Source organism: Streptomyces sp. NPDC058295 (genome assembly GCF_042880655.1).
Taxonomy (GTDB): Bacteria; Actinomycetota; Actinomycetes; order Streptomycetales; family Streptomycetaceae; genus Streptomyces; species Streptomyces coriariae.
The window spans coordinates 254,973-370,315 of the sequence record NZ_JBHVYO010000001.1; the positions used below are offsets into that span (position 1 = coordinate 254,973).

General features: G+C 71.7%; 96 protein-coding genes and 1 pseudogene (1 of these 97 only partly in view). 42 read left to right on the top strand and 55 right to left on the bottom strand.

Annotation, left to right across the window (positions count from 1 at the left end; translation table 11 throughout):
* Positions 1-299 precede the first annotated feature (299 nt).
* A complete protein-coding gene (locus tag ACFVYS_RS01145) occupies positions 300-827 on the top strand; it encodes a universal stress protein (RefSeq protein WP_020131791.1) in 528 nt (175 codons plus the stop codon).
* 148 nt (positions 828-975) lie between these two features.
* Positions 976-1,542, top strand: coding sequence for a GPR1/FUN34/YaaH family transporter (locus ACFVYS_RS01150; RefSeq protein WP_389497622.1), 567 nt, complete (start codon positions 976-978; stop codon positions 1,540-1,542).
* A gap of 100 nt (positions 1,543-1,642) precedes the next feature.
* Here the strand turns inward: ACFVYS_RS01150 and glmS are convergent, their stop codons facing one another.
* Together glmS and ACFVYS_RS01160 are read right to left on the bottom strand one after the other, a co-directional pair.
* Entirely contained in the window at positions 1,643-3,460 is a 1,818-nt protein-coding gene (gene glmS / locus ACFVYS_RS01155) for a glutamine--fructose-6-phosphate transaminase (isomerizing) (RefSeq protein WP_389497624.1), read from the bottom strand.
* 24 nt (positions 3,461-3,484) lie between these two features.
* A complete protein-coding gene (locus ACFVYS_RS01160; RefSeq protein ID WP_020131788.1) occupies positions 3,485-3,742 on the bottom strand; it encodes a hypothetical protein in 258 nt (85 codons plus the stop codon).
* 186 nt (positions 3,743-3,928) lie between these two features.
* Between ACFVYS_RS01160 and ACFVYS_RS01165 the strand changes: the two genes are divergently transcribed.
* Positions 3,929-5,500 carry a purple acid phosphatase family protein gene (locus ACFVYS_RS01165; RefSeq protein ID WP_389497626.1) on the top strand — a complete coding sequence of 524 codons (1,572 nt, stop codon included), beginning with the start codon at positions 3,929-3,931 and terminating at the stop codon, positions 5,498-5,500.
* 113 nt (positions 5,501-5,613) lie between these two features.
* On the opposite strand, the gene ACFVYS_RS01170 is transcribed toward ACFVYS_RS01165, so the two are convergent.
* The 11 genes from ACFVYS_RS01170 to ACFVYS_RS01220 all read right to left on the bottom strand — a co-directional run bounded on the left by ACFVYS_RS01170 (position 5,614) and on the right by ACFVYS_RS01220 (position 19,977).
* Positions 5,614-6,483 carry a DUF4429 domain-containing protein gene (locus tag ACFVYS_RS01170; RefSeq protein ID WP_389497628.1) on the bottom strand — a complete coding sequence of 290 codons (870 nt, stop codon included), beginning with the start codon at positions 6,481-6,483 and terminating at the stop codon, positions 5,614-5,616.
* Between the two features lie 70 nt (positions 6,484-6,553).
* Complete coding sequence (locus ACFVYS_RS01175; protein WP_389497630.1) at positions 6,554-8,323, bottom strand: IucA/IucC family protein; 1,770 nt, start codon at positions 8,321-8,323, stop codon at positions 6,554-6,556.
* Entirely contained in the window at positions 8,320-8,874 is a 555-nt protein-coding gene (locus ACFVYS_RS01180) for a GNAT family N-acetyltransferase (protein ID WP_389497632.1), read from the bottom strand. The genes ACFVYS_RS01175 and ACFVYS_RS01180 overlap by 4 nt, the downstream gene beginning before the upstream one ends.
* Positions 8,871-10,145, bottom strand: a complete 1,275-nt coding sequence (locus tag ACFVYS_RS01185) for a lysine N(6)-hydroxylase/L-ornithine N(5)-oxygenase family protein (protein ID WP_389497634.1) — start codon at positions 10,143-10,145, stop codon at positions 8,871-8,873. The genes ACFVYS_RS01180 and ACFVYS_RS01185 overlap by 4 nt, the downstream gene beginning before the upstream one ends.
* The gene (gene desA / locus ACFVYS_RS01190) at positions 10,129-11,571 is read right to left on the bottom strand and encodes a lysine decarboxylase DesA (protein WP_389497636.1); all 1,443 of its coding nucleotides are present in this window, start codon (positions 11,569-11,571) and stop codon (positions 10,129-10,131) included. The genes ACFVYS_RS01185 and desA overlap by 17 nt, the downstream gene beginning before the upstream one ends.
* A gap of 177 nt (positions 11,572-11,748) precedes the next feature.
* On the bottom strand, positions 11,749-12,570 hold the full coding sequence (locus ACFVYS_RS01195; RefSeq protein WP_389497638.1) for a siderophore-interacting protein: 822 nt from the start codon (positions 12,568-12,570) through the stop codon (positions 11,749-11,751).
* 136 nt (positions 12,571-12,706) lie between these two features.
* Positions 12,707-13,756: an ABC transporter substrate-binding protein gene (locus ACFVYS_RS01200; RefSeq protein ID WP_389497640.1), complete on the bottom strand. Its 1,050-nt coding sequence runs from the start codon at positions 13,754-13,756 to the stop codon at positions 12,707-12,709.
* 451 nt (positions 13,757-14,207) lie between these two features.
* Entirely contained in the window at positions 14,208-15,368 is a 1,161-nt protein-coding gene (locus tag ACFVYS_RS01205; protein WP_389497642.1) for an acyl-CoA dehydrogenase family protein, read from the bottom strand.
* Between the two features lie 6 nt (positions 15,369-15,374).
* Positions 15,375-16,310 (bottom strand): hydroxymethylglutaryl-CoA lyase, encoded by a 936-nt coding sequence (locus ACFVYS_RS01210; protein WP_389498018.1) that lies wholly within the window; start codon positions 16,308-16,310, stop codon positions 15,375-15,377.
* 8 nt (positions 16,311-16,318) lie between these two features.
* Entirely contained in the window at positions 16,319-18,346 is a 2,028-nt protein-coding gene (locus ACFVYS_RS01215) for an acetyl/propionyl/methylcrotonyl-CoA carboxylase subunit alpha (protein WP_389498019.1), read from the bottom strand.
* A gap of 14 nt (positions 18,347-18,360) precedes the next feature.
* Positions 18,361-19,977, bottom strand: a complete 1,617-nt coding sequence (locus ACFVYS_RS01220; RefSeq protein WP_389497644.1) for a carboxyl transferase domain-containing protein — start codon at positions 19,975-19,977, stop codon at positions 18,361-18,363.
* Positions 19,978-20,073: 96 nt separating this feature from the next.
* Between ACFVYS_RS01220 and ACFVYS_RS01225 the strand changes: the two genes are divergently transcribed.
* The 3 genes from ACFVYS_RS01225 to ACFVYS_RS01235 all read left to right on the top strand — a co-directional run bounded on the left by ACFVYS_RS01225 (position 20,074) and on the right by ACFVYS_RS01235 (position 22,911).
* Positions 20,074-20,667 carry a TetR/AcrR family transcriptional regulator gene (locus tag ACFVYS_RS01225; RefSeq protein ID WP_142264450.1) on the top strand — a complete coding sequence of 198 codons (594 nt, stop codon included), beginning with the start codon at positions 20,074-20,076 and terminating at the stop codon, positions 20,665-20,667.
* Positions 20,668-20,844: 177 nt separating this feature from the next.
* Entirely contained in the window at positions 20,845-22,002 is a 1,158-nt protein-coding gene (locus tag ACFVYS_RS01230; protein WP_020131774.1) for an acyl-CoA dehydrogenase family protein, read from the top strand.
* 36 nt (positions 22,003-22,038) lie between these two features.
* Positions 22,039-22,911, top strand: coding sequence for an acyl-CoA thioesterase II (locus tag ACFVYS_RS01235; protein ID WP_054240126.1), 873 nt, complete (start codon positions 22,039-22,041; stop codon positions 22,909-22,911).
* A gap of 106 nt (positions 22,912-23,017) precedes the next feature.
* Here the strand turns inward: ACFVYS_RS01235 and ACFVYS_RS01240 are convergent, their stop codons facing one another.
* Both ACFVYS_RS01240 and ACFVYS_RS01245 read right to left on the bottom strand, forming a co-directional pair.
* The gene (locus ACFVYS_RS01240) at positions 23,018-23,809 is read right to left on the bottom strand and encodes a phosphatase (RefSeq protein WP_389497647.1); all 792 of its coding nucleotides are present in this window, start codon (positions 23,807-23,809) and stop codon (positions 23,018-23,020) included.
* Between the two features lie 66 nt (positions 23,810-23,875).
* Complete coding sequence (locus ACFVYS_RS01245) at positions 23,876-25,351, bottom strand: helix-turn-helix domain-containing protein (protein WP_389497649.1); 1,476 nt, start codon at positions 25,349-25,351, stop codon at positions 23,876-23,878.
* Between the two features lie 101 nt (positions 25,352-25,452).
* Between ACFVYS_RS01245 and ACFVYS_RS01250 the strand changes: the two genes are divergently transcribed.
* From ACFVYS_RS01250 to ACFVYS_RS01265, 4 genes are read left to right on the top strand one after another with little or no spacing between them, the layout of a single operon-like run.
* Positions 25,453-26,928, top strand: coding sequence for a sodium:solute symporter (locus ACFVYS_RS01250; RefSeq protein ID WP_389497651.1), 1,476 nt, complete (start codon positions 25,453-25,455; stop codon positions 26,926-26,928).
* Positions 26,929-26,984: 56 nt separating this feature from the next.
* Entirely contained in the window at positions 26,985-27,953 is a 969-nt protein-coding gene (speB, locus tag ACFVYS_RS01255; protein ID WP_389497653.1) for an agmatinase, read from the top strand.
* Positions 27,950-29,635, top strand: a complete 1,686-nt coding sequence (locus tag ACFVYS_RS01260) for a thiamine pyrophosphate-binding protein (RefSeq protein WP_389497655.1) — start codon at positions 27,950-27,952, stop codon at positions 29,633-29,635. The genes speB and ACFVYS_RS01260 overlap by 4 nt, the downstream gene beginning before the upstream one ends.
* Before the next feature lie 25 nt (positions 29,636-29,660).
* Positions 29,661-30,320, top strand: a complete 660-nt coding sequence (locus ACFVYS_RS01265; RefSeq protein WP_389497657.1) for a hypothetical protein — start codon at positions 29,661-29,663, stop codon at positions 30,318-30,320.
* A gap of 38 nt (positions 30,321-30,358) precedes the next feature.
* Here the strand turns inward: ACFVYS_RS01265 and ACFVYS_RS01270 are convergent, their stop codons facing one another.
* From ACFVYS_RS01270 to ACFVYS_RS01280, 3 genes are all read right to left on the bottom strand, one after another.
* Entirely contained in the window at positions 30,359-30,709 is a 351-nt protein-coding gene (locus ACFVYS_RS01270; protein ID WP_389497659.1) for a peptidase inhibitor family I36 protein, read from the bottom strand.
* A gap of 236 nt (positions 30,710-30,945) precedes the next feature.
* Positions 30,946-31,749, bottom strand: a complete 804-nt coding sequence (locus ACFVYS_RS01275) for an endonuclease I family protein (RefSeq protein WP_028807161.1) — start codon at positions 31,747-31,749, stop codon at positions 30,946-30,948.
* 209 nt (positions 31,750-31,958) lie between these two features.
* On the bottom strand, positions 31,959-34,307 hold the full coding sequence (locus tag ACFVYS_RS01280) for a glycosyltransferase family 39 protein (RefSeq protein WP_389497661.1): 2,349 nt from the start codon (positions 34,305-34,307) through the stop codon (positions 31,959-31,961).
* Between the two features lie 175 nt (positions 34,308-34,482).
* On the opposite strand from ACFVYS_RS01280, the gene ACFVYS_RS01285 reads away from it, so the two are divergent.
* From ACFVYS_RS01285 to ACFVYS_RS01305, 5 genes are all read left to right on the top strand, one after another.
* On the top strand, positions 34,483-35,334 hold the full coding sequence (locus ACFVYS_RS01285; RefSeq protein WP_389497663.1) for a serine hydrolase: 852 nt from the start codon (positions 34,483-34,485) through the stop codon (positions 35,332-35,334).
* 57 nt (positions 35,335-35,391) lie between these two features.
* Positions 35,392-36,429: an esterase-like activity of phytase family protein gene (locus ACFVYS_RS01290; protein ID WP_389497665.1), complete on the top strand. Its 1,038-nt coding sequence runs from the start codon at positions 35,392-35,394 to the stop codon at positions 36,427-36,429.
* Positions 36,430-36,581: 152 nt separating this feature from the next.
* Complete coding sequence (locus tag ACFVYS_RS01295) at positions 36,582-40,313, top strand: ABC transporter ATP-binding protein (protein ID WP_389497667.1); 3,732 nt, start codon at positions 36,582-36,584, stop codon at positions 40,311-40,313.
* 121 nt (positions 40,314-40,434) lie between these two features.
* Positions 40,435-40,800, top strand: a complete 366-nt coding sequence (locus ACFVYS_RS01300; RefSeq protein ID WP_389498021.1) for a hypothetical protein — start codon at positions 40,435-40,437, stop codon at positions 40,798-40,800.
* A 109-nt stretch (positions 40,801-40,909) separates the two neighbouring features.
* Complete coding sequence (locus ACFVYS_RS01305; protein WP_389497669.1) at positions 40,910-42,340, top strand: S28 family serine protease; 1,431 nt, start codon at positions 40,910-40,912, stop codon at positions 42,338-42,340.
* A 164-nt stretch (positions 42,341-42,504) separates the two neighbouring features.
* On the opposite strand, the gene ACFVYS_RS01310 is transcribed toward ACFVYS_RS01305, so the two are convergent.
* Positions 42,505-44,289, bottom strand: coding sequence for a glycoside hydrolase family 3 protein (locus ACFVYS_RS01310; protein ID WP_389497670.1), 1,785 nt, complete (start codon positions 44,287-44,289; stop codon positions 42,505-42,507).
* Between the two features lie 446 nt (positions 44,290-44,735).
* A complete protein-coding gene (locus tag ACFVYS_RS01315; RefSeq protein WP_389497672.1) occupies positions 44,736-45,671 on the bottom strand; it encodes a helix-turn-helix domain-containing protein in 936 nt (311 codons plus the stop codon).
* Between the two features lie 50 nt (positions 45,672-45,721).
* Here ACFVYS_RS01315 and ACFVYS_RS01320 point away from each other — a divergent pair, with 50 nt between their 5' ends.
* Positions 45,722-45,964 (top strand): TetR/AcrR family transcriptional regulator C-terminal domain-containing protein, encoded by a 243-nt coding sequence (locus ACFVYS_RS01320; RefSeq protein WP_389497674.1) that lies wholly within the window; start codon positions 45,722-45,724, stop codon positions 45,962-45,964.
* Between the two features lie 140 nt (positions 45,965-46,104).
* On the opposite strand, the gene ACFVYS_RS01325 is transcribed toward ACFVYS_RS01320, so the two are convergent.
* On the bottom strand, positions 46,105-47,013 hold the full coding sequence (locus tag ACFVYS_RS01325; protein ID WP_389497676.1) for a LysR family transcriptional regulator: 909 nt from the start codon (positions 47,011-47,013) through the stop codon (positions 46,105-46,107).
* A gap of 87 nt (positions 47,014-47,100) precedes the next feature.
* On the opposite strand from ACFVYS_RS01325, the gene ACFVYS_RS01330 reads away from it, so the two are divergent.
* From ACFVYS_RS01330 to ACFVYS_RS01345, 4 genes are read left to right on the top strand one after another with little or no spacing between them, the layout of a single operon-like run.
* Entirely contained in the window at positions 47,101-48,090 is a 990-nt protein-coding gene (locus ACFVYS_RS01330; protein WP_389497678.1) for an EamA family transporter, read from the top strand.
* Positions 48,091-48,095: 5 nt separating this feature from the next.
* Entirely contained in the window at positions 48,096-49,367 is a 1,272-nt protein-coding gene (gene aroA / locus ACFVYS_RS01335) for a 3-phosphoshikimate 1-carboxyvinyltransferase (protein ID WP_389497680.1), read from the top strand.
* Complete coding sequence (locus tag ACFVYS_RS01340; RefSeq protein WP_389497682.1) at positions 49,364-49,996, top strand: GNAT family N-acetyltransferase; 633 nt, start codon at positions 49,364-49,366, stop codon at positions 49,994-49,996. Before aroA ends, ACFVYS_RS01340 begins: the two co-directional genes overlap by 4 nt.
* Positions 49,993-50,349, top strand: coding sequence for a hypothetical protein (locus ACFVYS_RS01345; RefSeq protein WP_389497683.1), 357 nt, complete (start codon positions 49,993-49,995; stop codon positions 50,347-50,349). Before ACFVYS_RS01340 ends, ACFVYS_RS01345 begins: the two co-directional genes overlap by 4 nt.
* 16 nt (positions 50,350-50,365) lie before the next feature.
* Here ACFVYS_RS01345 and ACFVYS_RS01350 read toward each other — a convergent pair whose 3' ends face one another.
* On the bottom strand, positions 50,366-51,304 hold the full coding sequence (locus ACFVYS_RS01350; RefSeq protein WP_389497685.1) for a LysR family transcriptional regulator: 939 nt from the start codon (positions 51,302-51,304) through the stop codon (positions 50,366-50,368).
* A 168-nt stretch (positions 51,305-51,472) separates the two neighbouring features.
* Between ACFVYS_RS01350 and ACFVYS_RS01355 the strand changes: the two genes are divergently transcribed.
* Complete coding sequence (locus ACFVYS_RS01355) at positions 51,473-52,087, top strand: RBBP9/YdeN family alpha/beta hydrolase (protein ID WP_389497687.1); 615 nt, start codon at positions 51,473-51,475, stop codon at positions 52,085-52,087.
* Here the strand turns inward: ACFVYS_RS01355 and ACFVYS_RS01360 are convergent.
* From ACFVYS_RS01360 to ACFVYS_RS01375, 4 genes are all read right to left on the bottom strand, one after another.
* Complete coding sequence (locus tag ACFVYS_RS01360) at positions 52,074-53,438, bottom strand: MFS transporter (protein WP_389497689.1); 1,365 nt, start codon at positions 53,436-53,438, stop codon at positions 52,074-52,076. The two genes, ACFVYS_RS01355 and ACFVYS_RS01360, sit on opposite strands and share 14 nt — an antisense overlap.
* Before the next feature lie 454 nt (positions 53,439-53,892).
* Positions 53,893-54,681: a sugar phosphate isomerase/epimerase family protein gene (locus ACFVYS_RS01365; RefSeq protein WP_389497691.1), complete on the bottom strand. Its 789-nt coding sequence runs from the start codon at positions 54,679-54,681 to the stop codon at positions 53,893-53,895.
* A gap of 55 nt (positions 54,682-54,736) precedes the next feature.
* Positions 54,737-55,120 carry a hypothetical protein gene (locus ACFVYS_RS01370; protein ID WP_389497693.1) on the bottom strand — a complete coding sequence of 128 codons (384 nt, stop codon included), beginning with the start codon at positions 55,118-55,120 and terminating at the stop codon, positions 54,737-54,739.
* The gene (locus tag ACFVYS_RS01375; RefSeq protein WP_389497695.1) at positions 55,117-56,163 is read right to left on the bottom strand and encodes a LacI family DNA-binding transcriptional regulator; all 1,047 of its coding nucleotides are present in this window, start codon (positions 56,161-56,163) and stop codon (positions 55,117-55,119) included. Before ACFVYS_RS01375 ends, ACFVYS_RS01370 begins: the two co-directional genes overlap by 4 nt.
* Positions 56,164-56,439: 276 nt before the next feature.
* On the opposite strand from ACFVYS_RS01375, the gene ACFVYS_RS01380 reads away from it, so the two are divergent.
* Genes ACFVYS_RS01380 through ACFVYS_RS01390 form a run of 3 tightly spaced genes read left to right on the top strand, consistent with a single transcriptional unit; the run spans position 56,440 to position 59,587 of the window.
* Positions 56,440-57,597, top strand: coding sequence for a Gfo/Idh/MocA family protein (locus ACFVYS_RS01380; RefSeq protein WP_389497697.1), 1,158 nt, complete (start codon positions 56,440-56,442; stop codon positions 57,595-57,597).
* A complete protein-coding gene (locus ACFVYS_RS01385) occupies positions 57,594-58,748 on the top strand; it encodes a dihydrodipicolinate synthase family protein (protein WP_389497699.1) in 1,155 nt (384 codons plus the stop codon). Before ACFVYS_RS01380 ends, ACFVYS_RS01385 begins: the two co-directional genes overlap by 4 nt.
* Positions 58,749-58,783: 35 nt before the next feature.
* Complete coding sequence (locus ACFVYS_RS01390; RefSeq protein ID WP_389498023.1) at positions 58,784-59,587, top strand: sugar phosphate isomerase/epimerase family protein; 804 nt, start codon at positions 58,784-58,786, stop codon at positions 59,585-59,587.
* Positions 59,588-59,662: 75 nt separating this feature from the next.
* Here the strand turns inward: ACFVYS_RS01390 and ACFVYS_RS01395 are convergent, their stop codons facing one another.
* A complete protein-coding gene (locus tag ACFVYS_RS01395) occupies positions 59,663-59,923 on the bottom strand; it encodes a hypothetical protein (protein ID WP_389497701.1) in 261 nt (86 codons plus the stop codon).
* The gene (locus ACFVYS_RS01400) at positions 59,920-60,081 is read right to left on the bottom strand and encodes a hypothetical protein (RefSeq protein ID WP_389497703.1); all 162 of its coding nucleotides are present in this window, start codon (positions 60,079-60,081) and stop codon (positions 59,920-59,922) included. Before ACFVYS_RS01400 ends, ACFVYS_RS01395 begins: the two co-directional genes overlap by 4 nt.
* Positions 60,082-60,382: 301 nt before the next feature.
* Between ACFVYS_RS01400 and ACFVYS_RS01405 the strand changes: the two genes are divergently transcribed.
* The gene (locus ACFVYS_RS01405; protein WP_389497705.1) at positions 60,383-60,655 is read left to right on the top strand and encodes a GntR family transcriptional regulator; all 273 of its coding nucleotides are present in this window, start codon (positions 60,383-60,385) and stop codon (positions 60,653-60,655) included.
* Positions 60,656-60,746: 91 nt separating this feature from the next.
* Here the strand turns inward: ACFVYS_RS01405 and ACFVYS_RS01410 are convergent, their stop codons facing one another.
* The 6 genes from ACFVYS_RS01410 to ACFVYS_RS01435 form a co-directional block, all read right to left on the bottom strand.
* Positions 60,747-61,958, bottom strand: coding sequence for an esterase/lipase family protein (locus tag ACFVYS_RS01410; RefSeq protein ID WP_389497707.1), 1,212 nt, complete (start codon positions 61,956-61,958; stop codon positions 60,747-60,749).
* A gap of 385 nt (positions 61,959-62,343) precedes the next feature.
* Entirely contained in the window at positions 62,344-62,733 is a 390-nt protein-coding gene (gene rbsD, locus ACFVYS_RS01415) for a D-ribose pyranase (protein ID WP_362525463.1), read from the bottom strand.
* Entirely contained in the window at positions 62,730-63,632 is a 903-nt protein-coding gene (locus tag ACFVYS_RS01420; RefSeq protein ID WP_389497709.1) for a ribokinase, read from the bottom strand. Before ACFVYS_RS01420 ends, rbsD begins: the two co-directional genes overlap by 4 nt.
* 84 nt (positions 63,633-63,716) lie before the next feature.
* On the bottom strand, positions 63,717-65,669 hold the full coding sequence (locus ACFVYS_RS01425; protein WP_389497711.1) for a substrate-binding domain-containing protein: 1,953 nt from the start codon (positions 65,667-65,669) through the stop codon (positions 63,717-63,719).
* Entirely contained in the window at positions 65,659-67,203 is a 1,545-nt protein-coding gene (locus ACFVYS_RS01430; protein ID WP_389497713.1) for a sugar ABC transporter ATP-binding protein, read from the bottom strand. Before ACFVYS_RS01430 ends, ACFVYS_RS01425 begins: the two co-directional genes overlap by 11 nt.
* Positions 67,200-68,270 (bottom strand): LacI family DNA-binding transcriptional regulator, encoded by a 1,071-nt coding sequence (locus tag ACFVYS_RS01435; protein WP_389497715.1) that lies wholly within the window; start codon positions 68,268-68,270, stop codon positions 67,200-67,202. Before ACFVYS_RS01435 ends, ACFVYS_RS01430 begins: the two co-directional genes overlap by 4 nt.
* A 209-nt stretch (positions 68,271-68,479) precedes the next feature.
* On the opposite strand from ACFVYS_RS01435, the gene ACFVYS_RS01440 reads away from it, so the two are divergent.
* A complete protein-coding gene (locus ACFVYS_RS01440; RefSeq protein ID WP_389497717.1) occupies positions 68,480-70,735 on the top strand; it encodes an ATP-dependent RecD-like DNA helicase in 2,256 nt (751 codons plus the stop codon).
* Between the two features lie 241 nt (positions 70,736-70,976).
* Positions 70,977-72,275 carry a citrate synthase gene (locus ACFVYS_RS01445; protein ID WP_020131734.1) on the top strand — a complete coding sequence of 433 codons (1,299 nt, stop codon included), beginning with the start codon at positions 70,977-70,979 and terminating at the stop codon, positions 72,273-72,275.
* A 965-nt stretch (positions 72,276-73,240) separates the two neighbouring features.
* On the opposite strand, the gene ACFVYS_RS01450 is transcribed toward ACFVYS_RS01445, so the two are convergent.
* The 3 genes from ACFVYS_RS01450 to ACFVYS_RS01460 form a co-directional block, all read right to left on the bottom strand.
* A complete protein-coding gene (locus ACFVYS_RS01450) occupies positions 73,241-75,484 on the bottom strand; it encodes a heavy metal translocating P-type ATPase (protein WP_389497719.1) in 2,244 nt (747 codons plus the stop codon).
* A 122-nt stretch (positions 75,485-75,606) separates the two neighbouring features.
* Positions 75,607-75,846: a heavy-metal-associated domain-containing protein gene (locus tag ACFVYS_RS01455; RefSeq protein WP_389497721.1), complete on the bottom strand. Its 240-nt coding sequence runs from the start codon at positions 75,844-75,846 to the stop codon at positions 75,607-75,609.
* Positions 75,847-76,000: 154 nt separating this feature from the next.
* Entirely contained in the window at positions 76,001-76,672 is a 672-nt protein-coding gene (locus ACFVYS_RS01460) for a TetR/AcrR family transcriptional regulator (RefSeq protein WP_389497723.1), read from the bottom strand.
* A 142-nt stretch (positions 76,673-76,814) separates the two neighbouring features.
* On the opposite strand from ACFVYS_RS01460, the gene ACFVYS_RS01465 reads away from it, so the two are divergent.
* Positions 76,815-79,088, top strand: coding sequence for an MMPL family transporter (locus ACFVYS_RS01465; protein WP_389497725.1), 2,274 nt, complete (start codon positions 76,815-76,817; stop codon positions 79,086-79,088).
* 125 nt (positions 79,089-79,213) lie between these two features.
* A complete protein-coding gene (locus ACFVYS_RS01470; RefSeq protein WP_389497727.1) occupies positions 79,214-80,290 on the top strand; it encodes a zinc-dependent alcohol dehydrogenase family protein in 1,077 nt (358 codons plus the stop codon).
* On the opposite strand, the gene ACFVYS_RS01475 is transcribed toward ACFVYS_RS01470, so the two are convergent.
* The 4 genes and pseudogenes from ACFVYS_RS01475 to ACFVYS_RS01490 all read right to left on the bottom strand — a co-directional run bounded on the left by ACFVYS_RS01475 (position 80,238) and on the right by ACFVYS_RS01490 (position 83,521).
* Positions 80,238-80,801: a GNAT family N-acetyltransferase gene (locus ACFVYS_RS01475; RefSeq protein WP_385555993.1), complete on the bottom strand. Its 564-nt coding sequence runs from the start codon at positions 80,799-80,801 to the stop codon at positions 80,238-80,240. The genes ACFVYS_RS01470 and ACFVYS_RS01475 overlap by 53 nt on opposite strands.
* 58 nt (positions 80,802-80,859) lie before the next feature.
* Positions 80,860-81,060, bottom strand: coding sequence for an AlpA family transcriptional regulator (locus ACFVYS_RS01480; RefSeq protein WP_020131726.1), 201 nt, complete (start codon positions 81,058-81,060; stop codon positions 80,860-80,862).
* A gap of 435 nt (positions 81,061-81,495) precedes the next feature.
* Positions 81,496-82,325: pseudogene (locus tag ACFVYS_RS01485) on the bottom strand (helix-turn-helix domain-containing protein).
* Between the two features lie 269 nt (positions 82,326-82,594).
* Entirely contained in the window at positions 82,595-83,521 is a 927-nt protein-coding gene (locus tag ACFVYS_RS01490; protein WP_389497729.1) for a sugar phosphate isomerase/epimerase family protein, read from the bottom strand.
* Positions 83,522-83,697: 176 nt separating this feature from the next.
* On the opposite strand from ACFVYS_RS01490, the gene iolC reads away from it, so the two are divergent.
* Genes iolC through mmsA form a run of 5 tightly spaced genes read left to right on the top strand, consistent with a single transcriptional unit; the run spans position 83,698 to position 89,779 of the window.
* Positions 83,698-84,648: a 5-dehydro-2-deoxygluconokinase gene (iolC, locus tag ACFVYS_RS01495; RefSeq protein ID WP_267019822.1), complete on the top strand. Its 951-nt coding sequence runs from the start codon at positions 83,698-83,700 to the stop codon at positions 84,646-84,648.
* A complete protein-coding gene (locus ACFVYS_RS01500; RefSeq protein ID WP_389497731.1) occupies positions 84,645-85,529 on the top strand; it encodes a deoxyribose-phosphate aldolase in 885 nt (294 codons plus the stop codon). Before iolC ends, ACFVYS_RS01500 begins: the two co-directional genes overlap by 4 nt.
* A 7-nt stretch (positions 85,530-85,536) precedes the next feature.
* On the top strand, positions 85,537-86,373 hold the full coding sequence (iolB, locus tag ACFVYS_RS01505; protein ID WP_327183177.1) for a 5-deoxy-glucuronate isomerase: 837 nt from the start codon (positions 85,537-85,539) through the stop codon (positions 86,371-86,373).
* Entirely contained in the window at positions 86,370-88,262 is a 1,893-nt protein-coding gene (gene iolD / locus ACFVYS_RS01510; RefSeq protein WP_389497734.1) for a 3D-(3,5/4)-trihydroxycyclohexane-1,2-dione acylhydrolase (decyclizing), read from the top strand. The genes iolB and iolD overlap by 4 nt, the downstream gene beginning before the upstream one ends.
* Before the next feature lie 14 nt (positions 88,263-88,276).
* A complete protein-coding gene (gene mmsA / locus ACFVYS_RS01515; RefSeq protein WP_389497736.1) occupies positions 88,277-89,779 on the top strand; it encodes a CoA-acylating methylmalonate-semialdehyde dehydrogenase in 1,503 nt (500 codons plus the stop codon).
* Between the two features lie 67 nt (positions 89,780-89,846).
* Here mmsA and ACFVYS_RS01520 read toward each other — a convergent pair whose 3' ends face one another.
* A complete protein-coding gene (locus ACFVYS_RS01520; RefSeq protein ID WP_389497738.1) occupies positions 89,847-90,692 on the bottom strand; it encodes a hypothetical protein in 846 nt (281 codons plus the stop codon).
* Between the two features lie 333 nt (positions 90,693-91,025).
* Here ACFVYS_RS01520 and ACFVYS_RS01525 point away from each other — a divergent pair, with 333 nt between their 5' ends.
* The 4 genes from ACFVYS_RS01525 to ACFVYS_RS01540 all read left to right on the top strand — a co-directional run bounded on the left by ACFVYS_RS01525 (position 91,026) and on the right by ACFVYS_RS01540 (position 97,708).
* Positions 91,026-92,438 carry an APC family permease gene (locus ACFVYS_RS01525; protein ID WP_389497739.1) on the top strand — a complete coding sequence of 471 codons (1,413 nt, stop codon included), beginning with the start codon at positions 91,026-91,028 and terminating at the stop codon, positions 92,436-92,438.
* A 108-nt stretch (positions 92,439-92,546) separates the two neighbouring features.
* The gene (locus ACFVYS_RS01530; RefSeq protein ID WP_389497741.1) at positions 92,547-95,198 is read left to right on the top strand and encodes a CocE/NonD family hydrolase; all 2,652 of its coding nucleotides are present in this window, start codon (positions 92,547-92,549) and stop codon (positions 95,196-95,198) included.
* The gene (locus tag ACFVYS_RS01535) at positions 95,195-96,049 is read left to right on the top strand and encodes an ABC transporter permease (protein WP_389497742.1); all 855 of its coding nucleotides are present in this window, start codon (positions 95,195-95,197) and stop codon (positions 96,047-96,049) included. The genes ACFVYS_RS01530 and ACFVYS_RS01535 overlap by 4 nt, the downstream gene beginning before the upstream one ends.
* Before the next feature lie 141 nt (positions 96,050-96,190).
* Entirely contained in the window at positions 96,191-97,708 is a 1,518-nt protein-coding gene (locus ACFVYS_RS01540) for a von Willebrand factor type A domain-containing protein (protein ID WP_389497744.1), read from the top strand.
* Between the two features lie 125 nt (positions 97,709-97,833).
* Here the strand turns inward: ACFVYS_RS01540 and ACFVYS_RS01545 are convergent, their stop codons facing one another.
* From ACFVYS_RS01545 to ACFVYS_RS01555, 3 genes are all read right to left on the bottom strand, one after another.
* The gene (locus tag ACFVYS_RS01545) at positions 97,834-98,241 is read right to left on the bottom strand and encodes a rodlin (RefSeq protein ID WP_389497746.1); all 408 of its coding nucleotides are present in this window, start codon (positions 98,239-98,241) and stop codon (positions 97,834-97,836) included.
* 128 nt (positions 98,242-98,369) lie between these two features.
* Positions 98,370-99,422 (bottom strand): LCP family protein, encoded by a 1,053-nt coding sequence (locus tag ACFVYS_RS01550; RefSeq protein WP_389498025.1) that lies wholly within the window; start codon positions 99,420-99,422, stop codon positions 98,370-98,372.
* A gap of 111 nt (positions 99,423-99,533) precedes the next feature.
* Positions 99,534-99,944, bottom strand: a complete 411-nt coding sequence (locus ACFVYS_RS01555; protein ID WP_389497748.1) for a rodlin — start codon at positions 99,942-99,944, stop codon at positions 99,534-99,536.
* A 230-nt stretch (positions 99,945-100,174) separates the two neighbouring features.
* On the opposite strand from ACFVYS_RS01555, the gene ACFVYS_RS01560 reads away from it, so the two are divergent.
* From ACFVYS_RS01560 to ACFVYS_RS01570, 3 genes are all read left to right on the top strand, one after another.
* Positions 100,175-100,588: a rodlin gene (locus tag ACFVYS_RS01560; protein WP_389497750.1), complete on the top strand. Its 414-nt coding sequence runs from the start codon at positions 100,175-100,177 to the stop codon at positions 100,586-100,588.
* A gap of 299 nt (positions 100,589-100,887) precedes the next feature.
* On the top strand, positions 100,888-101,115 hold the full coding sequence (locus tag ACFVYS_RS01565; RefSeq protein WP_385556023.1) for a chaplin: 228 nt from the start codon (positions 100,888-100,890) through the stop codon (positions 101,113-101,115).
* 130 nt (positions 101,116-101,245) lie between these two features.
* Positions 101,246-102,400, top strand: coding sequence for a chaplin (locus ACFVYS_RS01570; RefSeq protein WP_389498027.1), 1,155 nt, complete (start codon positions 101,246-101,248; stop codon positions 102,398-102,400).
* Positions 102,401-102,451: 51 nt separating this feature from the next.
* On the opposite strand, the gene ACFVYS_RS01575 is transcribed toward ACFVYS_RS01570, so the two are convergent.
* Together ACFVYS_RS01575 and ACFVYS_RS01580 are read right to left on the bottom strand one after the other, a co-directional pair.
* Positions 102,452-103,696: an FAD-dependent oxidoreductase gene (locus ACFVYS_RS01575; RefSeq protein ID WP_389497752.1), complete on the bottom strand. Its 1,245-nt coding sequence runs from the start codon at positions 103,694-103,696 to the stop codon at positions 102,452-102,454.
* Positions 103,696-105,057: an ATP-grasp domain-containing protein gene (locus ACFVYS_RS01580; protein WP_389497754.1), complete on the bottom strand. Its 1,362-nt coding sequence runs from the start codon at positions 105,055-105,057 to the stop codon at positions 103,696-103,698. The genes ACFVYS_RS01575 and ACFVYS_RS01580 overlap by 1 nt, the downstream gene beginning before the upstream one ends.
* A gap of 161 nt (positions 105,058-105,218) precedes the next feature.
* Here ACFVYS_RS01580 and ACFVYS_RS01585 point away from each other — a divergent pair, with 161 nt between their 5' ends.
* Positions 105,219-106,700, top strand: coding sequence for a glycosyl hydrolase (locus ACFVYS_RS01585; RefSeq protein WP_389497756.1), 1,482 nt, complete (start codon positions 105,219-105,221; stop codon positions 106,698-106,700).
* A gap of 28 nt (positions 106,701-106,728) precedes the next feature.
* Here the strand turns inward: ACFVYS_RS01585 and ACFVYS_RS01590 are convergent, their stop codons facing one another.
* The 8 genes in view from ACFVYS_RS01590 to ACFVYS_RS01625 are tightly spaced (at most 7 nt apart) and all read right to left on the bottom strand, a layout consistent with a single transcriptional unit that may run on beyond the window.
* Positions 106,729-107,844, bottom strand: coding sequence for a GNAT family N-acetyltransferase (locus tag ACFVYS_RS01590; RefSeq protein WP_389497758.1), 1,116 nt, complete (start codon positions 107,842-107,844; stop codon positions 106,729-106,731).
* On the bottom strand, positions 107,841-108,488 hold the full coding sequence (locus tag ACFVYS_RS01595; RefSeq protein WP_389497760.1) for a lipopolysaccharide biosynthesis protein: 648 nt from the start codon (positions 108,486-108,488) through the stop codon (positions 107,841-107,843). The genes ACFVYS_RS01590 and ACFVYS_RS01595 overlap by 4 nt, the downstream gene beginning before the upstream one ends.
* Positions 108,485-109,648, bottom strand: coding sequence for a glycosyltransferase (locus ACFVYS_RS01600; RefSeq protein WP_389497762.1), 1,164 nt, complete (start codon positions 109,646-109,648; stop codon positions 108,485-108,487). Before ACFVYS_RS01600 ends, ACFVYS_RS01595 begins: the two co-directional genes overlap by 4 nt.
* Entirely contained in the window at positions 109,645-110,385 is a 741-nt protein-coding gene (locus ACFVYS_RS01605; protein ID WP_389497764.1) for a polysaccharide deacetylase family protein, read from the bottom strand. Before ACFVYS_RS01605 ends, ACFVYS_RS01600 begins: the two co-directional genes overlap by 4 nt.
* Entirely contained in the window at positions 110,372-112,120 is a 1,749-nt protein-coding gene (gene murJ, locus ACFVYS_RS01610; protein WP_389497766.1) for a murein biosynthesis integral membrane protein MurJ, read from the bottom strand. The genes ACFVYS_RS01605 and murJ overlap by 14 nt, the downstream gene beginning before the upstream one ends.
* On the bottom strand, positions 112,117-113,427 hold the full coding sequence (locus tag ACFVYS_RS01615; protein WP_389497768.1) for an O-antigen ligase family protein: 1,311 nt from the start codon (positions 113,425-113,427) through the stop codon (positions 112,117-112,119). The genes murJ and ACFVYS_RS01615 overlap by 4 nt, the downstream gene beginning before the upstream one ends.
* Positions 113,428-113,434: 7 nt before the next feature.
* Positions 113,435-114,850, bottom strand: a complete 1,416-nt coding sequence (locus tag ACFVYS_RS01620) for an exopolysaccharide biosynthesis polyprenyl glycosylphosphotransferase (RefSeq protein ID WP_389497770.1) — start codon at positions 114,848-114,850, stop codon at positions 113,435-113,437.
* On the bottom strand, positions 114,847-115,343 hold the end of the coding sequence (locus tag ACFVYS_RS01625; protein WP_389497772.1) for a glycosyltransferase. It continues 679 nt past the right edge of the window; the window shows 497 of its 1,176 coding nt (coding positions 680-1,176); its start codon lies off the right edge, out of view; it ends in the stop codon at positions 114,847-114,849. The genes ACFVYS_RS01620 and ACFVYS_RS01625 overlap by 4 nt, the downstream gene beginning before the upstream one ends.

The window sequence follows — 115,343 nt, forward strand, 5'->3', positions numbered from 1 at the left end:
GGTGGTGGGGCAGCGGTGCACGGGGTTCAACGCCTGTTCGAGCGGTCGGTCACTGTCGGCGGCGGTCCCGCGTAAGTGAATCCTGTGCAAACCGCCTGTACGGGGCAGCAACCATTGCGTTACGGGCGTCCGCTCGTGCATGCTCCCTGGAACCCCCACCGGGGGCGTGCGGGAACTGGGCCTCGGAGGCGTGCCGCCGTACCCTTGGGGGTATGGGGTTGGGAAGATGATTCCCGGACAGCTCCGTCGATCACACCGCCGCGTCCCACCCGTATAAGGATCAATACGCCGAGACAGCCATGGCCGGTCACGAATTCTTCGAACCCGCGGACCGCAAGCGGCCCGTCGCCGACCCTACGGCGGCCGAGCCCCTGGCGGCGGAAGACGCACGCCACTCCTGCGATCCAGCCTTCAAGCACGGCGTGGTCGTCGGCTTCGACGGCTCCACGTCCAGTGAGCGGGCGCTCGCGTACGCCATCGGCATGGCCCACCGCTCCGGCTCCGGCCTGATCATCGTCCATGTCGCCAACCGGCTGCCCACCACGGTGTGGGCCGGCTGCGAGCCACCCGTCTTCGTCGACGTGCCGGACCACCGCACCGAGGTGCTCGGGCTGGAGCTCGCCTGCGCGGAGTACCTCGCCGAGGTGCCCTGGATCCTGGTCGAGCGCGGCGGCGACATCTGCCACGAACTCGAAGAGGTGGGGCGGGAGTACGAGGCCGACGCGATCGTCGTCGGCTCGACCCACGGGATCGTCGGCCGGATCTTCGGCTCGGTCGCGGGCCGGCTCGCCAAGCGGGCCAAGCGGCCCGTCGTTGTCATTCCGTAACTCGCCGTTCTCCCAGGTGAGATGAGATCTGGGTACGCCCGGCCCTCCTTGTCGCGCAGCATAAATCTACTGGCGCGTAGGGGTGTTTGTGTCTTTGTGAAGGGCATATACCGCTCACACAACTGCACATGCATGAAGGGAGCCCGCCGTGGACAACGACGTCTCTGCGGGAAGCAGCACCACCACGATCGCCGGCCGACTCGCCCTGGGTGTCACCCTGTTGGCCTTCGGGCTCGGGTACACCGACCTCATCGACGGCGTGACGGCTGCGGACGCCGTATCCATCGCCCACTACGTCGGCGGCGTCGCACTGTTCGTCGCCGGCCTGCTCGCCCTCCGCGACCGCGACGCGGCCGCCGGTGCCGCCTACACCGTCCTCGGTGCCTTCTGGTTCACCTGGGCGGTCTCCGCCGGTGCCCAGGTCTCCGACAACGCCGCGGGGCTCTTCCTGCTCCTGTTCGCCCTCGTGGCGCTCTCCTTGACCCTCGCCGGTGGCGACCGACTCGGCCAGGGCACCTACGGGTTGTTCTGCGTGGGGCTGGTGCTGATGGCCGTCGCCCGGTTCGCCGACAGTGACGGGCTCACCAAGGTCGGCGGCTGGTTCGCCGTCGCGGCGGGCGCGGTGGCCTGGTACGCGGCGACCGCGGCGCTGGCCCACTGGCCCACTGCGGTTCCGCGACGCGCTGCCCGCCCCGGCGTGACGGCCACGGGCTGATCGGCAGCCGACGCCGGGGAGTTGGGCGTCCCCGGCAGGAGAACGGCCCCCACGCGCAGGTGGCGCGCGTGGGGGCCGTTCTCTGTACGAGCGGGGAGGACTACTCCACCGTCACCGACTTCGCCAGGTTGCGCGGCTTGTCGATGTCGCGGCCGAGCGCCTTCGCCGTGTAGTAGGCGAGGAGCTGGAGCGGGATGCCCATCAGGATCGGGTCGAGCTCGTCCTCGTTCTTGGGGACGACGACCGTCTGGTCGGCCTTCTCCTGCTCGCGGTGGGCGACCGCGATGATCTTTCCGCTGCGGGCCTTGATCTCCTCCAGGGCGGCGCGGTTCTTCTCCAGCAGGTCGTCGTCGGGGACGATCGCGACCGTCGGGAGCGCGGGCTCGATGAGGGCCAGCGGACCGTGCTTGAGCTCGGAGGCCGGGTAGGCCTCGGCGTGGATGTACGAGACCTCCTTGAGCTTCAGCGAGGCCTCACGCGCGACCGGGTAGCCCCGGACGCGGCCGATGAAGAGCATCGAGCGGGCCTCGGCGAGCGTCTCGGCCAGCTTCTCGATCTCCGCCTCCTGCTCCATGATCTCGGCGATCTGCGCGGGCAGCTTGCGCAGGCCCTCGATGATCCGCTTGCCGTCGCGCACGGAGAGGTCGCGGGTGCGGCCCAGGTGCAGGGCGAGCAGCGCGAAGGCGACCGTGGTGTTGGTGAAGCACTTCGTCGAGACGACGCAGACCTCGGGGCCCGCGTGCACGTACACGCCGCCGTCCGCCTCGCGGGCGATCGCCGAGCCGACCACGTTGACCACGCCCAGCACCCGGGCGCCCTTGCGCTTCAGCTCCTGGACGGCCGCCAGCACGTCGTACGTCTCACCGGACTGCGAGACGGCGATGTACAGGGTGTCGGGGTCCACGACCGCGTTGCGGTAGCGGAACTCGGAGGCGGGCTCGGCGTCCGCGGGGATGCGGGCGAGCTCCTCGATCATCTGGGCGCCGATCATGCCCGCGTGGTACGAGGTGCCGCAGCCGAGGATCTTCACCCGGCGGATCTGGCGCGCCTCGCGGGCGTCCAGGTTGAGGCCGCCGAGGTGCACGGTGGAGAAGCGGTCGTCGATGCGGCCGCGCAGCACGCGGTCCACGGCGTCGGCCTGCTCGTGGATCTCCTTGTGCATGTAGGTGTCGTGGCCGCCCATGTCGTAGGAGGCGGCCTCCCACTCGACGGTGGTCGGCTCGGCCGTGGTGCGGGTGCCCTCGGTTGTGTAGGTGCGGAAGTCGTCGGCCTTCAGGGTGGCCATCTCGCCGTCGTCGAGGGTGACGATCTGGCGGGTGTGGGCGACCAGCGCGGCGATGTCCGAGGCGACGAACATCTCCTTCTCGCCGATGCCGAGGACGACCGGGGAGCCGTTGCGGGCGACGACGATCCGGTCGTTGAAGTCGGCGTGCATGACGGCGATGCCGTAGGTGCCCTCGACGACGCGCAGCGCCTCGCGGACCTTGTCCTCGAGCTTGTCGGCCTGGGCGCGGGCGATCAGGTGGACGAGCACCTCGGTGTCCGTCTCGGAGAGGAACTCGACGCCGTCGGCCTCGAGCTTCTTGCGCAGGTCGGAGGCGTTGTCGATGATGCCGTTGTGGACGACGGCGACCTTGAGGTCGGCCGACATGTGCGGGTGGGCGTTCACGTCGGAGGGGGCGCCGTGGGTGGCCCAGCGGGTGTGGGCGATGCCGGTGGTGCCCTTGAAGCGCGCCGGGACCTTGGCCTCCAGGTCACGGACCCGGCCCTTGGCCTTGACCATCTTCAGGCCGGCCGTCTTCGGCGAGGTGACGACGATGCCCGCCGAGTCGTAGCCGCGGTACTCGAGCCGCTGAAGGCCTTCGAGCAGCAGCGGGGCCACGTCACGCCTGCCGATGTATCCGACGATTCCGCACATATATAGGTATCCCCAAGCTTTCGATCACCCGTAGACGATGCGCCGCAGTTGCCTGAGCGTGAGCTCGGGCGGCGCCACCGCACGGTATTTCAGGTCCGCCTCGACCCGTTCGAAGATCTCCGCGTTGACCAGGCCCTGGGCCTGGAGCTCGCGGTGGCGGCGACGGACGTAGTTCTCGGTCGTCTCGTCGAAGTAGGCGAGCACGTCCTGGATCACCCGTAGCGCCTCGCCCCGCTGGAGGGGCGTGGAGCGCGTCAGGTGATCAACGAGTTCGTCGTGCACCCGGTAGATCCTGGGGTACGCGAGCTGGTTTCGCAAGAATCGTGCCCGATTTCGGGCAGGCACCTGTTAAGGAGCCTTGGGGGAACCTTGAATGTGTTATGAGCCGCTGTTCCTCCACCGTCCATTTGGCGGCTTGCGGCCCGTCGCCCGAGGCGACGAGTTTCAGACGTCATGGACACTCCTCGCATGGGCGTACCCGAGCGGCTCGCCGACCGTATGAGCATGGCCGAGCAGCACGAGTACCTGCGCGCCAAGTTCTCCCGGCGCACGATGATCAGAGGCGGCGCCGTCACCCTGGGCACCGTCACGGGTGGCGCGTTCGTGACCGGCGCCACGGCACAGGCCGCCGTGCCGACGCGGACCCCGAAGACCACCCCGGCCGCCGAGCACGTCGACGGCGCCCTCGTCGCCCCCTTCGGGCGCCACCTCGCCTACGGCAAGGACCCGCGCACCGAGATCACGGTCTCCTGGCAGGTCCCGGTCGCGGTGAAGAAGCCCTTCATCCGGATCGGCGCCCACCCCTGGGACCTCTCCCGCAAGATCGAGGCCGAGGTGCGCACCCTCTACACCCCGGCCGGGGTCGGCGCCAGCGGCGACCACACCCAGTACTACCTGCACGCCGAGCTCACCCACCTCAAGCCCGGCAGGACGTACTACTACGGCGTCGGCCACGCGGGCTTCGACCCGGCCGCCGCCCACATCCTCGGCACTCTCGGCACCTTCACCACCGCCCCCGACCACAAGGCGCCGTTCACCTTCACCGCCTTCGGCGACGAGGGCGTCGGCTACCACGGCCTCGCCAACAACAGCCTCCTCCTCGGCCAGAACCCGGCCTTCCACCTGCACGCCGGTGACATCGCCTACGCCGACCCGGCCGGCCAGGGCAAGAGCGCCGACACCGGCTTCGACTCCCGCGTCTGGGACCAGTTCCTCGCCCAGACCGAGTCCGTCGCCAAGTCCGTCCCGTGGATGCCGGCCTACGGCAACCACGACATGGAGGCCTGGTACTCGCCCAACGGCTACGGCGGCGAGGAGGCCCGCTGGAACCTCCCGGACAACGGTCCCGACGCGAAGAACCTCCCGGGCGTCTACACCTTCGTCTACGGCAACACGGCGGTGATCTCGCTCGACGCCAACGACATCTCCTTCGAGATCCCGGCCAACCTCGGCATCTCCGGCGGCACCCAGACCAAGTGGCTGGAGACGCAGCTCAAGAAGTACCGGGCGTCGAAGGACGTCGACTTCGTCGTGATCTTCTTCCACCACTGCGCCTACTGCACCTCCACCGCGCACGCCTCGGAGGGGGGCGTGCGCCAGGAGTGGGTGCCGCTGTTCGAGAAGTACACCGTGGACCTGGTCATCAACGGCCACAACCACCAGTACGAGCGCACCGACGTCATCAAGAAGGGCGCCGTCACCAAGAAGCTCCCGATCGGCGGCACGGCGTACCCCGAGACCGACGGTGTGGTGTACGTCACCGCGGGCGCGGCCGGCCGCAGCCTGTACGCCTTCAGTGCCCCGCTCTCCTACGAGGGCCACGAGAACGAGGTCGACTCCGTCGCGTCCTTCATCAACACCAAGGACGGCAAGGTCGACGAGACCGTCACCTGGTCGCGGGTGCGCTACCTCGACTACTCGTTCCTGCGGGTGGACGTGACCCCGGCGGCGAAGGGCCGTACGGCCACGCTGACCGTGCGCGGCATCGCCGAGACCGGCGCGCAGGTCGACCACTTCACGGTGGCCCGCAAGGCGAAGTAACCCCGCCAGGAGGCCCCCGCCGGGTGCGCCCGGAAGGCGGGGCGCACACCCACGCGGCGCACCCACCCGCGCACCCACCCGCGCACCCACGCCGGCAGGCGGTCCTCGTCGTGCTACAAGCGCCTGAGGACCGCCTGTTTGGCCATCGCGAACTCCTCGTCCGTCAGGACGCCGTCACGGCGCAGCTCGCCGAGTTCGCGCAGCCGGCGCAGCAGCGCGTCGTGGTCGTCACCGCCGGCGGAGTCCGGCTCGCGCTGCGCGGGCAGGGCGTCCCGGGGGCCGGACGCCGGGTGCGGCAGTCTGGCCTGCACGGCCGCCGCGACGAGCGCCATCAGCGGGTCCTTCCTGAACCCCCACAGCTCCACGGCGTTGGGGTCGTACTTGGCCGGCGCCTTCGTCGGTGCGTGGCGCAGCCGGAAGCGCAGACAGCCGTTCTCGAGGCCGACCGCGGGCTGCCACTCCACCGCCTCGATCTCCGCGATGCCGATACTGCGCGCCCCTGCGGAGGCCTTGGACTCCTCGGTCTTCCAGTTCCACTCCAGGCGTACCCGCTCACCGTCGAAGCTCGCCGTGCCGTCCCCGGCGGAGGCGGACAGGGGCACCGACGGGCCGGGCAGCAGATACGCGTCCACCGGGTCGGTCGGCACCTCGTCGAGGAGCAGTGCCTGGCGCACCTCGTCCACGAGGTACTCGGCGACCCCGTACCGGTCGGATTCGACGAGCAGCTGGTACGGATCGTGCGGCTCGGTCAGCCGTCCGCCGGTCGCCTGGAGCAGGGGATCGGCGCCGTCCCGCAGCCGTAGCCGCAGCCGCCCCGTCTTCTTTCCCTGCTCGAACGACAGCCCGGCCAACGCGCCCAGAGGGACGATCAGTTCACCCAGTTCCCTGCGCAGCGGGCTGACGTTCTTGTCCCGGCCCGGGGTCAGCCGCAGGGCATCGCCGTCGAAGACCCAGGTGCCGTCCTTCTGGATGATTTCCGCCATGGGGGGATTCTTCCAAAGACGGCGACGGGCGCCCCCGAGGACCGTACTCGGGGGCGCCCGTCCGCCCGGATCAGAACCCCGCGACGGGATTTTTCAGGGTTCCGACCAGCTGGAGGGCGCCCGACGGGTCCGCCAGGTCCACCATCTGCTTGTTGTTGCGCAGCTGGAGACGGTTGAGGCAGGACAGGGCGAACTCGGGGGCGAACATGTCGTACTGGCGGAACCTGTCGGCCAGTTCGGGGTTCGCTGCCTGGTAGGCGCGGGTGACCTCGGCGACCGTGTGCCAGAAGTCGTCCTCGTCGAGGATCCCCTCGGTGGCGAGGCCGGCCGCGAGGAAGCGGAAGAAGCAGTCGAAGACGTCCGTGAAGATGGACAGCAGCTTCTTGTCCTCGGGCACCTCGACGCGGATGCGCCGGACCTCGGGCGGCAGCACCGCGTCCGGGTCCATGACCGCGATCTCCTCGGCGATGTCCTTGTAGATCGCCCGCTGCACCGCTCCGTCCTTCAGGACCAGGATCGTGTTCTCGCCGTGCGGCATGAACACCAGGTCGTAGGCGTAGAAGCTGTGCAGGAGCGGGGTGTAGTACGCCTGGAGGTAGCTGCGCAACCACTCGGTCGGCGGCAGGCCCGACTGCTCGATCAGCGCGCCGGCCACCGAGCGGCCCTCGTGGTCCACATGGACCAGGGAGGCCATGGTCGCGAGCGACTCGCCGTCCCGGAGCGTCGGCACCGGGCTCTCCCGCCACAGCGCGGCCAGCATCTTGCGGTACGGCGAGTAGCGGTCCGTCGCGGCCTCGTACTCCAGGTGCCGGTAGCCGACGGCCGCCCGCTCCCGGATGATCGACAGGCCCGTCGAGCGCAGCACCGGGTCGTTGTCGATGAGCTGGGCCAGCCAGTCGTTGATGGCCGGGGTCGCCTCCATGTAGGCGGCCGAGAGCCCGCGCATGAAGCCCATGTTGAGGACGGACAGGGCCGTCTTCACATAGTGCTTCTCGGGGTGCGAGGAGTTGAAGAACGTCCGGATGGACTGCTGCGCCAGGTACTCGTCGTCGCCCTCGCCCAGGCAGACCAGGTTGCCGCGGGCGATCTCGGCGGCGAAGGTGACGGTGAGCTTGTTCCACCACTGCCAGGGGTGGACGGGGATGAGGAGGTAGTCGTCCGGGTTCCGGTCCTGCTCGCGCAGGACGGCGTCGAACCGCTCGACCGTCTTCTCGCCCAGCTCCTCCCGCACGAACGACTCGTACGTGATACCGACGCCCGCCGTGAACGCGGCCCGCGAGCGGTGCGCGGCCAGCCACACCAGCCGGACCGGGCTCGCCGTCTCCGGGGCGTACGACAGGTACTCGTGGATGCCGAAGCCGAGCCGCCCGTTGTTGGCGACGAAGCAGGGGTGGCCCTCGGTCATCCCGGTCTCGATGGCCTGGAAGCCGCTCCTGACCAGCTCCGCGGACGTGATCTGCGGCTTGGTCAGTTTGTAGCAGGTGCCGGAGAGGGTGGAGGAGATCTCCTCCAGGTAGACCGGCAGGATCTCCTCGCTCAGGCCCAGCGTCTTCTTCAGCTCGATGAAGAAGTCCAGCGCGGTGACCGGGAGTTCGGCCTCGTCGCGGGTGCGGGTGATCGAGTCGGCATCCACCTGCCAGTGGTCGAGGGCGTGGCGGACGGCGGTGAAGCGGTAGTAGGTCAGCCCGTCGTCGCTGCGGACGACGAAGCGGCCGTCCTTCTCCTCGGGGGTGATCAGGCGCTCGTGCGCGAACTCCGCGAGGGCTTTGCGGACGAGCAGACGGTTGGCCTTCTCCCAGCGCTCGGGGGAGAGGTGGGCGACGGCGTCGGCGAGGCTCATGCCGGCACCCCCGTCGCCGCGACGAACTGCTCGCGGGTGCAGAAGCTCAGCAACGCCCGCTTCTCCGGCTTCTGGATCTCCCGCTCGGGCACGAACCCGACAGCCTCGTTGAGGGTGTGCACCGCCGTGTTGGAGACGTCCGGCTCGACGACGACCCGGGAGGTGGCCGGGTCGTCGAAGAGGCGCGCCATCACGGTGGTGATCACGGCCCGGGTGAACCCGTGCACGGGCCGGTCGGTGGGGGCGACCAGGAAGTGCATGCCGACGTCGCCGGGCCGCGGCTCGTACAGGCCGACCAGCTCACGGTGGGCCGGGTCGTAGTACTCCATCAGGAACGCGGGCTCGCCGTCGTGCAGGCCGATGAGGGCGTGGCTGTGCTCGTCGGCCGCGATGTCCATGTAGGCGCGCTCGACGTCCACCAGTTTCGCGTTCTGCATCATCCAGTACGCGGCCTTGGGGTGCGTGACCCAGCCGTGCAGCAGCCCGGCGTCCTCGACGGGGTCGAGCGGGCGCAGGGTGAGGCGGCCGACGGCGGCCGTGGTCGTGCTCATACGGCGAACTCCTGGAACGCGATGGTCTTCTCGACCGGGTAGTACTCGCTGCCGAGCAGGTCACGGATGATCGAGCTGTTGCGGTACGCCCCCATGCCGAGGTCGGGGGAGGTGATGCTGTGGGTGTGCGCGCCCGCGTTCTGCAGGAACACGCCCCGGCCGGTGGTGTCGATGGAGTAGTTGCGGGCGACGTCGAAGTTGCCGTGCGCGTCGTACCGCAGTCTGTCCCGGACGGGCGCGAGGAACTCCGGCTCGGTGTACCTGTAGCCGGTGGCCAGGACCAGCCCCTGGGAGTCCAGCTCGAAGTCCTTGCCCTGCTCGTCCTGGCGGAAGGCGAGGGTGTAGGTGCCGTCGGCGTAACGCGCGCTCGTCAGCGAGGAGTTGGTGAGCAATCGGGTGGGCACCGGGCCGCCGAGGTTCTTCTGGTAGAGCAGGTCGAAGATCTCGTTGATGAGATCGCCGTCGATGCCCTTGTACAGGTTCTTCTGCTCGGCGGTGAGGCGGTAGCGGGTCTGCTCGGGCAGCTCGCGGAAGTAGTCGATGTACTCCGGGGAGGTCATCTCCAGCGTGAGCTTGGTGTACTCCAGCGGGAAGAAGCGCGGGGAGCGGGTGACCCAGTTCAGCCGGTAGCCGTGGACGTCGATCTCGCTGAGCAGGTCGTAGTAGATCTCGGCGGCCGATTGCCCGGAGCCGACCAGTGTGATCGACTCCTTCTTCTGGAGTTCCGCCTTGTGCCGCAGATAGCGGGAGTTGTGCAGGAAGTCGCCGCCCAGGTCCGCGCAGGCCTCCGGGACGTACGGGGGTGTGCCGGTGCCGAGGACCAGGTGCCGGGCGCGGAAGCGCTCTCCGGCGGTGGTCCGCACGACGTACACGTCGTCCTCGTACGTCACTTCCGCGACCGTCGTCGAGAAGCGCACGCTGCTCAGCTTGTTCGCGGCCCAGCGGCAGTAGTCGTCGTACTCGACCCGCAGCGGGTAGAAGTTCTCGCGGATGTAGAACGAGTACAGCCGGCCTTTCTCCTTCAGGTAGTTGAGGAAGGAGAAAGGCGAGGTCGGGTCGGCGAGGGTGACCAGGTCCGACATGAACGGCGTCTGGAGGTGGGCGCCGTCGAGGAACATGCCGGCGTGCCACTCGAAGTCCGGCTTGGACTCCAGGAAGACGCCGTCGAGCGTGTCGATGGGCTCGGTGAGGCAGGCGAGGCCGAGGTTGAAGGGGCCGAGCCCGATCCCCACGAAGTCATAGGTGTGGCTGGCTTCAGGAAGCGCGGTCAAGGGACTCTCCCAGGTACTGCTCGGCGTGGCCGGCGATCAGGTCGAGTACGGCGGCGATGTCGTCGGTCGTCGTCTCGGGGTTCAGCAGGGTGAACTTCAGGTAGTGGCGGGCGCCGACCTTCGTGCCCGCGACCACCGCGTCACCGGACGCGAACAGGGCCTTGCGGGCGTAGAGGTTGGCGCGGTCGATCTCGGCCGGGTCGGTGACGGCGGCGGGGATGTAGCGGAAGACGAGGGTGGAGAGCGACGGCTGGACGACGACGTCGAAGCGCGGGTCGGCGGCCAGCAGGTGCCAGCCCTCGACGGTCAGGTCGCAGACCTCGTCGAAGAGCTGCCCGATGCCGTCGGCGCCCATGGTCCGCAGGGTCATCCACAGTTTGAGCGCGTCGAAGCGGCGCGTGGTCTGCAGGGACTTGTCCACCTGGTTGGGGATGCGCTCCTGCACCATGCGGCGCGGGTTGAGGTACTCGGCGTGATAGGTGGCGTGGCGGAGCGTGGCCGCGTCGCGGACCAGTACGGCCGACGAACTCACCGGCTGGAAGAAGGACTTGTGGTAGTCCACGGTGACGGAGTCGGCGCGCTCGATGCCGTCGATCCGGTCCCGGTACTTCACGGAGGCGAGCAGGCCGCAGCCGTAGGCCGCGTCGACGTGCATCCAGGTCTCGTACCGGTCGCACAGTTCGGCGATCTCGGGCAGCGGGTCGATGGAGCCGAAGTCGGTGGTGCCGGCGGTGGCGACCACGGCCATGGGCGTCAGACCGGCCTCCTTGCACCGCTCCAGCTCGTGGGCGAGCGCGACGGTCTGCATCCGCTTGTTGTTGTCCACCGGGACGGACACCACCGCTTCGGGTCCGAGGCCCAGCAGTTTCGCGGACTTCTTCACGCTGAAGTGGCTGACCACGGAGGCGAAGATGCGCAGGTCGGCGAGCGACTCGGCTTTGGCCTCCTCGCGGGCGAGCAGCAGCGCCTGGAGGTTGGACTGGGTGCCGCCGGAGGTGAACACGCCGTCGGCGGCCGGCCCGAGGCCGATCCGGGCCGTCGTCCAGTCGATCAGTTTGCGCTCGATGAGGGTGCCGCCGGCCGACTGGTCCCAGGTGTCGAGGGAGGAGTTGACGGCCGACAGGACCGCCTCGCCCAGCACGGCGGGTATGACGACCGGGCAGTTGAGGTGAGCGAGGTAGCGGGGGTGGTGGAAGTAGATCGCGTCGCGGAGGTAGACCTCCTCCAGCTCGTCCAGGACGGCCGTGGTGTCGTGCAGCGGCTTGTCCAGGTCGATCCCGTCGATGCGGGGCGCGAGGGCGTCGACCGAGACGCCGGTGAACGGACGGTCGGTGGCGGCGATTTTGGCGGCCACCCGCTCTACTCCTTCGGTCACGGAGCGGCGGTACTGCTCCGCGGTCGTGTCATTGAGCAGGTGCGAGCGCATGGTGGGGGTCCTCCGGGGGGTGGGGACGAGGTCTGCTGCGGGACGGGCTCGGGGACGGAGTCTCTGGTTCAACTTAGGTTAGCCTAACCTAAGTAATGAAGAAGGAGTCTTGCCTCATCCGTGACCGTGATCACGTCGGTGCCCCCGCACAACTGCCTGCGGGGGCACGGGTGGTGGCTACTCCGCCGCGCGGAGCTGCTCCTCGTTCATGCCCTGGCGCCAGTACCCGACGAAGGTGATGCGGCGCCGGTCGATTCCGCGTTCCCGGACGAAGTGGCGGCGCAACGCCTTCACGCACCCCGACTCGCCCGCGATCCAGACGTACGGGTGCTCGGCGGCCGGGAGCCGGGCCTCGCGGAGGGCGTCCACGGAACTCTCACCGACCACCCAGGTGATCTCGGCGTCCGCCGTGGTCGCCAACTCGCGCACGTTCCCGGCATCGTGCGCCTCCAGCCAGACCCGGACGCGCTGTCCGGCCGGCCGGGACTCCAGAATCGACGCGATGGCCGGCAGGGCACTCTCGTCACCCCACAGCACGACCAGATCCGTGTCCCCGGGCGGGCGGAACCGGATCGCCCGGTTGTCGGCCAGGGCCGGGCCCAGCAGGACGACCCGGTCCCCGGCACCGGCAGCCGAGGCCCACGCGGAGGCGGGGCCGGCCGGGGTGTGCAGCACGAAGTCGATGTCGATCTCGGTGGTGCGCCCGAGCGCGTCCCGGCGAAGGGCCCGGAGCGTGTACGAACGCATCACCGCCCGTACGTTGTCCGGCAGTTCACGCCACCCCTGCCACCAGCCGTCGCCCAGCTCGTAGGGCACCTGCGGCTCGCTCTGACCCGGCTGGGGCAGGAACAGCGACAGCGACTGGTCGTGCCCGTCGGAGAAGAAGTGCTCCAGGTCCTGCCCGGCGAAGGTGACCCGGACGAGCGACGACCCGACCCGCCGAGCCCGCACGACGTCAAGCGAGAAGAACCGGAAGGGCGCGGCAACGGCGGTGGTCACGGGGGCTCCTGGAGCGTAGGGCAGGGCAGTGCGGCTCGGTCAGGGGCGCGGGGCCGCATCGACATGCGGCCCCGCCGCGTGGGCGCGATCGGCCACCACGGACGCGCGGCCCGCCCACGACATCAAGCCGCCCTGATCAGGCGACCTTCTTCGCGTTCTCGAGCGCCTCGGCGAGGTTCTCGAGCAGCGGCACACACTTCGCGTACGAGAGGATGGGCTCGGGCGAGCGCGCGATGACCTGACCGGCCTTCACCGCGGGCAGCTTCTTCCAGGTCGCCTCGGTGATGTCGGCCGGCTGGATGGTCGAGGAGCGGTCGTCCATCATGATGATGTCGGCCGCGTACTTGTCGACGTTCTCCCAGCTGAGCGACTCGTACCAGCCGCCACCCTTCGCCTTCGCGCTCTCCGGCGGCTCGACGAAGTTCACGCCGAGGGCCTTGAAGTACTCCAGGTCGATGGAGAGGTTGGTGCCGGAGACGTAGAAGAGCGCCTCGCTCGCGGAACCGGCCAGCACCTTGATCTCGGGCTTGGCCTTGGCGGCGGCGCGCAGCCGGGCGGCCGCGTCCTCGAACTTCTTCTTGGCGTCGGTGGCCGCGGCCGCCGTCATGTCGGCGCCGAGCGACTCGGCCAGCTCCCACATGCGCTGGAGCGGAGCGGTCAGCTGACGGTCGTAGACGGAGATGCCGACGCTCGGGGCGAGCTTGGCGACCTTGTCCTTGGAGGCCTCGGGGACGTACCAGAGGGTGCCGGCGTTGTCGAACATCGTGGAGATGAGCACCTCGGGCGCGAGGGCCGCGTACTTCTCGACGTTGAACTCGTCCCAGACGTTGCCGAGGACCGTCACCTTGCTGACGTCCATGTCGCCGGCCTGGACGTCGGCCTTGCCCGCGGCGGTCTTGGTCGGGCCGAAGACGCCCTTGACCTGGATGCCGTAGTCGTACAGGGCGGCGCCGACGCCGGTGAAGGCGACGATGTTCGTGGGGATCTTGTCGAGCTTCACCGTGGTGCCGCGGTCGTCCTTGAAGGTCCAGGGACCGGACTTGGCCGAGGAGCTCGCCGACGACCGGGAGCCGCTGCTGCTCGCGTCGTCGTCCCCGCAGGCGGCGAGGGCGGCACCGAGGCCCAGCGCGCCACCGACGGCGAGGATGCCACGGCGGGTGGGACGAGCGGCTCTGGCGTTGGGCATGTCTCTGGCTACTTTCGGACGGGGCGGATCACCCGAGGACGGTTCGAACGTAGGTTAGCCTAACCTCAGCTCGTGTCCAGAGGGTGGTTCCGGGTGGTGGAACACCCGCCTCGATGCATGCCCGTTTCCTGTGCCCATCCTGTGGATCAAAGGTGTACGGGGTGTCAGGAGACTGAACAGGGACCGGAGTTGCTGATCACTCCGAGGATGTGAAGAACGCTCGGGCGGCCTCGAAGCATGCCGAGGAGGCCGCCGCACCGGCCCGGATCGAGCGGTGCGGCGGCCTCCTGTGTGCATCAGGTCGACGGTGTCAGGTCGACTTCCCGCCATCGCGCGCACGCGCCCCCGACGGCCGCCGCGGGCCGGCGCGGTTCAGCCCCCCTCGCGGCCCAGTGCCCCCTCGCGGCCCAGTCCCCTCCTCGCGGCCCGGCGCGCCTCGGGCCCTCGGGGCTCAGCCGGGCAGCCCCAACTCGCGGGCGATCAACATCCGTTGCACCTCGCTCGTGCCCTCGCCGATCTCCAGGATCTTGGAGTCGCGCCACATCCGGGCCACCGGGTACTCGTTCATGAAGCCGTAGCCGCCGTGCACCTGGGTGGCGTCGCGGGCGTTGTCGACGGCGATCGTCGACGAGTAGAGCTTGGCGACGGCGGCCTCCTTCTTGAAGGGTTCCCCGGCCACCAGCCGCGAGGCCGCGTCACGCCAGGCGAGGCGGGCCGTGTGGGCCTTCATCTCCATGTCGGCGATCTTGAACTGGATGGCCTGGTTGGCGCCGATCGGACGGCCGAACGCGTGCCGTTCCTTCGCGTACTTCACCGACTCGTCCACACAGCCCTGCGCGAGGCCGGTCGCCAGCGCCGCGATGGCGATACGCCCCTCGTCGAGGATCCGCAGGAACTGCGCGTACCCGCGGCCCTCCTCGCCCAGCAGGTTCGCCGCCGGGACACGCACGTCCGAGAAGGACAGCTCACGGGTGTCGGAGGCGTTCCAGCCGACCTTCGAGTACGGGCTCGCGACCGTGAAGCCCGGCGTGCCGGACGGGACGATGATCGCCGAGATCAGCGGCCGGCCGTCCGGCTTGCGGCCGGTCACCGCCGTGACCGTGACCAGCCCCGTGATGTCCGTACCCGAGTTGGTGATGAAGCACTTGGTGCCGTTGATCACCCACTCGTCCGTCTCGGGGTCGAGCCGGGCCGTCGTACGGGTCGCGCCCGCGTCCGAGCCGCCGTCCGGCTCGGTCAGGCCGAAGGCGCCGAGGATCTCGCCGGAGCACAGCCGCGGCAGCCACTCCCGCTTCTGCTCCGGTGTCCCGAAGAGATGGATCGGCATGGCGCCCAGCGAGACGCCCGCTTCCAGGGTGATCGCCACGGACGAGTCGACGCGCGCGAGTTCCTCCAGCACGATGCCGAGCGCGAGGTAGTCGCCGCCCATGCCGCCGTGCTCCTCGGGGAACGGCAGTCCGAACAGGCCCATGCGGCCCATCTCGCGGACGATCTCGTACGGGAACTCGTGCCGCTCGTAGAAGTCACCGATCTTGGGCGCGACCACGTCGTGCGCGAACTCCTCGACGGTGCGGCGGAGTTCTTCCAGTTCGGGAGAGAGACGGTGGTCCATGTCGGGTCACTGCTCCTTGTGGGACTGTGCGGTTCCGCCGAGTGCTCGGACGGTGCGGGAAGGGCTGGGTCGGCCCAGGCGGCCGGCCATCCACTCGCTTGTGGCGACGAGACGGCCGAGGTCCACCCCGGTGTCGATGCCGAGGCCCCGCAGCATCCACACCAGGTCTTCGGTGGCGAGATTGCCGGTGGCGGACTTGGCGTACGGGCAGCCGCCGAGTCCGCCCGCCGAGGCGTCGACGGTGGTGACGCCGTGCTGGAGCGCGGCGAGGGTGTTGGCGAGCGCCTGGCCGTACGTGTCGTGGAAGTGCACGCCCAGCGCACCCGTGGGCACGCCCTGTTCGTTCAGCGCGGTCAGCAGGGCCCGGACGTGGCCCGGGGTGGCCACGCCGATCGTGTCGCCCAGGCTCAGCTCGTCGCAGCCCAGGTCGAGCAGGGCCCGGCAGACCCGGACGACCTGGTCGACCGGGACCGCCCCCTCCCACGGGTCGCCGAAGCACATGGAGAGGTAGCCGCGCACATGCACGTCCTGCGCCTTGGCCCGGGCCACCACCGGCCCGGACATCGCCAGTACCTCGTCCACCGAGCGGTTGAGGTTGGCCTTGGCGAAGGACTCGGTGGCGCTGGCGAAGACGGCGACCCGGCGCGCGCCCAGGGAGAGGGCCCGGTCCAGGCCCCGCTCGTTCGGCACCAGCACCGGGAGCGCCACATCGAGGCCGCTCACGCGCGGGAACAGCTCCTCGGCGTCCGCGAGTTGGGGCACCCAGCCGGGGTGGACGAAGCTGGTCGCCTCGATGGTGGTGAGGCCCGCGTCGGCGAGGCGGTGGACGAACTCCGCCTTGACGGCCGTCGGCACGGTCGCCTTCTCGTTCTGGAGGCCGTCGCGCGGACCCACCTCGTGGATGCGCACCCGCGCGGGAAGGCCCTCGGCCGGTACGGCCATGGGAAGTGTCACCGGTCCTCCTGTGCCTCTGCCTCGGCCGGTGCGATGACGGCCAGCACCTGGTCCATGGCGACCGTCGTGCCCGGCGTCACGTCCAGTTCGGCGACCGTGCCGGCGTGCGGGGCGGAGATGACGTGCTCCATCTTCATCGCCTCGACGACCAGCAGGCTCTGGCCCGCGATCACCTCGTCGCCGACGGCGACCTTCACCACCGTGACCGTGCCGGGCATGGGCGCGGTGAGCGAGTCGGCGCCGGCGTGAGCCCCTCGGGAGAGGGAGTCGGCGACCGGATCGTGGTCGCGCACGTTCCAGGCGTCGCCGTCCCGGCCCAGCCAGGTGCCGTCCGGCGTCGCGGCGAAGGACTGCGCGACGCCGTCGAGCCGGCAGGTGAACCGGGGATCCGCTCCCGGGGCCGGGAGCGGGCCCCCGGCGCCCCGCAGCGGGGTGTCCGCCCCGTCCGGCAGCACCTCGGCCGTGCCGTCCGCCGTGCCGCGCACGCGGACGGTCACCGGGTCGTGTCCCGGCACGTGCAGGTGGTGCGCCGTCCAGGCGGGCTCGCCGCCGAGACGCCAGCCGTCCGCGACGGCGAAGGGGTCCACCCAGCCCGGGCCGGGCGCGGGGGAGAGCGCGGCCTGGCGCAGCAGCGCCGCCGCCGCGTAGACGTCCTGCGGTACGTCGGCCGCCACGAGCGTCGCGGCCTCCCGCTCCACCAGGCCCGTGTCCAGCTCGCCGGCCACGACCGCCGGATGGGCCAGCAGCCGCCGCAGGAACCCGGCGTTGGTCTGCACGCCCAGCGTGACCGTCTCGGCGAGGGCCGCCCGGAGGCGGCGCAGCGCCGTCTCCCGGTCCGGGCCGTAGGCGATCACCTTGGACAGCATCGGGTCGTAGAGGCTGCCCACCTCGGTGCCCTCGCTGAGGCCGGAGTCGGTGCGTACGCCGTCGCCCTGGGGTTCGCGCAGCCGGAGCACCGTCCCGCCGGAGGGCAGGAACCCGCGTGCGGGGTCCTCGGCGCAGATCCGCGCCTCGACCGCGTGCCCGGTCAGCCGGACGTCGTCCTGGCCGAAGGACAGCGGCTCACCGGCGGCCACCCGCAGCTGCCACTCCACCAGGTCCAGACCGGTGACCAGTTCGGTGACCGGGTGCTCCACCTGGAGCCGGGTGTTCATCTCCATGAAGTAGTACGAGGACGGGTCGTTGCCCGGCACGATGAACTCCACCGTGCCCGCGCCCCGGTAGCCGCACGAGCGCGCCGCCTGGACCGCCGCCTCGCCCATGGCCGCGCGGGTCTTCTCGTCCAGCAGGACCGAGGGCGCCTCCTCGATGATCTTCTGGTGCCGGCGCTGGAGGGAGCACTCGCGCTCGCCCAGGTGCACCACGTTCCCGTGGCCGTCGGCCAGCACCTGGATCTCGATGTGCCGGGGCCGGTCCACCCACCGTTCGACGAGGAGCGTGTCGTCCCCGAAGGAGGCGCGGGCCTCGCGGCGGGCGGCGGCGATCTCCTCGTCCAGCACGGCCAGGTCCCGCACCAGGCGCATGCCCTTGCCGCCGCCGCCGGCCGAGGGCTTGAGCAGCACGGGGGTGCCGATCTCGCGGGCCGCGTCGGCGAGTTCGGCGTCGGTGAGTCCGCTGCCGCTGGACCCGGGCACCACCGGCACCCCGGCCGCCTGCACGGTCTCCTTGGCCCGGATCTTGTCGCCCATCAGGGAGATGGCGTCCGCGGACGGTCCGATGAAGACCAGCCCGGCGTCGGCGCAGGCGCGCGCGAAGCCGGCGTTCTCCGCGAGGAAGCCGTAGCCGGGGTGGACGGCCCGGGCGCCGGTGCGGGCGGCCGCCGCGAGCAGCCGCTCCACCGACAGATAGCTCTCGGCCGCCGGCGCCGGACCGATGCGTACGGCGGTGTCGGCCTCCCGGACGTGCCGGGCGTCCGCGTCGGCGTCGGAGAAGACGGCCACCGAACGCACGCCCAGCGCGCGCAGGGTGCGGATGACGCGGACGGCGATCTCGCCCCGGTTGGCCACAAGCACGGTGTCGAACATCATTGCTCCCCTCCTCACATCCGGAAGACGCCGAACTGGGGGTCACCCAGCGGCGCATGGGCACAGGCGGTCAGGGCGAGGCCCAGCACCTGCCGGGTCTCCAGCGGGTCGATCACGCCGTCGTCCCAGAGCCGGGCGGTGGCGTAGTAGGCGTTGCCCTGGCGCTCGTACTGCTGCCGGACCGGTGTCTTGAAGGCCTCTTCCTCGTCCGCGGGCCACTCCTGGCCCCGCGCCTCAAGCTGGTCCCGTTTGACGGTCGCGAGCACGGAGGCGGCCTGCTCGCCGCCCATGACGGAGATCTTGGCGCCCGGCCACATCCACAGGAAGCGGGGCGAGTAGGCCCGGCCGCACATGGAGTAGTTCCCGGCGCCGTACGAGCCGCCGACGACGACCGTCAGCTTCGGCACGCGCGTGCACGCCACGGCCGTCACCATCTTGGCGCCGTGCTTGGCGATGCCGCCGGCCTCGTAGTCCCGGCCGACCATGAAGCCGGAGATGTTCTGGAGGAACACCAGCGGGATCCCGCGCTGGTCGCACAGCTCGATGAAGTGGGCGCCCTTCTGGGCGGACTCGGAGAACAGGATGCCGTTGTTGGCGACGATGCCGACCGGATGGCCGTGGATCCGGGCGAAGCCGGTGACCAGGGTCTGCCCGAACTCGGACTTGAACTCGGCGAACCGGGAGCCGTCGACCACGCGCGCGATGACCTCGCGCGCGTCGTAGGGGGTGCGGGAGTCGACGGGCACCGCGCCGTACAGCCCGTAGGGGTCGACCTTGGGTTCGACGGACGGCCGCACCTCCCAGGGCAGCGGCCCGCGCGCGGGGAGGGTGCCGACGATGTTGCGGACGATCCGCAGCGCGTGCGCGTCGTCCTCCGCGAGGTGGTCGGTCACGCCGGACACCCGCGCGTGCACCTCGCCGCCGCCCAGCTCCTCCGCGGTGACGACCTCGCCGGTGGCGGCCTTCACCAGCGGGGGCCCGCCCAGGAAGATCGTGCCCTGGCCGCGGACGATGACGGCCTCGTCGCTCATCGCCGGGACGTAGGCCCCGCCGGCCGTGCACGAGCCCAGCACCGCGGCGATCTGCGGGATCCCGGCCCCGGACATCCGGGCCTGGTTGTAGAAGATCCGCCCGAAGTGCTCCCGGTCCGGGAACACCTCGTCCTGCATGGGCAGGAAGGCCCCGCCGGAGTCCACGAGATACAGGCAGGGCAGCCGGTTCTCGAGGGCGACCTCCTGGGCCCGCAGATGCTTCTTCACCGTCATCGGGTAGTACGTGCCGCCCTTGACGGTGGCGTCGTTGGCGACGATCACGCACGCGCGCCCGCCGACCCGCCCGATCCCGGCGATGACCCCGGCCGCCGGGGCCTGCCCCTCGTACATGCCGTCGGCGGCGAGGGGGGCGAGCTCCAGGAAGGGCGAACCCGGGTCCAGGAGGGTGTCGACCCGGTCCCGGGGCAACAGCTTCCCGCGCGCGGTATGGCGTGCCCTCGCCTTCTCCCCACCCCCCAGCCGGGCCGCGGCCAGCTTGCCGCGCAGCTCGTCGACGAGTGCGCGGTGCGCCGCCTCGTTGGCCCGCCAGGCCTCCGACGCGGGGTCTGCCGCGCTCGTCAGCTCCGGTGCCTGCTCCATCCTTGCGGTCCCCTCACCCAGTGATCGACTGTTAATGAGCGTTAACCATTTCCTTCAGGTTAACGACCGCTAACCTCCCTGTCTAGAATTGTCTTCATGGCCACGAGAACCGACGCCCCCACCCGTCGCGAGCAGATCCTCAGGGAGGCCGCGCGGCTGTTCGCCGAGCGCGGGTTCCACGGTGTGGGGGTGGACGAGATAGGCGCCGCCGTCGGCATCAGCGGGCCGGGGCTCTACCGGCACTTCCCGGGCAAGGACGCGATGCTCGCCGAGCTGCTGGTCGGCATCAGCGGCCGGCTGCTGACCGGCGCGAAGCTGCGCCTGCAGGAGGCCGACGGCGTGTCGCCCGAGGCGTTCCTCGACTCGCTCGTCGAGGGCCACATCGACTTCGCCCTCGACGACCGTCCTCTGATCACCCTGCACGACCGTGAGCTGGACCGCCTCCGTGACAGCGACCGCAAGCTGGTCCGCCAGCTCCAGCGGCAGTACGTCGAACTGTGGGTGGAGGCCCTGCGCGCCGTGTATCCGGGCCTCGCCGAGCCGACCGCCCGTTCGGCGGTGCACTCCGTCTTCGGTCTGCTGAACTCCACCCCGCATCTCGGCCGGCCGGGTTCCCTGCCGGGCCGCGCGACCACCGCCGCGCTGCTGCACCGGATGGCCAGGGGGGCCTTCGCGGCGGCCGTGGAGTGACGAGCGTTACCCCCGTCCCACCCTGGACGCTCTTCGTACTCGCCGGTACGGTTGTTCTCTGAGCAAGCGCTTAGCCATGGGTCCCGCACAGTGCCGCAACCACGCATTGAGCAACCCGATGGCGAGCAACCACATCCGCGAGAGCGGCGCCGGCTTAGGCGCAGAGAGGGGCCGGCGGTGCGCCGTACGGTGTTCAACGAGGACCACGAGGCGTTCCGGGAGACTCTCCGGGCCTTCATCGAGGCCGAGGTCGTCCCCGTCTACGACGAGTGGTTCGCGGCCGGCCAGGCGCCGCGCGACTTCTACTACAAGCTCGCCGAGCTCGGTGTCTTCGGGATCCGCGTCGACGAGGAGTACGGCGGCGCCGGCATCGACTCCTACAAGTTCGAGGCCGTCCTCTACGAGGAGACCGCCCGCGCGGGCGTCTCCTTCGGCGGCTCCGGCGTGCACGTGCTGCTCGGTCTGCCCTACATCAAGCTGCTCGCCGACGACGAGCAGAAGAAGCGCTTCCTGCCGAAGTTCGTCTCCGGCGAGGAGATGTGGGCGATCGCGATGACCGAGCCGGGCACCGGCTCCGACCTCGCGGGCATGAAGAGCACCGCCAAGCTCTCCGAGGACGGCACGCACTACGTCCTCAACGGCTCCAAGACCTTCATCACCGGTGGCGTGCACGCCGACCGCATGATCGTCTGCGCCCGTACCGCCGCGCCCACCGCCGAGGACCGCCGCCACGGCATCTCCCTCTTCGTGGTGGACACCAAGGCCGAGGGCTACTCGGTCGGCCGCAAGCTGGACAAGCTCGGCCTGAAGACGTCCGACACCGCCGAGCTGGCGTTCGTCGACGTCAAGGTGCCCGTCGAGGACCTCCTCGGCGAGGAGAACAAGGGCTTCTACTACCTCGGCCACAACCTCGCCTCCGAGCGCTGGGGCATCGCCTACGGCGCGTACGCGCAGGCCAAGGCCGCCGTCCGGTTCGCCAAGCAGTACGTGCAGGAGCGCGTGGTCTTCGGCAAGCCGGTCGCGCACTTCCAGAACACCAAGTTCGAACTGGCCGCCTGCCAGGCCGAGGTGGACGCGGCCGAGGCCGTCGCCGACCGCGCCACGGAGGCCCTGGACGCGGGTGAGCTGACCCCGGCCGAGGCCGCCAGCGCCAAGCTGTTCTGCACCGAGGTCGCCCACCGGGTGATCGACCGCTGCCTCCAGCTGCACGGCGGCTACGGCTTCATGAACGAGTACCCGATCGCCCGCCTGTACGCGGACAACCGCGTCAACCGCATCTACGGCGGCACCAGCGAGATCATGAAGTCGATCATCGCGAAGGACATGGGTCTGTAAGCAGCCCGCAACAACGGGCCGCTACAACCGGACGTCATGAGCCAGGCACTACAGGATCTCCTCGATCTGCTCGACATCGAGCAGATCGAGGAGAACATCTTCCGCGGCCGGTCCCGCTCCGCCGTCGTTCCGCGCGTCTTCGGCGGGCAGGTGGCGGCGCAGGCACTGGTCGCCGCCGGACGGACGGTCCCCGAGGACCGGCTCGCCCACTCCCTGCACGCGTACTTCCTGCGCATGGGCGACCCGGGCGCGCCCATCGTCTACACGGTCGACCGGATGAACGACGGCCGGTCCTTCACCGCGCGCCGCGTCGTCGCCGTCCAGCACGGACAGCCGATCTTCGCGCTGTCCGCCTCCTTCCAGCGGTACGAGGAGGGCTTCGACCACCAGACCCCCATGCCGCCGGCCCCCGACCCGGCCACGCTGCCGACCTCCGAGGAACGGCTGCGCGGCTACGCCCACCTCGATCCCGAGGTCGTCGAGAGGTTTCTGGAGGCCCGCGAGGCGGTGGACCTGCGCTACGTCGACGAGCCGCCGTACGGCCGGTTCGGCGCGCCGCGCGAGCCGCACTCCCAGGTCTGGTTCCGCGCCAACGGCAAGCTGGCCGACGACCCGCTTCTGCACGTCGTCCTCGCCACCTACGTCTCCGACATGACGCTCCTCGACTCGGTCCTCCTCGCGCACGGGCGCGGCGGCTGGGCGGTCGGTGACGTGGTGGGAGCGTCCCTGGACCACGCGATGTGGTTCCACCGCCCGTTCCGCGCCGACGAGTGGCTCCTCTACGACCAGGAGTCGCCCTCCGCGCACGGCGGCCGGGGCCTCGGCCAGGCCCGCATCTACACCCAGGACGGGCGGCTCGCCGTCTCGGTGATCCAGGAGGGTGTGGTCCGCGCCCCCCGGGGCGACTGAGCACCCGGCGCCGCACCCGCGCGTGCGGCGCCCCCAGGGGATCCCTCCCCGGCCCCCCGGCCCCTCCGGGGGTCTCCCCGACCCCTCGGGGGGCTTCCTCCCCGCCCTAGTCGGTCAGCCCCGCCTCGGCCAGCAGATACGCGGTCATCACGTCGTAGTGACGCGGGCTGACGACGTGGTCGTCGAGGGGGACCGCCACCTGGACGGTGCCCTCCGACTCGGCGATGAACAGCGCCGGGTCGTTGCAGTCGGCGTAACCGACGGAGTCGACGCCGTGCTGCCCGGCGTAACCCGCCCAGCCGTGGTCGGCGACGACCAGGTCGGGCAGCGGCCGGCCCTCCCGTTCGAGCGCGGTGAGGATGGCCTTCATCGGCTCGCCCGAGTGGGTGTGCCAGAGCGTGGCGCCGTGTTCGAGGACCGCCACGTCGGCCAGCTGCCAGACGTACCCCTCGTCCGTCTGGAGCCCCTCCGGGATGACGACGATCTCGCAGCCGGCCGCGCGCAGGGCGGCGGCGGTGGCGCGGTGCACGTCGAGGAGACCGCCCGGGTGACCGGTGGCGAAGAGGACCCGCTGCTGTCCCTCGGCCGCCTTGCGCAGCCGGGCCGCGAGCCGGGCCAGGCCGTCGACCGTCAGCTCGGGGTCGATGGTGTCCTGGCCGTAGCGGTACTCGGGATCGTCGTTCACGCCGACCCGCTCCGCCATCACCGCGAGCACGTCCTGCTCGTCGGTCCAGCGGTCGCCGAGTTCCAGACCGAGCCAGAAGTTGCGGACACCGTTCGCGAGCTGGCGGTAGTGGGAGAGGTTGTTCTCGCGGGGCGTGGCGACGTCCCCGGCGATACGGGTTCTGACGAGGTGGTCGACGAGTTCGGCGCGGCTGGGCGTCCCGGGTATCGGCATGGTTTCCATTGTGAGGCAGCGGGCGGTGCGCGTCTGTGCTGTTCCGGACGCTGGGACACGCGTCACTCACTGTTGTTTCAGGGCGAACCACAGCTCCATCCGGACGTCCGGATCGTCCAGGTCCGTCCCCAACAGGGCCGCGCAGCGGGCGATCCGCTGCCGCACGGTGTTGCGGTGCACGGCCAGCGTCACCGCCGTACGGTCCCAACTGCCGTGCAGGGAGAGCCAGGTGCGCAGCGTCTCGATGAGCGCGGCGCTCGCGGCGCTCGCCCGGATCGGGGCGAGGAGCGACCGGGCATGGGCCCGCGCCTCGTCGTCGGGCACCAGGTCCCGCAGTCCGGCCCCGGAGCCGTGCCGGACCAGCGCCGTACGGGTGGCGCGGGCCCGGGCCAGCGCGCGGGCCGCCTGCGCGTCGGCGGCCGGCCAGTCGGCGGGGGTCACGTCCGCGCTGACGCCGAGGGTCCAGCCCGGCTGCGGCTGCGGCGGGCCGCCGGCCGGGACGAGGACCCGTACGACGTCGTGCGCGAGGTCGACCAGCGGTGATCCGAGGCCGGCGCCGAGCGCGGAGGCCGCCACCGGGTCGAGCACCTGCGTGTCCGGACGGGCGTGCACGACGAGCCACCGCTCGCCCCCCAGCAGCGGGGCCACTTCGGCGGGCGCGGCCCCCAGCAGCAGCCGTACGAGCGCCGACGAGCGGGCCGCCCCCGAGCCGCTCTGGTGCTCGCCGGTGAGCAGCGAGAGCAGGACGGCGGCGACGGAGGCGATCGTGTGGTCACCGGGGTCACGCCGCGGCGCCGCCACCCCGAGCACGAAACCGCGGCCGGCCCCGAGCGCGTAGGCGGCGAGATGGGTCCCGTCGGGGGCGGTGTCGCTGGCCGTGACGGAGGCACGGGAGAGGAGGAGGCGGGCGAGCCCGGCGAGGGCGGCGTCCGCGGACGTCCGTCCCGCCCCCGCGATCTCCGTCCCCTCCGGCCCGTACAGCACCGCGCGCCCCGCGACCCGCTGGGCGAGCTGGCGCAGGACGGACGGGACCGGGTCCGGGCGGGAGGCGGCGGCCGCGAGGCTCTGCTGGGCCTCCGTCACCCGGCGCAGCTCGGCGGTGCGGGCCCGCTCCATCAGCTGCCAGACCGCGCGGGCCACGGCCGAGAACGTCGTCTGCGGGGGCACCTCCAGGAGCGGCAGCTCGTACGCCTCGCAGGCGGCGACCAGCGCCCTGGGCACGGTGTCGTGCACCGGCGCGACCCCGAACCCGAGCGCCGCGCCGCCCGCCGCGACGATCCGCGAGACGTAGTCCTCGAAGTATGTGCCCGACCCGGCCGCCTCCGGGATGTGCACGCCCGCCGTCAGCAGCAGCTCGCCGCCCAGCAGATACGGGTACGGGTCGGCCATCTCCGAGGTGTGGGCCCCGTGCAGCACGGTGCCGGGATCCGCGGGCCCGGCGATCTGCCGCAGGGCGAGGTCCTCGCGGGCCAGCAGGGCGGCGAGAGGGACCGGTGGGGTGGGAGGTACGGCGAGCTCCGGCACTATGGATGTTCCCTCCATTGAGCGCGGATCGAGTGGATGAAACTTACACTTCCGGGGCACTTTTCGGCCACCTAGGGTCAACTCCCGAACCACCTCAGCCATCGAGAAGGGTGGGCCCCATGGCCGTCGACTACACCGTGATCGCCGTCTATCTGGCCGGCATGCTGGCCATGGGCTGGTGGGGCATGCGCCGCGCCCGCTCGAAGAGCGAGTTCCTCGTCGCCGGGCGCCGCCTCGGGCCCGTCATGTACTCCGGCACCATGGCGGCGATCGTCCTCGGCGGCGCGTCCACCATCGGCGGCGTGGGTCTGGGATACCAGTACGGGCTGTCCGGCGCCTGGATGGTGTTCACCATCGGCCTGGGCCTGCTCGCCCTCTCCGTCTTCTTCTCGGCCCGCATCGCCCGCCTCAAGGTCTACACGGTCTCCGAGATGCTGGACCTGCGCTACGGCGGCCGGGCCGGTGTGATCTCGGGCGTGGTGATGTGGGCGTACACCCTGATGCTCGCCGTGACGTCGACCATCGCGTACGCCACTATCTTCGACGTCCTCTTCGACATGAACAGGACCGTCGCGATCATCCTCGGCGGCTCCATCGTCGTCGCGTACTCGACGCTCGGCGGCATGTGGTCGATCACCCTCACCGACATGGTGCAGTTCGTGGTGAAGACCATCGGCGTGCTCCTGCTGCTGCTGCCGATCGCGGTCGTCAAGGCGGGCGGCTTCGGCGAGATGAAGGCGAAGCTGCCGACCGGGTACTTCGACCCGCTGGGCATCGGCGGCGAGACGATCTTCACCTACGTGCTCATCTACACGTTCGGCATGCTCATCGGCCAGGACATCTGGCAGCGCGTGTTCACCGCCCGCGGCGACCGGACGGCGAAGTGGGGCGGCACGGTCGCGGGTACCTACTGTCTTGTGTACGCCCTCGCCGGCGCCGTCATCGGCACGGCGGCCAAGGTGCTCTACCCGAACCTCGCCTCCGCGGACGCCGCCTTCGCGACGATCGTCAAGGACGAACTCCCGGTCGGCGTGCGGGGGCTGGTGCTGGCCGCCGCGCTCGCGGCCGTGATGTCGACCTCGTCGGGCGCGCTGATCGCCTGCGCGACCGTCGCCAACAACGACATCTGGTCCCGGCTGCGGGGTGTCGTCAGTGCCGACGGAGGCCCCGATGGTGAGGAGCGCGACGAGGTGCGGGGCAACCGCCTGTTCATCCTCGTGATGGGTGTCGCGGTGATCGTCACGGCGATCGCCCTGAACAACGTCGTCGAGGCGCTGACGGTGGCGTACAACCTGCTCGTCGGTGGACTGCTGGTGCCCATCCTCGGCGGACTGCTCTGGAAGCGCGGCACGGTCCACGGCGCCCTCGCCTCCGTCGTGGTCGGCGGCGTCGCGGTGATCGGCCTGATGGCCGGCTACGGCATCCTCGCCAACGAGCCGGTCTACTACGGCCTCCTCGCCTCCCTGGCTGCCTACCTCGCCGTGTCCCTGGCGACCCCGGCCACCGACCCCGCCGTCCTGGCCGCCTGGCGCGAGCGACTGGCCGGACGGACCCCCGAGACAGCCGGAACCTCCCCCGTCCCGGTGTCCCAGTAGAGTCGTACGAGTAGTAGTACATACGCGACGAAGCGTAGGAAAGAGAGTATTTGACCATGAGTGGCAACGAGACGCCCCGCGGCCCCGTCGACTCCTCCCGCATCCCGCGGTACGCAGGTCCCGCGACCTTCGCCCGGCTGCCCCGCCTCGACGAGGTCGGCCGCGCCGACGTCGCCGTGGTGGGCGTGCCGTTCGACTCGGGCGTCTCGTACCGGCCGGGCGCCCGCTTCGGCGGCAACGCGATCCGCGAGGCGTCCCGGCTGCTGCGGCCGTACAACCCCGCGCAGGACGCCTCCCCCTTCGCCCTCGCGCAGGTGGCCGACGGCGGCGACATCGCGGTGAACCCGTTCGACATCCACGAGGCCGTGGAGACGATCGAGGCGGCGGCCGACGACCTGCTCGGCACCGGAGCCCGCCTGATGACCCTCGGCGGCGACCACACCATCGCGCTGCCGCTGCTGCGCTCGGTCGCGAGGAAGCACGGACCCGTGGCCCTGCTCCACTTCGACGCGCATCTCGACACCTGGGACACCTACTTCGGCGCGGAGTACACCCACGGCACGCCGTTCCGCCGGGCCGTGGAGGAGGGCATCCTCGACACCGAGGCGCTCTCCCACGTCGGCACCCGCGGCCCGCTGTACGGCAAGCAGGACCTCACCGACGACGAGAAGATGGGCTTCGGCATCGTCACCTCGGCGGACGTGTACCGGCGCGGCGCCGACGAGATCGCCGACCAGCTGCGGCAGCGCATCGGCGACCGCCCCCTCTACATCTCCATCGACATCGACTGCCTCGACCCGGCGCACGCCCCCGGAACCGGGACCCCGGAGGCGGGCGGCATGACCTCGCGCGAGCTCCTGGAGATCCTGCGCGGCCTGGCCTCCTGCAACCTGGTCTCGGCGGACGTCGTCGAGGTGGCCCCCGCGTACGATCACGCGGAGATCACGTCGGTGGCCGCGTCCCACACGGCGTACGAACTGACCACGATCATGTCCCGACAGATTGCCGAGGCTCGCGCGAAGTGACTCACGACCACGACCTGGTGCTCCGCCCGACGGAGGCGCAGATCGCCGCTGCTCTGAACCCTCCCGCCGGCCGCAACGGCGGAGACCTGGTCGTGGAGACCCTGGCAGGGCTCGGCGCGACCAGCGTCTTCGGGCTGCCCGGCCAGCACGCGCTCGGCATGTTCGACGCGCTGCGCCGCTCCTCGCTGCGGTACATCGGCCTGCGGGTGGAGAACAACGCGGGGTTCGCGGCGGACGCGTACGGCCGGATCACCGGCGAGGCGGCCCCGCTGCTGCTGTCGACGGGTCCGGGCGCGCTGACCTCGCTCGCGGCGCTCCAGGAGGCGGCGGCCGCCTCGGCACCGGTGCTGGCGATCAGCAGCCAGGTCCCGACCGCCGGCCTGGGCGGCGGCCGCCACGGCTATCTGCACGAACTGCCCGACCAGGCGGCCTCGTTCCGCGGCGTGGTGAAGTCGGTCCACACCGTCCGCACCCAGTCGCAGATCCCGTCCGCGATCGAGGCGGCCTGGAAGTCCGCGCTCAGCGTGCCGCACGGCCCGGTGTGGGTGGAGATCCCGCAGGACGTGCTGCTGGCGGAGACCCGGATCCCGGTGGTCACCGGCGGCGACGCCTTCCCCGAAGAGCTGCCGCCGCGCCCCGAACTGACCGCCGTGGCGGCCGACCTGCTGTCGAAGGCGGCCCGTCCGGCGATCATCGCGGGCGGCGGAGTCGTACGGTCGGACGCCTCGGGCAAGCTGAGGCAGCTGGCGGAGGTCCTGCAGGCCCCGGTGGTCACCACGCCCGGCGGCAAGGGGGCGTTCCCCTGGACGCACCCCCTCTCGCTCCAGTCCTGGATCGAGGACCGCTACACCACGGACTTCCTGGAGGACGCGGACGTCCTCCTGGTCGTCGGCTCGGGGCTCGGCGAACTCTCCTCCAACTACCACACGTTCAAGCCGCGGGGCCGGATCGTCCAGATCGAGGCGGACCTGGGAAAGCTGGAGTCGAACCATCCGGCGCTCGGCATCCACGCGGATGCGCGACTGGCGTTGCAGGCGCTCCTGGAGACGGTGGTGGAGCGGGCCCGGCCGGGGGCCGCCGAGCGCGTCCGTGAGGTCCTCACGAAGGTCGCCGACCGCATCGGCGCCCAGGAACTCACCCTGGAGCAGGAGGTGTTGGCGTCGGTGCGCAAGGCGCTGCCGGCCGACTCCCCGTCCTTCTGGGACATGACGATCCTCGCCTACTGGGCCTGGTCGGCCTTCGACGCGAAGGGCCCCAACCTCATGCACTCGGCCCAGGGGGCGGGCGGCCTGGGCTACGGCTTCCCGGCGGCGCTGGGCGCGGCGGCGGCCGACCCGACCCGCCCGGTGCTGGCGGTGTCGGGGGACGGCGGCGCCCTGTACTCGATCGCGGAGCTGGCGACGGCCAGGCAGTACGACCTGAACGTCACCTGGCTGATCGTCGACGACGGCGGCTACGGCATCCTGCGCGAGTACATGACCGACGCCTTCGGCGAGCCCACGGCCACCGAACTGACCCGCCCGGACTACGTGGCCCTGGCGGAGTCCTTCGGGGTGACGGGGGTGCGGACGTCTCCGGAGACCCTGGCGGCGGACCTGGCGAAGGCCCTGTCCACGCCCGGTCCCTCGGTGGTCCTCCTCCCGGCGGTGCTGCGGATGTTCGCGCCCACGCACCTGTCCTAGGGAAGGCCGTTGATACGGTCCCGGCATGTCTGAAGCACACGGATCACCCGGCCCCGTCACCGCCGACGACGTGCAGGAGGCGGTCCGGTCGGCGGTGGCCGTCCTGCGCGGGGCCGAGGCGGCCGACTGGGATGCCAAGGCCGGTTCGCTGGACTGGAGTTGCTGGGAGACCGTCGAGCATCTGGCCGACGACCTGTTCGCCTATGCCGCCCAACTGGGCCCGCGGGGCGGGCCGTCGGACACCGAGGTGCCCTTCGTGTGGCGCGCGGAGCGGCCCGGTGCGCCGGCGAACGTCGTCTTCGCCGACCGGACGGCCGGGGCGGCCGGCCTCGCGCAGGTGCTGGAGGCGTGCGGGGCGCTGCTGACCGCGATGGTGCGGACGACGCCTGCGGGCGTCAGGTCGCACCACGTCTTCGGGGCCTCCGACCCCGAGGGGTTCGCCGCCATGGGGGTCGTCGAGACGCTGGTGCATCTGCACGACGTCGCCGAGGGGATCGGTGTCCGTTGGGAGCCGGACGCCGGACTGTGCGACCGGGTGCTGGCGAGGCTCTTCCCGGACGCCCCGGCCGGCACCGGCCGGTGGCCCACCCTGCTGTGGGCCACCGGCCGGGGAGAGCTCCCGGGTCACGCGCGTCTCACCCGGTGGCGCTGGTACGGCGCGCCCCGCGGCGAGGGCGAGCGGTAGGGCCGCGCGGGAGAGCGAGCGGTGGGGCGGGGCAGGGCTCAGCAGGCGCCCGGACCCACCGCGTCGATCCGGCCGCCGAAGTCGCCCAGGTAGCGGGTGCGGTAGTCGGCGTTGAAGACATTCCGCTTCTCCACCGGGCCCCAGTTGATGAAACAGGCGCGGGTACTGGAGACGAAGGAACCCACGTGGTCGTGGAGCGCGGGCGGCATGTCGCGGTAGCCGCTGCGGGCGGTCCACTCCCAGCTGCTGCCGCCGAAGTTCTCGCCGCTGTAGAAGCAGATCGATCCGTCGGGACAGGAGGGCGCGGCGGCCGCCGAGGCGCTCTGGGCGGGCAGGGCGAGGGCGGTCAGGGCGAGAGCGGCGGCGAAGGACCAGGCGCGAAGCTTCATGAACGTCTCCGGGAAAGGGAGTCGGGATCGCTCCGGCGGATCTGCCGAGGCGCCCCCAGCCTCGCGCCCGGTCCGGGCGACGCGCCCGGGACCAAGATCCGGCTTCACCGGTGTGAGGGAACTAGTCGTTCCATCACACCGATTCCTCCGGCGGGTGGGCCCGGACGCGCCGAGAGGGGCCGAACTTCCCTGTGGGGGACGGGAAGTTCAGCCCCTCCGCGGTCGCGCTGCGGGTCCTACCAGATCGCCTCGACCCACTCCGGGTGGTCGATGAACGGGTTGCGGTTGTGCTGGTAGGTGTCGTAGATGACCTGGTTGCGCTTCTCCTCGAAGGCGCTGGGCGGGTCCGCCTCGTTCCACGCCTTGAGGACGGAGAGCTTGCCCATGTAGGGGTTGCTGCCGTTGCCCACCTTCTCGTTGGGCTCCAGGTTGGCGAAGCCGTCGTCACCCTCGTAGCGCACGGCCATGTAGAGGATCATGCGGGCCACGTCGCCCCGGTCCGCCGCGCGCGGCGCGAAGGAGTCGGAGTCGACGGTGCTGCCGCCGCCGTTGGTGACCGCGCTGCCGCCGTTGTCGAAGTCCAGGTTGCCGCGGATGCTGTTGACCTGCACGTCCGCGGGGCGCAGGTGGTGCAGGTCCGTGCCCGGACCGGTCACCTCGCCGAAGTCGCCGTGGGACTTGGCCCAGGTGTGCTCGCGGTTCCAGTCGCCGACGTCACCGCCGTTGAGGGACTTGGCTCGCGAGACACCGCTGTACAGCAGGATCACGTTGCTGCTGTTGTTCGGGTCCTGGTCGGTGGCCTTCAGAGCGTCCCAGACCGCGGAGTACGAGATCTTCGTCTGGCTGCTGATGATCGTGTGCAGCGAGGACTTCAGACTCGTACCCGTCTTGCCGACCGCGTTCTTGTAGTACGTCGCGTCGTAGGCCGTCGTGGTCGCCGCGGCGGGGGTCGCGGTGAGCGCGGGCGCGGTGAGACCGACCAGGACGGCAGTGGTGGCAAGCGCCACCGACTTCCATCGGCGTATGCGTGTCGCCAGCATGTGGGGTGTCCGATCTACGCGGGTTGATTGGAGGCGGCAATCGGGAGAGTGACATGCACATGCGGTCATGGCAATGAATCTGACATGTCCATCAGGTGACGGGTACCGGCAAATTGCCCCTTGTCTACGCGAGTTGAACGCGCTTTCTTATGCCGAAGCGGCCCCTGACGTCAAGTCAGGGGCCGCTGCGGACCGTTGGGCCGCTTCGGTCAGCTCACGTCCGAGGCGTCCAGTCGGTAGATCGTCGACTGGTTGCTCTGCGACGAGGTGTCCGTGCCCGAGGCGTCGGCGTCGGAGGTGTTCGAACCGGACTCGGCCGTCGAGCCGGACGCGGAGCTCGACGTCGAGCTGTAGGCGCTCTCCTGCACCGCCGTGCCGTTCTTCTGCACCCAGGCGGTGATCTCCTGGTTCAGGCTGCTGTTGCCGCCCATACCGCCGCCGCCGAGCTGGATGTAGTGCAGCTCGCCCTTCTTCACCAGTTCCTTGAGCTTGGCGAGGGTCATCGCCTGGTCGCTGCCGGTGAAGCCCCACATGGAGATGACGGGCTCGCCGCTGCTGAGGATCATCTGGCCCGCGCTCTGCGAGTTGGAGACCGCGATCAGCCAGGTGGCGCCGTCCTGGTGCTTCTCCAGGTACGAGATGAGCTCGCTGTCGGCGCCGCCCATGCCGCCGCCACCGCCCATGCCGCCACCGCCACCCGTACCGCCGCCGGGGCCACCGGTGCCGCCGCCCGGAGCCGTGCCGCTCTCGCCGCCGCCCTGGGCGCCGCCCGGGAACTCCCCGTTCGCGCCGCCCTGTTGGCCGCCCTGGCCGCCGCTCGGCGCGCCGCTGGGGGCACCGCCGCCCTGCGGGAGTTCGCCGTTGCCGCCGCCCGGCGTCATCTGGCCGTTGCCGCCGCCGGGGAATCCGCCGCTCGCCTGGCCGCCCTGCTGGGTGCCGCCGGGCGCCTGGCCGCCGTTGCCGCCGCCGAAGCCGCCCCGGCCACCGCCGCCGCCGGGACCGCCCATGCCGCCACCGGTGGACGGACCCGCGGTCGGGTTGGTGCCGCCCATCATCCCGCTGGTGGAACCGAAGGCCGGCGAGGCGGCGTACGCCGTCGGACCGGCGAGGGCCGCCACGATCGCCGCGGCGAGGGACGCGCCGAGCAGCCGGACCCCGATGCCGGAGCTCGCGGACCGCAGGATCAACAGGCCCACGATCGCGAGGACCATGACCACGCCGACGACCGGCCACAGCCAGGTGTTCCAGCCGGTGGCGCGCCGCAGCAGCACGATCGCCCAGACGCCGGTGACCGCGAGCCCCACCGGCAGCACCCACGACCAGCGGGCGTCACCGCCGCGCAGGGCACGCCACAGCATGACCCCGCCGCCACCGCACAGCGCCGCGATGCCCGGGGCGAGCGCGGTCGTGTAGTAGGGGTGCATGGTGCCTTCGGCCATGGCGAAGGTCAGGTAGTGCAGCACCAGCCAGCCGCCCCACAGCACCAGCGCGGCGCGGGTGGGGTCGGTGCGCGGGGCCCGGCCGCGCAGCACCAGGCCGGCGACGAGCGCGATGCCCGCGAAGGGGATCAGCCAGGAGATCTGGCCGCCGAGGATGTCGTTGAACATCCGGCCGATGCCCGCGGTCCCGGCGAAGGATCCGCCGCCTCCGCCGCCTCCGCCGTTGCCCTCGCCGCCGAGGACCCGGCCCAGGCCGTTGTAGCCCATGATCAGGTCCCAGGCGCTGCCGTCGGTCGAACCGCCGATGTACGGCCGGTCGTCGGCGGGCACCAGGGACACGGCCGTCGCCCACCAGAAGCTGGCGACGGCCAGCGCCACGGCGGCCAGCGCCAGGTTCACGGCCTTCTTCTTCCAGGCCGCCCGCGACGCGTACAGGTACACGGCGAAGACGGCGGGCAGGGCGATGTAGCCCTGGAGCATCTTGGTGTTGAAGGCGAGCCCGAAGCAGACCGCGGAGCCGAGGAGCGGCAACAGCCGGTCGTCGCGGGTGGCGCGCAGGGCGAGAGCCGCGCCCGCCACCATCAGCAGGACGAGGACGGTGTCCGGGTTGTTGTCGCGGTTGATGGCGACGGTGATCGGCGTCAGCGCGAGCACGAGGGCCGCGACGGCGGCGGCCGCGTGGCCGAACACCCGCTTGACCGAGGAGTGCAGGATCCAGATCGTGCCCAGCGCGGCCGCGACCTCCGGCGCCATCATCTGCCAGGTGCCGAACCCGAAGATCCGGCAGGACAGGCCCATGATCATGAGCGCGAACGGCGGCTTGTCGACGGTGATGAAGTTCCCGGCGTCCAGCGAACCGAAGAACCACGCCTTCCAGCTCTGCGTGCCGCTGTAGATCGCGGCGCTGTAGAAGCTGTTGAGGCTGGACCCGGACAGGTTCCAGGAGTACAGCACGCCCGCCAGGATCATGATCGCGATCAGCGCGGGCAGCGACCAGCGCGGCGCCCGGTCCGGCGGGGGTGCCGCGGGGGCCGTCTCGGAGGTCGCCGGCGGCGACCGGTCCGCGGACACGGCGGGGGGCACGGTCGGGTGGGGGAGGGGATCGGTGGCAGAGGTCACCCTGCGCATGCTGTACGGCCGTTGTGGGTGGTCGCTGTGGTCAAGCTGGCCGCCGCCTGTGAGAACGCACAGGCCGCGGTAACGCGCTGCCCAGGCTTTCCCCAACACCCGAGGTGACGCGGACAACCTTGGCGATGCGTACAACCTTTCGTACGAACTTGTGTGTCAACAGGTCATGACTCACCGGACACGAAGAAGCAGAAGGCTGCTCGGCGCCGGGCTCACCGCCGGCGTCCTCATAACCGGCGTGGCCGCCGCCGCACCCGCCGCGGCCGCCACCCCCACCGTGAGCTGTACGTCGGCGAAGGCCGGGCTCGCGGCCAAACTGAAGAAGGACATCACCGCCGCACTGGCGAACCGCAAGGGCACGATCGCCGTCGGCCTCTACGACCGCACCACCAACACCACCTGCACCCTGCGTGCCTCCACCGCCTTCGACTCGGCCAGCGTCGTCAAGGTCACCGTCCTGTCCGCGCTGCTGTGGGACGCGCAGAAGACCGGCCGGGCGCTGACCAGCCGGGAGAAGACCCTCGCCACGGCCATGATCACCAAGTCCGACAACGCCTCCACCACCACCCTGTGGAAGCAGCTCGGCATGACGAAGATCAAGAACTTTCTGACGGCCGCGAAGATGACGCAGACCAAGCCGGGCGCGAACGGCTACTGGGGCCTGACCCAGATCACCGTCACCGACCAGCAGAAGCTGCTGAAGCTGCTCACCGCAAAGAACACGGTCCTGACCGACGCCTCGCGCGCCTACGTCAACACACTGATGGGCAAGGTCGTCTCGGCGCAGCGCTGGGGCACCCCCTACGGGAGGCCGGCCGGGGTCAGCTGGCACGTCAAGAACGGATGGCTGTCGCGCGCCACACAGGGCTGGCGGGTGCACAGCGTCGGCACCTTCAAGGGCGGCGGCCACGACTACGTCATGACCGTCCTCACCCACGGCAACAGCACCATGAACTACGGCATCACGACCATTCAGGGCGTCGCCAAGGTCATCCACAAGGACCTGGCCGCCTCCTGAGCGAGGCTTTACGCGGTGTCCCACCGCACGTCACCGACCCGACCTACGGTGACGCCCATGCGCCTGCGAACCGTACTCGCCACCCTCACCGCCGGCCTGGCGGCGGCCACCACTCTCACCGCCGCCGGGCCCGCGAACGCCCACCCGGCCACCAACACGGCCACGAGCAACGCCTGTTCACCGGCCGTCTCCCTCGTCGGCTTCTCCGACGCCCTCGACAAGACGACCTTCGACGGCACCTTCGTCGGCAACTTCTCCGCGCTCGCCCTGAACCGGGACGGCTCCCTCGCGGCCCTCTCCGACCGCTCCTCGCTCTTCGGCCTGGACGCGAAGACGCTCGCCCCGAGAGCTGTCGTCCCGCTCGCCGGCGAGAGCGGCGCCGCACTCGACAGCGAGGGTCTCGCCATCGACGGTGACGGCACCCGCCTGATCACCTCCGAGACCGAGCCGTCCATCCGCCGCTACAGCCGCGACGGCGAGATCCTCGACCGCCTCCCGGTCCCGTCCTCGCTCCTCGTCGCCCCGGCCGGGCGGGCCACCTCCAACCAGACCTTCGAGGGCCTGACGCTGCTGCCCGGCGGACGCACCCTCCTCGCGTCGATGGAGTACGCGATCTCCGGCGACAGCACGGGCATCGTCCGCTTCCAGACCTGGACCAGGACCAAGGGCGACCACTTCGGGCTCGGCGCCCAGTACGCCTACCGCACCGACTCCGGCCTCGGCGTCCCCGAGGTCCAGGCCCTGCCCGACGGCCGGCTCCTCGTCCTGGAGCGCGGCTTCACCACCGGCGTCGGCAACACGGTCCGCCTCTACCTGGCCGACCCCCGCCACGCCACGGACACCGCCGGCGTCGCGGACCTCACCGGCCAGGACGGCGTGCGCCCGGTGAGGAAGAAGCTCCTCGCCGACATCGTGAACTGCCCGTCACTGGGAGCGACCGCCAAGCAGCCCCAGCCGAACCCGCTGCTCGACAACATCGAGGGCATGGTGATCACCGGCCGCGCCAAGGGCCGCGTGGAGGTGCTCCTGGTCAGCGACGACAACCAGAACGCGGCCCAGACGACCCGCTTCTACCGGCTGCGCGTACGTGTCTGACCGTGTCCGGCCGCCGCTGACCGGCTGTGACCGTGTGTCCCCGATTGTTGCGGAGGGATGAAATCCGCTTCCTTCGGCGTTGGTGCCTTCCGGCAGACCAGGACGACTGGGACTGGCAGACCAGGACGACTGGACGACAGGAAGGCACCGGCGTGGCAGTGCAGCAGGGGGAGCAGCGGCGAGGCTGGGCGCGCAGACTGGCCGGATACGCCTGGCGGCACCCGGCGAACGTCGTGCTCGCGCTCGGCTCCTCGCTCGCCGGTATGGCCGTCCTGGCACTGGTCCCGCTGGTCACCAAGGTGATCATCGACGATGTGATCGGCGACCACAGCCGGGGCATGGCCCCCTGGGCCGGAGCCCTGGTCGCCGCCGCCGTCCTCGTCTACGTCCTCACCTACGTCCGCCGTTACTACGGCGGACGCCTCGCCCTCGACGTCCAGCACGACCTGCGGACCGAGATGTTCGAGACGATCACCCGCCTCGACGGCCGGCGTCAGGACGAGCTGTCCACCGGCCAGGTCGTGGGCCGCGCCACCAGCGACCTCCAGCTCATCCAGGGTCTGCTCTTCATGCTCCCGATGACGATCGGGAACCTGCTCCTCTTCCTGATCTCCCTGGTCGTCATGGCCTGGCTGTCCCTCCCGCTCACCCTGGTCGCCCTCGCCGTGGCACCGGCCCTCGCGTACATCGCCAGGCGCAGCCGTACCAAGCTGCACCCCGCCACCTGGTACGCCCAGGCCCAGGCGGCGGGCGTCGCGGGTGTGGTCGACGGAGCCGTCAGCGGCGTACGGGTCGTGAAGGGCTTCGGCCAGGAGGACCAGGAGACCGGCAAACTGCGCGAGGTCGGCCGTCGGCTCTTCGCCGGCCGGCTGCGCACGATCCGCCTGAACTCGGCCTACACCCCGGCCCTCCAGGCCGTCCCCGCCCTCGGCCAGGTGGCCATGCTGGCGCTCGGCGGCTGGCTGGCCGTGCGCGGCCACATCACCCTCGGCACCTTCGTCGCCTTCTCCACCTACCTCGCGCAGCTCGTCGGCCCGGTACGGATGCTCGCCGTGGTCCTCACGGTCGGCCAGCAGGCCCGCGCGGGCACCGAACGCGTCCTGGAGCTGATCGACACCGAACCGTCGATGCAGGACGGCACCAAGGCACTGCCCGCCGACGCCCCCGCCACCGTCGAGTTCGACGACGTGGCCTTCGGCTACGACCCCGGCCGGCCGGTCCTCGACGGCCTCACCTTCGAGATCCGCCCCGGCGAGACCCTCGCGGTGGTGGGCTCCTCCGGCTCCGGCAAGTCCACCGTCTCCCTCCTGCTGCCCCGCTTCTACGACGTCGGCAGGGGCGCCGTCCTCATCGGCGGCCACGACGTCCGCGAGCTCACCCTCGACTCGCTGCGGGCCGCCATCGGCCTGGTCCCCGAGGACTCGTTCCTCTTCTCCGACACCGTGCGCGCCAACATCGCGTACGGCCGTCCCGAGGCCACCCAGGAGCAGATCGAGGCGGCCGCCCGCGCCGCCCAGGCCGACCGGTTCATCGCCGAGCTGCCCCACGGCTACGACACGACGGTCGGCGAGCACGGCCTCACCCTCTCCGGTGGCCAGCGCCAGCGGGTCGCGCTCGCCCGGGCGATCCTCACCGACCCGCGCCTGCTGGTCCTCGACGACGCGACCTCCGCCGTGGACGCGGCCGTCGAGCACGAGATCCACGAGGCCCTGAAACAGGTCATGCAGGGCCGCACGACCCTGCTCATCGCGCACCGCCGCTCCACCCTCAACCTCGCCGACCGTATCGCCGTCCTGGACGCCGGCCGCCTCGCCGACCTCGGCACCCACGAGGAGCTCCAGGAGCGCTCCGCGCTCTACCGCCGGCTGCTCACCGACCCCGACGAGCTCGGCGGGGTCTCGCCCGGCCACGCCCAGCCCTCCCCCACTCCCGGCGAGGACACGTCCGTCCGCGACGAACTGGACGCCGAGTTCGACGCCGAGCGCGGAGTGACCCCCCGGCTGTGGACCGGCGACCGGGAGCCGAAGGACACCGCCCTCTCCGGCATGCCGGCCACGCCCGAACTGCTCGCCCAGATCGAGGCGCTGCCACCGCTCGTCGACACCCCCGACGTCGACGAGCGGCAGGCGGTCCGGCCGGAGGCGTCCTACGGCCTGCGCAGGCTGCTGCGCGGCTTCGGCGCGCCCCTCCTCGTCAGCCTCGGTCTGGTCGCCGTCGACGCCGGGACGAGCCTGCTGCTGCCGGTGATGATCCGGCACGGCATCGACCAGGGCGTGACCCGGGCGGCGCTGGGGGCCGTCTGGGCGGCCTCGCTGCTCGCGCTGCTCTCCGTACTGGTGCAGTGGGTCGCGCAGACCGGCGAGATCCGGATGACCGGCCGCACCGGCGAACGCGTCCTCTACACCCTCCGGCTGAAGATCTTCGCCCAGCTCCAGCGGCTCGGACTCGACTACTACGAGCGGGAGCTCACCGGCCGGATCATGACGAGGATGACGACGGACGTCGACGCCCTCTCCACCTTCCTGCAGACCGGTCTGGTCACGGCCTTCGTGGCGATCGTCACCTTCTTCGGCATCATGGGCGCCCTCCTGGTCATCGACGTACAGCTCGCGCTGGTCGTCTTCGCGACGCTCCCGCCCCTGGTCGTCGCCACGTACTTCTTCCGCCGGGCCAGCGTGAAGGCGTACGAGCTGGCCCGCGAACGGGTGTCGACGGTCAACGCCGACCTCCAGGAGTCGGTGTCCGGGCTCCGGATCGTGCAGGCCTTCCGGCGCGAGCGGGACGGCGCGGCACGGTTCGCGGAGCGCAGCGACAGCTACCGCCAGGCGCGCATCCGGGGCCAGTGGCTGATCTCGATCTACTTCCCGTTCGTGCAGCTGCTGTCCTCGGTCGCGGCGGCGGGGGTGCTGATCGCGGGCGCCGGCCGGGTGGACGCGGCGACCCTCACCACCGGTGCGCTGGTCGCGTACCTCCTCTACATCGACCTGTTCTTCGCCCCCGTCCAGCAGCTCTCCCAGGTCTTCGACGGCTACCAGCAGGCGACCGTCTCCCTGGGCCGGATCCAGGAGCTGCTCCGGGAGCCGACGTCCACGAAGTCCGCCGAGGAGCCGGAGGAGGTCCGCTCGCTGCGCGGCGAGATCGCCTTCGAGGACGTGCACTTCCAGTACGGCTCCGCCGACGAACCCGAAGAGGCCCTGACCGGCATCGAGCTGCGCATCCCGGCCGGCCAGACCGTCGCCTTCGTCGGCGAGACCGGCGCGGGCAAGTCGACCCTGGTCAAGCTGGTGGCCCGGTTCTACGACCCGACCGGCGGCCGGGTCACCGTCGACGGCACGGACCTGCGCGCCCTCGACCTCACCTCGTACCGCCACCGGCTGGGCGTCGTCCCGCAGGAGGCGTATCTCTTCCCCGGCACCGTCCGCGACGCCATCGCCTACGGCCGGCCCGACGCCACCGACGCCGAGGTGGAGGCGGCGGCACGCGCGGTCGGCGCGCACGAGATGATCGCCACCCTCGACGGCGGCTACCTCCACGAGGTCGCCGAGCGCGGCCGCAACCTCTCCGCCGGCCAGCGCCAGCTGATCGCGCTGGCCCGCGCCGAGCTCGTCGACCCGGACGTCCTGCTCCTCGACGAGGCGACGGCCGCCCTCGACCTGGCCACGGAAGCCCAGGTCAACCGGGCCACGGACCGCCTGACCGGCCGCCGCACCACTCTCGTCGTGGCCCACCGCCTGACCACCGCCGCCCGAGCGGACCGTGTCGTGGTGATGGACCACGGCCGGGTCGTCGAGGACGGCACCCATGACGCCCTCCTGGCCCTGGACGGCAGGTACGCCCGCCTCTGGCGCACCTTCGTCGGCGAGGACGAGCCCGCGGCGGTGTGAGGGCAACCATTCGGCGTGTGTCGTGCGTCCGTACAGCAGTACGGCGATCGTGAGTACGACGGACGTGGGAGGGGCGGGGATCGTGGGCACAGGTGCGAGAAGCGGGACGGCCCGGCGGCTGATGCTCGGGCTGGTCGTGATGATCGTGTCCGGGCTGCTCGCCGTCGCCGCGCCGGGCAGCGCCCGGGCCGCGACCTCCGCGGACTCCTGCCCGGGCCGGAAGGTGCGGACCCTGCCCTTCTCCACCGGCTCCGTGCTGGTCTACAAGGGCAGCGGCTACGTCTGTGCCGTCACCGTCCAGAAGAACCCCGGCACCAGGCGGCTGATCTCGGTGAGCGTGCAGGCACGCGGCCATGTCGCCGTGTCGAAGTCGCGCAAGCACACGCGCAGTTCCCCGCCGGCCAGGGTCTACGCGGGGCACCGGTGCGTGCGGGTGACGGGCGCGGTGGCCGGCGGTTCGTACCGCTCGGGCTGGATCCTCTGCTGAGCGGACCTGCGACGTGACGGCACGGTAGGCCAACCCCCTCTGGTGTGACGGGTGTTGCTCCGATAGCTTCCGGCGACGCACATCTGTCTCACAGGGAGGGTGCACGCGCATGCGCAAGGCGCTCAGATGGCTGCTGGCGCTCACGGTGCTCATAGGCACCTTGAGCACGGCGGCCACGGCAGGGGCGGCCACCGCCGCCGAGCCCAAGGCCACCGCCGGCACGGACATCAAGGACCGGCTCCTCGCCGTACCCGGCATGAGCCTGGTCGAGGAGAAGCCGTACCCCGGCTACCGCTACTTCGTCCTGAACTACACCCAGCCGGTGGACCACCGGCACCCCGACAAGGGCACGTTCCAGCAGCGGATCACCGTGCTGCACAAGGACACCGCGCGCCCCACGGTCTTCTACACCGGCGGCTACAGCGTCTCCACCAACCCCAGCCGCCGCGAGCCCACCCAGATCGTGGACGGCAACCAGGTCTCCATGGAGTACCGCTTCTTCACGCCTTCCCGCCCCGACCCGGCCGACTGGTCCAAGCTGGACATCTGGCAGGCGGCGAGCGACCAGCACCGCATCTTCAAGGCGCTGAAGAAGATCTACGCCAAGAACTGGATCTCCACGGGCGGCTCCAAGGGCGGCATGACGGCGACGTACTACGAGCGCTTCTACCCCAGGGACATGGACGGCGTGGTGGCCTACGTGGCCCCGAACGACGTCGTCAACGACGAGGACTCCGCCTACGACCGCTTCTTCGCGGGCGTCGGCACCGAGGAGTGCCGCGACCGCCTGAACGCCGTCCAGCGTGAGGCGCTGGTGCGCCGGGAGCCGCTGGAGAAGAAGTACGCGGACTACGCGGCCGCGGAGGGCTTCACCTTCACCACCATCGGCAGCCTGGACCGCGCCTACGAGGCCGTCGTCCTCGACTACGTCTGGGGTTTCTGGCAGTACAGCCTGCTGTCCGACTGCGAGTCGATCCCGGCGAACGCGGCCACGGCGACGGACGACGAGATCTGGACGTCGATCGACACGATCTCCGGCTTCTCGTTCTACACGGACCAGGGCCTGTCCCCGTACACCCCGTACTACTACCAGGCGGGCACCCAACTGGGCGCCCCCACCATCCACTTCCCGTCCATCGAGAAGAAGTACATCCGCTACGGCTACCAGCCCCCGCGGAACTTCGTCCCGCGTGACATCGCCATGAAGTTCCAGCCGTCGGCGATGCGCGACGTCGACACCTGGGTGAAGCACAACGCCCATCACATGCTCTTCGTCTACGGCCAGAACGACCCGTGGGGCGCGGAACGCTTCCGGCTCGGCAAGGGCGCGCAGGACAGCTATGTCCTCACGGCCCCCGGCCTGAACCACGGCGCGAACGTCGCCGGCCTGGTCGCCGACCAGAAGGAGCTGGCCACGGCCCGCATCCTGGCCTGGGCGGGCGTCGCGCCGACCGCCGTCTCGCAGGCCCGGCCGCTGGCGAGGTTCGACGCGAAGCTGGACGTCCGGGACGTGGAGCGGGAGCCCGCGCTGCGCCCCTGAGCGTGACCGGCCCCGGCCGCGCGCATCCCACCGGATCCGCGCCCGCGCCGAGCCGGAGACAACGGGCCGTGGACGCCGGGCACTTCGCCCGGTCGTCCACGGCCCGCGCCGCCCGGGGCCGCCCGGGGCCGCCCGCGCAACCGTGCTCGGCGGTCGGCGTGCGCCTAGTGCGTCAGGCCGTGCCCGATCGGAAACAGCACCTGCGTCGGATCGTCCGCCCGCCGTACGGGCACCGGCAGCTTCCCGCGCGGCCCGACCACCCCGGCGATCACCCGGGCGGCGGCCCGCAGTTCGACGTCGGTCCAGGAATAGGTGGCCAAGCAGGCGCGTACGAACGGGAGTTGGGCCACGTCGTATGGATTGCGGACGGCCACCGCCACCACCGGCCGTCCGGCCGCCGCCAGTTGTCGCACCAGCGTGCGCTGCGCGTCGGCCGCCGTTACGTTGTAGGTCACGACCACCACGGCGTCCGCCCCGCCCGCGGCCGTCACCGCCCCGGCGATCGTCTCGGCGGACGGGGCCATGCCCGTGGCCAGGGCCGTCGCCCTGAACCCCAGTGCGGTGAGGGCGGCGGCCAGGACGCCGGTGGGCGGGCCCGTGGTGCCGGTGGGGGAGGCCGGGTCGGCGCCGACCACCAGCAGCCGGGGGTGGGTCCGGGGCGAGAGCGGCAGCAGCGGTCCCTCGTTGACCAGCAGCGTCGTGGTCCGCTCGGCGATCCGGTCGGCCGCGGCGAGGTGCTCCGGCGCCCCGACCGTCCGCCCCACGTCGGCCGGGCCGACGTACGGCTCGTCGAACAGACCCAGCCGTGCCTTCAGCCGCAGGATCCGCAGGACCGACGCGTCGAGCCGCCGCTCCGGGAGCTCTCCGTCCTGGACGGCCTTCAGGACGGCGTTCCAGGCCACGTCCAGGTCCGGCGGGTTGAGGAGCTGGTCGACACCGGCCTTCAGCGCGAGCACCGGCACCCGGTCGTCGCCGTACTTCGTGCGCACGCCCGCCATGTCGAGGGCGTCGGTGACCACGACCCCGTCGTAGCCGAGCTTCTCGCGCAGGATGCCGGTGACGATCGGACGGGAGAGGGTGGCGGGGTCGCCGGAGTCGTCGAGGGCGGGCACCAGGATGTGCGCGGTCATGAGGGAGTCGGCGCCGGCCGCGATCGCCGCCCGGAAGGGCACCGCGTCCAGCGTCTCCCACTCCTCGCGCGAGTGGGTGATGACGGGAAAGCCGGTGTGGCTGTCGACGGCGGTGTCGCCGTGCCCGGGGAAGTGCTTGGCGGTCGCCGCCACTCCCGCCGCCCGGTAGCCCTCGGCCTCCGCCGCGACCAGGGCGGCCACCGCGGCCGGGTCGGCGCCGAAGGAACGGACGCCGATGACCGGATTGGCCGGGTTCACGTTGACGTCGGCGACGGGGGAGTAGTCCTGCCGGATGCCCATCGCCCGCAGCTCACGGCCGGCGAGGCGGCCGAGGGTACGGGCGTCGGCGCGGCTGCCCCCGGCGCCGATCGCCATGGCGCCCGGGAAGAGGGTGGCGGGGCGGCCCACCCGGCAGACGGCACCGTACTCCTGGTCGGTGGAGATCAGCACCGGCAGGCCGCCCGGCTGCTGGAGGGAGGCCCGCTGGATGCCGTCGGAGAGGTCCGCGATCTGCCGCGGGTCGCGGGTGTTGTGCGCCCAGGCGAAGTAGATGATCCCGCCGAGCCGGTAGCGGGCGAGCAGCTCGGCGGCCGTGCGTACGCCGAGTTCGCCGAGGTTGGCGTCGATGTCGGCCCGGTCGGGCGCGGTCGCCGAGTGGCCGTACACCCGCGAGACGAAGACCTGGCCGACCTTCTCCTGCAGGGTCATACGGGCGAGGAGTTCGTCGGGACGACGGTCGTCCGCGTGCGCCGGACCGCCGACGGCGAGGGCCGCGGTGACGCCCGCGCCGGCGGCGAGGACGGTGCGTCTGGAGGGCATGTGCGCTCCTTCCGGTGGGGGGGCCGGTGGCGCACGCTACCTGCGGAAGGCGCCGCCATCGGCGCATTGGAGGGGGGCGCGCCGATGACGGCTCGGCTGCTGGGCCGCGGTGCGGCGGAGAGGGTGGGTCAGCGATCGCAGCCAGCAGCGAGGGCCGACACCGCACCGAGGTGACTCGTCCGACAGCCTGGAAGTTGGACGAGTGGAGTTCGGGCAGGGTTCCCGGTCGCACCCCGTTTCGCGGAAGTCGGGACGGGCGCGGCAGGAGGGACCGACGGGACGGCCGTCCGGGGCCGGACCGTCGACACCGGACCGTCGACGCACCTGCTGCGCAGCCGTGAGCGGCTGATGTCCGCCTTCGAGGCGGACGACGACCGGGCGCGCGGAGAGGCCATGCCCTCGGACGAGCGCCTCCTGACCGGCAAGGGCCCCCCGCCGCGTTTCCGTCAAGCGTCGGTCCTGGCTTCGCGGGCCGCGAAGGCGGCCGGGGTGAGGCCGGTGCGGTCGCGGAAGAAGCGGCCGAAGTTCGCGGGATCGGTGAAGCCGAGGTGGACGGCCACGGCCCGGGCGTCCCATCGGGCCCCTCCCAGCAGGCGCCGGGCTTCGAGGAGGCGGCGTTCGTCGATGAGTTCGCGTACCCCCTTGCCGGTGGCGTCCCGGGCGGCGCGGCTGAGGGTGCGGACCGAGCAGCCGAGCAGCTCGGCGTAGTCCGCGGCTTGGTGCAGTTCGCGGAAGTGCAGCTCCAGGGCGTCCAGGAAGCGTCCGTACCTGTCGGCGCGGCCGGTGCCGGCCGTGGCCGTGCCGGTGGGGGCGATGCCCGGGGAGTTGGCCAGGCGCAGCAGCAGCGATTCGAGCAGGCTGCGTCGCAGGGCGTGGTGGACGTCGAGGGGGCGGCGCCCCAGGGCACGGTGTTCGTCCAGGAGCTGGAGCGCCGTCTGCCGGAGCCAGGCGGCGTCGTCGGCGTGCGGGCTCAGCACGGCAGGGGCGTCGTGCGCGGTGAGCGGGGCCAGCAGACGGGCGATGTCGGGCCGCAGTACATCCGGTTCGAAGAGGATGAACGGGCCGCGGGCGGAGCCGGGAGGGTGCCAGCACAGCGTGTGTCCGGGACGCACCCAGAGCCACTGGCCGGGGGCGACGGTCCGCGTGACGTGGTCGACGTCGTGCCGCAGCTCGCCCTCGGTGACCGCGATGAGGTAGTGGAAGGTGGCGCGGCCCGGACGGGGCGGGCTCCACGGCCAGTCGTCGTGCTGGACGAAGAAATCCTCGATGGTGTTCACCTCCAGGCCGTACGGAGTACCGACCGGGGGCTGGAAACCGTACAGCGGAACCGCGGCCGGTACGGCCTGTCCGCCCGGCCTGAGGTGTCGCTTGTCGACCATCACGTGTCCGCAGCCTACCGCCCTTCTTGTCGGCGTCGAGGGAAGGATGGGACGTGCCGCCGCGACCGCGCGGCGCGCCCCCCGCCTCCTTCGACGCCGTAACAAGACCTCCCTGGACCGACGGACGGACGCAGCCGGCATCCGCCGTCGCCGAACAGTTCCTCGGCATGATCTGCGGCCAGCTCCTGTGGCCCCAACTCGTACGGACCGACTTCGTCCCGCCCGACCCCACCGACACCACGGTGGTGGACGAAGCCGTCGCCCTCATGCGCACCCGCTATCGCGCCCGATCCTGAACTCCGGACGCGTTGGCTGCACACGCGCGCCACCCCTCCCCGTTCAGCCCCCGGTCCACGAAGTCGTCGCGGTTCTCGACGCCCCTGTGGGCCCGGGGCCGCCGATGGCGCGTGGCCCGACGGCCGTGGGCCCCGGGTGGTCAGTGCGCCGATGCCCTCGGCCACTCCTCCCGCAGTACCCGCACCGCCTCCGCGATCGCCGGGCGCCGGGCCGCCCCCGTGCGCCACAGTGCGTACAGCCGTCGTACGGGCGTCGGGTCGAGCGGGACCTCCACGACCCCGGCGGGCAGCGGGCCGCGTCCGAGGCGGGGGATGAGCGCGACCCCCAGACCGGCGGCCACCAGGGCGACGAGGGTCGGATTCTCCTCGGCCGTGTGGACGAGGTCGGGCTCGTGCCCCGCCGCCCGCAGCGTGCGCACCAGCCAGTCGTGACAGACCCGGCCCGGCGGCTGGCAGATCCACCGCTCACCGCCCAGCTCCTCCCGCCGTACACCCGTCCGCCCCGCGAAGGGGTGCCCCTCGGGCACCAGCAGATCGCAGGCGTCGTCGCCGATCACCGCGTGCTCGACCCCCGCCGGGGCGGGCAGCGGCGCGATGTCCCAGTCGTGCGCGACGGCGAGGTCGACGGCCCCCTTCGCCACCAGGTCCACGGACAGGTGCGGGTCGACCTCGGTGAGCCGGGCGTCCAGTGCCGGGTGCCGACGGGCCAGGTCGGCGAGGACGGAAGGCAGCAGTCCGCGCGCCGCCGAGGCGAACGCGGCGATGGTCAACCGCCCGGCCGGCACCCCGCGCCGCTCCTCGAGCCCGGTCTCGGCCCGCTCGACGATTGCCAGCAACTCCTTCGCCGTGGCCGCGAGTTGGAGCGCCTCGTCGGTGAGCCGGATGCCGCGCCCCGCCCGCTCCAGCAGAACCGTGCGGGTCTCCCGTTCCAGCTTGGTGATCTGCTGGGAGACCGCCGACGGGGTGTAGCCGAGGGCGGCGGCCGCGGCGCCCACGGTGCCGTGGACGGAGACGGCGTGCAGGGCGCGCAGGCGCTGGAGATCGAGCACCGGGAGTCCAATCGGTAGCGTTCCTTCATCCCACCATGCAGCAATCATCGCTGGTGCTTCACGGTCCTGGCGGGTGATCCTCGGCGCATGCGCCCCGCCCACCTCGCCCTCGCCGTCCTCGTCGCCGCCGTCTGGGGCGTGAACTTCGCCGTCGTCGAGATCGGCCTCGGTCACTTCCCGCCGCTGCTCTTCTCGGCCCTGCGCTTCCTGGTGGCGGCCCTGCCCGCCGTGTTCTTCGTGGGCCGCCCCAAGGTGGCCTGGAAGTGGATCGTGGCGGTGGGCCTGGTGCTCGGGGTGGCGAAGTTCGGGCTGCTGTTCGTCGGCATGGACGCGGGCATGCCGGCCGGCCTGTCGTCGCTGGTCCTCCAGATCCAGTCGGTGTTCACGGCCGTCATCGCGTTCGCGGTGCTCGGCGAGCGCCCGACCCGGGTCCGGCTGCTGGGCATGGCCGTGGCTCTCGCCGGGATCGGGGTGGCCGCGGCCGACGAGGGCGCCTCCGGTTCGCTCGGCGCGTTCGCGCTGGTCGTCGCGGCGGCGGCCTGCTGGGGCGCGTCGAACGTCCTCACCCGCAAGGCCTCCCCGCCGGACCCGCTGAACTTCATGGTGTGGGTGAGCACGGTCCCGGTGCTGCCCCTGCTCGCCCTCTCCCTGCTGACCGAGGGCCCGTCGCGGGACCTGGCCGCGCTGCGCGCGCTGGACTGGCAGGGCGCGGGCACGGTCGGCTACGTCGCCTGGGTCACGACGGTCTTCGGCTTCGGTGCCTGGGGCTGGCTGCTGCACCGCCATCCGGCGTCCACGGTGGCCCCCTTCTCCCTCCTGGTCCCCGTCTTCGGCATGACGTCGGCCGCCCTGTTCCTCGGCGAGCCGGTGAGCGGCCTGCGCTGGTGCGCGGCGGCGCTGCTGGTGGGCGGGGTGGCACTGACCTCGCTCGCACCCGCGGGGAGAGCTGCCCGGCAGGCCGCAGGGGAGGCCGCCCGGCCCACTCCCGAACCCGCCGTTCAGCCGGAGGGAACCGTCCCGACTCCCGTCCATCTCGTGGACGTACCGGCAGTGGAGCGGACTCGCGCGGGATCATGAGGGGCATGGCCCTCGTCGACATCCCCGGTTCCAAGTCCCTCACCGCCCGCGCCCTGTTCCTGGCGGCGGCAGCCGACGGCGTCACCACCCTGCAGCGTCCCCTTCGCTCCGACGACACCGAGGGCTTCGCCGAGGGCCTGACCCGGCTCGGCTACCGGGTGGGACGGACACCGGGCGCCTGGCAGGTCGACGGCCGCCCGCAGGGCCCGGCGCTCGCCGAGGCCGACGTCTACTGCCGGGACGGCGCGACCACGGCACGCTTCCTGCCGACCCTCGCCGCCGCGGGCCACGGCACGTACCGCTTCGACGCCTCCCCGCAGATGCGCCGCCGCCCCCTCCTCCCGCTCACCCGCGCCCTGCGCGACCTGGGCGTGGACCTGCGGCACGAGGAGGCGGAGGGCCACCACCCGCTGACCGTGCGGGCGGCCGGTGTCGAGGGCGGGGACGTGGTGCTGGACGCCGGTCAGTCCTCCCAGTACCTGACCGCCCTCCTCCTGCTCGGCCCGCTCACCCGCACCGGCCTGCGTATCACGGTCACCGACCTGGTCTCGGTGCCGTACGTCGAGATCACGATCGCGATGATGCGGGCGTTCGGGGCGGAGGTGGGGCGCGAGGGGAACACCTATGTCGTCCCGCCGGGCGGCTACCGGGCCACGACCTACGCGATCGAGCCCGACGCCTCCACCGCGAGCTACTTCTTCGCGGCGGCCGCGGTGACCGGCGGCGAGGTGACCGTGCCGGGCCTCGGCGAGCGCGCGCTCCAGGGCGATCTGGGATTCGTGGACGTACTGCGGCGGATGGGCGCCCGGGTGGACGTCGGCGCGGACCGTACGACCGTGTCCGGGACCGGTGAACTCCACGGCGTCACGGTCAACATGCGGGATATCTCCGACACCATGCCGACCCTCGCCGCGATCGCCCCCTTCGCCTCCGGACCCGTCCGCATCGAGGACGTGGCGAACACGCGGGTGAAGGAGTGCGACCGCCTGGAAGCCTGCGCGGAGAACCTCCGGCGGCTGGGCGCCGAGGTGGCGACCGGCCCCGACTGGATCGAGATCAGGCCCGGCGCGGCCGGTTCCCGTGCGGGCGGTTCCCTCACCGGCGCCGACATCAAGACCTACGGCGACCACCGCATCGTCATGTCCTTCGCGGTGACCGGACTGCGCGTCCCCGGAATCTCGTTCGACGACCCCGGCTGTGTCCGCAAGACTTTCCCCGGATTCCACGAGGCGTTCGCGGAACTGGCGAAGGTACTGCGGAAGGACAGCGACGGGTGAGTTTCAAGCTGGAGGGACCGGTCCTCGAAGGCGCGCTGGTGCGCCTGGAACCGCTGGAGCACCGGCACACGGCCGAGTTGGCGGTGGCGGCGGAGGAGAACCGGCAGACGTACGACTTCACCTGGGTGCCGAGGGCGCACGAGGTCGGTGAGTACGTCGACGCCCAGCTCGCCCGCGCGGCGACCGGCAGACTCGCGCCCTACGCCCAGATCTCCCTCGCCTCCGGCCGGGCGGTCGGCGCGACCTCGTACTGGGAGCCGCGTTCCTGGCGGAGCGACGAGCAACTGGACGCCGTCGAGGTCGGGTTCACCTGGCTGGCCGGTTCCGCCCAGGGCACCGGCATCAACGCCGAGGCCAAGCTCCTCCTCTTCCGGCACGCCTTCGCACGGTGGCGCGTCTCCCGGGTGGACCTGAAGACGGACGCCCGCAACACCCGCTCCCGTGCGGCCATCGCGAGCGTCGGCGCCCGCTTCGAGGGTGTCCTGCGCAACTGGTCCCGCTCCTGGGCGCCGGGTGAGGACGACCGCCTGCGCGACTCCGCGATCTTCTCGATCACGGCGGAGGAATGGCCGCGGTGCGAGCGGCGGCTGGTGGAACGGGTGGAGGGATACCTGCCGCGCGCGCGGTGAGTGCCGCCAGGAACGCGGCACGGCGGTTCGTCCGGCCGGGGGAGATGCTGTCCTCGGCGCTGGAAACCGTCGTCACGGCCGGCAGCGCGCTCCTCTGGTACGCCCTCGCCGTGCTCCTGTACCTGGAGAACCAGGCGCGGGAGCCCTGGGACCCGGACCTTCCCCGCGAAGGCCCCTTCTTCCTGCTGGCCCACGTGGCCGGCGCGTCGCTGCTGCTCACCCGGGCGCTGCGCGCCCTGCCGGCCGGCCGCACCGGTCGGCTGGGCGGCGTCCTCGACCGGGTGGCCCTGGCCCGGGGGGCCGCGGTGGCCGTGATCTGGGTGACGCTGGTCGTCATCGCCGTCGTCATCTGACCCGAGCCCCCGGGGGTCATGCCGGCGGGCGGGCGGCAGCCCTACGCAGTTCCTCCCGCACCGCCGCGACCACCGGATCCCGCTCCGCCCCGGCCCGTACGGCGACGAAGACGTTCCGGGACGGCGGCTCGCCCTGCGCCGGGCGCAGCACCAGTTCCCGGTGGGCGTACAGCGACCGCACCAGCCGGGGCACCAGCGCCACGCCCTGCCCCGCCTCCACCAGACCCGCCAGCGCGGCCCAGTCGTTCACGTCGTGCCGGATGTCGGGCGTGAACCCGGCCGCCGCACACACCGAACGGGTCACCGCCCCGCAGCAGCTGAGGGCGTTGCCGACGATCCAGACGTCCGTGGCCAGCTCCCGCAACGGCACCTCGGCGCGCTCCGCGAGGGGGTGGTCGGGCGGGAGGGCGATGTCCAGGACGTCCGTCAGCAGGTCCTCGCGGGTGTAACGGCGGTCGGTGTGCGGGGGAGCGGCCGCGAAGTCGACGGCGACGGCCACGTCGACCTGCCCGCCGTCGAGCGCGGTGAACAGATCCGGCGGCTCCGCCTCCACGACGTCCACGCGCAGGTGCGGAAGCCGGTTCCGCAGCCCTCGCAGCGCGGCCGGCAGCAGCCCCAGGATGCCGCTGGAGAAACAGCCGACGGTGACCGAACCCCGCCCGCCCTCCCCGTACACCGCCAGGTCGGCGCGGGCCCGCTCCAGTTGGGCGGCGATGACCTCGGCGTGCGCGAGCAGGACTCGGGCCTGACCGGTGAGGCGTACGCCCCTGCCGTCCCGTTCCGTGAGCGGTACGTCCAGATCGCGGGCGAGGGCGGCGAGCTGCTGGGAGACGGCCGAGGGGGTGAGATGCAGGGCCTCGGCCGTCCGCGCGAGGCTGCCCCGGCGCTCCAGCTCGCGCAGGACGGTCAGGCGGCGCAGGTCGATGGAGAACGCGGCCTCCAGCGGCCGGCCCACCGGCTGACTCGCGGCCCGGCCCGAGGGCGGGCTCGCCGACGGACTGGACGGCGCGTGCGACGGCGGGGTCGAAGGCGGGCTCGACGGCTGGATTAAGGGCTGGCTTACGGGTTCCACCGGGAAAGATTAACTGGACCTTGTGGGACAGGGTCGTAAATCATCGGACCCATGACCACAGGCCTGACCACGCGTTCCTTTCTCATCCTCCACGGCTGGCAGAACCACCGTCCCGAGGGCCACTGGCAGCACTGGCTCGCGGCCCGCCTCGGCGAACTCGGCCACGAGGTCGTCCACCCGCAGCTGCCCGACCCGGACGACCCCGACCTGGAGGTGTGGCTGACCGAGCTGGTCCGTCACCTCGACGGGCTCGCCGCGGGCTCCGAGCGGGTGGTCGTCGCCCACAGCCTCTCGGTCCTCCTGTGGCTGCATGCCGTCGCCCGCGACCTGCCGGGGCTCGCGGGCGTCGACCGGGTGCTGCTGGTGGCGCCGCCGTCCGGCTCGGTCCTCGCGCGTCATCCGGAGGTCGAGGGGTTCGCGTTCGCCGAGGGCGCCCTCGAACGGTGGTTGGACGGCCGCACGCTCCCGCACCCCGCCCGGCTCGTCGCGGGGGACGACGACCCCTACCTCCCGGAAGGCGTGCAGGCGGCCTACGGCGATGTGCTGGGCCTCACCGCCGAACTCCTCCCGGGCGCCGCCCACCTCGACCTGGACGCCGGATACGGCTCCTGGCCGTCGGTGCTGGAGTGGTGCCTGGACGGAGCGGCGAAGCTCACGGTGCGGTAGCGGGCGGCGCGGTGGAAGGCGGCGCGCCGGCCGGTGGGGTGGTGGCAGCCGGCGTGGCGGGAGGGGCGGCAGGTGGCGGGGCGGGGGCGGCGGCCTGCCGGTCCGGGGGCTGCGGGTCGGTGCCGCCCGTGCGGCGGCTCCGCAGCTCCGGGGTCGTCGTCCCCACCGCGGTGACCGCCGCCAGGCACATCAGCCCGCCGGTGATCAGCGCGGTCGTGCCCGAGGTCCAGCCGGCCACCACACCGCCGCGCAGGTTGCCGAGGTTGGGCCCCGCCTGGCCGACGATCGTCTCGGCCGCCGTCACCCGGCCCAGCAGGGCGTCCGGGGTACGGGTCTGCACGATCGTGGCCCGGGACAGCACCGCCACCGAGTCCGCCGCACCGGCCACCGCCAGCATCCCCAGGCCCGGCCAGGCGCTGGTCGTCAGGCCGAAGAGGGCGAGGGCCGCGCCCCAGACGCCCGCGGCGCAGAGCATCACCGGGCCGGGGCGGGCGAGCCGGGTGACCGGTCCGGAGAGGGCGGTCGCCGCCACTCCTCCCACGGCGAGCGCGGACAGGAACAGACCGAGCGTGCGCGGGTCACCGCCGAAACGTTCCTCGTTGACGAGCGGGAACAGGCTGGCCGGCATCGCCAGCACGGTGGCGGCCAGGTCGACCAGCAGCGCGCCGCGCACCGCCCGGTGACCGGTCAGGAAGCGCAGGCCGTCCAGGACGCCATGGACGCCGGGGCGGGACTTCTCGCCCTCGGGCGGCAGCGCGGGCAGGCCGTAGGCGCCGTAGAAGGCCATGCCGAAGGTGAGGGCGTCCACCAGGTAGCACACGCCGACGCCCCACCAGCCGAGCACGACACCGGCGACGGCCGGGCCGAGCAGCATCATCGCCTGGCCGGTGACCTGGTTCAGGGCGAGACCGGCGGCGACCTGGTCCTTGGGCAGCAGCCGGGGCAGGAACACGCCCGCCGCGGGCGCGCCGATCGCCCCGAACGACGACTGCACCGCCACCAGGGCCAGCACGACGGCCACCGGCACCTGCCCGGTGAAGCCCTGCACGGCCAGCAGGACGGAACAGCCCGCCGAGCCGACGGTGCTCAGCAGATACGCGCGGCGCCGGTCGGCCCGGTCCACCCAGGCGCCCGCGAACAGCCCGACGCCGATCAGCGGCAGCGCCTGAGCGAGCCCGACCGCGCCGCTCCAGACCGAGCTGTGGGTCGTGTCCCAGACCTGGTACATGACGGTGACCATGGTCATGAAGGCACCGAGCGTGGACACCGTGCGCCCGATCAGCAGCCGCCGGAAGACGGGGGAGGAGCGCAGCGGACGAACGTCGACCAGGGCCCGGGACAGAAGACTCATGACGGAACGACGGCGCCGCACGCCGCTGGCTGCTGATTCACGGCGCGGAGGCTAACCCGCACACCGCCCGAAGTGCCACCCGATTACCCGGCCCCACCTGCCCCACCTGCCCCACCTGCCCCACCTGCCCCACCTGCCCCACCTGCCCCGCCTGCCCCGCCTGCCCCGCGGGGCAGGCGCGTCGGCCGCTGACCTCGTCGTCGGGCCGCTCCCCTGCCGGGAGCCGGCCGCATGCGGGCCGGATGCGGGCCGCCCTACTGCCGAACGCCCGGCGGATGCCCTCCGGGTGCCGGCCGGATCCCAGGCCGTGCACCCTGTCGCCCGTGCTCTGCCGGGTGCCGGCCGGATCCCAGGCCGTGCACCCTGTCGCCCGTGCTCTGCCCGGGACCGGGTCACACACCCTGCCGAGCGCCCGGCGTATGCCCTGACCGGCCTCGGCCCGAAGGCCCGACTCTCACGCGGAGTCGTTCAGGAGCCGTCCGAGATGTTCGCGCCCGGCGGTCAGCAGTGGGGGCAGTGGCTCGGCGTTCTCGTACCAGCGCCGCTCGTACTCCCAGCACAGCCATCCGTCCCAGCCGTGCCGGGTCAGGACCTCGACGCAGTCGGCGAGCGGCAGCACCCCGGCGCCGAGGGCCAGCGGGGTGCGGTCCTCGGCCGAGGCGATGTCCTTGACCTGCACGTATCCGAGATACGGCGAGAGCGCCGCGTAGGTCTCCTGCGGCTGCTCGCCGCCCAGCCAGGTGTGCATGACGTCCCACAGCGCACCCACCTGCCGATGTCCGACCAGGCCGAGCACGCGGATGGCGTCCGCGCCGGTGCGGTGCGAGTCGTGGGTCTCCAGCAGGATGCGTACGCCGAGGTCGGCCGCGTACTCGGCGGCGGTGCCGAGCCGCCGGGCGGCGATGGCGTCGGCCTGCTCGTCCTCGCCGCCGGGGAAGACCCGGACGAAGGGCGCCCCGAGGTCGCGGGCGAGGTCGACGAGCCCCCGGATCTCCTCGATCACGGGCTCGTCGTCGCCCGGTGCGGCGACCCGTGGGTAGCCCGCGAGCCCCAGGATCTCGACGCCGGCCGCCTTGAACGCGGCGGCGGCGTCAACCCGTTCGTCCGGACTCAGCCCCGGATGGACCGGCTCCTCCGGATGGGCGCGCAGCTCCACGCCGTGATACCCGTGCGCGACCGCGAGCCGCAGCACCTCGGGCAGGGGAACACCGGGAACACCGAGGGTGGAGAAGGCGAGCTTCATGGTCACCACTGTCACCCCGGTACGGGGTTCGGGTCCAGTGGGGGCCGCCGAAGACTCACCCGGGGGCGCAGGCGCGGAACCGGCGCAGCAGCTCCCGTCCGGCCGGGCTCTCCGCCTCGAAGTCCTGGTGCCGCTGCTCCTCCGTGACGTCACGCCCCCAGACGCGGGCTCCGTTGCACCGGAAGCAGAACGCGATCTCGAAGAGCGGCTCGGGATCGGTGTCGTCGTAGGCGCGGATGCCCCAGCCGGGGAGGAAGCAGCGGTACTTCGGGCTGTCCGGAAGTTCTCCGACCAGGTGCAGGAGCTGCCGTACCTCCTCCCCTGCCCAGACCTCGACGACGTCACCGGCCAGATCCCGCGAGGTGAGGTGCCTGGCGGGATCGCCGATCCGGACGACCTCGATCAGCTCGGCCCGGTCGTGCGCGAGGGGCAGCCTCACTCCCGCGGCACTCCGGAGGACCCCCGCACCATCAACTCACCGCGTACCGTGGCGATCCCGCCGGGCGGCGGCTCCTCGCGGCCCATGGCGATGCGCCCCGCCCGCGCTCCCGCCTCGGCCAGCGGCAGCCGCACCGTCGTGAGGGAGGGCACCACGTCGATGCTGAAGGGGAGGTCGTCGAAGCCGGCGACCGAGACGTCGTCCGGGATCCGCAGGCCGGAGTCGCGCAGCGCCGCGCAGGCGCCCAGGGCGACGGAGTCGTTGGCGGCGACGACCGCCGTCAGGGAGGGGTCCCGGCGCAGCAGTTCCAGCGTCGCCTCGTAGCCGGCCCGGCGGTCGTACCGTCCGTGCACGGTCCAGCGGGGGTCCTCCTCGATGCCGGCCGCGGCCAGCGCCGCCCGGTGGCCCTCCAGCCGGTGCCGGGTGGTCGTCCGCTCCTCCGGGCCCGCGATGTAGCCGAGCCGCCGGTGCCCGAGTCCGATCAGATGCTCGGTCAGTTCCCGTCCGCCCCCGCGGTTGTCGAAGGTCAGCGCGATGGCCGTGGTCTCCGGGGCCAGCGGCCGGCCGCACAGCACGATCCGCGTCCCGGCCTCGCCGAGTCTGCGCAGTTTCGCCGCGACCGCCGCCGCGTGCGGCTCGTTCTCCATGGCTCCGCCGGTCAGCACCACGGCCGCGGCGCGCTGCCGCTGAAGGAGCGTCAGGTAGGTCAGCTCGCGCTCCGGCGAGCCCCCGGTGTTGCAGACCACCGCGAGCCGTTCGCCGCCGGCCCGTCCGCCCGGCCCCCCGATCTCCGACTGGATCGCACTCGCCATGATCCCGAAGAAGGGGTCGGCGATGTCGTTCACCAGGATGCCGACCAGGTCGGACGTCGCCGCGGCCAGCGCGCTCGCCGGCCCGTTCAGCACGTAGTCCAGCTCGTCGACCGCCCGCAGCACCCGCTCCCTGGTGGTAGCGGCCACGGGGTAGTTCCCGTTCAGCACGCGCGACACTGTTGCGGGCGAGACCTGCGCGCGGGCCGCCACGTCCGCCAGGGTCACCGTCATCTCGTCTGTCCTCCGGTCACGCATCTCGTCGTACGTCGTCGTACGCCCTGGTAGACAGCTGCCTCGATGGCTTGGTTCCGGGCGTGTCGAGCAGACCTTACGGCCCAGGACCCCCGCTGTTCGCCCCCTCGAACAACTCGAGATGGACACGGTCTTGTCCGGACCGCTGGTCAGAGGCTAGCTTCTCCTTGTATAGAAAGCGCTTGCTGTCACGCTGATCAGGAAGAGGCGTACGCGGCGCGCACAACCGCGTACAACGCCTACGAAGGGACCGATGTGACACGCAAGACGGTGCGTATCGCCATGAACGGCGTGACGGGGCGCATGGGCTACCGCCAGCACCTCGTCCGCTCCATCCTGGCCCTGCGCGAACAGGGCGGGCTCGACCTCGGCGACGGCACCGTGCTGTGGCCGGAACCGATCCTCGTCGGCCGCCGCGAGCACGCGCTGAAGACGCTGGCCGAGCGGCACGGCCTCGACCCGGAGAACGTCTCCACCGACGTCGACGCGGTCCTCGCCGACCCCACCGTCGACATCTACTTCGACGCCCAGGTCACCTCCGCGCGCGAGGAGGCCATCAAGAAGGCGATCGCCGCGGGCAAGCACATCTACACCGAGAAGCCGACGGCCACCGGCCTCGACGGCGCCCTCGAACTCGCCCGCCTCGCCACCGCCGCGGGCATCAAGCACGGCGTCGTCCAGGACAAGCTGTTCCTGCCGGGTCTGCTGAAGCTCAAGCGCCTCATCGACGGCGGCTTCTTCGGCCGGATCCTCTCCATCCGCGGCGAGTTCGGCTACTGGGTCTTCGAGGGCGACTGGCAGGCCGCCCAGCGCCCGTCCTGGAACTACCGCGCCGAGGACGGCGGCGGCATCGTCGTCGACATGTTCCCGCACTGGGAGTACGTCCTGCACGAGTTGTTCGGCCGGGTGAAGTCCGTCCAGGCCATCGCCACCACCCACATCCCGCAGCGCTGGGACGAGAACGGCAAGCCCTACGACGCCACGGCCGACGACGCCGCCTACGGCATCTTCGAACTCGACGGCGGCGCCATCGCCCAGATCAACTCCTCCTGGGCGGTCCGCGTCAACCGCGACGAGCTCGTGGAGTTCCAGGTCGACGGCACGGAGGGCTCGGCGGTCGCCGGCCTGCGCGACTGCCGCGTCCAGCACCGCAGCGCGACCCCCAAGCCGGTCTGGAACCCGGACATCCCCGCCACCGAGGTCTTCCGCGACCAGTGGCAGGAAGTGCCTGACAACGGCGAGTTCGACAACGGCTTCAAGGCCCAGTGGGAGCTGTTCCTCAAGCACGTCTACGCCGACGCCCCCTACCACTGGGACCTGCTGGCCGGCGCCCGTGGCGTCCAGCTCGCCGAACTGGGCCTGAAGTCCTCCTCGGAGGGCCTCCGTCTGGACGTCCCGGAGGTCACGCTGTGACGATCCAGCTCCCCGGCGCCGACGGGGCCCTGCGGATCTACGAGCCCCGCAGCGAGCCCCTCGCGCTCACCACCGGCGCGCCCCTCACCTCCCGTACGGTCTTCTCGGCCGCGCACGTCGTCGCGGACCCGTTCGCGGACACCACGCCCGACTCGGCCGCCGCGCTCGACTGGGACGCCACCCTCGCCTTCCGCCGTCATCTGTGGTCCCACGGGCTCGGCGTCGCCGAGGCGATGGACACCGCCCAGCGCGGCATGGGCCTGGACTGGGCGGGCGCGGCCGAACTGATCCGCCGGTCGGCCGCCGAGGCCAAGGCGGTGGGCGGCCTCATCGCCTGCGGCGTCGGCACCGACCAGCTCACCGGCCCGGCGACCCTCGCCGAGGTCCGCGCCGCCTACGAGGAGCAGCTCGCCCTCGTCGAGGCCTCCGGCGCCCGGTCCATCCTGATGGCGTCCCGAGCCCTGGCGGCGGCCGCGTCGGGCCCCGAGGACTACCTCGACGTCTACGGTCACCTCCTGCGCCAGTCCTCGGAGCCGGTGGTCCTGCACTGGCTGGGCCCGATGTTCGACCCGGCCCTGGAGGGCTACTGGGGGACGAGCGACCTCGACGCGGCCACCGACACCTTCCTGGAGGTCATCGCCGCCCACCCCGACAAGGTGGAGGGCATCAAGGTCTCGCTGTTGGACGCCCAGCGGGAGATCGACATCCGCCGCAGGCTGCCGCAGGGCGTACGCTGCTACACGGGCGACGACTTCAACTACCCCGAACTGATCGCCGGCGACGAGAAGGGCTTCAGTCACGCCCTCCTCGGCATCTTCGACCCGCTGGGCCCGCTGGCGGCGGAGGCGGTCCGGGTCCTCGACACGGGGAACACGGCCGGCTTCCGTGAACTCCTCGACCCCACCGTCGAGTTGTCCCGCCACCTGTTCCAGGCTCCCACCCGCTTCTACAAGACGGGCGTGGTGTTCCTGGCCTGGCTGGCCGGCCACCAGTCGCACTTCACGATGGTCGGCGGCCTCCAGTCGGCCCGTTCCCTCCCGCACTTCGCCCGTGCCTACGAACTCGCCGACGGCCTGGGCCTGTTCCCCGACCCCAAGCTGGCCGAGGAACGGATGAAGAACCTGCTCGCCCTGTACGGAGTGACCCAGTGAGCAACCCGGACCTGACCCGCTTCTCCGTCAACCAGATGACGGTGAAGCAGCTGTCGCTGCCCGAACTGGTCGCCGCCTGCGGTGACCTGGGCGTGACGAACGTCGGCCTGTGGCGCGAACCGGTGCAGACGTACGGCGTGGAGCGGACCGCCAAGCTGGTTCGCGACGCGGGTCTGACGGTGACGACGCTGTGCCGCGGCGGCTTCCTCACGGCGCTCGACCCGGACGGACGGGCGGCCGCCCTGGCCGACAACCGCCGGGCCGTGGACGAGGCGGCGACGCTCGGTACCGAGGTGCTGGTCCTGGTCTCCGGCGGCCTGCCGACCGGCTCCAAGGACCTGCACGGCGCCCGCGAGCGCATCGCCGACGCCCTCTCCGTCCTCGGCCCCTACGCCGAGGAGCACGGGGTGAAGCTGGCCATCGAGCCCCTGCACCCCATGTTCGCCTCCGACCGCTGCGTGGTCTCGACCCTCACGCAGGCCCTGGACCTCGCGGAACGCTTCCCGGCCCACCAGGTCGGCGTCACCGTCGACACGTACCACATCTGGTGGGACGACCAGGCCCCCGCCCAGATCGCCCGGGCGGGCGCGGGCGGCCGTATCCACACCTTCCAGCTAGCCGACTGGACGACCCCCCTCCCGGAGGGCGTGCTGAACGGCCGCGGCCAGATCGGCGACGGCGCGATCGACATGCGCGAGTGGCTGGGCTACGTGACGGCGGCCGGATACACGGGCGCGATCGAGGTCGAGCTGTTCAACGACGACCTGTGGGCGAGGGACGGCAGGGAGGTGCTCGCCGAGACCGCCGAACGCTTCGTGACGCACACGGCGGCCCGTTGACGGCTCCGGGCCGCCCGTCCGCTCCGCCGGCCGTCGGACTGCTGCCGACGGCCGGCAGCCGGTCGCCCCCCTGCGTCAGCGCTCCCTGTCCGCCGCCATGACGCCGACGCATTCCTCGAGCGCCGCGTGCAGCGACGGTACGAAGGCGGCGAGTTCGGTGTCCGACGCCCTGCCTCCGTCCAGTACGGCCCCCACGACCGTCACCAGGACGGCGGCGGCCTTCAGCGCGTGCGCGTCGGCCAGCTCCTCCAGGACCCCGCCGGGACGCGCGACCACGAACGCCTCCTTCCCGGTGGCGGGGTCGACGCCGAGGCTGCGGAACCGCCTGGCGCTCACGCGGCGACCTCCGCCGGGACGTAGTCCTGACCCAGGGTGGCCAGGACCGCCGCCCGCCGCCGCTCCCGCTGGAGGTGCCTGCGGTCCAGGGCGTCGCGTTCGCGTTCCCAGACGGCGAGGTACGGCCTGACCAGCGGCAGACCGTCGGCGAGGACCACGTCCGCGGGGCACGGTCGCGTCCGGCGCGGGGGAACGCACGGGGAGGCGGTCGGGAACGCCGGTACGCCGGGGGAGCGGTGCGCTCCGCGAGGCGGCAGAAAAAGGCTCAGGATCGCGGCCAGTAGGCTGCGCACAGGTCGACTCCAGTTCAGTCGGCTCAGCCCCGGTACGGAAGCTTGCACCTTCCCGCCGGGGCGCTTTCGTTTCTCCGGACTGTACCGGGCAAACGGTAGTGGTAGGTAGTGGTTGGTAGTAGTACTAAGTAATGCGCGGTGGAAGGTAGCGGCATACGGTCAACGGGTGGACAAGATCAGCCCCGATTCGCCGCAGTACGTCTATGAACAGCTCGCCGCGATCATCGAACGGAAGATCCGCTCCGGTGCGTACCCGCCGGGCACGAGACTGCCGGGTGAACTGACCATGACGCACGAGCACAAAGTCGGTCCGGGCACGGTCCGCCGCGCTCTGGACATCCTTCGGGACCGGGGGTTGGTGGTGACCGTACGGGCCCGGGGTTCGTTCGTCTCCGACCCCCTGCCACCGGCCCCCGAGACACCCGAGGCGCCTGCCTAGTACCGCCGGATCGGGGAGCGACGAAGGGGCCGCCCTCCGCCAGGTGTGAGCGGATGGGCGGCCCCGGTGCTGCTGGGCGGGACGCTGCGGGTCAGTCGGGCAGGCGCTCCAGCAGCCAGGTGCACAGCTCGGCGGTGATCCCGGTGTGCGGCGTGGTCGTCGGCGAGCAGACGAAGTCGTCCAACTCGCTCTCGTCCGGGGACATGTCGTTGATCTTCGCGTACAGGTCGGCCTGTGCCTCGATGTCGCGGACGGCGACCGCGCTCACCGACGGCACGAAGCACACGTCCTCGTGCCGCAGCTCGACCGTGCCGCCGAGCTTCTTCATCGCGTCGGCGAGGATCTTGTACGTGTGCAGGGTGCCGCCCGGCGCGCCGTCCAGCTCCGGGAAGCCGTCGGTGGTGATGGTCTCCTCGGCCGGGGGGAACCGCCGGTTCAGGTAGGCGACCGTCACGTCGTCGCCCTGGGCCTGGGTGTAGAAGGTGGTGCCGGGGTAGATCCGGTCGATGCTCAGCGCGACGTCACCCGGCGTGACGTCCGGCAGGCCGATCCCGTCGCCGCGGCCGTTGGCGATGCCGACCTTCATCGGGATCTGCGGCCAGTAGCCGACGCGGTTCAGCGCCTCCAGGAACTCGACGCGCTCCGGGGCGACCCCGATCTTCCCGGTGTCCTTGTCGTAGTGCCGCCACAGCATCTGACGGGCCGCCGGGCTGTCCATCTGCTTCGCGAAGTCGTTCGCGAACGGAATGAAGTACGAGAACGCCTGCACGCCGACGGGGATGGAGGCGCCCCGGTGCGGGCTGTCGTACGAGAAGTACAGCGCGGTCTGGTGGTGCATCCGCTGCCGCTCCAGCTTGGCCAGCGCGTATCGGGTGACGATGCCGCCCATGCTGAACCCGCCGACGACCAAGGGGGCGTCGCCCCGCTTCTCGGCGTTGGCCCGCATGACGGCGGCCACGGCGGCTTCCGCGTTGTCCAGGATCGACGCGCTGCGCTCCTCGAACCCGAGCAGGATCACGTCCCTGCCGCGTCCGCGCAGCTCGCTGATGAACGGGAAGCCGGTCTCCAGCCCCTGGTAGAGCTTGTCGAGCTCGCTGCGGCCGAGGTTGAAGCCGTCGGCCATGATCACGGGGTGGACGAGGCTGCCGGGGGTGGTGTTGCCCTCGCCCCGGAAGATCCAGGCGAAGCCGTTCGGCAGGGGCCATTCCTCGTGGTCCGGGACCTCGACCGGGGTGGGGGGTTCGACGGTGACGGCGGCACCGAGGGTGAAGGTGCCGACGTTGGGCTCGGCTGTTTCCGACATGGGCGTGCTCCTTGTGGGAGGCGGTGGGAACGACCACATCATGGGGGGCGATTTGCCCGCATCACCCGTTTGACCTGCGCGGTTCACCACAACTGATGCAATGCGGCCGGGAGGTGTTTGATGCGCCCGGCATGTGCCAATGGCTTGTTTCCATCGCACCGCCGTCCGCACCGGCATCCGGCCTGCCGTGCGCGCCGAACGGCCCGTCAGAAATTTCCGGAAGCCGTGCAACCCTTCCGCACCTCCGCGTGTCGTACGTGGCATCAGGGCTTCTGGAGGGGGATCCGGGGGGATCGCGAGGGTTCTGGTACGGAGGGGAAAAGCCGAGGGGGCCCGGTCGACGGACCGGGCCCCCTCGAGACTTTTCAGCCGCGGTCGGTGGACCTCAGAAGAACACCCCACACCGGAGCAGGACGTTCGCGTACGGCCGCGCCTCGCCGGTGCGCACCACCAGCCGCGCCCCCGCCGACAGCCTCTTCAGCTCCTCGTGCGGGACCAGGGCCAGCCCGGGGAAGTGCCCGTCCAGCAGCCCGGCCGCCGCCGGATTCGCCTCGCGGACCTCGCTCGCCGCCGTGGCGCCCTCCACGACCAGCTCGGCGAGCAGCCCGTCGACCACCTCGGCGAACGACGGCACCCCCGCCAGGAACGCGAGGTCGACCACCCGGGGCCCGTCCGGTATCGGCATACCGGCGTCACACACCAGCACCCCGTCCCCGTGCCCCAACTCGGCCAGTGCCCCGGCCAGATGACGGTTGAGGATCCCGGCCTTCTTCACAGGGCCTCGACTTCCTGAGCTGTAGGGAACGACTCCTGCGCGCCCCGCCGGGTCACGGCGACCGCCCCGACCCGCGCCGCGTAGGCCGCCGCCTCGGCCAGGCCGTGACCCGTCCCCAGCCGCCAGGCCAGCGCCGCCGTGAAGGAGTCGCCCGCGCCCGTCGTGTCCACCGCCGCCACCTTCACCGACGGCACCCGGGAGACGCCGTCCGCCGACGCCACCAGCGCACCCTCCCCGCCCAGCGTCACGACCACCGACTTCGGCCCCTTCGCGAGCAGCAGCCGCGCCCAGTCCTCGGGCTCCTCGCTCCCGCCCGCGTCGCCGAGGATCACCTTCGCCTCGTGCTCGTTGACGATCAGCGGGTCGCAGGCCGCCAGCACCTCGGCGGGCAACGGGCGCGGCGGTGACGGGTTCAGCACGAAGCGGCTGCCCGGCGCCAGGTTCCGCACCACCTCCACGACCGTCTCCAGCGGGATCTCCAGCTGCGCCGACACCACCCGGGAGGCGTGCAGCAGGCCGTCGGCCGCGAGGACGTCCGCCGGGGTCAGCCGCCCGTTCGCCCCCGGTGACACCACGATGCTGTTGTCGCCCGACGGGTCCACGGTGATCAGCGCGACGCCCGTGGGCGCCCCGCCCACCAGGACGCCGGCCGTGTCGACCCCGGCCGCCCGCTGCGAGTCGAGCAGCAGCCGCCCGTACGCGTCGTCGCCGACCCGGGCCAGCAGGGCCGTACGGGCCCCGAGCCGGGCGGCCGCGACGGCCTGGTTCGCGCCCTTGCCGCCGGGGTGGACCGCCAGGTCCGAACCGAGCACCGTCTCACCGGCGGCGGGCCTGCGCTCGACGTCGATCACCAGGTCGGCGTTGGCCGACCCTACGACCAGAAGGTCGTGGTCGTACATGAAGTGACTCCCCTGATACGTGACTCGGGGCGGACGGTCACCGGAGGTGTTCCCCCCGGTGCCCGTCCGCCCGTTCGCCGAATGTCAGCCGCTGAAGCCGGCCACGTTCTCCTTCGTGACCACCTTCACCGGCACCTTCACCGTCTTCTCGACCTTCTTGCCCTGCAGCGCCTTCAACGCGTTGTCCACCGCGATCTTGCCCAGCTGGGACGGCTGCTGCGCCACGGACGCGTACAGCGTGCCGTTCTCGACGGCGGTCAGCCCGTCCGGGGTGCCGTCGAAGCCGACCACCTGGACCGACTTGCCGGCCTTGGAGCCGAGCGCCTTGATCGCGCCGAGCGCCATCTCGTCGTTGGCGGCGATGACGCCCTGGACGTCCGGGTGCGCCTGGAGCAGGTTCGACATCACGTCGAGGCCCTTGGTGCGGTCGAAGTCGGCCGGCTGCTGGGCCAGCACCTGGATGCCGGGGTAGGCCTTCAGCCCCTTGGCGAAACCTTCCGCCCGCTCCCGCGCCGCGGAGGTGCCCGCCTGGCCCTGGAGGATCACGATCTTGCCGGTGCCGCCCAGCTTCTCGGCGACCGTCTTGGCGGCCAGCTCACCGCCGGCCACGTTGTCGGAGGCGACGAGCGCGTCCACCGTGGCCTTGTTGACGCCCCGGTCGACCGCGATCACCGGGATCTTCGCCTTGTCGGCGGCCTTCACCGAGTTGCTCGCCGCGTCCGAGTCCACCGGGTTGACGATGATCGAGTCGAGACCGGAACTGGTGAAGTTCTGGAGCTGGTTGGCCTGCTGCGAGGCGTCGTTCTGCGCGTCGGTGACCGTCAGGTCCACGCCCAGCTTCTTCGCCTCGGCCTTCGCGCCCGACTGGATCTGCACGAAGAAGGGGTTGTTGAGCGTGGACAGCGCCAGGCCGACCTTCGGGTTCGTGCTCGCCCCGTTCCCGCCGTGCAGGAAGGAGGTCGCGCCGACGATCGCCACGGTGACCACGGCCGCGAGACCGTACGTCGCCGCCTGCCGGCCCTTGCCGCCGCCGCTGCCCGTCCCGGCCGCCATCGGGGTCGCCCCCGCCTTGCGGCGCACCGTGTCGAGAAGCACCGCCAGCGCGATGACGACACCGATGACGACCTGCTGCCAGAAGGCGGACACGGACAGCAGGTTCAGACCGTTCCTCAGCACCGCCAGGATCAGCGCGCCGATCAGGGTGCCCGAGGCCTTGCCGGTACCGCCGGCGAGGGAGGCGCCGCCGATGACGACCGCGGCGATCGCGTCCAGCTCGTAGCCGTCGGCGGCCTGCGGCTGCGCCGAGGACAGCCGGGAGGCGAGCACGACGCCCGCCGCGGCCGCGAACACACCGGACAGCGCGTAGATCGCGAGCTTCTGCTTCTTCACCCGCAGGCCGGAGAGGCGCGCCGCCTCCTCGTTGCCGCCGATGGCGTACATCGAACGGCCGATGTAGGTCCGGCCGAGCACGAACGCGGCGATCAGCCCCATCACGATCATCACGAGCACCGGCACCGGCAGCCAACCGCCGAGCGTGTCACCGAGGTGCGAGACCGAGTCGGGGAAGGCGATCGGCGAGCCCTCGGAGATCACCAGCGACAGACCGCGCGCCACCGAGAGCATCGCGAGCGTCGCGATGAACGGCGGCAGCTTGCCGTAGGCGATGAGGAAACCGTTCACCAGGCCGGCCGCGATACCGGTCGCGACGGCCAGGACCACCGCGAGCACCACCGGCACACCGTGCTGCGTGGCGCTCCAGGCCAGCACGGTGGCCGACAGGGCCGCCACCGAGCCGACCGACAGGTCGATGCCCGCCGAGACGATCACGAAGGTCACGCCGAAGGCGAGAATGGCGGTCACGGCCGCCTGGACACCCACGTTGAGCAGGTTGTCCGTGGTCAGGAAGTCACCCGACAGCGCCGACATGGCGATGACGAGGACGATCAGCGCGGTCAGCGCGCCGTTGTCGAGGAGCAGACGGCGGACCGCCGAGGCGCCCCCGGCGCCCGCCCCGCTCTTGAGCGTCTCAGCGGCCACGGCCGGCCTCCATTTCTTCGTTTGCGTCGTTTGCGTCGTGCGTGGTGGTGGTGCTGACGGCGAGCGCCATGACCGAGTCCTGGGTCGCCTCGTCCGCCGACAGTTCGCCGGCGATCCGGCCCTGGGCCATCACCAGCACCCGGTCGCTCATGCCGAGCACCTCGGGCAGATCGCTGGAGATCATCAGGACGGCGGCACCGGCGGCCGTCAGCTCGTTGATGAGCTGGTAGATCTCGACCTTGGCGCCGACGTCGATCCCGCGCGTCGGCTCGTCGAGGATCAGCACCTTGGTGTCGGCCAGCAGCCATTTGCCGATGACGACCTTTTGCTGGTTGCCGCCGGAGAGCGTGCGCACCTGCTGGCCGAGGCCCGCCATCCGCACGCCCAGCTGCTCCGCGATCCGCGCCGCCGCCTCGTGCTGGCTCTTCAGGTCCACCAGCCCGCCACGGGTCGCGGCCCGCATGGTGACGAGCCCGAGGTTCTCCTCGACCGACTGGTCGAGCACCAGCCCCTGGCCCTTGCGGTCCTCGGGCACGAGCCCGATCCCGGCCGCCATCGCGGCGGTCACGTCGTACCCGGGGAGATGCGCGCCGCCGACCCGGACGGCTCCGCGGTCGTACGGGTCCGCCCCGAAGACGGCCCGTACGACCTCGGTACGACCGGCGCCGACGAGCCCGGCGACACCGACGACCTCACCGGCGTGCACCTCGAAGCTGACGTCGTGGAAGACGCCGTCCCGCGTGAGTCCTTCGACGGACAGCAGCGCGGCGCCCGTCTCGGCACGCTCCCTGGGGTACTGCTGCTCGATGGAGCGGCCCACCATCAGCCGCACCAGCTCGTCCTCGGGCGTGGTGGCCGGGACCTGCCCGACGCTCCTGCCGTCCCGGATGACCGTGACCCGGTCGCCGAGGGCGGCGATCTCCTCCAGGTGGTGCGTGATGAACACGATGCCGACGCCGTCCTCGCGCAGCCTGCGCACGATGGCGAAGAGCTTCTCGACCTCCTCGGAGGTCAGCACGGCGGTCGGCTCGTCCATGATCAGCACGCGCGCGTCCAGGCTGAGCGCCTTGGCGATCTCGACCATCTGAAGGCGGGCGATGCCGAGTTCACGCACGCGCGTGCGGGGCGAGACGTTCACTCCCACCCGCTCCAGCAGGGCGGCCGCCTCGGTCTCCATCCGCTTCCGGTCGATCATCCCGAAGCGGCGCGGCTGCCGTCCCAGGAAGATGTTCTCGGCGACGGTGAGATCGGGTACGAGGTTGAACTCCTGGTAGATGGTGGCGATCCCGAGGCGCTCGGAGTCCTGCGCGCCATGGATGCGCACCTCCTCGCCGCCGGCCAGGATCCGCCCGGCGTCGGGCCGGTAGGCGCCGGAGAGCATCTTGATGAGGGTGCTCTTGCCCGCGCCGTTCTCACCGAGCAGCACATGCACCTCGCCCCGGCGCAGGTCGAAGTCGACGCTGTCGAGCGCGACCACACCGGGGAAGGTCTTGCGTATGCCTTCGATGCGCAGCAACTCGTCCGCGTTGCTCACGTCTGGCTCCTGTTCGTTACGGGGGACGGCTCCGGAGAGGCGGGGAACTCCTTGGGAGCGGGCGGCTCTTGGGGGGCCGGCTCGCCGCACGAACGGCGGACGACGAGCCGGGCCGGGAGGGTGACGGACTGCGGGGGCCGGCCCTCGATGCGGTCGACGAGCGCGCGCACGGCGGCCCGGCCCAGCTCACCCGTCGGCTGGGCGATCGCGGTGATCGGCGGGTCGGTGTGCACGAACCAGCGGATGTCGTCGAACGCGGCCAGCGCGATGTCCTGCGGAACCCGCAGCCCACGCGCGCGTACGGCGTCCAGCGCGCCCAGTGCCATCAGGTTGTCGGCGGCGAACACGACCTCGGGCGGTTCGGGCAGGTCGAGGAAGCCCTCGGTGACCCGCCGGCCGCTCTCGGCCTGGAAGTCGCCCTGGCCGATGTAGGCGTCCGGGAGGGCGAGCCCGTACTCGGCCAGGGCGGTCCGGAAGGCCTCGACGCGCTCGCTGCCGGTGGTGGTGGCGGCGGGGCCCGCGATGATGGCGAGCCTGCGGTGCCCCAGCCCGTGCAGATGCGCGACGAGGTCGCGCACGGCCGCGCGGCCGTCCGACCGCACCACCGGCACGTCGACGCCCGGGATCCACCGGTCGACGAACACCATCGGCGTTCCCCCGCGCGCGGCGTCGAGGATCAGCGGCGAGCCGCCGTCGGTCGGGGAGACGAGGAGGCCGTCGATCCGGCGGTCCAGCAGGGTCCGTACGTGGTGGTCCTGGAGGTCGGGCCGCTCGTCGGCGTTGCCGATGATGACGCTGTAGCCGAGCGCGCGGGCCTCCTCCTCGACGGAGCGGGCCAGCTCGGTGAAGTACGGGTTGAGCACGTCGCTGATGACCAGGCCGAGGGTGCGGGTCTGGTCGGTGCGCAGCGACCGGGCGACGGCGTTCGGGCGGTAGCCCAGCGCTTCGACGGCGGCCAGTACACGCGTGCGTGCGTCCTCGCTGACCGACGGATGGTCGTTCAGGACGCGCGACACCGTGGCGACGGAGACCCCCGCCTCGGCCGCGACGTCCTTGATGCTCGCCATCGCCGCCCCACCTCCTTGTGGACTCGGTTCATGAACGTCGAGGTGATGGAATCGATTACATCGACGTGTATGGAGGATTGGAATCGATTACACGGGGGTTAATCAAGCCCTCGAGGGCATCCCGAAACCTGATCGTGATGAACGGAGCCCGGCGGACGACCGACGGTCGCCCCCGGAGGACTGTCGGTGGCGGGCGGTAACGTCGGATCATGACCGATCAGGCGGGGGCCGCCCAGGCGGGAGAGCGGCGTACGGCCACGCTGGAAGGCGTGCTCGAGCGCATCACGTACGCGAACGAGGAGAACGGCTACACGGTCGCCCGTGTCGACACCGGCAGAGGCGGCGGCGACCTCCTCACGGTCGTCGGCGCGCTGCTCGGCGCCCAGGTCGGCGAGTCCCTGCGCATGGAGGGCCGCTGGGGCTCCCACCCGCAGTACGGCAAGCAGTTCACCGTCGAGAACTACACGACCGTCCTGCCCGCCACGGTCCAGGGCATCCGCCGCTACCTCGGCTCGGGGCTGGTCAAGGGCATCGGCCCGGTCTTCGCCGACCGCATCACCCAGCACTTCGGCATGGACACCCTGCGGATCATCGAGGAGGAGCCGAAGCGGCTCATCGAGGTCCCCGGCCTCGGCCCGAAACGCACCAAGAAGATCGCCGACGCGTGGGAGGAACAGAAGGCGATCAAGGAGGTCATGCTCTTCCTCCAGACCGTCGAGGTGTCCACCTCCATCGCGGTCCGCATCTACAAGAAGTACGGCGACGCCTCCATCTCGGTCGTGAAGAACCAGCCCTACCGGCTCGCCGCGGACGTCTGGGGCATCGGCTTCCTCACCGCCGACAAGATCGCCCAGTCCGTCGGCATCCCGCACGACAGCCCGGAGCGCGTCAAGGCGGGCCTCCAGTACGCGCTGTCCCAGGCCACCGACCAGGGCCACTGCTACCTCCCCGAGGAGCGGCTGATCGCCGACGCGGTGAAGCTGCTCCAGGTCGACACCGGCCTGGTCATCGAGTGCCTCGCCGAACTCGCGGCGCCGCCGGAGGAGGGCGAGGACCCCGGAGTCGTACGCGAGAAGGTGCCGGCGGCCGACGGGGGAGAGCCGGTCACCGCCGTCTATCTGGTCCCCTTCCACCGCGCCGAACTCTCCCTCTCCGCCCAGCTGTTGCGCCTGCTGCGCACCGGCGAGGACCGGATGCCGGCCTTCCGTGACGTGGCCTGGGACAAGGCGCTGGCCTGGCTGAAGTCCCGCACCGAGGCCGCACTCGCGCCCGAACAGGAGGCGGCCGTCCGGCTCGCGCTGACCGAGAAGGTCGCCGTGCTCACCGGCGGCCCCGGCTGCGGCAAGTCCTTCACCGTCCGCTCGATCGTGGAGCTGGCCCGCGCCAGGAAGGCCAAGGTCGTGCTGGCCGCCCCCACCGGCCGCGCCGCCAAGCGCCTGGCCGAGCTGACCGGCGCCGAGGCCTCCACCGTCCACCGTCTGCTGGAGCTCAAGCCCGGCGGCGACGCGGCCTACGACCGGGACCGCCCGCTGGACGCCGACCTGGTGGTGGTCGACGAGGCGTCGATGCTGGATCTGCTCCTCGCCAACAAGCTGGTCAAGGCCGTACCCCCGGGCGCCCACCTGCTCTTCGTGGGGGATGTCGACCAGTTGCCCAGTGTCGGCGCGGGCGAGGTGCTGCGCGATCTGCTGGCCGACGACAGCCCGGTGCCCGCCGTGCGCCTCACGCGCGTGTTCCGCCAGGCCCAGCAGTCCGGCGTGGTGACCAACGCGCACCGGATCAACGCCGGACAGCATCCGGTCACCGACGGCATGAAGGACTTCTTCCTCTTCGTCGAGGACGACACGGAGGAGGCCGGCCGTCTCACGGTGGACGTGGCCGCCCGGCGCATTCCGGCGAAGTTCGGCCTGGACCCGCGCCGGGACGTGCAGGTGCTCGCGCCCATGCACCGCGGCCCGGCCGGCGCGGGCGCCCTCAACGGCCTGCTCCAGCAGGCCGTCACCCCCGGCCGCCCCGACGTGCCCGAGAAGCGGTTCGGCGGCCGGGTCTTCCGCGTCGGCGACAAGGTCACCCAGATCCGCAACAATTACGACAAGGGGAAGAACGGTGTCTTCAACGGCACCGTGGGTGTGGTGACCTCGCTCGATCCGGTCGACCAGCGGCTCACGGTGCTGACCGACGAGGACGAGGAGGTGCCGTACGAGTTCGACGAACTGGACGAGCTGGCCCACGCGTACGCGGTCACCATTCACCGTTCACAGGGAAGTGAATATCCCGCTGTGGTGATCCCCGTCACCACGGGAGCATGGATGATGCTTCAGCGGAACCTCTTGTATACGGCCGTGACGCGCGCCAAGAGGCTGGTCGTCCTCGTCGGCTCCCGCAAGGCGATCGGTCAGGCGGTGCGCACGGTGTCGGCGGGCCGTCGCTGCACGGCCCTTGACCACCGGCTGGCGGGTCGCTGACGGCCGGTTCGTGCGGGATCGTCGGAACATCACAAAAAATGATCGATCAAATGAGTCGTGAAGGTCACAGAGCACTTCCCCAAGCGTGACGAAGGCGGCAGGATGAGCTGGTTGGCGGCACTGAGTGCCGCCGATAAGCCCAATGGTCGACCCCGAGTGCACTCTCGTGCGCCAAATGGGGGATGGTTAGAGACAGTCAGGGCAACCTCGAAGAAGAGGCACAACGTCGGTGAGGGATGACGTGAGCGAGCACACCAACAACGCTGTAGTACTGCGGTTCGGCGATGGCGAGTACACCTACCCGGTGATCGACAGCACCGTCGGCGACAAGGGCTTCGACATCGGGAAGCTTCGCGCCCAGACCGGTCTGGTGACCCTGGACAGCGGCTACGGCAACACCGCCGCCTATAAATCCGCCATCACCTACCTTGACGGCGAGCAGGGCATCCTCCGGTACCGCGGCTACCCGATCGAGCAGCTGGCCGAGCGGTCGACCTTCCTCGAGGTCGCCTACCTGTTGATCAACGGCGAGCTGCCGACCGTCGACGAGCTCTCCGTCTTCAAGAGCGACATCACCCAGCACACGCTGCTGCACGAGGACGTCAAGAACTTCTACCGCGGCTTCCCGCGCGACGCCCACCCGATGGCCATGCTGTCGTCGGTGGTCTCCGCGCTGTCCACGTTCTACCAGGACAGCCACAACCCGTTCGACGAGAAGCAGCGCAACCTCTCCACGATCCGGCTGCTCGCCAAGCTTCCGACGATCGCGGCGTACGCCTACAAGAAGTCGATCGGTCACCCGTTCGTCTACCCGCGCAACGACCTCGGCTACGTCGAGAACTTCCTGCGCATGACGTTCTCGGTGCCGGCGCAGGAGTACGAGCTCGACCCGGTCGTCGTCTCCGCGCTCGACAAGCTGCTGATCCTGCACGCGGACCACGAGCAGAACTGTTCGACGTCCACGGTCCGCCTGGTCGGCTCCTCGCAGGCGAACATGTTCGCCTCGATCTCGGCCGGCATCTCCGCGCTGTGGGGCCCGCTGCACGGCGGCGCCAACCAGTCCGTGCTGGAGATGCTCGAGGGCATCCAGGCCAACGGCGGCGACGTCGACTCCTTCATCCGCAAGGTGAAGAACAAGGAGGACGGCGTCCGCCTGATGGGCTTCGGCCACCGGGTGTACAAGTCCTTCGACCCGCGCGCGAAGATCATCAAGGCGGCGGCGCACGACGTCCTCTCGGCCCTCGGCAAGTCCGACGAGCTGCTGGACATCGCGCTGAAGCTGGAGGAGCACGCGCTCTCCGACGACTACTTCGTCTCGCGCAACCTCTACCCGAACGTCGACTTCTACACCGGCCTGATCTACCGGGCCATGGGCTTCCCGACCGAGATGTTCACGGTCCTGTTCGCCCTGGGCCGCCTCCCGGGCTGGATCGCCCAGTGGCACGAGATGATCAAGGAGCCCGGCTCCCGCATCGGCCGTCCGCGCCAGATCTACACGGGTGTCGTCGAGCGCGACTTCGTCCCCGTCGAGGAGCGCTGACACCTGCCGGTGGGGGCGCCGTCGTTCGGGGGTGCCCCGTCACTGGGTCGGGTTCTCCTGGCTTCGCCGGGGTGTCGGGCGGGTCGCCTGGTCACGGGGGCGAGGTGGGTTCGCAGTCGCGGCCGGGGGTCCGGGGGTTGTCCCCCGGGTGGAACGGCCACGGGTGTCGTCGAGCGCGACTTCGTCCCCGTCGAGGAGCGCTGACACCTGCCGGTGGGGGCGCCGCCGAACCGGGCGCCCCGTCACTGGTGAATTTCCTGACTGCCCGGGACCGATGTCCCGGGCAGTGGTGTGTGCGGCGCCGGGCGGCGGTGTGACCCGGCAGCCGTGAGTTCCGGTGGCCGCGGGGCCCGGCAGCCGTGAGTTCCGGTGGAGGCGGGGCCGGGCATCGGGTGTCCGGCGGCCATGTGCACAGGGCATACGGAAGGCGCCCCGGCGCCAGTCCCCCCACGGGCCGACGACCAGGGCGCCTTCCCATGTCCCGGTGCGGATTCCCCCCACGGGATCCGGCCGGGCGTTGTGAGAACAGCGCCTGAATTCGCTGTTTGTAACCATCTTCGGTTGTCGTGCCTGCGGTTGAGCAGAACGAGCAGAACTCGTCCCACCACCGCCGTGTGCGATCTGCCGGGACAGCGCACGCTGGGAGGGCCGCTCAAAGCTTCCCGGTGTACGTGCCCCGGCAACGCATCTCTGAGGAAGTCCCCCAAGACATCCTCAGACGTCAGGTCACGCCCCCCAAGACGCTTCCTGACATCGTCAACTTAGACCTTCGAACCCCTTCGATGGTTACGTTCACATCACTGTGATCTGTGTCTCTTGCATATGTCCGTTAGATGCGCAAGAGACCGGATACGGCGATCGGGGCCCAAGCGTAAGGATGATGCGCGAGCCTTGTGAAGAGCTTATGTGAGGCTCGCGCAGGACTCCAGGGGTCTCCCTGATCGGCAACGACCTACTCGGCGGTATTACTTGAAGGCGCGCAGCCGCAGGCTGTTCGTCACGACGAACACCGACGAGAACGCCATCGCCGCCCCCGCGATCATCGGGTTCAGCAGCCCGGCGGCGGCCAGCGGCAGCGCGGCCACGTTGTAGCCGAAGGCCCACACCAGGTTGCCCTTGATCGTCGCCAGGGTCCGCCGGGACAGCCGGATGGCGTCCGCGGCCACCCGCAGATCCCCCCGCACCAGCGTCAGGTCGCTCGCCTCGATCGCCGCGTCCGTGCCCGTCCCCATGGCCAGCCCCAGATCGGCGGTGGCGAGCGCGGCCGCGTCGTTGACACCGTCCCCGACCATGGCGACGACCCGCCCCTCGTCCTGCAGCCGCCGTACGACGTCGACCTTGTCCTCGGGCAGCACCTCGGCGATCACCCGGTCGATCCCGACCGCTTCCGCGACCGCCTCCGCGACCGCCCGGTTGTCCCCGGTCAGCAGCACCGGGGTGAGCCCCAGCGCCCGCAGCTCCCGTACCGCCTCGGCGCTGGTCTCCTTGACCGCGTCCGCGACCGCGAGCACCCCGCGCGCCACGCCGTCCCACCCCACGACGACGGCCGTGCGGCCACCCCGCTCGGCCTCCTCCTTCGCCCGGGCCACGTCGTCCGGGACCGTCTCGAAGAGGCGCCCCACGGCCACCTCGTGGCCCTCCACCCGCCCGCGCACGCCACGACCGGGCACGTTCTCGAACCGCTCGGCCGCCGGCAGCTCCCCCGCCCTCTCCTCGGCGCCCGCCGCCACCGCCCGGGCGACCGGGTGCTCGGAGGCGTGCTCCAGGGCGCCCGCGAGCCGCAGCAGCTGCCGCTCCTCGGTGCCGTCGACGACGTACACGTCCTGAAGGGTCATCCGGCCGGTGGTGACGGTCCCGGTCTTGTCCAGTACGACGGTGTCGACGCGGCGCGTGGACTCCAGGACCTCCGGGCCCTTGATGAGGATGCCGAGCTGGGCGCCGCGCCCGGTGCCGACCATGAGCGCGGTCGGCGTGGCGAGCCCGAGCGCGCACGGGCAGGCGATGATCAGGACCGCGACGGCCGCCGTGAACGCAGCGACCGTGTCACCCGTCGCGCCGAGCCAGCCGCCGAAGGTGGCGAGCGCGATCAGCAGCACCACCGGTACGAAGATCCCGGAGATCCGGTCGGCCAGCCGCTGCACCTCGGCCTTGCCGGTCTGTGCGGCTTCGACCAGCTGCGCCATGCGCGCGAGCCGGGTGTCCGCGCCGATCCGGCCGGCCTCGACGACCAGCCGGCCGCCGGCGTTCACGGTCGCGCCGGTGACGGCGTCGCCGGGCCCGACGTCCACCGGGACCGACTCACCGGTCAGCATCGAGGCGTCCACGGCGGACGTGCCCTCCACGACCGTCCCGTCGGTGGCGACCTTCTCCCCGGGCCGTACGACGAACCGGTCCCCGACGGCCAGCAGGTCGACCGGGATCCGCACTTCCCGCCCGTCCCGCAGCACGGCCACGTCCTTCGCGCCCAGCTCCATGAGCGCCCGCAGCGCCGCCCCCGCGCGCCGCTTGGAGCGGGCCTCCAGGTAGCGGCCGAGCAGGATGAAGGCGGTGACGCCGGCGGCGACCTCCAGATAGATCGTCGAGGCGCCGTCCGCACGGGAGACGGTGAGTTCGAAGGGGTGCCGCATGCCGGGCATGCCCGCGTCGCCGAAGAACAGCGCCCACAGCGACCAGCCGAGCGCGGCCAGCGTGCCGACCGAGACCAGCGTGTCCATGGTGGCCGCGCCGTGCCGCAGGTTCGTCCAGGCGGCCTGGTGCAGCGGGCCGCCGCCCCAGACGACCACGGGCGCGGCGAGCGTCAGCGAGAGCCACTGCCAGTTGTCGAACTGGAGCGACGGGACCATCGCGAGCAGGACGACGGGCGCGGCGAGCAGTACGGAGACGAGGAGCCGGTGCCGCAGGTCCGCGAGCTCGGGGTCCTGGGGGGTGTCCTCCTGGGCCGGCTCCGGCGCGGGCACGGGTTCCTCGGCCGTGTACCCGGTCTTCACCACGGTCGCGATCAGATCGGCGACCTGGGTCCCGGCCGGATAGCTGACCTTGGCCTTCTCCGTCGCGTAGTTGACCGTCGCGACGACGCCGTCCATGCGGTTGAGTTTCTTCTCGACGCGGGCCGCGCAGGAGGCGCAGGTCATCCCGCCGATGAGCAGTTCGACCTCGGCGGTAGGCGCGGGTGGTTCGGCTATCGGCGTTTCCGTGGTGGTGCTGGTCATGTCCGTGCTCCAGGAAGCGGACCGGGCCGTACGGAACCAGTATCAGCTGGTCGGCACGGCCCGGTGGTGGAGTGAGGGGTGTCGAGGGGAGGTGCGGAGGCGCGGGTGCCTCAGCGGGTGCCTCAGGCCTGGCCGACCAGTTCGAAGCCCGCCTCGTCGACGGCGGCCCGTACGGCCTCCTCGTCGAGCGCGGCGGCGGAGACGACCGTGACCTCACCGGTCGAGGCGACGGCCTTCACCGAGGTGACACCGGCCAGCTCGGAGAGCTCGCCGGAGACGGCGCCCTCGCAGTGGCCGCAGCTCATGCCGCTCACCTTGTAGACGGTGGTGACGGAGTCCGTGGTGTCGGTTTGAGCGGTCATGTCGTTCTCCTCGTGGAGGCAGGTGGGGCGGGCGGGGCCGCGAGAGGTCTCCCGTCAACTGAGACTATACCCCTAGGGGGTATGAATCAAAGAAACGGGACCCGCCGCGCGGAGGGTGTGCGGATGCTTCCGGCAGAGGAGGCGGGTACCCGGACTACCGGGCCGTAGTGACCTCGGCGCCGCCGCCCTCGACGCGGCCCAGCCGATCGCCCACCAGTGGCTCCAGATAGCGGATCAGTACGTGCTTCAGCTCCCGCACGTACGCGTCGCGCTCGGCGCCCTCGTGGCCCAGGACCAGCTCCAGGCCCGCCTTGTACAGCCCCAGGCACATGTGTGCGGTGCGGGTGAGGTCGGCGGGCGGTGAGTCCGGCAGCAGGGAGGAGAGCAGGCCCTCGATGCGGGCGAGCAGGGTGGCGTGCAGCGCGTCGTGCTCCTCGGCGATGTGGCCGGGGATGTCGGGTCCGTGCATTAGGGCGAAGAACACCGGATGGTCGCAGTTGAAGGCGATGAACCGGTCCACGGCGGTACCGACGGCCTCCGCCAGCGGGGTGGCGGGGTCGACCGGGGCGAGCGCCTCGCCGAAGGTGTCGCGCATCTCGTGCATGAGGCGGTCGCCCAGCTCGATCGCGATCGCTTCCTTGTTCGGGAAGAACTGGTAGAGCGTGCCGGGTGAGACGCCGGCCTCGCGGGCGATGGCGTTGGTGCTGGCGGCCGTGTAGCCGGTCGTGCAGAAGACGCTGGCCGCGGCCTCGAGCAGCTGTGCGATACGCCGCTCGCCGCGCGCCTGGCGCCGGCGCGGCTGTTCCTTCTCCTGGCTCTCGGCCACGCGTTTTCCCCAGCTTTCCCGGACCCGATTGACAAACGCGAGTGGTCGCTCGCATTCTGGGATTCAGAAACGCGAGCGCTCTCTCGTGTTTGCCATTTTACGGCTTGCACGACTGCTTGCAGGGTGAAGGGGACACCGCACGATGACCGAAGTCAACAGCCCACCCCGTCCCGGAGGCTGGACCCGCTTCGTGACCGCCCGGCCCAGGCTGTCGCTGCTCGCGGCCCTGGTGCTCACCGTGCTCGCGGTGCTGGCCGGCAGCGGGGTCGCCGAGCGGTTGGGCAGCGGCGGCTGGGAGGATCCGGGCGCGCAGTCCACGTACGCGACCAAGGCCCTGGAGCGAGAGTTCCCCGGCTCCCAGCCCAACCTTCTGCTGCTGGTCGACGCGGGCGAGGCCTCCGTGGACGACCCGGCGGTCGTCGCCGAGGCGAACCGGCTCACCGCGAGCCTGGCCGCCGAGAAGGGCGTCGTCGGCGTCGGCTCCTACTGGCAGGCCGAGGCGGGGGCGGCCCCCGCCCTGCGCGCGAAGGACGGCCGTGAAGCGCTGATAGCCGCCCGCATCACGGGCGACGAGAAGGCGATGGGGGAGACCCTCGACCGCATCGCCCCCGCCCTGCGCGGCACGCACGGGCCGGTGGAGGTGCGGATCGGCGGCGGCGTCGCCGTGCGGCACGAGATGCAGACCATCATCCAGGAGGACCTGACCCGCGCCGAGATGATCGCCCTGCCGATCACCCTGGTGCTGCTGGTGATGGTCTTCGGCAGCGCGATCGCCGCCCTGCTGCCGCTCGGCATCGGCATCGTCGCGATCCTCGGCACCAACGCCGTCCTCAGCGGCCTCACGCGGTTCACCGACGTCTCCATCTTCGCGATGAACCTCACCACGGCCCTGGGCCTCGGCCTCGCCATCGACTACGCCCTGTTCATCGTCCGCCGCTTCCGCGAGGAACTCGCCGCCGGCGCCGACCCCTCGACGGCCATCGGCACCACCCTGCGCACGGCCGGCCGCACGGTCCTGTTCTCCGCGCTCACGGTCGCGGTGTCGCTGGCGGCGATGCTCCTCTTCCCCCAGTACTTCCTGCGCTCCTTCGCCTACGCCGGCATGGCCGTGGTCCTGCTGGCCGCCGCGGCCGCCCTGATCCTGCTCCCGGCGGCGCTGATCCTGCTGGGCGACCGGGTCAACTCCCTCGACCTGCGCCGCCTGTTCCGCCGGGGCCGGCCCGCGCCTGCGCCCGGCGACGAGGGCGGCAGGGCCTGGGGCCGCACGGCGAGCCTGGTCATGCGCCGCGCCCCCTTCTTCGCCCTGGCCACCACGGCCGCCCTCGTTCTCCTCGGACTGCCCTTCCTCGGCGTGAAGTTCGGCACGGCCGACGACCGCCAGCTGCCCTCCTCGGCCGAGTCCCACGTCGTGCAGCAGCACATCAGGGACGGCTTCCCGGGCAGTCCCGGCGGCGGCCTCGAGGTCCTCGCCGAGGGCAGGGCGACCGGGGCCCAGTACGCGGCCTACAAGGAGCGCGTGGCCGCGCTGCCGGAAGTGGCCCGGGTGGACGGCCCGTTGGTGAACGGCGACGCGGCGTACTTCACGGTGCTGCCCAAGGGCGAGGCCGTCGACGACGCGGCCCAGGCCCTGGTGGGTGAGCTGCGCGCAACATCCGCTCCCTTCGAGACCTCCGTGACCGGCACGGCGGCCGTCCTGGTCGACTCCAAGCACGCGATCGGCGCCCAACTGCCCTGGGCGGTCGCCTTCATCGCCATCGTCACCCTGCTCCTGGTCTTCCTGCTGACCGGCAGCGTGCTGATCCCGCTCCAGGCGGTGCTGCTGAACGCGCTCAGCCTGACGGCGATGTTCGGCGCGGTGGTCTGGGTCTTCCAGGACGGCCACCTCTCCGGCCTGCTCGGCTTCACCAGCCCCGGATCCATAGAGACCACCCTCCCGGTCCTGATGTTCTGCGTGGCCTTCGGCCTCTCGATGGACTACGGCGTCTTTCTGCTCTCCCGCATCAAGGAGGAGTACGACCGCACCGGCGACCACGAAGGGGCGGTCGCGCTGGGCCTGCGGCGCACCGGCGGCCTGATCACGGCGGCGGCGGTCATCCTGGCGGTGGTGATGGTCGCGATCGGCACCTCACGCGTCACCAACACCAAGATGCTCGGCCTGGGCATCGCCCTGGCGGTCCTGATGGACGCGATGGTAGTGCGCAGCCTCCTGGTCCCGGCCATCATGCGCCTCACCGGCAGGGCCACCTGGTGGGCACCGGCACCGCTGCGCAGGTTCCACCAGCGGTTCGGCCTGAGCGAGGGGGAGCCGGCCCGGCAGACACCGGCCGCCGCGTCCGCGTCAGCGCCGGACGAACCCACGCCGGACGAACCCACGCCGGACGAACCCGGGCGGGACAAGGTCGACGCGCACGGCTAGCGTTCGCGGAGGTCCATGGTGGACGGAGATCCAGCGTGGACGGAGATCCGGTGGACGCAGGTCCGGTGGACGGAGGTCCGCGGGTCACCGTGGGTTTCCGCGGGCGAAGGCGAGGGTGAAGACACATGCGGGCTGTGGTGTTCGAGCGGTACGGGGAGCCGGCCGAGGTACGTGAACTGGCCGACCCCCGGCCGGCCCCCCACGGAGTGACCGTGCGTGTCGAGGCCACCGGCCTGTGCCGCAGCGACTGGCACGGCTGGATGGGCCACGACCCGGACATCACCCTGCCGCACGTGCCCGGGCATGAACTCGCCGGTGTGGTGCAGGAGGTCGGTGCCCGGGTCACCGGGTGGCGGGCGGGCGACCGGGTCACCGTCCCCTTCGTGTGCGGCTGCGGCAGCTGCCCGTCCTGCGCGGCCGGCGACCAACAGGTGTGCGAGCGGCAGACCCAGCCCGGCTTCACGCACTGGGGCTCCTTCGCCCAGTACGTGGCCCTGGAGCACGCCGACGTGAACCTGGTCGCGATCCCCGACGACCTGTCGTACGCCACCGCCGCCTCGCTCGGCTGCCGGTTCGCCACCGCGTTCCGGGCCGTGGTGCAGCAGGGCCGCGTCGCGGCGGGGGAGTGGGTGGCGGTGCACGGCTGCGGAGGGGTGGGCCTCTCGGCGGTGATGATCGCGGCGGCGAGCGGGGCACGGGTGGTGGCGGTGGACGTCTCCCCGAAGGCCCTGGACCTGGCGCGGAAGTTCGGCGCGGCGGAGTGCGTGGACGCACGGGGGGTGCCGGACACGGCGGAGGCGGTCCGTGAGCTGACCGGGGGCGGCGCCCACCTCTCCCTCGACGCGCTCGGTTCCCCCGCCACCTGCGCCGCCTCGGTGAACGGGCTGCGCCGCCGGGGCCGCCACGTCCAGGTCGGCCTGCTCCCCTCGGCGGACGGCACGACCCCCGTCCCGCTGGCCCGCGCCATCGCCCTGGAGCTGGAGATCCTGGGCAGTCACGGCATGGCCGCGCACACCTACCCGCAGATGCTGGAGCTGGTCCGTGCGGGGGTGTTGCGTCCCGATCTGCTGGTGACGTCGACGATCACCCTGGACGAGACCCCGGCCGCCCTGTCCGCGCTGGGCACCGCCCCGGGCGCGGGGGTGACGGTCATCGATCCGTGGGCCCGAGCGCGGCCCACTCCCGGTCCAGTATCGCCATGAGCACCTCGTCCACCCACACCCCGTTGCGCAGCGCGGCCTCCCGCCGCACCCCCTCGACCACGAACCCGACCTTCTCGTAGACGCGGCGGGCCCGTTCGTTGTCGCCGTACAGCTCCAGCTGGACGCGGTGCAGGCCCAGTCGCTCGAAGCCGTGGCCGACGATGAGCCGGGTCGCCTCGGTGCCGAGCCCGCGGCCCCGGCCCCGGGGTCCGATCAGCGTGCGGAAGGTGCAACTGCGGGCGTCCGGATCCCACTCGTGCAGGACCACCTCGCCCACGAGTTCGCCGGTGTCGCGGTCGGTGACGGCGAGGTCCAGCCGGTCGGGCTGCTCGGCACGGGAGCCGTACCAGGAACGCACCCGCTCCGGGGTGAGGTCGCTGTTCGGCGGGAAGGTGAAGCGGACGACCTCGGGGTCGCCGATGATCTCCCACATGGTGTCGGCGTCGGCCTCGGTGAAGGGCCGCAGGACGGTCTTCGGGCCGCGGAGCTGGGGCTTGACGGAGAAGTTCACCCGCAGCACTGTGCCCCACGCGTCCGCGGAGCACAGCCGGTTTTCCTCCGACGTCGGGTCAGTCCAGAGCGCGCCCCCGGTTGCCCGGCCGGGAGGCGACCCAGGCGCGCACGGTGTCGGCGTACCAGAAGGGCTTGCCGCCCTCGACATGGTCGGGCTGGGGCAGCAGTCCGTGCTTGCGGTAGGACCGTACGGTGTCCGGCTGCACCTTGATGTGCGCCGCGATCTCCTTGTAGGACCAGAGCCTTCGGTCGGTCATGAGTTGCACCTCCCTGCGCGCGCGGGGGTCGGCGGCCGGGAGGCCGCCCGGGGGAGCCCGGCACTGCGCTGGCGATCACCAAGCCTGTGCCCGGTGAACGACGCTCGGTGACCGTGAGGAAGCGGCTGTTGACCTCGTGTGACACAAGACCCGCGTACGCGCGACATGCGTGACAGAAAGGGGGAGTTTGTGACACAGGTGAAGCAGAGAAGTGTGCGGGGCTCCTGGGAGAGGCGCATTGACAACCGCCCCGAGGCCGCCGACAGGAGGCGGGCCGGGCCCGCTGCGACAGGCCCGACCCGTTCCCGCTCCCCGCCATCCCCCCGGAACGACCAGAACGACCGAAGAGCCCGGAGTGCTCAAAGCACCGGAAGACTCGAAGCACCCGGAACGGCCGGAAATCGCCGGATCAACTGGCAGACCCCCAGCCTGTATTCAGCCAATGCGGCGGGTCTTGGAAAAATGCGCACCCGGTCCGGACCAATCGTCCGGTCGGGCCGGCAGGACCAGGCTCGTCGCCTCCCCGCTCAGCCGGTCCGCGGCCGGCGACACCTGCGTCGGAAGCCGCCTGGCCTGCGTGAACTCCCTCGGCGTGCACCCCGTCATCGCCTTGAACTCACCGCTGAGATGGGCCTGGTCGTAGAAACCGCAGAGGGCGGCGGTCTCCGCCGCGCTCCGCCCCTCCGCCAGCAGCCGACGGGCCCACTGCAGCCGCAGCACGCGGGCCGCCGCCTTGGGGCCGAGCCCGATCTGCTCACGGAACCGGTTCTCCAGGTGCCGTACGCTCCAGCCGACCTCCTCGGCCAGCCGGGGCACCGGTATCGCGCCGCCCGTCCGCACCAGCAGCGACCAGGCCCGCGCCACCCGCTCCGAACTCGGCGTACCGGCCTCCCGCCACCGGGAACCTCGTCGAGCAGCTCGAACCGGTCCGCCCAGCCGGGTAACGCGGCCAGCGCGGCGGCGAGTTCACCGAGGGGCGACCCCAGGGAGTGCGGCAGCTCGTCGGGGTCGACGGTGCGGTTGACGAGCTCGTGCTGGGGCGTGCCGAAGAGGGTGAACGCGGCCCAGGGCGTCAGGAGCACCTCGATGCCCGAGAACCGCCCGCCGTGCTCCCCTACGGCGGGCGTGGTCGTGGGCCCGCAGTACACGGACACGAGCGTGTCCGGCGTCCGCCCGGCCCGCGAGATCCGCACGGGCTGCTCGAACCCCAGCAGCAGGGTCGAGGCCCCGATGGGCGTCTCGAGCCGCCGCCGGGGCCGAGTCATGGCGAGCCGGATCCCGCGATAGCTCATCACTCCGGGCCGCAGCCGCGGATGGGGCCCGGCGAGAGCGAACTCCCATGATCCGCCGGGCCCTTCACCGGATCGGGTGCGTACGGGACTCCCAGCCATGGGTGCTTATGGTGCTACGGCAGGGGCAACGCCGTTAAGGGGCGCGGGGCTGTATCCGTATGCGGCTCCGCCGCGTGGGCGCGACAAGCCACACACGACCTGCACTCGCGCGAACACGGAACCTGGCACCCCGGTGGGCGCGTCTACGCCCCGCACGACCTCAAAAACGCCCGCGTACGCTGCGCGATGGGCAAGGGGGCGTCCGGCGCACACGGATACATGTCCTGCTCGACGATCGCGAAGAGGTCGACGTCCAGCTTCTGCGCGGCCTCCAGCACCGGCCCCAGCGCGGGCACACCGGTGGGCGGCTCGCACATCACGCCCCGCGCGACGGCCGGCCCGAACGGCACCTGGTTGGCCCGTACGTCGGCGAGGATCTCCGGGTCGACCTGCTTGAGGTGCAGGTATCCGATCCGCTCGCCGTAGGTCTCGATCAGCTTGACGCTGTCGCCGCCGCAGTACGCGTAGTGCCCGGTGTCCAGGCACAGCGACACCAGGTCGGAGTCGGTGCCGTCCAGGAAGCGGACCACGTTCTCCTCGCTGTCGATGTGGGTGTCGGCGTGCGGGTGGACGACGATCTGCAGGCCGTACCGCTCCCGCACCTCCTTGCCGAGCCGCTCGGTCAGCGAGGTGAGGTTGCGCCACTGCTCGGGCGTGAGGGTGTCCGGCTCCAGTACCTCGCCGCTCTTGTCGTCCCGCCAGAAGGACGGGATGACGACCAGGTGCTTCGCGCCCATCGCCTGGGCGAGCACCGCGTTGTCCGCGACATGCGCCCAGGTCTTCTCCCAGACGGCCTCGCCGTGGTGCAGGCCGGTGAAGACCGTGCCCGCCGACACCTTCAGGCCACGCTTGGTCGTCTCCTCGGTGAGGAGTGCGGGATCGGTCGGCAGGTACCCGTAGGGGCCGAGCTCGATCCATTCGTAGCCGGACTGCGCGACCTCGTCGAGGAAGCGCTGCCAGGGGACCTGGGCGGGATCGTCCGGGAACCAGACGCCCCAGCTGTCGGGGGCGGAACCGACACGGATGCGGGAAACACCGGAAACTGGTGACTGAGGTGACAACGACGTCATGGGCGTCAGCGTGCTGTCTCACCGAAGGGGGTGTCAAGGGCTGGTCCGAATGTCTGGACAAAACATTGACAGGGCCCGCCGCGCGGGGCTACAAAGCCGTGAGAGCCGATACGGGGACGTGCCGGGGACGTGCCACGAGCGGTCTCACGGGGACGAGCAGATACGAAGGGAACTCGATGGCGTACGACCTGATCACCATGGGGCGGATAGGGGTGGACCTCTATCCGCTACAGACGGGCGTCCCACTCCCGCAGGTCACGTCCTTCGGGAAGTTCCTGGGGGGATCCGCGACCAACGTCGCGGTCGCCGCAGCCCGCCTCGGCCGCGAGACGGCGGTGATCTCCCGCACCGGTGACGACCCCTTCGGCACCTATCTGCACGAGGCCCTGCGCGGCTTCGGCGTCGACGACCGCTGGGTCACCGCCGTGCCCGGACTGCCGACGCCCGTCACCTTCTGCGAGGTCTTCCCGCCGGACGACTTCCCGCTGTACTTCTACCGGCAGCCCAAGGCGCCGGACCTGGAGATCGACGCCCACGAACTCGACCTCGACGCCGTCCGCGAGACCCGCATCTTCTGGGTCACCGGCACCGGCCTGAGCGAGGAACCCAGCCGTACGGCGACCCTCGCCGCGCTGGCCCACCGGGCCAAGGCCGGCACCACGGTCTTCGACCTCGACTGGCGCCCGATGTTCTGGAGCCACCCCGACACCGCCCGCCCGTTCTACGTCGAGGCCCTCAAGCACACCACCGTCGCCGTGGGCAACCTCGACGAGGTGGAGGTCGCCACCGGAGTGCGCGAACCCCGGGCCGCGGCCCAGGCGCTGCTGGACGCCGGTGTCGAACTCGCGGTGGTCAAGCAGGGCCCCAAGGGTGTTCTCGCCGTCAACAGCAAGGGCGAGTCCGCCGAGGTCCCGCCGCTCCCGGTGAGCGTCCTGAATGGCCTCGGCGCCGGTGACGCCTTCGGCGGCTCCCTCTGCCACGGTCTGCTCGCGGGCTGGGACCTGGAGAAGATCATGCGGCACGCCAACGCCGCGGGCGCCATCGTCGCCTCCCGGCTGGAGTGCTCCTCCGCGATGCCGACACCCGACGAAGTGGAAGCCGCGCTCAAGGCGGGGGCCGTCCTGTGACGACCGTCGACATCTCCGAACTCGTCCGCCTGCGCACGCAGCACCCCGAGGCGATCGCCGAGGCGGCAGCCCGCCGCCCGCGCAGAGCGCTGCTGGGCGACTCCGGTCGCCTGATGATCGTCGCCGCCGACCACCCGGCCCGTGGCGCGCTCGGCGTCGGCGGCGACAGGCTCGCCATGGCCAACCGGGCCGGGCTGCTCGAGCGCCTGTGCCTGGCCCTCTCCCGGCCCGGCGTCGACGGTGTGCTCGCGACCGCCGACATCCTGGACGACCTGCTCCTGCTCGGCGCCCTCGACGGCAAGGTCGTCATGGGTTCGCTGAACCGCGGCGGCCTCCAGGGGTCCGTCTTCGAGCTCGACGACCGCTTCACCGGTCACCGCCCCGAGGACGTCGAGCGGATGGGCTTCGACGCGGGCAAGCTGCTCGTCCGCATCGACTACGACGACCCGGGCTCGCTCACCACCCTGGAGTCCACGGCCCGCGCCATCGACGACATGGCCGCCCGTAAGCTCCCCCTCTTCGTCGAGCCGTTCATCAGCCGCCGCACCCCCGACGGCAAGGTGGGCAACGACCTCTCCGCCGAGGCCGTCACCAAGTCGATCGCCATCGCGTCGGGCCTGGGCGGCACCTCGGCCTACACCTGGCTGAAGCTCCCGGTCACCGAGAACCCCGACGACATGGCCGAGGTCATGCAGACGTCCACGCTGCCCGCCGTCCTGCTGGGCGGCGAGGTCGGCGAGGACCAGGACGGCGCGTACGAGAAGTGGCGCGGGGCGCTCCAGCTCCCCACCGTCCGGGGCCTGGTGGTCGGCCGTTCGCTGCTCTACCCGGCGGACGGGGATGTCGCCGCCGCCGTGGACACCGCCGTAGGACTGCTGTGAGGGCCGCATGACACACACCGAGCCGCACCACGACCTGTATCTCCCGCACGGCACCACGGCCGGCGCCGACTACACGCTCGACATCGATCCGAAACGAGCCGGCTGGGGTTACTGCAGTCTGCGGATCGTCGAGCTGGAGCCGGGTGGCACCCACCTCTTCACCACGGGTGACAGTGAGTGGATCGTGCTTCCGCTGAAAGGCGGATGTACCGTGCAAACAGCCGGTGAAGAGTTCCAACTCCTGGGCAGGGAGAGCGTTTTCGCGTCGGTAACCGACTTCGCGTACGTTCCCCGTGACGCCCGGGTCCAGATCGCCTCCGGCGCGGGAGGCCGCTTCGCCCTGGCAGGAGCGAAGTGCGAGCGACAACTCCCCGCCCGCTACGGCCCCGCGCCGGAGGTCCCCGTCGAAGAGCGCGGCAGCGGCAACTGCGCCCGTCTGGTGCGCAACTTCGCCTCCGCCGACGCCTTCGACTGCGACAAGCTGATCGCCGTCGAGGTGATCACCCCTGGCGGCAACTGGTCCTCGTACCCGCCGCACAAGCACGACGAGCACCGGCCGGGCGAGGAGGCCGAACTCGAGGAGATCTACTACTTCGAGATCGACGGCCCGAACGGTTTCGGCTATCAGCGCGTATCCCCTTCACGCGAAGGCGGATCCGACGTCCTCGCGGAGGTCCGCTCCGGCGACGCCGTGCTCGTCCCCGACGGCTGGCACGGCCCGGCCATCGCCCAGCCCGGCCACGCCATGTACTACCTGAACGTCATGGCGGGACCGGGCGAGACACGGGAGTGGCGGATCTGCTTCCACCCGGACCACGTAGAGAGCACAGGGGGTTACCGATGACGGCGCAGACCTCGACGACGAGGCTGACGGTCGCCCAGGCACTCGTCCGCTTCCTCGCCGCCCAGTACACGGAGCGCGACGGCGTACGGCAGCGGCTGATCGGCGCGACCTGGGGCATCTTCGGCCACGGCAACGTCGCCGGCCTCGGGCAGGCGCTGGTCGAGTACGGCGACGACATGCCGTTCCACCAGGGCCGCAACGAGCAGTCGATGGTCCACGCGGCCGTCGGCTACGCCCGCCAGTCGAACCGCCTGTCCACCCACGCGGTGACGACGTCGATCGGCCCCGGCGCGACCAATTTGGTCACCGGCGCAGCCCTGGCGACCGTCAACCACCTTCCGGTCCTGCTGCTGCCCGGCGACATCTTCGCGACCCGCGTCGCCGACCCGGTGCTCCAGCAGCTCGAGGTCCCCTACGCGGGCGACGTGTCGGTCAACGACACGCTGCGCCCGGTGTCGAGGTACTTCGACCGCGTCACCCGCCCCGAGGCCCTGATCCCGGCGGCCCTGCAGGCGATGCGTGTCCTGACCGACCCGGTGGAGACGGGCGCGGTCACCCTCGCGCTGCCCCAGGACGTCCAGGCCGAGGCCTACGACTGGCCCGACGAGTTCTTCGCCGAGCGCACCTGGGCCGTACGCCGTCCGGGTGCGGACCCGACCGAACTCGCGGAGGCGGTCCGCGCGATCCGGGCCGCCCGACGCCCGCTGATCGTCGCCGGCGGCGGGGTCCACCACAGCCGCGCCGAAGAGGCCCTCGCCGAGTTCGCCGAGGCCACCGGCATTCCGGTCGCCTCCACCCAGGCCGGCAAGGGCTCGCTGCGCTACGACCACCCCCAGGACGTGGGCGGCGTGGGCCACACCGGCACGGCGACGGCGGACGAACTCGCCCGCACGGCGGACCTGGTGATAGGCGTGGGCACCCGGTACACGGACTTCACCACCGCCTCGAACACCCTGTTCGCGGCCGACGGCGTCCGCTTCCTCAACCTCAACATCGCGCCCTACGACGGCCACAAGCTCGCCGGTCAGCCGCTCGTGGCGGACGCCCGCAGCGGCCTCGGCGAGCTGACCGCGGCCCTCCAGACGCACGGCCACCGGGTCACGGACGCCTATGTCACCGAGTACGCGGAGGACAAGGAGCGCTGGGAGCAGCGCGTCGACGCCTGCTACGAGGCGGAGGAGCCGGACGTACGGCCGACCCAGCCGCAGGTGCTCGGCGCCCTGGACGCCCTCGCCGACGAGTCGGACGTGATCATCAACGCGGCCGGTTCGCTCCCCGGTGACCTGCACAAACTCTGGCGGGCGCGCTCCCGGGACCAGTACCACCTGGAGTACGGCTACTCCTGCATGGGGTACGAGATCCCGGCGGCGATCGGCGTGAAGCTGGCCGCTCCCGAGCGCAACGTCTGGGCCCTGGTCGGCGACGGCACGTACCTGATGATGCCCACGGAGATCGTGACGGCCGTGCAGGAGGGGATCGCGATCAAGCTCCTCCTCGTGCAGAACCACGGCTACGCCTCGATCGGCGGTCTGTCGGAGTCGGTGGGCGGCGAGCGGTTCGGCACCGCGTACCGCTACACCTCGGACGACGGCACCTTCACCGGGGCCCCGCTGCCCGTCGACCTGGCCGCCAACGTGGCCAGCCTCGGCATGCGCGTGCTGCGCGCGAAGACCGTCCGCGAACTGCGCGAGGCCCTCGCCGAGGCGCGCCGCGCCGACACTCCCACATGTGTCTACGTCGAGACGGAAACGGCCGACACTGTGTCGGGGCCGCCGCCCGCGCAGGCCTGGTGGGATGTACCTGTGGCCGAGACCGCGACCCGGTCGTCCGCGGTCAAGGCACGTGAGCTGTACGAACGGCACGTCTCCACCCGACGCCGCCATCTGTGAAGGAGCACTCGGTCATGACGAAGATCGTCAACCACTGGATCGGCGGCAAGACCGTCGAAGGCGCGTCGGGTACGTACGGGCCGGTCACCGACCCGGCGACCGGCGCCGTCACCACGAAGGTCGCGTTCGCGACCGTCGAGGAGGTCGACGCGGCGGTCGCCGCCGCCAAGGACGCCTACGCCACCTGGGGCCAGTCCTCGCTGGCCAAGCGCACCACGATTCTCTTCAAGTTCCGCGCCCTGCTGGACGCGCACCGGGACGAGATCGCCGAACTGATCACCGCCGAGCACGGCAAGGTGCACAGCGACGCGCTGGGCGAGGTCGCGCGCGGCCTGGAGATCGTGGACCTGGCATGCGGGATCACCGTGCAGCTGAAGGGTGAGCTGTCGACCGAGGTGGCCTCCCGGGTCGACGTGTCGTCGATCCGCCAGCCGCTGGGCGTCGTCGCGGGCATCACGCCGTTCAACTTCCCGGCGATGGTCCCGATGTGGATGTTCCCGATCGCCATCGCGACCGGCAACACCTTCGTGCTCAAGCCGTCCGAGAAGGACCCGTCGGCCTCCCTGAAGATCGCCGAGCTGCTGGCCGAGGCCGGGCTGCCGGACGGCGTCTTCAACGTCGTCAACGGTGACAAGGTCGCGGTCGACCGCCTCCTGGAGCACCCGGACGTCAAGGCCGTGTCCTTCGTCGGCTCGACCCCGATCGCCCGGTACATCCACACCACCGCCGCCGCGAACCACAAGCGCGTCCAGGCCCTGGGCGGCGCCAAGAACCACATGCTGGTCCTCCCGGACGCCGACCTCGACGCGGCGGCGGACGCGGCCGTCTCGGCGGCCTACGGCTCGGCGGGCGAGCGCTGCATGGCGATCTCCGCGGTCGTGGCCGTCGGCGCGATCGGCGACGAGCTGGTGCAGAAGATCCGCGAGCGCGCCGAGAAGATCAAGATCGGTCCCGGCAACGACCCCACCTCCGAGATGGGCCCGCTCATCACGAAGGTCCACCGCGACAAGGTGGCGTCCTACGTCACGGGCGCGGCGGCCGAGGGCGCGGAGGTCGTCCTGGACGGCTCCGGCTACACCGTCGAGGGCTTCGAGGACGGTCACTGGATCGGCATCTCGCTGCTCGACAAGGTCCCGACGACCGCGAAGGCCTACCAGGACGAGATCTTCGGCCCGGTGCTGTGCGTGCTGCGCGTGGACACCTACGACGAGGGCGTGGCCCTCATCAACAGCTCGCCGTTCGGCAACGGCACGGCGATCTTCACCCGGGACGGCGGCGCGGCCCGTCGCTTCCAGCTGGAGATCGAGGCCGGCATGGTCGGCGTGAACGTCCCGATCCCGGTCCCCGTGGGCTACCACAGCTTCGGCGGCTGGAAGGACTCGCTCTTCGGCGACCACCACATCTACGGCAACGACGGCACCCACTTCTACACCCGCGGCAAGGTCGTCACGACCCGCTGGCCGGACCCGGCCGACGGCCCCGGCGGCGTGGACCTGGGCTTCCCGCGCAACCACTGAGGCGGCGCCCGCACGGCGCCCCGTCGTCCCCGGTGAGGGGAGGGCGGGGCGCCGTCGTGCGCGGGGCCTACTGCACGCCGGCTTCCTTGATCGCCTCGGTGAGGTCACCGGTCTGCGCGGCCGGCGGGGCCTTCACCTCGGTCGTGGCGCCGAACTTCTCGAAGTCCATGGTGACCTTCATGGTGCCGATCTCCTGGATCATGCGTACCGGCAGGTCCTTGGCTCCGACCCAGACATCCATGGTGATCGAGGTCGCGCCGCCGGTGAGCGAGCCGAAGAGGTTGTCCTCGTTGCCGTAGGCCTCCTTGTACTTGCCCATGGCCTTCTGGTCGACGACGGCCCGGTAGTGGGTCGTGGCCTTGCCGTTCACCGTCTCCGCGCCCAGGTCCTCGACGTTGTCGGCGTACTTCAGGCCCTTCATGGACGCCGACGGGCTGCCGCCGCTGCTGCCGCTGAGCGCCTGCGCGCCCTGCCGGCCGAAGACGGCCGAGCCGTCGATCTTCATCCACTCCTTGCCCTCGAGCGGACCCGAGGCCTGCGGGTCGACGTCGTAGTAGTACGCGCCGTCCACGAAGAGCATGCGCATCTGCGGATCGTCCTGCATCTGCTGCATCTGCGCGGCCGCGGTGTCCATCAGGACGTCGAAGGCGAATCCGTCGCCCCAGGAGTAGGTGCCGTCCATGGTGACCGGGGTGCCGGCGCCCATGGAGGTGGTCATCTTCACCTCCGCCGAGCCCAGCTGCTCGGTCCGGTCGGTCGCCCTGCCGAGCGCCGCCATGATCGCGTCGGTGCCGTCCACGGCCTCGGCCGTCCCCTCGGCCGTCCCCTCGGCGGCCTCGGTGCCGCACCCGGCTGTCGTGATCAGCGCCGCCGCCGTGACCGCCGTCCAGGCGGCCGCGTACTTCAGCTTCATGAGTCCCCACCCCTGTGCATCGTCTGTGATCCCCGAATCCCGACAGGACACACTGACACGTCCGTATACCGAACGTCGCCCCACTTTTTTGCCGCCCGCCCTGCGGTTCCCGCACGCCCCGAAGGGGCAGTGCCGTCCGACCGAAATTGCCATATCCGTGGTCCAGGGCCGCTCTTCGCAACGGATTCCGTAGGTGAACACCTATTGACGCACCGGTTTCCGTCGGGATTCCATGCAGCCGCCGGGAGCGGACGAACGACGTACGACCAAAGCCGCCGGAGGCGATAGCGCTCCCGCCTCACCCCCGCCGCACGAGTCGATCGGAATCGCCGCATGACCGACACGCTCCCCCCTGTCGAGGCCGCCGCCCCTCAGGCGCACGCACCCGACAGCCCCCAGCAGCTCAAGCGCTCCATCGGAGTCGTCGGCGGCACCCTCCTCACCCTCTCCTGCGTCACCCCCGCCTCCACCCTCTTCGTCGTCGTCCCGGACCTCTTCGGCTCGCTCGGCACCGCGACCGCCCTCACGATCGCGATCGGCTCGCTGCTCTGTATCGCCGTGGCGTTCTGCTACTCGGAGCTGGGCACCCTCATCCCCAGCGCGGGCGGCGAGTACGCCATGGTGTCGACGCTGGCCGGGCGGCTCGCCGGCTGGCTGGTCTTCGTCCTCTCCCTGCTCGTCGTCATGATCGTCCCGCCGGTGATCGCGATGGGCACGGCCGACTACCTGGCCCCGGTCGTCCACCTGGACCCCTCGCTCGCGGGCGCCGCCGTCATGCTGCTCGCCACCCTCGCCGGCCTGCTCGACCTGCGCGCCAACGCCTGGATCACCGGGGTCTTCCTGGTCCTGGAGGTCATCGCGGCGGCCGTCGTCGCGGTGCTGGGCTTCGCCCACGGCCACCGCGGCGCGGGCAGCCTCGTCTCGATGCAGGTCGCCGGCACCGACGGCCACACCGACACCGTCACCGGCATGCTGGTCGTCTCCGGCCTCGCCATCGCGCTCTTCGTCACCCAGGGCTTCTCGACCGCCGTCTACCTCTCCGAGGAGCTGGAGAACCCGCGCCGCAACGTCGCCCGCACGGTCCTCGCCACCCTCGCCATCTCCTCCGTGATCATCCTGGTCCCGGTCGTCGCCATCACCTTCGGCGCCTCCGACCTCACCGAGCTCACCGGCGGCGACATCGGCGCCATGGTCACGGCCTGGTCCAACTCCGCCGTCGGCACCTTCGTCAGCCTCTGCGTGGCGCTCGCGATCATCAACGCCGGCATCGTGATGGTCATCCAGAACTCCCGCGTCCTGTTCGCCTCCGCCCGCGACAAGGCCTGGCCCCGGCCGGTCAACGACCTCTTCGCCAAGCTCGGCCGGTTCGGCTCCCCCTGGGTCGCCACCCTCGCCGTCGGCGTCCCCGGCGCGCTGCTCTGCTTCGTGAACCTGGACACCCTGTACGGCGTCACCGGCGTCTCCGTGACCGGCATGTACCTGCTCATCGCGGTCGCCGCCCTGCTCTCCCGCCGCGGCCGGCACAAGGACACCCACGCCTGGCGCATGCCCCTGTGGCCGGTGCTGCCGCTCCTGCTGATCGTCGTCCTCGGCTACATCCTCACCCAGCAGGAGACGGCCTACCTCGTATGGACCGGCGGCATCACCGCCGCCGCCACCCTCTACTGGGCCCTCTACCTCCGCCCCCACCGCGACACCCGCTGGCTGGTGTCGCTCCCGGAGGACGTCCAGGACAGGCCGGTCTGAGTACCGCGTCTGGTGTAGGGCGCGACGGCTGCGTACGCCGCCGGGATGGCGACGAGTTCGGTCTCCGGTCGACAACTCCACGACAGGTTGACCCCGTACGGTTGAAGCATGGATCTTCGACTGCCCGGTCTGCGAGGACCACGGCGGCCACGACGGATCGTCTCCGCCGTGGCCGCCGTGGTCGTACTCGCCGGTGCCGGTACCTGGACGGCCGTCGCCTCCGACGACGACACGCCCTCGGTGCACCACACCGACCGGGTCATGGCGGTGGACGGCGTACGCCTGGACACCTCCTACTTCACCTCCGGCGCTGCCGGCCGCCGCCCCGCCGTCCTCCTCGGACACGGCTTCGGCGGCAGCAAGGACGACGTACGCCGGCAGGCCGAGCAGCTGGCCCGCGACGGATACGCGGTGCTCACCTGGTCGGCGCGCGGCTTCGGCAAGTCCACCGGCAAGATCGGGCTGAACGACCCGAAGGGCGAGGTCGCCGACGTCTCCAAGCTGATCGACTGGCTCGCGAAACAGCCCCAGGTGCGGCTCGACAAGTCCGGCGACCCCCGGGTGGGCGTCGCCGGCGCCTCCTACGGCGGCGCGATCTCCCTGCTCGCCGCCGGCTACGACGACCGCGTCGACGCCATCGCCCCCGCGATCACCTACTGGAACCTCGCGGACGCCCTGTTCCCCGACGGCGTGTTCAAGAAGCTGTGGGCCGGCATCTTCGTCAACACCGGCGGCGGCTCCGCCCGCTTCGAACCCGCGCTGGCCGCGATGTACGACCGCGTCGCCGAGTCCGGCACCCCCGACACCGCCGCCCGCGAGATCCTCGAACAGCGCTCGCCGTCCGCCGTCGCCGACCGCATCAAGGTCCCCACCCTGCTCATCCAGGGCCAGACCGACTCCCTCTTCACTCTCGCCCAGTCCGACGCGGCCGAGAAGGCGATCCGCGCCAACGGCGCCCCCGTCGACGTCGACTGGATCGCGGGCGGCCACGACGGCGGCGACCTGGAGGGCGAGCGCGTCCAGACCCGCGTGCGTGCCTGGTTCGACCGCTACCTCAAGGACGACAAGGCCGCCGACACCGGCCCCGCCTTCCGCGTCACCCGCACCGGAGGCGTCGACTCCACCGACGGCGCCGCCCAGCTCAGGGGCGCGAGCGCGGACAGCTACCCCGGCCTGGAGAGCGGCGAGCGCGCGTTCCCGCTGACCGGCCGCCGTGAGGAGCAGTCCTTCGCCAACCCGCCGGGCGCCGGCCCGCCCGCCGTCTCGGCCCTGCCGGGACTCGGCGGCGGAGGCCTCTCCCAGCTCTCCTCGCTCGGCGTCGGCGTCTCCCTGGACTTCCCCGGCCAGTACGCCGCCTTCGACTCCGCCCCGGTCACCGGCGACCTGCGGGTCACCGGTTCCCCGACGGTCACCGTCCACGTGAAGTCGACGTCCGACACCGCCGTCCTCTTCGCCAAGGTCTACGACGTCAGCGGCCGCGGCAGCGGCAGCCAGGTGCTGCCCTCCCAGCTCGTCACCCCGGTCCGTGTCGAGGGCGCCGAGGCCGGCAAGGACGTCACGATCACGCTCCCGGCGATCGACCACAAGGTCGAGGAGGGCCACCGGCTGCGCCTGGTCCTCGCCTCCACCGACCTCGGCTACGCCTCCCCGATGACCCCGGCGACGTACACCGTCTCGGTGAAGGGCGACCTGAAGGTCCCGACCGCCCCCGCCGTGACGACCGCGGCCGCCCCGCTCCCGTCCTGGGTCTGGTGGCTGCCCCTCGCGGGCGCGGCGATCGCGCTCGCCCTGCTGCTGACGGCCCGCCGCCGCACCACGGGCCCCGCCCCCGACCCCGCGCTCGCCGAGGTCCCGCTCCAGATCACCGACCTGAGCAAGAAGTACGCGAACGGCGACCGCTACAGCGTCCGCGACCTGTCCTTCCGCGTCGAGAAGGGCCAGGTCCTCGGTCTCCTCGGTCCGAACGGCGCGGGCAAGACGACGACCCTGCGCATGCTGATGGGCCTGATCAGCCCCGACGGCGGCGAGATCCGGGTCTTCGGCCACGCCATCCGCCCGGGCGCGCCCGTACTCTCCCGCGTCGGCTCCTTCGTCGAGGGCGCCGGCTTCCTCCCGCACCTGTCCGGCCGGGAGAACCTGGAGCTGTACTGGCAGGCCACCGGCCGCCCCGCCGGGGACGCCCATCTGGCGGAGGCCCTGGAGATCGCCGGCCTCGGCGACGCCCTCGCCCGCGCCGTACGCACGTATTCGCAGGGCATGCGCCAGCGCCTCGCCATCGCCCAGGCCATGCTCGGCCTCCCGGACCTGCTCATCCTCGACGAGCCGACCAACGGTCTCGACCCGCCGCAGATCCGCGAGATGCGCGAGGTGATGATCCGGTACGCGGCGGCCGGCCGCACGGTCATCGTCTCCAGCCACCTCCTGTCCGAGGTCGAGCAGTCCTGTACGCACCTCGTGGTCATGGACCGGGGCCGGCTGGTCCAGGCGGGCCCGGTCGCCGAGATCGTCGGCTCCGGCGACACCCTCCTCGTGGGCACGGCCACCCCCGTGGAGGAGCCGGTCGTGGAGAAGATCGCCGCGCTGCCGGGGGTGGCCTCCGCGGTCCCCGCCGCCGAGGGCCTGCTGGTCCGGCTGGACGCCGACGGCAGCGCCCAGCGCCTGGTCGCCGACCTGGTCCGGCTCGACGTGCCCGTCCAGGCCGTCGGCCCGCACCGCCGCCTGGAGGACGCCTTCCTCACCCTGATCGGGGGTTCCGCATGAGCACGCTCACCGAGGTCGCCTCCGGCTACCAGGCGGGCCGCACGCTGCCGCTGCGCGTCGAGCTGGTCCGCCAGCTCAAGCGCCGCCGCACGCTGGTCATGGGCGGCATCCTCGCCGCCCTGCCGTTCGTCCTGCTCATCGCCTTCGCGATCGGCGGCGAGCCCGGCGGCCGCAACAACCAGGTGAGCCTGATGGACACGGCGACGGCGTCCGGCGCCAACTTCGCCGCCGTCAACCTGTTCGTGTCCGCCGGCTTCCTCCTGGTCATCCCGGTCGCCCTGTTCTGCGGGGACACGGTCGCCTCGGAGGCCGGCTGGTCCTCGCTGCGCTACCTCCTCGCCGCCCCCGTGCCCCGGGCCCGCCTGCTGTGGTCCAAGCTCGTCGTCGGCCTCGGCCTCAGCCTGGCCGCGATGGTCCTGCTGCCCGTCGTCGCCCTCGCCGTCGGCTCCGCGGCCTACGGCTGGGGCCCCCTGGAGCTGCCCACCGGCGGCGCGCTCGACTCCGGTACGGCGGCCCAGCGGCTGGTGATCGTGGTCGGGTACGTCTTCGTCTCCCAACTGGTCACCGCCGGACTCGCGTTCTGGCTCTCGACGAAGACCGACGCCCCGCTCGGCGCGGTCGGCGGCGCGGTCGGCCTGACCATCGTCGGCAACGTCCTGGACGCCGTCACCGCCCTCGGCGACTGGCGCGACTTCCTGCCCGCGCACTGGCAGTTCGCCTGGGCCGACGCCGTCCAGCCCACCCCCGAGTGGTCCGGCATGATCCAGGGCACCGCCGTCTCCGTGACCTACGCCCTGGTCCTGTTCGCCCTGGCCTTCCGGGGTTTCGCCCGCAAGGACGTGGTGTCCTAGGTCACCGGAGGGTCACCCACCGGTCTCGGAGGACCGTCCTCGTGCCCGGTTCGAGACGGATCCGCAACACCCCGTGTCGCACGTTCCGGCCCCCTGTCCCGTCACAGTCACAGACGTCGACGGACACAGGGGGCACGGCACATGAAGACACTTCGAACCCACCGGCTAGCACGACTGTTCGCCACCGCGGCGGCCACCGCACTGCTGCTCACCGGCTGCGGCGCGGGCGGCTCCGACAGCGGTGAGGCCTCGGACGGGGCGGCCCGCGGCAGCGAGGCCTTCCCCGCGCCGAGCGCACCCCGCGCACACGAGAGCGCCGAGGACGCCCAGGACGGCAGGAAGGCCGCCCCCGACCACCTCTCCACCTTCGCCCTCGACGTCGACACCGCGTCGTACGGCTACGCCCGCCGCACCCTCACCGAGGGACAGCGCCCGGACCCCTCGACGGTCCGCCCCGAGGAGTTCGTCAACAGCTTCCGCCAGGACTACGAACGCCCCGACGGCAACGGCTTCTCGGTCACCGTCGACGGCGCCCGCACCGGCGAGGACGACTGGTCCCTGGTCCGCGTGGGCCTCGCCACCCGCACGGCCGAGCAGCAGGGCGAACGCCCGCCCGCCGCCCTCACCTTCGTCATCGACGTCTCCGGCTCGATGGCCGAACCCGGCCGCCTGGACCTGGCCAGGTCCGCCCTCGGCACGATGACCGACCGCCTCCGCGACGACGACTCCGTCGCCCTCGTCACCTTCAGCGGCGAGGCCGAGACCGTACTGCCGATGACCCGCCTCGGCGACCACCGCGACCGCGTCCACCAGGCCATCAGCGGCCTGGAACCCACCGACTCCACCAACCTCGGCGCCGGTGTCGAGACCGGCTACGCCACCGCCGTCGAGGGCCTGCGCGAGGGCGCCACCAACCGGGTCGTCCTGGTCTCCGACGCCCTCGCCAACACCGGGGACACGGACGCCGACTCCATCCTGGAACGCATCTCCACCGCCCGCCACGAACACGGCATCACCCTCTTCGGCGTCGGCGTCGGCAGCGACTACGGCGACGCCCTGATGGAACGCCTCGCCGACAAGGGCGACGGCCACACCACCTATGTCTCGACCGAGGACGAGGCCCGCGAGGTCTTCGCCACCGACCTCCCGCGGAACATCGACCTGACCGCCCGCGACGCCAAGGCCCAGGTCGCCTTCGACCCCGAGACCGTCGCCGAGTTCCGTCTCCTCGGCTACGACGACCGCCGGGTCGCCGACGACGACTTCCGCGACGACCGCGTCGACGGCGGCGAGGTCGGCCCCGGCCACACCGTCACCGCCCTCTACGCAGTCCGCACCGAGCCGGGCGCCGACGGCCACCTCGCCACCGCCACCGTCCGCTGGCTCGACCCCGACACCCGCACCCCGCACGAGAACTCCGGCCGGCTGGAGACCGGCGCCCTGCACGACCGGCTCACCGACGCGCCCGTCCGCTTCCAGGTCACGACGACCGCCGCCTACTTCGCCGACGCCCTGCGCCGACCGGAGATCCCCCTGCCGGACGCCCCCAGCCTGGGCGAACTCCGGGAAACCGCCGAAACGTTGGCGGACAGGACCGAGGACAAGGACGTCCGCGGACTCGCCGACGCGATCGACACCGCAAGCCGGCTCGACCTCTAGAGCGGGACCTTGCGCACCAGGACCGGTACCGCACGTGACACCGCGAGGCGTCCGCGGGTGAGCACACGAAACGGCGGGCCACCGGAGAACCGGTGACCCGCCGTAGCGGTACGTCAGGCTGTTGCTCAGCCGTTGCCCGCGCCGTTGCCGGCCAGGACCGAGATGTCGTCCAGGATGTGCGACAGCGGCTCGTCGCCCTTGGCCTGGGTGCTGTTCTCGACACACTGCTGGTTCTGCGGGGCCGACAGGATCGGGATGTCCTGCACGCCGATGTTCAGAGCCGCGATGAGCGACTGGACGTTGAGCTTCGCCGGCAGGCCGATGCACGGCTTGTTCAGCGAACCCTGGACCAGCGAAAGCTGCGGGCTCATGTCGCCGAAGGTGGCCGAGTTGCCGAACTCCGACGAGGCGCCGTTGCCACTGGCCGACGTGGTGCCGCTGTCGTCACCGATGGCGAGGGCCTGCGGGGCGCTCATCGCCGCAAGACCGGCGACGGAGGCGGCGAGGGCCGCGGTCGCCCACAGCTTCTTCATGTTCGTTCCCTTCGAAAAGGCGGACTCCGGGGGAGGAGCTGCGTGATCAACAACGCCTCGGACCCGCCCGGGGTTGCGCGCTGTGCCCCGATCGGCGTAGCGCATCGCGCACGACGACCGTGCGCCCCTCAGTGGCACGCGTACGTGCTCCCCCGCACCGGAACCGGCTTGCCGAGGATGTCCGGTGGGTCCTTCGGCTTCGGGTCCGCACCCCGCTCGAGCAGCGGCCGGTCGTCCCGCACGTTCGTGAAGAGCGTGTCCGCCTCCTTCGGGTCCCAGGCCAGCGCCGCGCCGATGCCCAGGCGGGCCGGGGCGAACCCGGCGATCGGCACGGTCGTGAACTCCGTCGCCGAGTCCGGCAGCCGGTGCAGCGCGGCCGCCAGTTCGACGAGCTCGCCGGCCGAGAAGCCCTGCCGCTTGGACCCGAGCAACATCTCCACCAGGTGCGTCATCCGCCGCGGGTGGGTGAGCAGCTTCCGTTCCCTCACCTCCCGCCAGGCCTGGACGAGGAAGCGCTGCTGACGCTGGATCCGGCCGAGGTCGGCGCTGCCGTCGACATGTCGTGAGCGGACGTACTGCAACGCCTGCCCGCCGCCGAGCCGGTGCTTGCCGGGCTTGAGGTCGAGCCTGGTCGCCGAGTCCTTCAGCCGCCGCGGTGTGCACACCTCGACGCCCCCGACCTCGTCGACGCTGTTCATGAAGCGCCGGAAGTCCACCTGGAGGAACCGGTCGATGTTCAGTTTGGCCATCGACTCCACGGTCCGGATCATGAGTTCCGGACCGCCCTCCTGGTAGGCCGCGTTGAGCTTCGCCGGATGCGGCGGGCGTTCCCTGGCGCCGGGCTTCGCCCGGTACGGCGGGATCTCCGCGTAGGAGTCCCGGGGCATGCCGATCACACTGACGCGGTCCCGGTGGGCCGACACGTGGATCAGCATCATGACGTCCGAGCAGCCGCAGGGTTTTCCACCGGCGTGGAACTTCTGCTTCTGCTTGGCGGTGAGGGTGTCCCGTTCGTCGGTGCCCATCAGCAGGATGTTGAGCCCGCGCGGGGCGTGTTCCCGGCCGGCGAGTCCGGGGAGTCCGGACAGTGAGGGGAGGGCGGAACTGCCGAGCAGCGCGCCCGTGGCGGCCAGGACGATTCCGGGAATCGCCAGGCGGCGTGGCCAAAGGTTTCTCTTCATCGTCACGCGGCGCACGCTAGAACAGCGGGCCGCCGATGATCCGGCGGCCCGCTGTCCGGGCCGATAATCCACCCCGGGGCTCAGGAAATGAACCCGTTCACCACGTCGGACTCAGTGGTTGGCGGCGCCGTTGCCGGCCAGGACCGAGATGTCGTCCAGGATGTGCGACAGCGGCTCGTCGCCCTTGGCCTGGGTGCTGTTCTCGACACACTGCTGGTTCTGCGGGGCCGACAGGATCGGGATGTCCTGCACGCCGATGTTGACCAGGGCGAGGATGGACTGGGCGTTGAGCTTCGCCGGCAGACCGATACAGGGCTTGTTGAAGGAGCCCTGGATGAGCGCCATCTGGGGGCTCATGTTGCCGAAGGTGGCCGAGTTGCCGAACGACTGGCTGGCGCCGTTGCCGCTGGCGGACGTGGTGCCGCTGTCGTTGCCGATGGCGAGGGCCGGGGCTGCCGCGGCGGCGGAGACGCCGACGACGGAAGCGGCGACCGCGGCGGTGGCCAGTACCTTCTTGATCACTTGTGAGTCCCTTCGGTGAGAAGCCCCGTCCACCGGAGCATTCGGATTAACGCCACCTGACCTGTTTGGTTGCTCCGGTTCACTCCGATGGCCTATTGCGGCGAACTCCGGCTACCGGAACGGAAAAACCGATCGGGTGACTGGCCGCAACCAAACACGGCGCTTCCGGTTGGTTCGGTGGCAGGCACATGGTCCTGACCAGGGGTCAGGACAGGGAAAGGAATAGCGAAATGCTCAAGAAGGCAATGGCCGCGGCGGCGGTCGCCGCTTCCGTCGTCGGTATGTCCGCGGCGGTCGCCCCCCAGGCGCTTGCCATCGGGGACGACGCCGGCACCACCTCCGCCAGTGGCAACGGCGCGCACGAGGCGTTCGGGAACTCGGTGACCAAGGGCGACATGAGCCCCCAGGCCACCCTGGTGCAGGGCACCGCCAACAAGCTCTGTGTGGGCCTGCCGGTCAAGGCTGACGTGCAGTCCGTTCTCGCCCTCATCGCCAACGTCGGCGTCCAGGACATCCCGATCCTGTCGGCCCCGCAGAACCAGCAGTGCGCCGAGAACAGCACCCAGGCCAAGGGCGACGAGCCGCTGTCGCACATCCTGGACGACATCTCCGCGCTCTCGGGCAACGGCGTGGCCAACCACTGACGTCCCCGGCACTGCCCGCCGGGCGGCCCGTTCTGTTCCCGGCGGGCCGTCCGGCCACCGACGTTCCGCTGACTTCCTGTCATTCTCCTCTCGATCGAGGCGAATCGTTTCCTCGTTAATGGGCCGTTCGAGTCCATTACCTGAAGGCGTTCGAGTGAATTCCGGGGCGATACGCGTTTCTTAGTTTCTTCGGCTGTCTATCCCTCGTTTGCAGCTTGCGGGTCATGGTGCGAGCCGTTCCAGTTGCGCTCGCTCGGTTTCGACCGTCATCTGGGCATGACCGCAGAGAAGGGAAACTCATGAAGAAGAGCGCTGCTGTTGTCGCGGGTCTGATCCTGGCCCTCGGCGGGGCTGCCCCCGCCTTCGCCGACGCTGGTGCCAACGGTGCGGCCATCGGCTCGCCGGGCGTCCTGTCGGGCAACGTCGTCCAGGTTCCGATCCACATCCCGATCAACGTGTGCGGCAACACCATCAACATCATCGCCGCGTTGAACCCGGCCGGCGGCAACGTCTGCATCAACGACTGACGACGCGACACACCAGCTCTACCGCTGGATCGAGGCCGGCCCTGGACGACATACCCGTGGTCCAGGGCCGGCTTTTCCCACTTCTTCAAGTAGGAAGACAACGAGATTGCGACAGACCCTGAGCAGGGGAATGGTCGCGGCCGCCGCCGCGACGGGCATTCTGTCCCTGTGCGCGGGCGGCAACGCCCTCGCCGACTCAACAGCCCAAGGAGCCGCCAAGGGTTCGCCCGGGGTCCTGTCGGGCAACGCCGTCCAGGCCCCGGTGCACATCCCGGTGAACGCGTGCGGCAACTCGATCGACGTCATCGCAGCCCTCAACCCGGCGTTCGGCAACTCCTGTGCCAACCTCTCGGAGGCGCACGGACATCGCTCACATGGCGTACCGAACGGTGACGTCGAGTCCCGCGACGGCGACTCCGGTTACGGCGACTCCGGTTACGGGGATTCGGGCTACGGGGATTCGGGCTACGGCGACTCCGGTTACGGGGACTCCGGCAACTCCGGATACGGGGATTCCGGTTACGGCGGCTCCGGCTACGGGGATGCCGGTTACGGGGATGCCGGGCACGAGGAGCATGGCCCCGGGGACGACTGCGGGGGCTACGGCGACACCTGCGGCGGTGGCGGTCACACGACCCCGCCTCCCGGAGGGGGTCACACGACTCCGCCTGGTGGCGGTCACACGACTCCGCCTCCATACGGTGGTGGAAGTACTCCGCCCGGCGGGGGTCACTCCACTCCGCCTCCGTACGGTGGTGGAAGTACTCCGCCCGGCGGGGGTCACTCCACTCCGCCTCCGTACGGTGGTGGAAGTACTCCGCCCGGTGGCGGTCACTCCACTCCGCCTCCGCACGGCGGTGGCAGCACCCCGCCCGGTGGCGGTCACACGACTCCGCCTCCCCACGGTGGTGGCGGCAGCACCCCGCCTGGCGGCGGTCACACGACTCCGCCTCCGCACGGTGGTGGAAGTACTCCGCCCGGCGGGGGTCACTCCACTCCGCCTCCGCACGGCGGCGGCAGCACCCCGCCCGGTGGGGGCCACTCGACCCCGCCTCCGCACGGCGGTCACTCGACCCCGCCCCCGCACGGTGGCGGCGGCGGTCAGCCTCCGCACGGCGGGCACACCGCGCCTCCGGAGGGCGGCGGGGAGCACAGCTCGCCGCCGCAGCTGCCGCACACCGGCAGTGACCGCGCCGCTCTGCTGGCCGCCTCCGGCGTCAGCGCGGCGCTCATCGCGGGCGGCGCCGTCCTGTACCGGCGAGGCCGAGCCGCGTCCCGTAGGTGAAGGCACCGGGTGCCGGACGCCCTCGCGCCCGGCACCCACGCCCCACCCGGCTCAACGCCGTACGGTCTCCGGCGCCCCGTGCCGACCCGGTGCCGGGATCGCCCCGCTCGGCACGCCCATGTGCAGCCGGCGCCGTACGCCCCGGACGAGGGTTCCCGCCGTGAAGGTCGCGCCGTACACGAAGCGCATCGCCGGGCCGAAGCCGGCCGCCGTCACCAGCCCGGCCAGGAAGAGGCCGGGGTGGGACGACTCGAAGTCACGGCCCACCTCGGGGGAACCGTCGGACACCGCGGCCAGCGCACCGCGCAGTTCGCCGGAGAGCAGTCCGAGCCGGTCACGGGTCGCCTTGAAACCGGTGGCCGCGATCACGTGCTCGGTCTCGAAGGATTCCCCTCCGGCCACCTCCAGCCGTACCCCGCCCGGGACCGCTCGCGCCGCCGTCACCTCGTGGTCGAGACGTACCCGCACGGAGCTCTCCAGCCGGTCCCGCAACCACCAGGCGCCGGCCGGCCCGAGCGCCGTCGCCGCGATGCGTGCCCGGGTCGGTTCCGGGAGCCGGCGGTAGACGCCGGGGCGTTCGGCGTAGAACCAGTTGCGCCAGCCGCAGCCGAGCCCGCTCTGCGGGGAGCGGACCGACTGCCACCACGGGCGTTCCCACGGCGCCGGCACATCGTTCCAGCGCAGCCGGTCGGCGCGAGCCAACACCCTTACCCGGGAGCCCTGTTCGGCGAGCAGGGCGGCCGTCTCCAGAGCCGCCTGGCCGCCGCCGATCACGGTGACGTCCCGGCCGCGGAAGCGGTCGAGGTCACCGTGGTGGCTGCTGTGCGAGACCAGGTCGGGGGAGAGTCCGCGCAGGGCGGCCGGGATCTCGACGAACGGCATGACGCCCACGGCGAGGGCGACCGTCCGGGCCCGCACGGTCTCGCCGTCCGCGGTGACCGCCTCGAAGCCGCCCGGCCGGGACACGATCCGGGTCACCGTGCGCTCGTCGACCTCGGGGACGGCGTTGTGGGCGAACCACAGCCCGTACCGGGCGAACATCTCCACCGGGATCGGCTCCCCGTGCCGGGCCGTCACGCCCTGGGTCGCGCAGTACGCGTCGAGCCGCCAGCGGGCCGCGGGGTCGGAGAGGTTGGAGGCCCACGGCTCGGACTTCAGGAACATCCCGCCCGGCATGTTGTCGCGCCAGGAGGCCATCGGCCGGCCGAAGACGCGCAGCTTCAGCCCGGCGGCCGCGGCGTGCGCCGCGATGGACAGGCCGTACGGGCCCGCGCCCACCACCAGCAGGTCGTACATCAGCAGCTGCTCGCTTTCTCGTCGTCGGTCGGTGCGGCCGGGCCGGGCGCGGTCGGGGCCGGTGCGCCCGGCGGCGGTTCGGTCAGGTCCGTCAGATCCGTCAGATCCGTCAGGGACGGCGTGGGCGGCGTCGCCTGACGGACCACGCGGGGGCGGGCCCCGGCCGCGCCCGAGGCACCGGCCCGGCGTAGCCGGTCGAGCAGCCGACGGGCGACATGGGCGCCCCACAGGCCCCACATGGCCCGGCCGGGAGCAGTGTCGTCGCCCGCGTGCCAGGCCAGCTCACGGCCGCGGCGGGCCGGTCGCAGCGCGGCCAGCGGCGCGTAGTTCTCCACCACGAACGCCCGCCCCGGCAGCGGCACCCCGGCCGGCAGCGGACGGTGGGTCAGATCGAGGTGCTGGGCGCGGACGACGTCGAGTCCGGCGCCGTCGGCGAAGAGCCGGAACTGGGCGCCGGGGCGCGGGTTGAAGTCGAGCAGGTGGTAGTCGCCCGTCGCGCCGCAGCGGCGGAAGTCGAGGTCGAAGATGCCCCGGTAGCCGAGTTCGTCGGTGAGCCGCTGGGCGAGCGTCCGCACCTGCGGGTTCTCGGTCCACTCGCCGACCGCCGTGAGTCCCGCGCCGCGGGGCCAGGCGCACAGTTTGCGGCCGGAGCCGCCGCCGCCGACCGTGCCGGAGCGGTCGGCGTAGCCGTGGAAGAACCAGTCGCGGTCCTGGCCCGGCGGCAGGAAGGCCTGGAGCAGCAGGTGGCAGCCGGCCTCGGGGGTGCGCAGGTACAGGTCGCGCGCCTCCTGGGTGGAGCGCACCACGACCGTGCTGCGCAGCCCCGAATCGGTGGGCAGAAGCCAGGGCCGGCTCCACTTCGCCACCACCGGCAGACCGAGCCGCCAGGCGGCGGAGGCGGCCTGGGCCGGGCTGTCCGGGATCACGGTGAGCGGGTGCGGCACGTCCGCCGCCGCGCACAGCCTGGTCAGTTCCGCCTTGTCGGCGACCCGTTCGGGCACCGGGCCGGGCTGTTGCGGCAGCAGGTAGGCGGGCGCCAGTTCCTCGCGCAGGCGGCTCACCGCGACCGCGCCGGCGTCGTCCATCGGGATCAGCACGGCGGGCCGTTCGATGCGGGCGGCCACCCGCAGCAGCGTGGCGGCGATGTCGGCGAGGGTGGCGCCGGGCGGCGGCGGGGGATGCAACTGGCGTACGAATCGGGACTTGCGTACGGGGCTTCCCGTGGAGTCGGCGACCACGTGTACGTCGATTCCGGCTCTGCCGAGAGAGCGCACGGCACCCAGCGTTCCGTGGTGAAAGGGATTCCGGTCGATCCGCAGAAGAACGGCGGGGACGCGGGTGTCGAGCAGCGACTCGGGCATTTTTTCCGGGTCCTTCGGTTCAGTTCACCGGTATGGGCGATCGAGGCACTCGAAAGCCGTAACGGCGGTGGCGTAATTCCTTTTCGTGTGACTTTCATATGACTGAGTGTCAGTAACGTGCGGTCCTTGCGCGTTACGTGAGAGTGGAGAAAGGAGCAGGCATGGCTCCACAGCAGCGACGCGCGCGGTCCCGGCGGTTGGCTGTCGTCGCGGCAGCGGTCGCGGCGTCGGCCGCCTTGGCGTCCGGACCTGGATTTGCCGCGGGCGCGGGGGTGGTGCGGGTCGCCGATCCTCCCGCTCCCACCCCGACCGTCCCGACGGCCGCGGCGACCCTCCCCGCCCCCACCGAGCCCGGCCCGGTCGTACCCGTCCCGGGCGCCACCCCGGCGGCACCGGTGACGCCCGAGGTACCGGTGACACCCGCAACCCCGCTGACCCCCGCAACCCCGCTGACCCCCGAGACACCGGTGACCCCCGAGACACCGGTGACTCCGGTGACTCCGGTGACTCCGGCGGAGACCGGCACCCCGTCCACCCCGGCCGTGCCGGCCGTCCCGCCGGCGAAGAGCGCCCCCGCGTTCGGCGCCTACCTCGACTACGGCGCCCGGGGTGTGGCCAGGATCGCCGAGCTCAGCGAGTGGCTGGACGGCGCGGAACTGCGCGTCGGCCACACCTACCTGCCGGGGGACCTGTGGCACAACATCGAGGGCCCGCCCGGCTTCCTCGACGTGTGGGCGGACTGGAGGCTGGAGAAGGACGACCGCATGCTCGTCCTCAACGTGCCCATGATGGAGCGCAACGAGGAGGGGGTGTCCGACGAGGAGGTGCGCGGGCTCCTGCGCCAGGGTGCGGCCGGGGAGTTCGATCACCACTTCAGGGCTCTCGCCGAGCGGCTGGTCGCGCTGAAGGTGCCGGACACGGTGATCGTGCTCGGCTGGGAGATGAACGGCATCACGTACACCCATCGGTGCGGGCCGGACCCGGAGGCCTGGAAGAAGTACTGGAACAGGATCGTCTCCACCATGCGCTCGGTGCCGGGCCAGAAATTCAGGTTCGACTTCACGCCGACCCGCGGCAAGGACGCCGTTCCGTGGACCGAGTGCTATCCGGGGGACGACACCGTCGACATCCTCGGAATGGACTCCTACGACCAGCCGACCGGCCTGTCCTTCGACGAGCAGGTGAAGGAACCCTACGGGCTCCAGGCGCACGTGGACTTCGCCAAAATCCATGGCAAGCCCATTTCCTATCCCGAATGGGGACTCTTCCGCAACGGTGACAACGCCGAATACATGCGGCGCATGCTCGCCTGGATGGACGAGCACAAACCGCTGTACAACACGGTGACGGACTACTGCCCGCACGGTGTGTGGCAGTGCGGGCAGAACCCGCAGTCCTCCGCCGTCTACCGCTCGTTGCTGTCCGGCCGCACCGACGAGCCGAGCACGCCACCGACGAGTCCGGCGCCCTCCGTCGAGCCCTCCGTGGAGCCGTCGCCCCCGGCGCCCTCGACGGATCCCACGACCGAGCCTCCCGTCGAACCCACGGTGAACTGCACTCCGATGGACCTGGGCGACTGGGTCGAGTACTGGATCGGCGGCAAGCTGTGCTTCCGGCTGGACTGGTGGTCGGACGACGACTGAACCGCGGTGCGGTGGCGGCAGGCCCGCGTCAGGACCTGCCGCCACCGTCACGCTCCCTCCGCTGCTCCAGCCGGAGCAGCAACTCCTTGCCCCGCCGTCGCGCGGCCACGTCGCACACGACCGCCGACAGCAGCGGCGCGGTACGCCGGCGAGCCAGCAGCAGCCGCTGGTTGACGACCGGTTCGGGTCGCCAGTGGTGCTTGTAGGGTTCGTTGCCGCGCAGCAGGCTGAGCGCGGCGCGGCCCCCGCTCCGGGAGTGCTCGGCACACGCGTCGAGGAGCATCACCGCCACGTCCGCCTTGCGTTCGCGCAGCCGGGGATGGGCGCCGTAGAGGTAGCCACCGGCCAGCCGTCGCGACAGCAGGGTCAGATCGACGGCCACCACGTCGTCGTCGAGCCGGAACTCGGTGACCACCGCGTCCCCGGAGCGCACCATCGGCCCGACCGACCGCACCAGGTGCTCGCAGAAGCGCTCCCGCAGGTGCTCGCCCGTCACCTTCCGCCCCTGCCACTGCAACTGGTGCAGTTCCAGCAGCCGGCGCAGCGCCGAGTCGACCTCCTCCGGGCACACGACCTGACGCTCGACGCCCAGCGCGGTCAGCTTGCGCAGCTTGGCGCGCACCCGCTGGGCCTTCGCCGACGGCAGCCGGGCCACCAGCTCGTCCATCGGCACTGCGGGCAGCTCCAGGCACACCGAGTCGCTCACCCGTCGCCGGGGGCCGCGCCAGCGCTCGTAGACCTGCTCCACCGCACCGCCCGGCCGCACCTCGCGGAAGTCGATCAGCGCGGTGCGGGCGGCCGCCGCCAGGCCCTCGGTGAGCGCGGCGACGGCATGCTCGCCCCGTTCGTCGTCGACGAGGACGTCCCCGTAGTCGGAGATCGCCCCGCCGAGCGGCACGAGCGCCGGCAGCGGTCGGCGTACGGCCATCAGCGGGGCCGCGGCGACGAGTTCACCGCCGTCGCGGACCAGCAGCAGACGCAGCCGGCCGCGCCTGCCGTACGACAGCCACCACGAGTGGAGCCAGGCGTGGCTCTGGAACGGGGTGGCACTCGCGCACCGCTGGTACAGCCGGCCCCAGGCGGGGGCCAGGGCGGCGAAGGCCTGCTCGTCGGTGACGAGTTCGGTGGTGAACGTCGGCTTCACAGCGCTCCGTGGGCGTCGGCGGCGAGGGCCGGGCCGGGGACGGCGGCGGGGCGCGCGGCCTCGTCCTCCCGGCCCCGCTTCGGCCGCGCCAGCAGCAGCAGTCCGCCGAGCAGACCGCCCGCGCTCGCCCCCACCAGACCCGTCACCGCCGGCGACACCGAGGAGGGGCCGGTCGGCCGGACCGCGCGGGCGAACTGCTGGAGCTCCACGTTGGTGGCGGCCCGGGAGCTCTTGGCGTGCTGGGTCAGCGAGCGGGAGACCGCGTTGGCCATGTCGGCGGCCAGGTCGGCCCGCGGGGAGGTCGCCGTGATCGAGACCATCGGCGCGTCCGGCGAGGTCGCTGTCTGCACGCTCTGCTGGAGCGTCTTCACCGGCACGCCGGCCCACACCTGCGCGTCCCCGAGCACCGCCAGCTGCGTGGCGACCCGGCCGTAGGCCTGCGCGAAGCCGAGCGCGGACGCCGGGTCGGACTTCTCGGTGGGGACGGCGACGACATAGGCGGTGGCCGTGTAGGCGGGCGGCTTGAGGACGCCGTACGTGCCGCCGAGCAGTCCGCCGGCGACGGCGCCGACCGCGAGCAGGGACCAGGGCGGGAGCGCCTTGGCGCGGCGCAGGGCGGCGGGGCGGCGGGGGTTCTCGGTCATGGGGAACTGACTCCCTGGGGTGTCGGGGTGGCGGGGGAGAGCAGAGGCGGTCCGGAAACGGTGGCCGCGTACACGTCCATGAGCTGGGCGGCGCTGCGGGTGATGTCGTAGTGGCGGGCGGCTTCGGCGGCGGTGCGCGGGCCGGGGGGCCGCGCGCGCGCCTCGGACAGCGCGCGGACGAACGCCTCGGTGCCGCCGGTCACCCGGCGGGCGCCCCTCGCCCGGGCGGGCAGCTGCTCGATCGCGGGGCAGGAGGCGTAGAGCACGGGCAGGCCGCAGGCCAGCGCCTCGACGACGGCCAGACCGAAGGTCTCCTCGGGGGAGGGGGAGACGAACAGGTCCATGGCGGAGGTGAGGGAGGGCAGGTCGGGGCCGGGGGTGCCGTCGGGGACACAGGGGCGTTCGCCGGTGAACAGGACCCGGTCGGCGACCCCCGCCTCGTACGCGGTGCGGCGCAGCACGTTCTCCTCGGGACCGCCGCCGACCAGCAACAGCCAGTGGTCGGCGGGGAGCCGGGCGAGGGCGTGGATGAGGACGTCGAAGCGTTTGCCCGCCGTGAGGCGGCCGACGCCGCCGACGACATAGGCGTGGTCGGGCAGGCCGAGGCGGCGCCGGGTGTGCCGGCGGGCGTCCGGGTCGAAGCGGAAACGGGCCAGGTCGATGCCGTTGGGGACGACCTCGATCCGGGGGGCGGGGACCCCCCAGCCGCGCAGACGGTCGGCGACCGTGGGGGAGACGGCGACCGTGGTGCGGCCCAGCCGCTCGCTGGCCAGGTAGAGCGCGCGGACCCCGGAGGTCAGTTTCCGCCCCTCCATCTGCGAGTCGCCCAGGGAGTGTTCGGTGGCGACGACCGCGCGGACCCCGGCGAGCCGCGCGGCCAGCCGGCCGTACACGCAGGCCCGGTAGAGGTGGGTGTGGACGAGGTCGTAGCCGCCGGAGCGGATGATCCGGACCAGGCGGGGCAGCGCGGCCAGGTCACGGTTGCCGGCCATGCCGAGGTGGACGACCCGGACCCCGTCGCTCGCCAGCCCGTCGGCCACCGTCCCCGGGTTCGTCAGCGTCACCACCTCGCACTCGACCGGCAGGTGCCGCAGCAGCAGCCGCAGTTGCTGCTCGGCACCCCCGACACCGAGCCCCGTGATGATGTGCAGTGCCTTCACCGCAGCCCCTCGACGGGCTGCCGGCGCAACCGGTGCAGCCGGTACTTCAGATGCATGCGGAGGAAGGTGTCGCCCTGCCCGATGTGCAGCCGGGGGAGGGCGTGGAGCCCGTTCAGCGAGCCGGGGTCGATTGCGCACGCGTAGCGGTAACCGGCTTCGCGAACGGCGTTCATGGCGCGCTGGTCGATCGTCCCGTACGGGTAGCAGAAGCCGTCGATCTCGGTGCCGAGCAACGCGGTGAGGGCCGCGCGGCTCTCGACGGTCTCCGCCTTGAGGGTGAGGTCGTCGGCCTTGGTCAGATCGACGTGGGTGAGGCCGTGCGAGCCGATCTCGACGCCCTCGTTGGCCGCGCGGCAGATGCCGTCGGCGGTCAGCAGCGGTTTGCGCGGGCCCAGCGGGTCCCAGGCGTTGTCGCCGCCGAGCCGTCCGGGCAGCACGAAAAGGGTGGCCGTGCAGCGGTGGCGGCGCAGCACGGGCAGCGCCTCGGTGAGGAAGTCGGCGTACCCGTCGTCGAAGGTGAGACCGACCAGGTTGCGGCCCTCGCCCCGGGCGCGGGCGGCGAGCAGTTCCGCCATGGAGACGCCGCGCAGCCCGCGTCGGCGCAGCCACATCAGCTGCTTCTCCAGCCGCTCGGGGGTGACGGTGATGCGGTACGGATCCTCGGAGCAGTCCCCCACGGAGTGGTACATCGCCACCCACGGGACGGGAGTGCGTCTGCTGTGGTCAGGAGCGGACATGGGAGAACCTTCGGGTCGCGGAACGTACGGAACGGAGTGCGGAGACGATGCCCTGGGAGCCCAGGGCACGGCCGAGCAGCAGGAAGACGACGGTCACGGTGAGCCCCCCGGCGGCCAGGCCGGACAGGGGGTCGGCGAACCGCCCGGCGGCGAACAACCCCGCCAGGGTGGCCACCAGGGCCGCCCGCACCGGCCGGCTCAGTTCGCGCAGCACGCCCCGGACCTCGACCGGAACGCTGCGCGGACCCATCCCGGCCAGCAGGACGAAGGCGGTGACGGTGATGCCGATCGCGTTGGCGGCGGCGATCCCGTACACGCCCCAGGCACCGACGCTCAGCGCGCCGATCCAGGAGGTCGCGACGATCCCGGAGGCCATCGCGGCTACCGGGTACCAGGAGCCTCGACCCGCCGAGAAGTACGAGCGGACCAGCACGCCCACCAGGGTCTGGCCGAGCAGCCCGAGCGCGTACACCCGCATCACGCCGGCCGTCGCCGCCGTGTCCTTCGCGGTGAACGCGCCCCGCTGGAAGAGCAGTTCGATGATCTGCGGCGAGCAGGCCAGCACGGCGGCCGTGCCGAGCAGCACGACACACGCGGCGAGCGCCAGATCCCGCTCCACCCGGGTGCGGGCCCGTTCGGTGTCCCCCTCGGCGAGCGCGCGCGCGACCACCGGGAAGGTGACCGTGCACACCATCACCGAAAGGATCATCGGCATCTGCGCGACCTTCTGCGCGTAGTTCAGGTGCGAGATCGCCCCGGCCGGCAGCTGCGAGGCGAGGAAGCGCTCGATGAGGACCTGGGACTGCCGGCACAGCGCGAACAGGAGCACGGTCGTGAGGAGCAGGGTGTCGAGGGGCCGGGCCTCCTCCGGCGCGGAGGCCTCCTCGGCCACCCCGCGCTTCCTCAGCTGGCCCAGCAGGGAGGGCAGCTGGACGAGGACCATCAGCAGCCCGCCGACAGCGACCCCGGCCGCCGCCGAGCGCACCCCCCAGCGACCGCCGAGCACGAACATCCCGGTGATGATGCCGACGTTGTAGGCCACGTAGATCGCCGCGGGAGCCCCGTACCGCCGGTGCGCGCGCAGGGCGGCGCTGCAGTACCCGGCGAGCCCGAAGCTCACCACGCAGGTGGCGGTGAGCCGGGTGCAGTCGACGGCGAGCGCGGGGTCGGGCAGGCCCGGGGCGAGGACCTCGACCAACTGCGGTGCCAGGCCGATGAACAGGGCGCCCACCGCGACGAAGGCCAGCGACAGGCGGGGCAGCGTGCCCGCGACCAGGGCGCGGACCGGATCGCCGGGGGCGCCCTGGGAGCGGCGGGCCAGCGCCATGCTGAACGCCGGGATCAGCGCGAACGCGAGACCGTCCTCGATGAGCAGCGTGGCCGCGAACTCGGGCACGGTCCACGCCACGAGGAAGGCGTCGGTGTCGCTGCCCGCCCCGAACAACCGGGCCAGCGCCTGGTCCCGCACCAGCCCGAGCAGGGCCCCGGCGACGGAGAGGACGGCGGTGACGAGCGTGGCCCTGGCGAGGAACCGAGCTGAGGCCGGGGGGAGTTCGACACCGCTGCCCTGCTTGCCGCCACCCTCCTGCGCGTCGGCGTCGGGCGCCGTCGCGGCGGTGACGTCGGCAGTCCCGTCGGTTCCGTCGGCCGTCTCCCCGGACCGGGCGGCGGACCGCGCCGACGGCACGGAGGCGGGACCGTCCGTGCGAGGCGTCCGGGGAGGGGTGACCGTCATCGGGCGAGCGCCTCCTCGCGGCCGCTGCCGCCGACCAGCGCCCACCAGGCCACGGCCCCGAAGACGACGGCGGTCAGCACGGTCGACGGACCGCCGATGTCGGCGTACGTGAAGTCCACGAGCTGCCAGATCAGCAGGCCGCAGGCGACGAGCGCACAGTCGAGGCCGGGTCCGGAGTGCCGGACCCGGAACCATCCGCGCAGCCCGCACGTCAGCATCGCCAGCCAGCCGCCCGCGAGGGCGAGCAGCCCGATCAGGCCCTGCTCGCCGAGGATCAGCAGGTACATGTTGTGCGGGGAGAGCAGCGGCTGTTTCACGAATCCGCCGCCCGCCCCGTCGGTGTCGCTGCCGGAGGACAGCGCGAGCGAGGCGTGGCCGTCGCGGTGCTCGGGGAAGCCCTTCAGCCCGACGCCGGTCAGCGGCTGGTCGCGCCACATGCCGACCGCGGCCGCCCACATCGTGTACCGGTCGGTGACCGACTGGTCGGGCGCGTCCCTGATCTGCGTGATGCTGTTGACGCGCTCCTGGAGCATCGCCGAGCCCACCCCGAAGCCGCCCACCAGGATCACCCCGGCCGCGGCCGTCACCGCGCCCACCTTCAGCGCCCGCCGCGGCCCGGCGAGCGCCAGCTGGATCGCGCAGGTCAGCACGGTCGCGATCCAGGCGCCCCGGCTGAAGGAGAGCGCGAGCGGCACCAGCAGCGCGAGCGCCGAGCAGGCGGCGATCACCCGCTGCCGTACCGGGGTCCGGCCGAGTGCCAGCCCGACGGCGCAGATCAGGCCGAACGCCACGACGGTCGCCATGCCCATCACGTCCTGCGGCCCGAAGGTGCCGACCGCCCGGATGTTCTCGCCCTGGTAGGAGGCGCCGGTCCCGGTGACGAACTGGTGGACGCCGACCGCCCCCTGCCACCCCGCGAGCCCGACGAACGACCAGGCCAGCACCCGGAAGTCGGCCCGGTCGCGGACGAGGAGGACGACGGCCGCCGGGACGAGCACGAAGATCTGGAGGTAGCGGCCCAGACCGGAGAGCCCCGCCCCCGGTGAGGACGCGCCCATCGCGGCGAGCGCGAGCCCGACCAGCGGCAGTCCGAGCACCAGGGCGGCCGTACGGGACAGCGGGCGCCGCCGCTGCCGCAGCAGCCGGACCGCGCAGAACAACACGACCAGCGCGGACAGCGCGTCGGCCGGTCCGGCGCCGCCCTCGCCGCCGGGGCCGATCGGAAAGCCGAGCAGGGCGACCACGGCGACCACGGGCAGGACCGGTGACAGCGTCCGGGTGCGGGGCAGGGGCAGGGCGAGGGTCATCGGCGATTCAGCTCCCGGTCGGTCGCACGAGGGCGGCCGCGGTGCGCAGCAGGATGCAGATGTCCTGCCACAGCGACCAGTTGTCGATGTACGCGTTGTCGAAGCGGGCCCGGTCCTCGATCGAGGTGTCGCCGCGCAGCCCCTGGACCTGAGCGAGGCCGGTGATGCCGGTCTGCATCCGGTGGCGGGCCGCGTAGCCGGGGTAGGCCTGGCTGAACTGGCCGACGAAGTAGGGGCGTTCGGGGCGCGGGCCGACCAGGCTCATGTCGCCGCACAGCACGTTCCACAGCTGGAGCAGCTCGTCCAACGAGGTCTGGCGCAGGATGCGGCAGAAGCGGCTCATCTCCCGCTCGCCGGCCACGCTCCACCGGGTCGCGGCCTCGTGCTCGTCGACCGGACGGTGGGTGCGGAACTTCAGCAGCGTGAAGGGCCGGCCGTCCTTGCCGATGCGCTCCTGCCGGAAGACGACCCCGGGCCCGTCGGTCAGCCGCAGCACCACCGCGCACACCGCCAGCAGCGGGCTCAGCAGCAGGAGCAGCGTCCCGGAGGCCGCGATGTCCAGCAGCCGCTTGCCGAGGCTGCCCCGGCGCCGGGCGCCCATGTCGAGACGCCGGCAGGAGAACCCGGCGAGCTGTTCGCGGCTCGCGTACGAGGGGGTGTCGGCGTCGACCTCCCACACCGTGCAGCCCGACTCGGCGAGCGCCCGCAGCAGCGGGCCCTGCACGGTGCGTACGGCGGGGTGGACGCACAGCACGTCCCGGACGCCGTTCTGGATGAGGGCCCGCTGCACCTCCTGACCCGTGGTCAGCACGGGCAGTCCGTCGGCGCCGTCCGGCCGTTCCGCCACGATGCCCACCGGCTGGACCCCGGACCTGGGGTGCCGCAGCACGGCGGCGGCCACCCGCTGCGCGGTCGCGGCGGGGCCGATGACGAGCGCGGCGTGCGGACGGCGCAGCAGCGCCCGGCGGTGCCGCAGGTGTACCAGCGCGCGGCCCGCGCAGCCGGCCGCGGCCTGCGCCGCGAACCCGAGGACCAGCGTGCGGACCGACAGCGCGTGGGCCGGGTTCCATGCCGCGACGAGCGTGCCCAGCGCCAGCCAGGCCACCGCGATCCGGCCGCAGACGGTGGGCAGTTCGTCCAGTACCCCCACCACCGGACGTAGTCGCTGCGGGCGCAGCAATATGGTCGCCGCCACCAGCACGGCCACCAGCAGGGGCCGGCGCTGCGCCCCGGTCAGTGCCAGCGCGCCCACGAAGGTGGCGAGGCCGTCGGTGAACAGCAGCGGCAGCGGCGACGCGGGGCGTGCCGGGGGCCGCCGGGTGGGGAACCGGAATCCCGCTCCGCTCTCCCGTCGCGGAATGACCGAGACGGGCGAGTACCCGGGCTGCGCTCCGGGAGAGGGGACGGTGCTTTCCGCAGTCACGAGTGGATGGACTCCCTGCACTCGGTGGGCGCGACGCGCGCCCCTTGTGTGGTCGTGAGCAGTTCGCGGTACACGCCCGCGACGGCCCCGGCCGTGCGCCGCACGTCGTGCGTGGTCAGAACGTGCCGGCGTCCCTGGTGGCCGAGCGCCTCGCGCAGCAGCGGGTCGAGCAGCAGTCCGGCGACGGCGCCGGCCAGCGCCGCCGGGTTCTCGGCGGGCACCAGACAGCGGGGCGCGAGCGCGGCCGGCAGGCTCTCCCGGGCGCCGTCCACGTCGGTCACCACCACGGGTCGCCCGCAGGCCAGCGCCTCCAGCGGGGCCAGGGCCATGCCCTCCCAGCGCGAGGGCAGCACGACCAGGTCGGCGGCCTGGTACCAGGGCACGGCATCGGCGACGGCCCCGGCGAACAGCACCGACTCCGGTGCACGGGACCGGAGCCGCTCTCCGTCCGGGCCGTCGCCGACCAGGACCAGCCGGGCGCCGGGCACCTTCC

Excerpts from the sequence above, each read along its gene's own strand:
- ACFVYS_RS01145 (WP_020131791.1), top strand. The coding sequence starts at position 300 with ATGGCCGGTCACGAATTCTTCGAACCCGCGGACCGCAAGCGGCCCGTC.
- glmS (WP_389497624.1), bottom strand. The coding sequence starts at position 3,460 with ATGTGCGGAATCGTCGGATACATCGGCAGGCGTGACGTGGCCCCGCTG.
- ACFVYS_RS01165 (WP_389497626.1), top strand. The coding sequence starts at position 3,929 with ATGGGCGTACCCGAGCGGCTCGCCGACCGTATGAGCATGGCCGAGCAG.
- ACFVYS_RS01170 (WP_389497628.1), bottom strand. The coding sequence starts at position 6,483 with ATGGCGGAAATCATCCAGAAGGACGGCACCTGGGTCTTCGACGGCGAT.
- ACFVYS_RS01175 (WP_389497630.1), bottom strand. The coding sequence starts at position 8,323 with ATGAGCCTCGCCGACGCCGTCGCCCACCTCTCCCCCGAGCGCTGGGAG.
- ACFVYS_RS01180 (WP_389497632.1), bottom strand. The coding sequence starts at position 8,874 with ATGAGCACGACCACGGCCGCCGTCGGCCGCCTCACCCTGCGCCCGCTC.
- desA (WP_389497636.1), bottom strand. The coding sequence starts at position 11,571 with ATGCGCTCGCACCTGCTCAATGACACGACCGCGGAGCAGTACCGCCGC.
- ACFVYS_RS01200 (WP_389497640.1), bottom strand. The coding sequence starts at position 13,756 with ATGCCCAACGCCAGAGCCGCTCGTCCCACCCGCCGTGGCATCCTCGCC.
- ACFVYS_RS01205 (WP_389497642.1), bottom strand. The coding sequence starts at position 15,368 with ATGGACCACCGTCTCTCTCCCGAACTGGAAGAACTCCGCCGCACCGTC.
- ACFVYS_RS01210 (WP_389498018.1), bottom strand. The coding sequence starts at position 16,310 with ATGGCCGTACCGGCCGAGGGCCTTCCCGCGCGGGTGCGCATCCACGAG.
- ACFVYS_RS01215 (WP_389498019.1), bottom strand. The coding sequence starts at position 18,346 with ATGTTCGACACCGTGCTTGTGGCCAACCGGGGCGAGATCGCCGTCCGC.
- ACFVYS_RS01220 (WP_389497644.1), bottom strand. The coding sequence starts at position 19,977 with ATGGAGCAGGCACCGGAGCTGACGAGCGCGGCAGACCCCGCGTCGGAG.
- ACFVYS_RS01225 (WP_142264450.1), top strand. The coding sequence starts at position 20,074 with ATGGCCACGAGAACCGACGCCCCCACCCGTCGCGAGCAGATCCTCAGG.
- ACFVYS_RS01235 (WP_054240126.1), top strand. The coding sequence starts at position 22,039 with ATGAGCCAGGCACTACAGGATCTCCTCGATCTGCTCGACATCGAGCAG.
- ACFVYS_RS01240 (WP_389497647.1), bottom strand. The coding sequence starts at position 23,809 with ATGCCGATACCCGGGACGCCCAGCCGCGCCGAACTCGTCGACCACCTC.
- ACFVYS_RS01245 (WP_389497649.1), bottom strand. The coding sequence starts at position 25,351 with ATGGAGGGAACATCCATAGTGCCGGAGCTCGCCGTACCTCCCACCCCA.
- ACFVYS_RS01250 (WP_389497651.1), top strand. The coding sequence starts at position 25,453 with ATGGCCGTCGACTACACCGTGATCGCCGTCTATCTGGCCGGCATGCTG.
- speB (WP_389497653.1), top strand. The coding sequence starts at position 26,985 with ATGAGTGGCAACGAGACGCCCCGCGGCCCCGTCGACTCCTCCCGCATC.
- ACFVYS_RS01265 (WP_389497657.1), top strand. The coding sequence starts at position 29,661 with ATGTCTGAAGCACACGGATCACCCGGCCCCGTCACCGCCGACGACGTG.
- ACFVYS_RS01270 (WP_389497659.1), bottom strand. The coding sequence starts at position 30,709 with ATGAAGCTTCGCGCCTGGTCCTTCGCCGCCGCTCTCGCCCTGACCGCC.
- ACFVYS_RS01275 (WP_028807161.1), bottom strand. The coding sequence starts at position 31,749 with ATGCTGGCGACACGCATACGCCGATGGAAGTCGGTGGCGCTTGCCACC.
- ACFVYS_RS01285 (WP_389497663.1), top strand. The coding sequence starts at position 34,483 with ATGACTCACCGGACACGAAGAAGCAGAAGGCTGCTCGGCGCCGGGCTC.
- ACFVYS_RS01290 (WP_389497665.1), top strand. The coding sequence starts at position 35,392 with ATGCGCCTGCGAACCGTACTCGCCACCCTCACCGCCGGCCTGGCGGCG.
- ACFVYS_RS01300 (WP_389498021.1), top strand. The coding sequence starts at position 40,435 with ATGCTCGGGCTGGTCGTGATGATCGTGTCCGGGCTGCTCGCCGTCGCC.
- ACFVYS_RS01305 (WP_389497669.1), top strand. The coding sequence starts at position 40,910 with ATGCGCAAGGCGCTCAGATGGCTGCTGGCGCTCACGGTGCTCATAGGC.
- ACFVYS_RS01310 (WP_389497670.1), bottom strand. The coding sequence starts at position 44,289 with ATGCCCTCCAGACGCACCGTCCTCGCCGCCGGCGCGGGCGTCACCGCG.
- ACFVYS_RS01330 (WP_389497678.1), top strand. The coding sequence starts at position 47,101 with ATGCGCCCCGCCCACCTCGCCCTCGCCGTCCTCGTCGCCGCCGTCTGG.
- aroA (WP_389497680.1), top strand. The coding sequence starts at position 48,096 with ATGGCCCTCGTCGACATCCCCGGTTCCAAGTCCCTCACCGCCCGCGCC.
- ACFVYS_RS01355 (WP_389497687.1), top strand. The coding sequence starts at position 51,473 with ATGACCACAGGCCTGACCACGCGTTCCTTTCTCATCCTCCACGGCTGG.
- ACFVYS_RS01360 (WP_389497689.1), bottom strand. The coding sequence starts at position 53,438 with ATGAGTCTTCTGTCCCGGGCCCTGGTCGACGTTCGTCCGCTGCGCTCC.
- ACFVYS_RS01365 (WP_389497691.1), bottom strand. The coding sequence starts at position 54,681 with ATGAAGCTCGCCTTCTCCACCCTCGGTGTTCCCGGTGTTCCCCTGCCC.
- ACFVYS_RS01375 (WP_389497695.1), bottom strand. The coding sequence starts at position 56,163 with ATGACGGTGACCCTGGCGGACGTGGCGGCCCGCGCGCAGGTCTCGCCC.
- ACFVYS_RS01390 (WP_389498023.1), top strand. The coding sequence starts at position 58,784 with ATGACGGTGAAGCAGCTGTCGCTGCCCGAACTGGTCGCCGCCTGCGGT.
- ACFVYS_RS01410 (WP_389497707.1), bottom strand. The coding sequence starts at position 61,958 with ATGTCGGAAACAGCCGAGCCCAACGTCGGCACCTTCACCCTCGGTGCC.
- ACFVYS_RS01420 (WP_389497709.1), bottom strand. The coding sequence starts at position 63,632 with ATGTACGACCACGACCTTCTGGTCGTAGGGTCGGCCAACGCCGACCTG.
- ACFVYS_RS01435 (WP_389497715.1), bottom strand. The coding sequence starts at position 68,270 with ATGGCGAGCATCAAGGACGTCGCGGCCGAGGCGGGGGTCTCCGTCGCC.
- ACFVYS_RS01440 (WP_389497717.1), top strand. The coding sequence starts at position 68,480 with ATGACCGATCAGGCGGGGGCCGCCCAGGCGGGAGAGCGGCGTACGGCC.
- ACFVYS_RS01450 (WP_389497719.1), bottom strand. The coding sequence starts at position 75,484 with ATGACCAGCACCACCACGGAAACGCCGATAGCCGAACCACCCGCGCCT.
- ACFVYS_RS01455 (WP_389497721.1), bottom strand. The coding sequence starts at position 75,846 with ATGACCGCTCAAACCGACACCACGGACTCCGTCACCACCGTCTACAAG.
- ACFVYS_RS01465 (WP_389497725.1), top strand. The coding sequence starts at position 76,815 with ATGACCGAAGTCAACAGCCCACCCCGTCCCGGAGGCTGGACCCGCTTC.
- ACFVYS_RS01470 (WP_389497727.1), top strand. The coding sequence starts at position 79,214 with ATGCGGGCTGTGGTGTTCGAGCGGTACGGGGAGCCGGCCGAGGTACGT.
- ACFVYS_RS01480 (WP_020131726.1), bottom strand. The coding sequence starts at position 81,060 with ATGACCGACCGAAGGCTCTGGTCCTACAAGGAGATCGCGGCGCACATC.
- ACFVYS_RS01490 (WP_389497729.1), bottom strand. The coding sequence starts at position 83,521 with ATGACGTCGTTGTCACCTCAGTCACCAGTTTCCGGTGTTTCCCGCATC.
- iolC (WP_267019822.1), top strand. The coding sequence starts at position 83,698 with ATGGCGTACGACCTGATCACCATGGGGCGGATAGGGGTGGACCTCTAT.
- iolB (WP_327183177.1), top strand. The coding sequence starts at position 85,537 with ATGACACACACCGAGCCGCACCACGACCTGTATCTCCCGCACGGCACC.
- iolD (WP_389497734.1), top strand. The coding sequence starts at position 86,370 with ATGACGGCGCAGACCTCGACGACGAGGCTGACGGTCGCCCAGGCACTC.
- mmsA (WP_389497736.1), top strand. The coding sequence starts at position 88,277 with ATGACGAAGATCGTCAACCACTGGATCGGCGGCAAGACCGTCGAAGGC.
- ACFVYS_RS01520 (WP_389497738.1), bottom strand. The coding sequence starts at position 90,692 with ATGAAGCTGAAGTACGCGGCCGCCTGGACGGCGGTCACGGCGGCGGCG.
- ACFVYS_RS01525 (WP_389497739.1), top strand. The coding sequence starts at position 91,026 with ATGACCGACACGCTCCCCCCTGTCGAGGCCGCCGCCCCTCAGGCGCAC.
- ACFVYS_RS01530 (WP_389497741.1), top strand. The coding sequence starts at position 92,547 with ATGGATCTTCGACTGCCCGGTCTGCGAGGACCACGGCGGCCACGACGG.
- ACFVYS_RS01535 (WP_389497742.1), top strand. The coding sequence starts at position 95,195 with ATGAGCACGCTCACCGAGGTCGCCTCCGGCTACCAGGCGGGCCGCACG.
- ACFVYS_RS01540 (WP_389497744.1), top strand. The coding sequence starts at position 96,191 with ATGAAGACACTTCGAACCCACCGGCTAGCACGACTGTTCGCCACCGCG.
- ACFVYS_RS01545 (WP_389497746.1), bottom strand. The coding sequence starts at position 98,241 with ATGAAGAAGCTGTGGGCGACCGCGGCCCTCGCCGCCTCCGTCGCCGGT.
- ACFVYS_RS01550 (WP_389498025.1), bottom strand. The coding sequence starts at position 99,422 with ATGAAGAGAAACCTTTGGCCACGCCGCCTGGCGATTCCCGGAATCGTC.
- ACFVYS_RS01560 (WP_389497750.1), top strand. The coding sequence starts at position 100,175 with ATGCTCAAGAAGGCAATGGCCGCGGCGGCGGTCGCCGCTTCCGTCGTC.
- ACFVYS_RS01565 (WP_385556023.1), top strand. The coding sequence starts at position 100,888 with ATGAAGAAGAGCGCTGCTGTTGTCGCGGGTCTGATCCTGGCCCTCGGC.
- ACFVYS_RS01570 (WP_389498027.1), top strand. The coding sequence starts at position 101,246 with ATGGTCGCGGCCGCCGCCGCGACGGGCATTCTGTCCCTGTGCGCGGGC.
- ACFVYS_RS01575 (WP_389497752.1), bottom strand. The coding sequence starts at position 103,696 with ATGTACGACCTGCTGGTGGTGGGCGCGGGCCCGTACGGCCTGTCCATC.
- ACFVYS_RS01580 (WP_389497754.1), bottom strand. The coding sequence starts at position 105,057 with ATGCCCGAGTCGCTGCTCGACACCCGCGTCCCCGCCGTTCTTCTGCGG.
- ACFVYS_RS01585 (WP_389497756.1), top strand. The coding sequence starts at position 105,219 with ATGGCTCCACAGCAGCGACGCGCGCGGTCCCGGCGGTTGGCTGTCGTC.
- ACFVYS_RS01595 (WP_389497760.1), bottom strand. The coding sequence starts at position 108,488 with ATGACCGAGAACCCCCGCCGCCCCGCCGCCCTGCGCCGCGCCAAGGCG.
- ACFVYS_RS01605 (WP_389497764.1), bottom strand. The coding sequence starts at position 110,385 with ATGTCCGCTCCTGACCACAGCAGACGCACTCCCGTCCCGTGGGTGGCG.
- murJ (WP_389497766.1), bottom strand. The coding sequence starts at position 112,120 with ATGACGGTCACCCCTCCCCGGACGCCTCGCACGGACGGTCCCGCCTCC.
- ACFVYS_RS01615 (WP_389497768.1), bottom strand. The coding sequence starts at position 113,427 with ATGACCCTCGCCCTGCCCCTGCCCCGCACCCGGACGCTGTCACCGGTC.